A 113,765-nucleotide genomic window follows, 5' to 3' on the forward strand; every position below is an offset into this window, starting at 1 on the left:
CGACGCCTTCCATCTCAAACATCTTTTTATATTGTTTGACGATAGCGTTCTTGGGCTCCTGCAAAACTCGAATGAGATCTTCCTCTCCAAGCTCCGAAAGCGTCGTGAAAACCGAAATACGTCCAACGAATTCTGGAATGAGCCCAAAATGGATCAGATCCGACGGGTGTACCTGCCTCAGGATTTCCGCAATGGACTCCTCTTTCTTGCTTCCCAAGGTGACTCCAAATCCCATGCCCGATCCTTGCACGCGCCGGCGCACCACATCTTCAAGACCAATAAAGGCACCGCCAACGATGAAAAGAATATTGGAGGTATCGATGCGGATATATTCTTGCTGCGGATGTTTCCGGCCGCCTTTGGGAGGGATGCTGGCAACCGTCCCCTCGATGATCTTGAGCAATGCTTGCTGCACACCCTCACCGGAGACGTCGCGCGTAATGGAAGGGCCATCGGCCTTCCGGCTGATCTTATCGATCTCGTCGATATAGATAATCCCCTTGGACGCGGCTTCCAGATCGTAGTCGGCGTTATGCAGCAATTGCACCAAGATGTTTTCCACGTCTTCGCCCACGTAACCGGCTTCCGTCAACGTCGTGGCGTCCGCGATGGCAAACGGCACCTTGAGAATGCGCGCCAGCGTCCGGGCCATGAGCGTCTTGCCCGATCCCGTCGGCCCAATGAGCAGGATATTGCTCTTGTCGAGCTCGACATCGTTCTTTGTGGAACGATATCGGATACGCTTGTAGTGGTTATACACAGCGACAGAAAGAATCTTTTTCGATTCATCCTGCCCAATAATATATTCGTCCAACGCTTTCTTAATGTCCTGAGGAAGAGGAATTTCCTCATTTTTCATCTGATCTTGCTGCACTTCCTTGCGCAAGAGATCATCACACGCCCGAATGCACTCATTGCAAATGAATACGTTGGGCCCTGCGATCAGACGCTCGACTTCGTCTTGCGTCTTTCCGCAGAACGTACAACTAAAGGTACGAACTTTTTTCGTCGTCACGAATCCTTTCTCCTCACTCTTGCGGCGCCTGCTTGCGTGAGGTGAGCACCTGGTCCACCACGCCGTACGCTTTGGCCTCTTCTGCAGTCATAAAATAATCGCGTTCCGTATCCTGTTCCACCCGTTCCACGTTTTGTCCCGTATGCTGCGCCAAAATGGCGTTCAAGCGGGCGCGGAGCCGGATGATCTCCCGAGCCTGGATATCGATGTCCGTTGCCTGACCCTGAAAGCCCCCCATGGGCTGGTGGATGAGGACGCGGGAATTGGGCAGGCAATAGCGCATCCCCGGAGCCCCTGCGGCAAGCAGCACCGCCGCCATGCTCGCAGCCTGGCCGATGCAGAGTGTGGCCACCGGCGCGGAGATGTACTGCATGGTGTCATAGATGGCGAGACCAGCGGTCACCGATCCGCCTGGAGAGTTGATATACAGGTTGATCTGTTTGTCCGGCTGCTCCGACTCCAAAAAAAGCAATTGCGCGCACACAAGATTGGCCACATGATCATCAATGGGCGTTCCCAAAAGAATGATGCGATCTTTGAGCAGGCGCGAATAAATATCGTACATCCGTTCGCCGCGGCTCGTATTTTCAATGACAAATACGGAATTATGGACCATAGATGCTCCTTGCCGTGCTGAAGACTCTCATGGGGAAAGATAGCCAACCCCAAGGGGGTGTCAATAGCGGCCATAAAAAAAGGCTGAAGGGCCAACCCGGCGCCTCCAGCCCCAGGATGACCCATCGTCCGTGGTTATTCTGCCTCGTTCTTGGGCGGCACCTTGGTGATGACCGCGTTTTGGTAGACCAAATCCATGGCCTTGTCCGCCAGCACGCGATCCTTGAGCGGGATCATCAGGTTGTGCTGCTCGTAATGGTCCTTGAGGGCGTGGAAGTCCTGGCCCGTGGCGATGGCCATCTTCTGGAGCACCACATCCACCTCTGCAGGCTCCACGGTCAAGGCCTCGGCCTGGGCGATGGCGAGAAGCACCAGAGACGACTTCACCGCATCTTCGGCCGCAGGACGCAACTCTGCGCGCAGCTCTTCCGGGGTCTTGCCCAAGGAGGCAAAGGACTTGCCCTGCGCCTCCAGCTTGCGACGCAGGTCCGCCAGGCGTGAATCAATGTCCTCTTCCACCAGACTCTCGGGCAGTTGGAAGTCCACCTGAGATTTAATGTGATCGAGCAACTTCTTCTGGGCGTCGCCGCGCACCAAGTCCTTGCGCGTCTCCAAGTAGGCTTTCTCGATGTTCGACCGCAGATCGTCCACCGACTCATAACCCAACTGCGTGGCAAAATCGTCGTCCAAGGGCGGCAACTCTTTGCGTTTGATGGCGTGGAGCTCCACGCGCATGGTCACGGTCTTGCCCGCCAAGTCTTCGTTCAAAAAGTCTTCCGGGAAGGTCACTTCGCCCTCAGTGCTCGATCCAGGGGTGAGCGAGCGCACCAGTTCTTCAAACTGCGGCAATGCCCCCCCAGTACCCAGCGGCATTTCGAACTTGCTGGCACCAATACCTTCCAGCTTTTCGCCGTCCTGGAACGCCTGGAAATCGATGATCACCACCTCGCCATCCGCGGGCTGCCGTTCTTCCTTGACAACCACCATCTGGCTCATGCGATCCCGCAAGCGGTCGATGACCTGATTGATGGCGGCTTCATCGGCCACCACTTCTTCCTCCTCCACTTCCAGGCCCTTGTACTCAGGGAGGTCAATGGGAGGAGCCACTTCGAAGGTGAACGAATAAGTAAAGGGGGTGCCGCGCTCCATTTCTTTGGCGTCCACGTCGATACGCGACAGCGGGGCCAAGTTGAGCTCGTTCATGATCTCATTGATATGATAGTTGATCAGGTCCGTGGTGGCTTCCCCGTAGATCTGCTTCTTGTATTTGGCCTCCACAATGGAGGACGGGACCTTACCCTTGCGGAAACCCTTGATATCTATTCCGCCACGATACAAAGCAATCGTCGCGGAAATAGCGGCATCGACTTCTTCAGCGTCCACCGTGACGTGGACTTTGCGTTTGATCGGGGAAAGCTCTTCCAGCGTGTATTCCATGAATCCTGATCCTCCTTGAGATTTGGCCGTGGTGCGAGAGGGGGGACTCGAACCCCCACGGTTCCCCGCTAGATCCTAAGTCTAGTGCGTCTACCAGTTTCGCCACTCTCGCCTTTCTGGCAAAGGCCCGCTTTTAGTGACGGCGCAGCCAGGTGTCAAATGGCCGAAAATTCGCCAGGGAGCTCTGGCGTCTTCCCATTGCCAAGAATTCCCCCATAGGATACAAAACCCATCCACTTTTTCTATTGAGGCACTCCATGGCATCGTTGCCCCACACACTCCTGCTCGAATCCTGTACACGCCACGCAGGCCGCACCGCCTGCATCTACCGCGCAGACGGCAAAGAAATTCGTGTCCGCTACGAGAAGCTGGCCGAAGACGTGCTCATTTTGGCCAAGGCCTTTCATGAGCACGGCATCCATGCGGGGGAAAAAATTTTTTTCCTCTCCGACAATCGCTACGCCTGGATCGTTACGGACCTCGCCCTCCAAGTACTTGGCGCCATCAGCGTCCCTCGGGGGAGCGACACCCCAGAGCCCGAGATTGAATACATCATTACCCACAGTGAAGCACGCTTCGCCATCGTGGAAACCGACGCTCTGGCAGAACACTACGAATCCCTTTTCCAGAAGCTGCGTCTCAAGAAAATTTTCGTCATGACCGGAGACAGCCACCGGCGGGGCCATGTACTCTCCTACACGCACATCCTCGGAGACCGATGCATCGCGCCCCGAGACGAGACCTGGTTCCACGATCTCATCGCCTCGCGCCACGCCGACGAAATCTTCACCATCATCTACACCTCCGGGACCACGGGCGTACCGAAAGGAGTCCCCCTCACCCACGGCAACGTCCTCCACAACGTCCGTAACTTGCCCGACCTCATTCACCTTGAGGCCAGTGACGTTTGGGTCTCCATCCTGCCCACGTGGCATGTCTTCGAGCGTACCGCCGAGTACATCGCCCTGTCGCGCGGCTCGTGCCTCGTCTACTCCTCCATCCGCACCTTCGCCGCAGACCTGACCACCTATCGCCCCACCTTGGTGGCCACCGTGCCCCGCATTTGGGAGTCGCTCTACAAGAAGGTCAACGCCGCCATCGCCAAGGAAAGCCCTGCCAAAGCACGCATCTTTGCCACTCTTGTTGCCGCCAGCATCGCATGGCGTCGAGCGGTGCGCACGATGCGCGGCGAACTGCCCCTCTTCGCCCCAGTACCGTGGCCCCGCCGCACGCTCCAAATAGCACTGGCCGCAGCCCAAGCCCTTGCGCTCTTCCCGGTGGCGGCGCTGGCGCACAAAAAATTCCACGCCCTACGCCAGCGCTTCGGGGGGCGGCTCAAGGCCGCCATCAGCGGCGGCGGCAGTCTTCCCGCCTATTTGGAGGAATGGCTGGACGCCATCGGCATTCGCATCATCAATGCCTACGGCATGACCGAGTGCTCCCCCGGAATCGCTGGCCGGGGCTTCCAGTGTCCGGTATTCCGCACTCTTGGACCGCCCTTTCCAGAAACCCAACTGCGCGTGGCCGATGAGCACGACCAGGAAGTGCCCCGAGGCCAGGAAGGGGAAGTCCAAATCCGCGGGCCACAAGTCTTTCACGGCTATTACAAAAACGACGAAGCCACAGCGGCGGCCTTCACTGCCGACGGATTCTTCCGCTCCGGAGACCTTGGCCGCATGACACTCACCGGCGAGCTCGTCCTCACCGGCAGGGCCAAAGAGATCATCGTGCTTGCCAGCGGGGAGAACGTGGACCCCACCAACATCGAAGCCGCCATTTCGGTCTTTCCCTTTGTGCAGGACGCCGTGCTCGTGGGCCAAGACAAAAAAGGCCTCGGAGCGCTCATCGTCCCAGACTGGGAAAAACTTCAAGAATTCGTACGCGAACGCTTCCAGCACGCCAAAGAAGAGCTTCAGGAAGGGGCCGAGCATCTCCTGGACCGCCGTATTCTTGAGCGTATCCGTGCGGAGCTCAATGCCCGGCTCACGCCCAAAAACGGCTTCAAACCCTACGAAAAAATCCAAAACATCCACTTTCTGGACCGGGAATTCACCATCGGCGAAGAACTCACCAACACCCTCAAGAAAAAACGTCACATCATCGAACGGAAATACCGCGAGCTCATCGACCGTCTCTTGCAGTAACCCGGAGATCCGGAGACACATTGAAGAAAGCCGCCCTTCTGGAGGCGGCTTTCTCATTTTTCCATTCCCATGACGAAGCTTCGCAGAAAAAATCCAGTCCGCTTACGCGGAACGGAAAAACGCAAAATAGAGCATAAGCACCGCCCAAAAAACATATGCAACGATGGACGCCCAAAAGGCTCCTGGCTCAGTGTCCCGGGAATACGGGCCTCCCTTGCAGTAGATGGACCCCCGGACTAGGCCGCGAACGGCCATGAACGCCGCCACGGCGGCGAGAAAGAGGAGAAAGATCGTCATGCCCATATAGCATCTACCTCTCGTGTTGTTGGCGCTGTTCCTGGCCTCTTTTCCTGGCGCTGAAAAAATCCGCTCCAGGACCAAGAGTCACTTCAGAGACAATGCAAGCTTCTCTCCTGCCTGAACGGCTTGCCGCAGCACGGTTTCCTCACGCTCCACCTTGCCTTTGTCAAATATCTTGAAAACAGCGATTTCTTCAATCACTTCATAGCCAAGGGCCTGCAAAGGCTTCTTCATGGCATCCAGGGTAAATCCCATATCCTCGATGGATGCCTGCTCACATATGGCAGCCAGCACAGCCTTCCTGCCTTGATGCGCCAACTGACTTGACCAACTTCGCGGGTGATCATTTTCGAAGTTATAAAAACAGTACAAACGATCAATAAATGCCTTCATCCATGACGTCACATTGTAATTGTGCGTCGGACAAACCAAAACCAGCCCTTTTGCGGCGATGATTTTGGGATACATTTTTGTCATGTCATCTTTCAAACCAGTACATATCTTCGTTTTTCTACATTTTTCACAACCAATACATCCATGAAAATCGAGCTTACATAAATTGTAACTCTCAAATGGGATACCGGATGTTTCGACTCCTCGCATGATATGCTTGAGCAAAATATCGGAATTGCCATTTTTTCTCGGGCTTCCACTCAGCCCAAGAACCATTTCCCGTGGAGATCTTTCCAGCACGTCACTGTTGGACATCATCATTGTTTTCCTTTTCTAGGACTTCGAAAAAAAAGACACTATTAATGCAACAAAAACTCTCGAACAACACTCATTCCTGTAAAAATCTGAAATCCAGCGATAGTGAGTGCGAGCACATTCAAAACACCGTGCACCAGAGGCATGTATTTACGTGGCTTTTTGTCGCGATCCATGATGGTTCCGGTGATATAGCCGCCGGCAATACACGGCATGATCATCTGGGCAATCCAGTAGTGGTCTCCGGTGGCGCCGCTTCCTCCCCAATGGCGGGCAACCAGGGCCGTCCCTCCCACCAAACCGAGCATCCACAAGATATGGGCGTATTTCCCCCACTTGCCATGCTCCGCCCAGGCAAAAGAAGTACGCTTTCCAAAATGGTTACGCAGCACCCGAGGCCAGGCCAAATACAGGGCGTAGGCCGCCATGGCCGTTGCGACCAATTGCAGTACGGGATGGATCCAAAACACAAATCCTGGCATGGATTATTCTCCTTGAGCGTTTTTTGCGCACCAATGTTTGCGGTTCGCCGCATCCGCAAGCCACGCAGCCATGGACGGGATCTCTTCCGGCTGCAGCAGGCCGTCTTCGTACTGCACCATACGGTCTACGGCGCGTTGCCACCAATTGGGATCGTCCGTGGGCTGGCAGAGCCTCTCGCCCCCATGACAGTGGAAACATTGCGAGCGTACCCGCGCTTCCATATCCATGGACGCAGACGCGCCCCAAAGCGTGCTTCCACACCATAGGATGCCCACACCCAACACCAGACTCGTTTTGCCCAGTCGCATCGTTACCCCCCGTTTCCGGCCGCCAATGACGCCCAACCCTGAGGGGTGCGCACCCAAAGGCTGCTGCGGCCAGGAGTCATTGGGCGCACGGCGATCTGACACAGCAGACGCTCCCGCAAGGCAGGCACGTGAGAAATGATCCCCACCAGGCGGTTTTCCTCGCCCAGTGCAAAAAGGCTCTCCAGGACCAACTCCAGGCTCTCCTCATCCAAGGTACCGAAGCCCTCGTCCACAAAGAGGCATCCCAATTCCCCGCCGCCGCTCACCAGCGAGGACAAGGCGAGGGCCAAAGCCAGGCTCACCACAAAGGTCTCTCCGCCGGAGAGGTTGCGCACCGAGCGGCGCTCTCCGGCGCGATACCCATCGATGACCGCAATGTCCAATCCAGCGCCGTCGCGCACCAATTGGTAGCGGTCGCTCATGGCCGCCAAGCGGGCGTTGGCCACGGAGAGGAGCAGGTCCAGGGTAAGCCCTTGGGCAAAGTTACGCAGCTTTTTCCCATCCGCCGACCCCATGAGTTCGCGCAAACGCTCCCACGTGGCAGCAACAGCCGCCTGTGCGGCCTGCGCCTGTTGCATTGCACGCGCCTGCGCCTCTCGGCGCCGGGCCTCGGCCACGCGGGCCGCCACCGCCCCACGCTCTTCCTGAATTTCTTGGAGCTTTGCCTCGTGCTCCGTCACAGCGGCCTCCACCTCGGCATGCGGCGGCGCGCCCTCCAAGTGCGCCCGGACCGCCTGCCGCCGCAAGGCCACCCGCTGCCGCCCAAGCTGGATGGCGGCGAGTCGGGCCTCGGCATCCTTGGCTGCGGCCTCCACCTGCGCCATCCAGGCGGCGTCCCGCCGGGCGGAGCGCCACACCCCGAGGCTTGCAAACCCCAGCTCCTGCAACCGCGCTGCCAGCCGTTCCTTGGCAGAGGCCAGCGACTGCGCAAGCTCCTGGACGCGGCGCGCCCACTCCTGCTCCCGGGCCTGGGACGCGGCCAGACGCGCAGTGCACGCCGCGTGTTGCCGCTGCAATGCCTCTTGCCGGGCAGCGGACCGCTCTGCCTGGGTACGCAAACGGGTTTCCACTGCCTCCACATCCGAATCCGGCAAGACAATACGCCGCTGCTCTCGGCAGCGCTCCATCGCTTGCGTGGCCTGGGCAAGGGCGGCCTGCGCCTCGGCAAGGGCGCGACGCGCCGCCGCTTCGGCCTGCACCGCGGCTTGGAGCGCGGCGGCATGGTGGGCCATGGCCGCCCAAGTCTCTCCCAAGGCGTGGCGCCTGGCGCGCAGCGCCTCCAGCTTGTGGGCGCACTGGCGGCAATGCTCCTTATGCCGGACCACGGCCTCGGCGACGGGCTGCACAAGCGGCGTCCCATGGGCAAAGGGGTGATCGAGGCTTCCGCACAGCGGACAGGGAGAACCAGGACGCAGTTGCCGCCGCTTGGCCTCCAAGGATTCCATTTCCTTGACCAAGGCCAACTCCTCCTGACTTCGCTGCAGTTCTTCCTGGGCAGCGGCAAGCTCCCGCGCCACTGCCTCTTCCTCGGCTGCCCACGCTGTCAGCGCGGCCTGCACCACAGCGCCCAGATCCACGTCCGTCTCGTTCTTGCGAAGAACGCCCAAGGTCTGAAGCCGCGCTTCCAAGGCCGCCTGCTCCCGCTGGCACCGTGCCACGCGCTGGGTTTCGGCCTCCAGGCGGGCCTTTTCCCGGCTTACGAGGTTCTGGGCCTGGCGTTGGGTTGCCACTGCCGCGGCGATTTCAGCGTCCCAGCGCCGGGCCTCGGCCAGACGCGGACGCATAGTCTCCCAAGCGCTGCGTGCCTTGGCCGTTTCCGCGCGAGCAGCCTCCACAGAAGCCCCCAGACTGCGGGACTCGGCGACCAACGACTGCACTTCCTGGGCCAAACGCTGGCAGGCGGCTTCGGCCTCGCGCGTCTCTTTTTCCAGGCGCTCCACCTCCGCCACATCCCGCGCGGCCTCTTCGGCCCGCCGGGCCACGGCCGCAGTCTTCCGGTCGTCTTCCAGAGCGCGCAGCTGCTGCAACACCTGGGCTTCTGCCTCCTTGAGGGAGGCGGCTTCCTCCTGCAATGCCTGGAAGTCGCGCCAACGGGCCTGCAGGGCGCGAAGCTCTTCAAGATGTTCGGCTGTGGACTTCGCCTGTCGCTCCAATGCGGCAAGGCGCTGGGTCGCTTCCGCCACCTCCTGAGCAGGCATGAGCTCCAAGGCGGCCAAGCGCTCCGTCCAGGCGTCCAGCCGGGCGCGCTCTTCCTTGGCCCGCTCATGAGCGGCGATGGACAGCTGGGAATAGATTTCGGTGCCCGTGATACGTTCCAAAAGCGGTGCCCGCTCGTCCGCGGCAGCGAGCAAAAAGGCGGCAAAGCCATTCTGGGCAAGGAGCACGGCCCGGGTGAATTGCTCAAAACCCAGTCCCAGGACTTCGGTCACGGCCCGTTCGGTTTCCCGCAGGCCTTCGGCCAAGACCGCACCTGAATCCAGATCCACCAATTCGTGGCTCGGAGCTTGCAGGCGGCCTTGGGCTTTGCCCCGCGCCCGACGCTGCGTGAAACTCGCCAGATAGCGTCCCTTGGCGGTGGCGAAGGCAAGCTCCGCACGCATCTCGGCCTCGCCCCGCGTCATGACCTCGTTGTTTGTTGCCGTCACCCGGCCCATACGTGGAGTGCGGCCATACAGAGCCAAGGTCAAGGCATCGAGCACGGTGGTCTTGCCCGCCCCCGTGGGCCCGGAAATGAGCAGCACCCCCTCGCCCGCCACTTCAGGACGCGTCCAATCCACCTCCCACGTGCCCGCAAGGGAATTGATATTCTGCAGAACGAGCCACTCAAGGCGCATGCTGGTCCTCGCGCTGGAGCACGGTATCCATGAGCTCGGCAAAGGCCGCGGTCAGCTGCGGACGCAGATCCTCCTCCACCGCATGGGCGTCCAAAAGACGGCGGAAGACCTCCTCGGGCGAAAGCTCCTCCAAGCGCTCCCCGGCAGCGCCCAAGGCCAAGGAGGGCGGCCGGGGGACCCGCACGCATAAGACGTCCACCGCGCTTCCAGAAACCGCCTCCTCGATGCGGCGGCGCACGGTATCCGCAGGATCCGGGCTTGTAACCTCAGCCTCCACCCACACACTCCCGCCGACCTCCACCAAACGCCGCAAATCCGCCTCCACCTGCGCCAACGGGCCGCACAGGCGGGCCATGGGCTGCAGCGAAGGCGCGGGCAAGACCTCGTACGTCATGCTGTCCTCGCCTTCCACCGTCACCAAGGTGGCGGACTTGGCCTTGCCGGCGTCGGCAAAGCCCAAGGCAAGCGGGGCGCCGCTATAACGCACGAATCCTCGGCCCGCCACCTCTTGCGCCCCGTGCACATGCCCCAAGGCCACGTATGTGCAGGCAGGAAAGACCTCCACCGGCACCCGGTCCACTCCTCCCACGGCAAAACGCATGCCCTGGCCGTCAGCCACTTGGCTGCCTGCCACGAACAGATGCCCCAAGGCCACGGCCGGGGCCTGGGGGGCCATGGACCGGGCCGAGCGCATGACCTCGGCGTATACCGCCGCCACTCCACGCACCCAGGCGGCGGCCTTATCCTCCAAACGCGCCCCCGGCATGGCCGTGCGCACGTCGCGCTCCCGCAAATACGGCACCGCTGCCACCGCCAACTCCGGATCACCGTGCGCGGTGGTCAACACCAGTGGCTGCGGCGCGGTGATCACATGCACCCCCAAGGCGCGCAAAAGGCCCTTGGGAGCGGCCAAAAAAGACGGGGAGTCGTGGTTGCCTGCGAGGATCACCGCATGGCGGCAGCCTGTTTGCCGCAATTCCTGAAGAAATCCGTAGTACTGCTCCTGGGCCGCAGCGCTGGGGGCGCCGGTATCGAAGACGTCTCCGCACACCATGAGTACGTCCACTGCGTGTGCGCACACCAGGTCAAGGAGCCAGCGCAGCACGGCCTCGTGTTCGGCGTCGCGGCGGCGGCCATAGAGCCGATGCCCTAAGTGCCAATCCGAAGTATGGAGAATGCGAAGTGCCATGGAATAGGCCTTCCCCCGCCAAAGCGGGGGAAGGCAAATGACTAGGAGTTTTTCGCGTCGCGCGCCCGGATCTCCGCGCGCTTGATCTTGCCGCTGATGGTCTTGGGCAGCTCCGTCACGTACTCGACGATGCGGGGATACTTGTAGGGGGCAGTGACCTTCTTGACGTGGTTCTGCAGCTCACGGGTAAGTTCCGGGGAAGGGGTGTATCCCGAGGCAAGGACCACCGAGGCCTTCACCGCCTGCCCTCGATCCGGGTCCGGCACCCCGGTGACCGCGGCCTCCACCACTGCCGGATGGGACACCAGGGCGCTTTCCACCTCAAAGGGCCCGATGCGGTAGCCCGAGCTCTTGATGAGGTCGTCCACCCGGCCCAAAAACCAGAAATAGCCGTCCTCGTCCACCCAAGCCTTGTCGCCCGTATGGTACACCCCGCCTTCCATGACATTGGCGGTCTTGTCTTCGGCCTTCCAGTATTCTCGAAAAAGCCCTACCGGTCGAGGGGAAAGACGCACGCAAATCTCGCCTTCCACGCCCGGAGGACACACCTCCCCGGTCTCGTCGAGGAGCACGATGTCCCATCCCGGCGCAGGCTTGCCGATGGAACCGGGCTTGGGTTCCATGCAGGGGAAGGTGGCGATCTGCAGGGTGGTCTCGGTCTGGCCGTAGCCCTCAAAGATGGAGAGCCCCAGCTTTTCCTTCCACTCGTGGAACACGCTGTCGTTGAGGAGCTCACCTGCGGTGGTGCAATGCCGCAAGGCGGAGAGGTCGTAGCGGGAAAGGTCCTCGCGCACCAGGAAGCGGTAGATGGTGGGCGGGGCGCAGAAGGTGGTCACCCGGTGCTCGGCCATGACCGAAAGCAAACGCGATGGATCGAACTTCCCCCGGTAGTCCCACACGAAGACCGTGGCCCCGGCCAACCATTGGCCGTAAAACTTGCCCCACACCGATTTGGCCCAGCCCGTATCCGCCACGGTGAGGTGCACGTCCCCAGGCCGCAGGTCATGCCACAATTTGCCGGTCACCATATGGCCCAAAGGATAGGTGAAGGTGTGGAGCACCATTTTCGGGTACCCGGTGGTGCCGGAAGAAAAGAACACCGTGGCCGGGTCGTCACCCCCCGGGGCATCGGCCGGCCGGAGGTATTGGGAGGAAGCCGCGGCGGCCACGTCTTCCCAGCGCTTCCAGGGAGAAGGCGCAGTCTCGGTGCCGGTCAGCACGAACACCGACGGGGTGGGGCACTGAGGCATGGCCGCCTCCACCGTGGCCTGCACCGAAGCGTCGGCCACGATGGCTTTGATCTCCGCGGTTTGCACGCGGTAGACGATGTCGTGTGCCGTCAGCAGCGCCGGCGAGGGCACGCCCAAGGCGCCGAGCTTGTGCAAGGCGAGCATGAGGACCCAAAACTCCACCCGGCGGTGGACGATGATCATCACCGTATCCCCACGACCAATGCCCATGCCTGCCAAGGCATTGGCCATGCGGCTGGACTGTTCGGCGAAATACCCCATGGTGTATTCCCGCCGCACCCCAGCATCGTCCACATGGATCATGGCCAGACGCTGCGGGTCGGTGGCGGCGACAGTATCCACGAAATCAAAGGCGAAATTGTAGCGCGGCGGCACATCCACATGCCAGGTGCGCATCAGTTCTTCGTACGACGAGGGATGCATCGAGCTCATGACAGTCTCCACACGGAAAAGGTAGACGAATTAGATGGCCACATCGAGAAATTCCGCCGGTCCCCCAATGCCGCGCAGGGCATGGGGAGTGCGGGAAGTGAAATAGAGACTGTCCCCAGGCTCGAGCACATACACCTGGTCGCCGATGGTGATCTCAAGCGTGCCGGAAAGCATGTAGATGAACTCCTGGCCCGGATGTTCGTTGAAGGTGAGTTGGTCTTTTTCCTTGGCCGGAACGGTCACCACAAACGGCTCCATTTTGCGTCCCACGAAGCGGTACGCCAGGCTTTTGTAGTCATAGTCCTTGCGCCGCTCCACGCTCATGCCCTTACCGCGTCGTACCAGGCTTGCCCGGTGCAGATGGGCTTCTGCGCCGGAAACGAGCACCGTAAGGTCCACCCCCAAGTGCTTGGCCACCGCCACCAGATACCCCGCCGGGATTTCACAGGTTCCGGACTCATACCGACGCACGGCGTCGACATCCACGTCCAAACGGGCGGCCACGTCCTCGACGCTCAAGTCCAGCGCCTCGCGCAGGCCGCGCAAACGCGAGGCGATTTCCGTGTACGATTCTTCCATAGACGATCTCCTTGCAATGGACCTTAGGCGGCTGCGGTGTCGTAGCGCGCAAAGGTCATGGTGAAAAAGGCCTTGCCCCGCGTGGCGGAGCGCAACTCCGTGGAAAAGCCAAACAAGGCGCGCAGGGGGGCCAGGGCGTGAATCACGGTCTGGAGCGCATCACCATCCATGGCCTCGATGCGCGCGCCCTTTGCCCCCAGAAGACTCACCATATCCCCCACAAACTCCGCCGGCGCCGTCACCACCACACTCATGATGGGCTCCAAGAGCACACTGCCGGCCTCGGTCATGGCCCGCTCCATGGCCTCCAGGGCGGCCATACGCACGCCCAAATCCGTAATGCCGCCGTCCACCGGGGCCACCCCCAGGATTACGGCCTCGGTATCGGTCACGGCATAGCCCTGCACCCCGCCATGCAGGGCGTCTTCCACGGCCTGCACCGCCACGGTCTGATGCGTACAGTCCGCTTCGCAGCGCACCAGGTTGCCCGCACCTCGAGGCCGCGGGGCAACGGCCACCGCCACCTGGGCGCGGTGCATGGTGTCTCCCAAAAGCCGCGCCACCTGAGCCTGGGCCTGGGCACTGCGGGCCACGGTTTCCTGAAAGATGACCTGGGGGTTTCCCGTACGAAACTGCAGCCGGCTCTCGCGCCGCAAACGCTCCAGGGTGATCTCCAGGTGGAGCTCGCCGAGGCCGGAGAGCACCAGTTGCTCTGTGTCCGGGTCTGTGGTGACGCGCAACGTCGGGTCTTCCACGGCGTAGCGCTCGAGGAGTTGGCGCAGCCGGTCCGTGTCACTGGCGCTGGCCGGAACAATGGCCTGAGAGATCACCGGTTCGTGGAGCTCGATGTTTTCCAGCTGCAGGCTGCCGCGCTCGCCGAGCAGGGTGTCGCCGGTCACCGCGTCCCGAAGGCCTGTGGCCAGGACGATGTCGCCGGCCTGGGCCTGCGGCGTGGGCTCCAAGTGATGGGCATGGGCAGTATATACCTTGTGGGCCTTTTCAAAGCGGCCGGTGCGGGTATTGAAGAGCGTGGCGTTTTCTCCCAGCGCGCCACTATACACACGCAAAAACACCCGCTTGTGCGCCCCGTCGAACTGTACCTTGAAAGCGTAGGCCACGGTCACCTCTGGGGAAACACCTGCCTCCTCAAGGCGCCGGCGCACCTGGGCATGGCCCACCGATTCCATGGGCCCAGGCAAATAGCGGCGGACTCCGTCCAAAAGCGGCTGCACCCCGTAATTCTTGAGAGCGCTCCCCGCAAAGACCGCAACCGCCCGGCAAGCGCGTGTCGCCCGGGCGAGGGCCGCATGCGCCATGGCCGCATCCACCGGTTCGTCCGCCAAGTAGCGCTCCAAAACGGCATCATCCACCTCGGCCAGGCGCTCCACAGCCACCCGCCGCCACGCCGAAAGCTCCGGGGAATCCACAGGGGCCACGGCGACTTCCTGACCAAGACTTGCCGTATCGAAAAGCAAACGGGTCCCGGCCCAGACGTCGAGCACCGCGTGCTCCTCCCCGGGATCCGGCACGGTCACCGGCACCGGCACCACGCCGAAGCGCTCGGCGATCTCGGCAAGCACGCGGCCATAGTCCGCACCGGGACGGTCCATCTTGTTGATGAACACCACCTTGGGAAGATGGTATTTCTCGGCCTGGCGCCACACGGTCTCGCTCTGGGGCTCCACCCCGGCCACGCCACAGAACACCACCACCGCGCCGTCGCACACCCGAAGCGAACGCTCCACCTCCACGTTGAAATCCACATGGCCCGGGGTATCGATGATATGGATGCGGCAGTCCTGCCAGTCCACCGTGGTGCTGGCCGCAGTGATGGTGATGCCGCGTTTCTGCTCCTCTTCCAGGTAGTCCATGGTGGCGTTGCCGTCATGGACTTCCCCCATACGGTGAATCTTGCGGGTGTAATAGAGAATGCGCTCGGTCAGCGTGGTCTTACCCGCGTCGATATGGGCGATGATACCAACGATACGGGAATCTTTGTGAGCAGCCATGGCTCTCCTCACGAAAAGATCGAGGTGCGCACGAGAAAGTCCTCAGGCCCGAGCCGGTCCCACGGCCAGCCTCCAAGGAGCCGTGGCGGCAGCACAAAGCGGGCGCGGACATCTTCTTCGCTATAGGCCAGGTACCAGCGAGACCGCTGACCGGGATCGGTACGCCGCAGGCTCCCCAGGATGCGGGCGTAGGCATCGGCCTGTGGCGAAGGGCCAAGGGTATCCACCACCGCGTAGTCTTCCGGAGTAAAGGCAAGGGGTGTGGGAAAGCCCCCCAGGCCCAGGTCCACCACCACTCCATCCCCGGCCGCACCCAGCGCCGCCACCAGGGCGGAAACATCGACATCGGTGGTGTACACCCACGGCACGGAAAGGAAATCGCAGGCAAAGAGAAAGGCCCTATCCCACGGCGCCGGAGCCACCACCGCCACGTGGGGCACGCGGGCCACAAGGGCCAAGGTGATGGCCGAAGCCAAAGCGGGCAGCGGAAAACATTCCGGGTGATAGAGGAACACGGCAAAGGCCGCAGGCCGGGCGCTTTCCTTGAGCACCGCGCTTCCCAAATGCACGGTGCGCTCGCTGGCCATGGCCCAGCCCCGGGTCAGGGCGTGGGCCATGGCCACGGCATTTTTGATCACCCCTTTTTCCGGGGCCGGAGTGTCTTCATACGCCTGGGCAAGATCCGCGTCCGTAACATGCGGGGCAAGGCCCAGGCGCTCTAGTTGTGCATCCATACTCGCCTCCCGTACATGGCCGGGAGAATCCTTCCACAATCCGCCCTACTCGGCAAGGCTACAGGGCGGCGAGCACCGCCTCGCCCATCTGCGTGCACCCCACCACGGTGGCGCCTTCGGTGACGATGTCCCGGGTACGCAGCCCGCGCGCCAGCACCGTGCGCACAGCCTGCTCCACGGCCTGGGCTTCGGCCTCCAGGGCAAAGCCGTGGCGCAGCAGCATGGCCACGGACAAGATGGTGGCCAGGGGATTGGCCAGGTCCTGGCCTGCAATATCCGGTGCAGAGCCATGAATGGGTTCGAAAAGGCCAGGGCCGGATGCGCCCAGGGAGGCTGAGGGCAGCATGCCGAGGCTTCCCGTGATGGCCGCGGCCTCGTCGGAGAGGATATCTCCAAAGAGGTTCTCCGTGACCATGACGTCGAAGACGTGCGGGGCGCGCACGAGCTGCATGGCGGCGTTGTCCACGTACAGGTGCGTCAACTCCACGTCCGGATACTCTCGGGACACCCGCACCGCCACCTCGCGCCACAGGCGCGAGACCTCGAGGACATTGGCCTTGTCCACGGAGCACACGCGGCGACGGCGATTCCGGGCCGCCTCGAAGGCCACGCGCAGGATGCGCTCGATCTCCGACTCGCGGTAGATCATGGTGTTGAACGCCGCGCGTTCCCCGTCCACCTGTCCCTCGCCCCGGGGCTCGCCAAAGTAGAGGCCGCCGGTGAGCTCACGCACCACCAGCACATCCACGCCCTGGGCGGCGATATCGGCACGCAAAAGGGAAGAAGCGGCAAGCTCGGGAAAGAGTACCGCGGGGCGCAGGTTGGCAAAGAGCCCCAGGGCCTTGCGGATCCCCAAAAGCCCCTTTTCCGGACGCAGGGCAGGCTCCAAGTCGTCCCACTTGGGCCCACCCACGGCACCGAGCAACACGGCGGAACTCGCCTGGCACGCGGCCACGGTGTCTTCAGGGAGCGGAACACCGACGGCGTCGATGGCCGCCCCGCCAATGAGCGCACGCCGAATCTCCACGGCGTGGCCGAAACGCTCAGCCACCGCCGTAAGGACCCGCTCCGCCTGGGCGGTGATTTCCGGGCCGATGCCGTCACCAGGGAGCACGCACACCGAGATCTTCATGCTGCACCTCCCAGACGCCGGCGCACGTACTGGACGAGGCCGCCGGCCTCAAGCATCTCCATCATGAACCCTGGCACCGGACGCACCTGAAAGGTCTCGCCCGTTGTGCGGTTTTCCACCACGCCCTGGGCGACATCCACCACCAGCGCATGGCCATCGCCCAGGCGGTCGATGGCGTCGCCCATCTCCAAGAGCACCAGTCCCATGTTGAAGCCGTTGCGGTAGAAGATGCGGGCAAAACTCTTGGCCAGCACCACCGGGATGCCTGCGCCGAGGATGGCCAGAGGCGCATGCTCCCGGGAAGAGCCGCAGCCAAAGTTCTCGCCTGCCACCAGGATGTCGCCGGGGGACACCCGCCGCACCCAGCCTGGAGTCAGGCCTTCCATGCAGTTTTTCCCGAGTTCTCCAGGGTCTGCGGTCACGAGAAACCGCGCCGGGATGATGGCATCCGTATCGATATGATCACCCACCACATGGGCTTTTCCTTCAAAACGCATCGATATGCTCCTTACCCAGCCACCTGGGCCGGATGGATGATGGTGCCTGCCACGGCAGTGGCTGCGGCCACTGCAGGGCTGGCCAAATAGACTTCCGAGTCGAGGCTCCCCATGCGGCCACGGAAATTGCGGTTGGTGGTGGCCAAGCAGCGCTCGCCGCCGGCCAGGATCCCCATGTGCCCGCCCAGACACGGACCGCAGGTGGGCGGCCCCACCACGGCGCCAGCGTCCAAAAACACCTCCAAAAGACCTTCGTTCAAGGCCAAACGGTAGGCCTTGGGCGAGGCAGGCAGCACAATAAGACGCACGCCGCGCGCCACCTTGCGGCCGCGCAGCACCGCCGCAGCCACGCGCAAATCCTCGATGCGGCCATTGGTGCACGAACCGATGACCACCTGGTCCACTGGGATGCCGGAGACCTCTTCCACGGGTTTGACGTTTTCCGGCAGGTGCGGACAGGCTACCCGCGGACTCATGCCCGTGGCGTCCACGCGCAAACGCTGCGCATACCCCGCGTCCGCGTCCGGGGCGATGGGGGCGTCCTGGGCGCGGCCATGGGCGGCGGTGTAGGCCAGGGTCGTGGCATCCGCGGCAAAAAGCCCGGCCTTGCCCCCGGCCTCGATGGCCATGTTGGCCATGGTCATGCGGCCTTCCACGCTCATGGCGTCCACCACCGGACCGCCGAATTCCAGCGCCTTGTACAGGGCCCCGGCCACGCCGATGCGGCCGATGACCTCAAGGATGAAATCCTTGGCGCTCACGTACGGCTCCACCGTCCCCACCAGATCCACCCGGATGGTCTCCGGCACCTTAAACCAGGTCTCGCCCAAGGCCATGGCCGCGGCCACGTCCGTGCTTCCCAGGCCTGTGGCAAAGGCGCCCAGGCCTCCATACGTACAGGTGTGGGAGTCCGCGCCCACCACTACGTCGCCGGGCCCCACCAGGCCCAACTCCGGAAGCAAGGCGTGCTCTACCCCCACCTCGCCGCCTTCATAATAATGGACGATGCCGAACTGCCGGGCAAAATCCCGAACGACCTTCACTTGTTCGGCGGAGTCGATATCCTTGTTGGGGGTGAAGTGGTCACACACCAAGACCACCCGCTCGGGATCAAAGACCCGGGACACCCCCATGGCGCGCAGCGATTTGATGGCCAAGGGCGCGGTGATGTCGTTGGCCAATGCCAAGGACACCCGACACCGGACAATCTGCCCGGGACCCTCCACATGGTCATTGGTGTGCCGCTGCAATATCTTTTCGGCTAAACTCTGGCCCATACCGTTTCCTCCTCACGTTTGGCCAAGCGGTTCAAGGCATTGATATACGCCTTGGCGCTGGCCACGATGATATCGGCGTCCGCAGCGCGTCCCACCGCGGACTTGCCGTTTTCCTCGATACGCACGGTGACCTCACCTTGGGCGTCCGTACCGCCGGTGATGGCATTGACGGCGTAGCGCAGCAATTTGGGCGCCCGGCCCACGGTCTTGCTGATGGTGTGGAACACCGCGTCGATGGGGCCGGTTCCAAAGTCGGACACCGTGCGCTCCTCGCCATCCACGTACATCTTCACCACCGCGTTGGGGATGGCCATGTTGCCGCTGATGGCGCTCAAATATTCCAGCCGGTACTTGTCGGGGATGCGGAAGATCTCGTCGAGGACCACGGCTTCCAAATCTTCGATGAAGATCTCTTTCTTCCGATCCGCCAATTTTTTCATAGCCGCAAACACGATATCGACCTGTTCTTCGCTCAGGGCGTAGCCCAAACCCTCCAGCCGGGTCTTCAGGGCCGCCCGCCCCGAATGCTTGCCCAAGACCATGTCCTCCGCACTGCGTCCCACCGATTCCGGAGTCATGATTTCATACGTCTGCCGGTGCTTGAGCACCCCATCCTGGTGGATGCCGGATTCGTGGGCAAAGGCATTGGAACCGATAATCGATTTGTATGGCGGAATGGGCTGGCCAATAATGAGAGAAAGCAATCGTGTCGAGGGATAAATTTGCTCCTTCACGATACCGGTTTCCAGACCGTAGTAGTCCTTGCGCACTTCCATGGCCATGACCACTTCTTCCAGGGCGGCGTTGCCGGCACGCTCACCGATGCCCGCCAAAGTCACTTCCGCCTGTCGGGCGCCGGCACGCAAGGCCGCCAGGGTATTGGCCGTGGCAAGGCCCAGGTCGTTATGGCAATGCACGGAAAACACGGCCTTATGGGCGTTGGGGATATGCTCCAAGAGATAGCCGATGAGGTCCGCAAACTCCTGCGGCTGGATGTAGCCCACGGTATCCGGCACATTGATGGTGGTGGCGCCGGCGTCGATGGCGCGGGTAAAGACCTGCACCAAGAAATCCGGGTCCGAGCGGGAGGCGTCTTCGGCGGAAAACTCCACATTGGAAGTCTTGGAGGCAGCATAGCGCACGGCGGCGTCCACCATCTCCAGCACCTGCTCCCGGGTTTTACGCAATTTGTACTGCATATGAATGTCGGAAGTGGCGAGGAAGGTGTGGATGCGGCCATGTTCCCCTTCCCGCACGGCCTCCCAGGCCCGGTCGATGTCTGCGGGAATCGCCCGGCACAGACCTGCGATCTGGCAACCGCGCACCGTACGGGCGATATCGCGCACGGCCTCGAAGTCCCCTTGGCTTGCGGCCGGGAATCCCGCCTCGATGATGTCCACGCCCAAGGACTCCAACTGGCGGGCCAGGCGGATCTTCTCCTCACGGTTCATGGTGGCGCCAGGGGACTGCTCTCCGTCGCGCAAGGTGGTGTCAAAGATGTACACTCGCTGAGACATACGCTTCTCCTTGGAATGGGATTGGGTAAAAACACAGCTGGAAGCCTCTGGCAGGGCCGTTTCAAGGGAGGGTTCCAGCAACCGAAAACGAGAAAAGGGATTGGTGGTTACGAGAGTCGCTGGACGTCTCGTAGCCGTAGCGAGCGGCGCCGCAAGGGCAGCACCACAAACGAATAGATGAGACCGGAGAGAAGATATCCCAAACCACAGATAAAAAGCAGCAGTTTGGGTTCGGAGGCAATGAGCACGAAGAGAAAGAGCGCCGTCACCGTGGCGCTGAAGCGATGGGTGCGCAGCCCGTCCATCTCCTTGAAGGAAAAATAGCGAACGGCGCTCACCATGAGCAAGGAAACCACAAAGGACAGGGCCAAGAGGACCTGGGCAGCCAGCGACGTAGCCGCAAAGCCCAAGTGATGGGCAAAGAGCACGAAAGCAGCCAGGATGCAGGCGCCTGCAGGAATGGGCAGGCCAATGAAGAACTTTTTACTGATCTTGCCGGTCTGGATGTTGAACCGCGCCAAACGCAGGGCACCGCAGGCAATGATCAAAAAGGAGGCCATCATGCCCAGACGGTCAAAGGCGTGCAGATGCCACTGGTAGACCATGAGGGCCGGGGCCACGCCGAAGGCCACCAGATCGGCCAAGGAATCCAGCTGGACGCCAAAATCCGAGGCGGAATTGGTCAGCCGGGCCAGTTTGCCGTCCAGCCCGTCGAAAAGACAGCTGCCCAAAATAGCCACCGCGGCCATCTCGAAGCGCCCCTCCAAGGACCACAGCATGCCCACGAAACCCACGAACAGGCTCGCCATGGTCATCATGTTGGGAAGGAGATAATAGCCGCGGTGTTTGGGCTTGGCATGTTCCATGATAATCGTACTCATCCCAGGGGTTCGCGCTTACGGGCGACCACCGTTTGGCCGGCCACGGTGTGCTCTGTTTCCTGGATGACGGGTTCATAGTCCGGCGGCAGGTAGAGGTCAACCCTGGATCCAAAGCGGATCATACCGAAGCGCACCCCACGCGGCAGCGTGTCCCCCGGCCGCACCCAATCGACGATGCGCCGGGCGATGAGCCCCGCGATCTGGACCACCGTAAAACGACCGCCATCCTCAGTTTCCAAATCCATGATGCAGCGCTCGTTGTCCGTAGAGGCCTTGTCCAGGGACGCGTTGAAAAACTTTCCCGGAATGTAGCGCATTTGCCGCACCACACCTGCCACCGGCGTCCGATTCACATGCACGTTGAAGACGTTCATGAAAATGCACACCGCCATGCGCGGCGTACCATGCACCGGGTCCGGCATGGGGGCCACGCGCACCACCCGCCCGTCGGCCGGCGCCACGACGACACCCTCGTCCTGGGGCACCACCCGCTCCGGATCGCGAAAAAAATTGAGGATAAAGGCCACCACTCCCAATCCCACGAGACTGGCGACCACCCAGCCCGCCAGGGCGAAAACCACGGTGGCGAGGGTCGCAAGAAAGAGAAACGGCATGCCTTCCGGGGCAAGGCCGCAGCAAGGTTTGCGCATGCATACTCCTTACGCCGCACTCTTGCGGCTATACTGTTTGCGCCATTCATCCAAAAAAAGCACCGCGGTCTCCGCTGGCGAGAGGATCCCTTTCCGAACACGGACCGCGGCCACCACGTCCTCGAAGGAAGCATCATCGCGCAAACCCAGGTCTCTGGCAAGGGCAGCCACCTCAGCCGCCAAATCCGGCTCCAGAAAAGAAGGGCGCGGCTCCGCGCTCTGCCACCCCAAGGCCGCGCCCACCACGGCAAGGAGGGTTTCCATGCGCTGCGTGTAGGTGTGCTCGGCGAGCACGCGCGCCCTGGCCCGCGCCGCCATGGCGGTGCGCTCCTCTTCGTGGGCCAGAAAATACCGGGTTGCCTCCACCATGGCATCCACGTGGTCTACCACCGCCAGTTCGTGATCGGCAAAAAGCTCGGGCAACAGACTTCGCTGGTCTACCACCTGAAAAGCCCCACAGGCGGCGATCTCGAAGGTGCGCGGGTTGACGAAATCTCCCTCCCCCACAGTCACCGCGGGCCGCACACTGGAGTGCAGGTTGAGATTGACGCGGGTGGCGCAGAAGATCTTCACCACCTCTTCGGTCTCGATGCGCGCCCCACCGCGCTGCACGTACGCGGCCAGGATCTCCTCACCGTCCCAGTCGCTGCCCCAAATGCGAAAATCCATGTCCGCAAAGGCGCGAAAGGCCAATCGCCGGTTGGGGTATCCCGCGCCCACGAAAGAGACGTCACTGCCGTAGGTGCGCCGCTCTATGGCAGAAAGCGGCACAGGTCGGTGGATTTCGGGGGCCGCGGCCAAGGGGAGGTAGTAGGCCTGCTTCTGTCCCACCTCCGCAAGCCGCCCCAAAAACGGCTCTTTCTGGATGGTGAAGAAGAAGTCGTAGAGCGGGGCAAAGGCCTGCCAATAGGTGAAGACCGCATAGTCCTCCACGAACCACATGGCCGTGGGCACCCCGTCTCGGGCAAGACGCCGCAAGGTTTGCCGGGAAAGCGGCGCCTGGGCCATGGCCAGCACCAGATCCGGGGAAAAACGCTCCACCTGGGCGAGCACGGCCTGGGAGACGAGTTGCAAAAACCCGTTCTCCAGGGCGTCCACCGCCTCCGGGCCCACACGCAGCGCCCGCAGGTTTTGAAAAGTAGGATAGAAAAACGGCGCTTCGAAGGTCTCCACCACGTGCCCCAGCCCCGCCAGGGCCCGGGCCACATAGCGGCCTATCGGCAGCGAGCCGCCGTAAAGCGGCAGTACCACCAGAATCCGGCGCACCCCCCAATCAGGCATACTGACCTCCAACTCCACCCGGCAGCATCCAGTCTTTCTCCGTCATCCACGCACAGCCTCCCCGGCCTGGCGCCCCCACCCCCCACAAGGCCGCCACCTGAGAGCGAAACGCCTGGCGCCCAGCCGCAGTGGGGTCCCCCCCGGCCACAGGATGGTAGTATACCCCCAAGGCGTCCATGCCGCTTTGCAGGGCCACGGCACCCGAAGGGAGCGCCCCCTCGCCCCGGGCAATCCAGCGAATCGTCTCCCGCTGCGCAAGCGGCGCCAGACACGCCCCGGGCGTGGGACAGACTGCGGTCTCCAGGCACGGCGAACAGGGAAGCACCGATTGCACCACCACGTGTCCTTCCCCGTAGGGCCCGGTCTCATGCACCCACGCCGAGGCCAAATACGCCCCCAAGACCGGCACCCCCAACCGGGCCGCCATATGGGCCACGCCTGTATCCGGGGAAAGCACCAGGCCGCAGCCGGCCACGATCTCCCACAACTGCCCCCACCCGGTCCGCCCCACGAGGTTGCGGGTGGAACGGCCAAGGGCCGCAGGCAGCGCGGCCATGAGCTCCGCAGCCAAACGCTCCTGGCCCGAAGCGCCGAGCAGCACCACGTCCGTTCCCCCAAGACGACTCAGAGCCGCACCGATCCAGGCGGCGAGCACCGGCGTCGGCAACGAACGTCGTGGGTTCTGCCCGGCGAGCACCACCCCCAGCGTGCGCCCCCGCGGCTGCGCCGGGGGATGGACCGCAGCGGGCGCGGCCGGCTCCCGGGCAAGAAGCCCCCAGGCGTCCACCAGATTGAGGCCACCGTTTCGGCGCTCCTGGGCCCAGCGGATAAGAAGGGAAAACCAGGGCGGCACCCGCAGGCTCCCCCCCACACCACCGTAAGCGCGCAGGCGCTCCGCAGGAAAGGCCGCAGCCAGGGCGGCGGAAAGTCCAGAGTAATTGAGCAGGTATACCTCTGCCGGATCCAGGGCTTGCAGCGTGGCCACCGCACGGCGCACCAGCGACCATGCTCCAGGACTTTTGCCGTGCACCGGCAGTTCCAGCACATGGACCCCAGGGTATGCCAGCCGGGCGAGCTCCGCCACACCACGATCCACCACGAGCACTGCCCCCGGCGGCAGGCTCGCCATCAAGCGCCCGGTTTGCAGGATGTCACCGAACCGGGCGAGCTGGAAGACCACCGAGGGCTGCGCCACCCTCACCCGCCCACGGTAAACAGCTTGGGATTGCCGGTCACCTTGCGCACCAAGGCCCGGTAGTCCTGGGCACCGTGGGATCCCGGCGCGTACTCGTACACAGTCTTGCCATACGCCGGGCATTCCGAAAGGCGTACGTTGTAGCGGATGGGCTCGCAAACGAGGTCGCCGTAGAGCTCTTGCAAACGCTTGAGGATCACATCGGGATTCTTGATGCGCTTGTCGTAGAACGTGGGCAGGATATACTTGAGCGCCACCTCGCTGCGGTACTTCTGGATAGCGCTCATGCTCTTCAAAAATTCCACCAAGCCCTGCAAGGTCATGACTTCCAGGCTCACCGGGGTGAGCACTTCATACACGTAAAAGAGCACGTTGACCGTCAAGGGGTCCCATCCCGGGGAGGTGTCCACGACCACATAGTCGTAGGCCGTCTCCACGGGTTCCAAGGCCTCCGCCAAGGTGAGCTCGCCGCCAAAGTCCTTGCGATCGATAAGGCGCTTCACCCCAGCCAGAGAGCGGCCGCCCGCAAGGAGCCACAGATTCTCCCGTGCCTTGACCACCGCCTCGTCCGCCGTCAGCTCTCCGGTCACGAGCTCCGTGAGCCCAGCCTTGGGCTTGACCCCCAACGAATAGGCATCCTGCCCCTGGGTGTCCGTATCCACCAAAAGGACCTGATTGCCTGCCAAGGCAAGCCCTGCGGCCAGGTGCACGGCCGTGGTGGTCTTGCCCACCCCGCCTTTGCTCAAGCACACACCGATGCGCCGCGGACCAGGGCCTTTGGGGGTATCCGACTGCCGCGCGCTGTCGGTAAGTGAAAACCGATGGCCGCAGGCACGGCATTGGGCCTTGGTGGCGCCAGCGGGAATTTTGGACACATCCACCCGGTGTTCCTTGCCACACCGCGGACACACCACACGCAGGGGTTCGGTTGTCATGACTTTTCCTCCAAAAGACGGGCCACGGCGCGCGGATCGTCCTTGCGCCGGATTTCTTCCAAAAGCTGCTCCAAAGCCAGGTTGACGAGGCGCGATTTGGAAACGCGCACATGCGGGGCGAGCTCGTCGCGCAACCGCTGGCTTGCGGCCTCCAGCCGGTCGTACACCTCTGGACGCAGGTAATGCGTCGCCTTGCGCACGCGGCAGCGGCCTTGAGGCCGCTTTTTCGGCGCTGCGATGGACGCTTTCTGGGGGGCAGCGCATTGCTGGATCAGGGCATTGAGTTCTTCCAAGCCCTGCGTTGTTTCTTCCGCATCTCCAGCAAAAAGCTCTCCCAGAACATCTCGACGGGCGGCCTTCATGCGTGCGCCTCCCCCACGATCTGGGCCTTGCGCCGAGTTATGAACTCCTCCACGAAGGGCCCGAAGTCCTCGGCCGCTTTGACTACGGCAAGACCGCAGCGCAAATGCTCCCCCACATCCGCGGACACGTGCACCACTTCCACATCCATGGCGAACACGCGCCCCTCCACCTCAAGCCGCGCCCCTTCGAGCACCGTGCCCGGCTCCAAGAGGGCCCCATCCCCGAGAGCAATCCCGAGCCCCCAGCGAGAAATATCGAGCACCGGCCAGGACTGCTCGCCCAAGCGCAGCCACGCCTCCTGCGCATCAAGAGAGACCCGGTAGGTGCCGCGCACGGTATCCACCGGCTCCTCTTCCGCCCAAAAAAGCAGCTCGTCACCTTCGGTTCCATCCACCTTCACCAAAGACTCCACCACATCCCTCTCGTGCATACCTCCTCCTCAAGCCTTGCCAATGGGCCGCCCCCCGCCTAGCACAAGGCCATGCATCCCGTCACTGTCCTCACCATCGGCACGGTCAAAAAACCCTTCTGGCAGCAGGCGGTCGATCACTACCAACGCTGCCTGCGTTCCCGCCTGCGCCTCACCCTCACGGCCCTTCCCCCGGGACGCGGACGCGGCCCGCGGGAACGCATCTGCGACGAAGAAGGACTCCGCATCCTGAATCAAATAACACCCCGCCACCGGCTTCTCGCCCTGCACGACGCCGCCCCGGCACGCACTTCCGCCGAGTTTGCCCGGCTGTTGGGAGAGCTCTGGGACAAAGGCTATGTCCCATGCTTTGCCGTGGGCGGGCCTTTCGGCCTGGCGCCGCGCGTCCTCGAAGCCGCCTGGGACCAGGTGAGCCTCGGCCCCATGACCCTGCCCCACGAGCTGGCCCTGGTGGTGCTCCTGGAGCAACTCTACCGGGCGAGCACCATTCTGGCAGGGGTGGCCTACCACTACTGATCCGTCCACTCCAAGGCCGTATCCAAGCGCGGGAGGAGCGGACGCACCGCGGCCTTGTCCTCCGGGGAAACCTTCTTCTCCATGTCCTCGTACTGGGCGATGGCCTGCTGGAGATTGGCCACCATCTCCGGCTTCATGGATGCCGGAATCGAAGTGTCCTTTTCCAATTCCGCCAGGCTTTGCCGAAGCTGGACAAGCGGAGAATCCCCGCCCTCGCTCATCTTGAGCACCATATAGGTCGTCATCACCCGGGAAGCGAGCTCTGTCCAAGACGCAACGTCCAGGCCATGCTTGGCAAGTACGGCCTGCGCTTTGGCGTCTTGCGTCACGGTCTTTCCCCATTGCATCGCCAGTGCAGCCGGACTCTCTTCCGCAGGCGTGTCTTCCATCTCCATGGTGTCGAAAATCGGCTTGAGCTCCTCGTAGACTTGCAGAAAGCGCTCCACCTGGCCGCCTGTGAGCGATCCCTGAGCCCAAGCCATGGTCCACAGCAGTACCACCACTCCCCATACGATGCCCGCCCGTTTTGCCCGCATACGCTTCTCCTGTATTCCTATCCACATCCTTAAAGGGTTTTTGGCGCATTGCCCTTTGCCGGGGTTACCGCTATAGCCAGCCGAATTCAAGGCAAAACCATCTTCCTCTAAAGGAGCGTTCCATGATTCCCCAAGATCTCCTCTACAGTTCCTCGCACGAGTGGGTCCGCGTGGACGGCGATGAAGCGGTCATCGGCATCACCCATTTTGCCCAAGAGCAGCTCGGTGACCTGACCTTCGTGGAAACCCCGGCCGTCGGCGCGCGTCTGACTCCGGGAGGCGAGGCCGGCACCGTGGAGTCCGTCAAGGCGGCCAGTGAAATCTACTGTCCTGTGGCCGGCGAAGTGGTTGCCGTCAACGCCGCGCTGGAAAGCGCCCCAGAACTCGTCAACCAAGACCCTTACGGCGAAGGCTGGCTTTTCCGGGTGCGCCTTACCCAACCGCCTCAGGACCTCCTTTCCGCCAGCGCCTACGCGGAGCACATCGCTGCCCAAGCCCATTAGGAGGCGCGCGTCATGCCATACATTGCGCACACGCCGGAAGATCAGCAGGCCATGCTGGAGGCCATCGGCGCCGCTTCCATCGAAGAACTCTTCGCCGACATCCCCGCATCCCTGCGGGCCCCGGAGTTGGACCTGCCCGCTGGAAAAAGCGAAGACCACGTCCTACGCCATCTCGCCCAACTGGCGGCCAAGAACAGCACCGATCTTCTCTCCTTTTTGGGCGCGGGATTCTACGACCACGCCATTCCTGCAGCAGTAGACGCCCTGGCGGGCAGGAGCGAATTCGTCACCGCCTACACCCCCTATCAGGCCGAAGCCTCCCAGGGCATCCTCCAGGCCATCTTTGAGTACCAAACCGCCATGGCCCGGCTCATGGACATGGATGTGGCCAACGCCTCCCTCTACGACGGCGGCACCGCCCTCTACGAGGCCATCATGATGGCCGTGCGCCACACCAAGCGCACCCGCATCGTCATCTCCGAGTGCGTGAACCCCATCTACCGGGTGATGCTCAAAAGCTACACCACCAACCTGCACCTGGAACTCGTCACGGTCCCGCAGCAGGAAGGGGTGGCAGACCTGGGGGCCCTGAGCGCAGCCATCGATGACGCCACCGCCGCAGTCATCGTCCAAAACCCCAACTTCTTCGGCACCGTCCACGACTATACCGACCTCTGCGCCACTGCCCGCAAGTACGGCGCGGTGTCCATACTCTCCGTCTATCCCATTCTCCAAAGCGTGCTGCGCACCCCCGGGGCCATGGGGGCGGACGTGGCCGTGGCCGAGGGCCAGAGCCTGGGGCTGCCGCTTTCCTTCGGCGGGCCGTATTTGGGGATCATGACCTGCCGCAAGGCATTGGTGCGCCAGATGCCGGGCCGGGTGGTGGGCCGCACGGTGGACACCAACGGCAAGAGCGGGTTCGTACTCACCTTGCAAGCCCGCGAGCAGCACATCCGCCGCGACAAGGCCACTTCCAACATCTGTTCCAACCAGGCCCTGTGCGCCCTGCGCGCCCTGATCTACGTCTGCCTTCTGGGGCCGGAAGGGCTGCGACGCACCGCCCAAATCTCCATGGAGCGCGCCCACTACGCGGCCCGGCGCCTGGAGGCCCTGCCCGGAGTGCGCATCTACAACCAAGGCCCCTTTGGCAACGAGTTCACCGTCGAGCTGCCGGTGCGGGCCTATGCCATCATCGACTCCCTCCTCGCCAAGAACATCGTGCCGGGATTTCCCCTGGGCCGCTACTACCCTGGCCTGGAGAACCATCTGCTGGTGGCGTGTACGGAAAAGACTTCGCGTCAGGACATCGGCATCCTGGCTGAATACATCGGAGGTGCCCTGTGAAGACCGTGTTCGCCAAATCCCGTCCCGGCCGTCCCGGGGTCTGGCCCCAGGCGCCCAAGACCGAGCCTGCGGCCCTGCTGGATCCCACCCTGCTGCGCGACGACGCGCCAGCGCTGCCTGAGCTCTCGGAGTTGGACACGGTCCGCCATTTCACGGAGCTCTCGCGGTTGAATTTCAGCGTGGATGGCAATTTCTACCCCTTGGGGTCGTGCACCATGAAGTACAACCCCAAGTTCACCGAAGTGGCCGCCAGCCATCCGGGATTCACCTCCTTGCATCCCCTGGTCCCCCAGTTGCGCGGCGCCGGACATCTCACCCAGGGGGCGCTGGAGGTCCTTTACGAGACCGAACGCTTCCTCTGCGCCATCACCGGCATGCACGCCTTCACCCTGCAGCCCCTGGCCGGGGCCCACGGGGAGCTCACCGGCGTCATGCTCATGGCCGCCTACCACCGCGACAAAGGGAACACCAAGACCAAGATCATCGTTCCGGACTCGGCCCACGGCACCAACCCCGCTTCCGCGGCCATCGCCGGCTACCACGTGGTGTCCATCCCCTCCCACGACGGCATCATCGACCCCGCGGAGCTGGAAAAGGTCCTGGACGACGAAGTGGCGGGGCTCATGATGACCTGCCCCAACACCCTGGGGCTTTTCGAACGCAATTTGCCGCGCATCGTGGAGCTCGTCCACAGCGTGGATGGTCTCCTCTACTACGACGGGGCCAACCTCAACGCCATCATGGGCAAGATGCGGGTGGGCGATGCCGGTTTCGACGTGGTGCACGTGAATCTCCACAAGACCTTCGCCACCCCGCACGGCGGCGGCGGTCCGGGGGCCGGCCCAGTGGGAGTCAGCCAGCGTCTGGAGCCGTATCTGCCCATCTCGCGGGTGGTGAAGCTCGACGACGGCCAGTTCTCCCTCGACTACGACTACCCCAAATCCATTGGCTACATCGCGCCCTTCTACGGCAACTTCGGGGTCATCCTCAAAGCCTACGCCTACATGCTGCGCCTGGGCCGCGAGGGGATCGTTCGGGTATCGGAAAATGCGGTGCTGGCGGCCAACTATCTCCGCGCCCGGCTGCGGGGACACCTGGAAATTCCTTATGACCGCACCTGTATGCACGAATTCGTGGCCTCAGCGGCGGAGCTGGCCGCCTCCTGTGGGGTGCGAGCCCTGGATATCGCCAAGGCGCTGCTCGACCGCGGCCACTACGCGCCCACCATCTACTTCCCGCTCATCGTCAAAGAATGCCTCATGATCGAGCCCACCGAGACCGAGAGCAAGGAAACCCTGGACCGTTTCGTGGACGACCTGGTGGACATCCTGCGCCAAGCCCGGGAAAATCCGGACGCCCTCCACGCGGCGCCCACGCGGCTTCCCATCACGCGGCTCGACGAAGTGCGCGCAGCCCGGGCCATGGAGCTTACCGACGACGCGGGACTCGCAGCGGCGTCCGAGCCCATCCACCCCGAGTCCGCATAACCCACGACCATGCGCCCGCTCACCCACTTCCTTTCTGCAGAGCGCATGCGGCCGGATCTCCTGCTCTTGTGGCGGGAGATCCTGCCGCGCTACCGAGACCTCCGGCTCCTCCATCTCCTCGAAACACCCTGGGCCATCGTCACCCATACCCGGCAAATTCTTCTGGCGAGCCCAAGCTTTCTCTCCTTTGGCACCGCCAACTCCGAAGACGCCCTCGTGGGGAAACGCCCAGGCGAAGCCCTGGCCTGCGTCCACTCCGGCGTTGGCGAAGGTTGCGGCACCACCGAGTCCTGCCGCCAATGCGGGGCGGCCCAGGCCCTGGCCCAGGCCTTTCGCGAAAGCACACGCGCACGCATACGCACGGCCTTTCTCCACCGCACCGAAGCAGGACGCCTCCAGGCCATCAACGCACAAGTCACCGTGGCCCCTTTTCACGTGGGCTTCACTTCCTTCGCCCTCTTCTCGCTGCTCCCTGACAACGACGCCACTGAGCACGAAATGTTCGAGCGGCTCTTCTTCCACGACCTGCTCAACGGCATGAACGCCTTGGTGGGCGCGCTCACCCTGCTCACCGAGCAACATTCCGGAGAAATGGATGAATTGCTCACCATGGTCCTGGAGCGCGCCTGGGACATGACGCGGGAAATCCAGGCCTACAAGACCCTGCACGCTGCAGAGCGCGGCACGTTTTCCGCTGCTCTCGATCCCGTGGACCTGGCGGCCTTGTGTCGGCAACTGGTGGCCATCCACCGTCCCCATCCCCTCGCGAAAGATAAACACCTCGCCATCCAGGCCCCAGCATCCCTGCCCGTGGTCTCGGACCCGCAGCTCATCACCCGCATCGTGGAAAACCTGCTCAAAAACGCCTTGGAGGCCAGCAGCGAAGGGGCGACCATCACCATCACCGTCGCTCCAGAAGGGGCGTTCGCCCGCATCGCGGTCCACAACCCAGGGAGCATCCCTGCGGAGGTCCAAGCCCGTATCTTCCAGCGCGGCCACTCCACCAAGGGCGCGGGCCGCGGCTTCGGCACCTATGGCGTGCGCCTTTTCGTGGAAAACTATCTGGCCGGAAGCATCCACTTCACCTCCTCTCCCACAGCAGGCACCACCTTCACCGTGCGCCTGCCGCTGCGCCATCCCTTGGCCCCGCAGGAAGACGCAGAGACACCCCAATGATTTCTCCTGCTTTGGCCTTGTGATGCCCTTGCTTTTGGCATAAGGAGACAAGCCAAACATGACCCAACGGGAGGGCGGCCATGCAGATCGTCTCCGGAGACCTCATCGCCTTGGCCCTGCAAGGGGCCTTTGACGTCATCGTCCACGGCTGCAATTGCATGTGCATGATGGAAGCAGGCATCGCCAAGGCCATCCGCGACACGTTCCCCGAGGCCTACCTTGCCGACAGCCGCACCATCAGCGGGGACCGCAAAAAGCTCGGTTCCATTTCCACCGCCTCCGTGCGCACCCGCCATGGGGAACTGACCATCGTCAACGCCTATACCCAATACCATTGGTATGGCGACGGCCCCCTGGTGGACTACGACGCCGTGGCCAGCGCCTTTCGGCAAATCAAAAAACGCTTCTCGGGCAAACGCATTGGATACCCCAAGATCGGCGCCGGTTTCGGCGGCGGCGATTGGGAGCGCATCGCCGCCATCATCGACCAAGAACTGAAAGGCGAAGACCACACCCTGGTGGTCTTCCGTCACGACACCACCATCAAGGAGCAGCCATGAACCACATCACCTGGCTCGGCCACGCGGCCTTTGTCATCACCACGCCCAAGCATACCATCGCCATCGATCCCTGGCTGGAAAATCCCTCCGCCCCCAAGGCCTCCCCAGAAGTACGGCCGGACCTCGTGCTGGTCACCCACGATCACGCGGACCACGTGGGACAAGCCATGGAGATCTGCCGCCACACCGGGGCAAAGCTCGGGGCCATCGTGGAATTGGCGGGCAGCCTGATGCAGCAGGGGCTCCCTCAAGACCAGGTGCTCAACGGCATCGGCTTCAACATGGGCGGCACTGTGGAATACGACGGTATCCGCATCACCATGACTCAGGCCTTCCATTCCTGCAGCGTCGGCCACCCGGTGGGATTCATCGTCGAGCTCGAAGACGGCACCACCGTGTACCACGCTGGCGACACGACGGTGTTTTCCAGCATGGCTTTGTGGGGCAAGCTCTATACCATCGATGTGGCCTTGCTTCCCATCGGCGGGGTCTTCACCATGGATCCCGCCCAGGCCGCCCTGGCCACCCTGATGCTGCGGGCCAAACGCGTGTGCCCCATGCATTGGGGTTCCTTCCCGGTGCTGGAACAAAACACCCAACGCTTTCGCTCGGAGCTTGGCAAACTCGGCCTGGAAGACGTCCTCTGGGAGCTCCCGGTGGGCGAACCTACACCCATTCCTGCCCGCGAAACCAAAAAATAAACTCCGCGGCCCGGAACTTCCGGGCCACGGAGCCGATCTTCACGCATCCCGAACGCCGCTCAAGCCGCTTCCAGCTCTACGGAAGGGCCAAGCAGCATCCGCCCCAGCGCCAGCACCACCGCAAAAATGATCAAATACGCAAACACGGCGCTGCCGTGGGAAAAATAGGCCGCATAGATCATAAAGGCGCTGCCCACGATAGCCAAAACAGGCAGCGCAAAACGCTTCCCCCAAGAAAGCGCCGTCTCGTTGCGCATGAACATCAAGAAAATAGGAATATACATGGCGTACAGGGTGACGATGGGAAGCTCCGAAGAATCGAAGCAAAAAAATCCAAACCACGGCGTGGTCAGATTGGCGCCGTAAAAAAACACCAGCCATACTCCGCAAAGCAGCAAACCGAAGGTCGCGGAGTTCACCGGCATGTTGGTGATGGGATCGATCTGCCGAAACATCGGCGTTACTTTGCTGCTGCTGCGCACGGCCACGGAATACACGCCGCGGGTGCACCCGAGCATCAATCCATTGAGGGTTCCCAAACAGGAGATGATGATAAACACAAACAGCACGGTGCCGGCCCGCTGCGAGAAAATGACGGAAAATGCCGTACGGACGCCTTCCTGCGCCCCGGCCATCAAGGTTTCGCTGGCAATGGTGCCTGCCAATCCCACATAATACAAAATATAGACCAGCATCACGATGAATGTGCCCAACATCAACGCAATGGGTAGGTTGCGCTTGGCGTTCTTGAGTTCCGCATTGATGCTCGTGGCGATGATCCAGCCTTCATAGGCAAAAGACGTGGCCACCACCGCCACAAAGAGCCCATGCCAAAAATCCACTTCGTGGACGACGTTCTCGAAGTTGAAGGCGAGCATGCCGGTATTGAGGCCATAAATAGTCCCCACTACGGCCATAAGCGCCAGGGGGATCAGCTTGATGATGGTCGTGGACACCTGAAAACGTCCAGCGAGCACGGGGCTCAAGGCATTGAGGGCGTAGCTTCCCACCAAATACATGGCGGAAAGCGTCATACACGCACCGCCGGTGATGTCCCAACCGAAAAGTACCGCCGTATATCGCGCCGATACCCAAGCCAGCACCGATGTCAGCGTGGGATAATAGATGAGCGCCATGAACAGCCCCACATAATATCCGTAGGTTCTTCCGAGCGCCGCCTCGGCATAATCCACGATGCCGTTCACCCGCGCATACTTGGTGGCCATGACCGCGAAGGTGGCGGCGCAGGAGATCATGATCATCCCCCCCAAAAGCCAGGCGTAAATCCCCAAAAGCAGATCCCCGCCCGTGGCCACGAGAATCTTTTCCGCCTTGAAGAAGACGCCACTGCCGATGACGATACCCACAACCATGGCAATGGCGGTACACAAGCCAAATTTCTTTTGCAGTGTTTGTTCCATACACGCTCCCTGGATTCACCAACATGAAAACGCCGCCCCGTATGCCTGGCGGCGCGAGAGGTCAAGGTTTGTGAGAAAAGATTGTTTGAAAATTCAAAGAATTATTATGTCAGATGGTCCGCGGACCAACGTCCCCCTCGATACCTGAGGCCGCCACGGAAACGTGCTCTCTAAAACTCCAAGTGTTTTGGGGTTCTCGGGAAGGGAATGACGTCGCGGATATTGCTTACGCCGGTAATGAGCATGAGCAGACGCTCGAAGCCCATGCCGAATCCTGCGTGCGGCACTGTACCAAAACGCCGGAGATCCAAGTACCACCAGTATTCTTCTTGCGGCATGCCCAGCTCTTCCATGCGGCGAGAAAGCACGTCAAGGCGCTCTTCGCGGGCGCTGCCGCCAACGAGTTCGCCGATGCGCGGCACCAGAAGGTCCATGGCGGCCACGGTGCGCCCATCGTCATTCATGCGCATATAGAATGCTTTGATCTCCTTGGGGTAGTCGTAGACGATGACCGGAGCCTTGCAGTACTCCTCCGTCAAATAGCGCTCGTGCTCGGTCTGCAGGTCATGGCCAAAGCCCACCGGGAACTGAAACTCCTTGCCGCTGCGCCCCAAGACCTCCATGGCCTCGGCGTACGGCATGCGCACGAAGGGTTTGGTGGCCACGTTTTCCAGGGTGGCCATCAAGGTCGGCTCCACGAATTGGGCGAACAAGGCCAGGTCTTCGGCGCAGTGCGCAAGCGCATACCGCGCCATGCTGCGCACCAGGTCTTCGGCCAGATCCATGTCATCGGCAAGGGTGGCGAAGGCCATCTCCGGCTCAATCATCCAGAACTCGGCCGCGTGCTTGGGGGTGTTGGAGTTTTCCGCCCGGAAGGTGGGGCCAAAGGTGTAGACCCGCCCCAAGGCGCAGGCCAAATTCTCGGCGGCAAGCTGTCCGGAGACGGTGAGCGATGCAGGACGGCCAAAGAAGTCGTCCTCATAGCGCACCGCCCCCTTTTCCAGAGGAACGGCCTCCAGGGGCAAGGTGGTCACCTGGAACATTTCCCCCGCCCCCTCACAGTCCGAGCCGGTGATGATGGGTGCGTGCACCAAATAGAAGCCATGGTCATGGAAATACTGATGCACCGCATGGGCAAGACGGGCGCGGATGCGATACAGGGCGCCGTATTTGTTGGTGCGCGGGCGAAGATGGGCAATGGTGCGCAAAAATTCGTCCGTGTGGCGCTTTTTCTGCAGCGGGTATTCGGGGCCGGCTTCGCCGATGACGGCGACTTCCTGGGCGCGCACTTCCCAGCGCTGCCCTTTGCCAGGAGAGGGGACCACGGCGCCGCGCACCTGAATGGAAGCGCCGGTCAGGATCCTGGGCAGATCTTCCCATCCAGGCACCCCGGCATCCACCACCACTTGAAGGTTTTTCAGGCAGGAACCGTCATTGATCTCCAGAAAGGCAAAGTCTTTACTCTCCCGCTTGGTGCGGACCCACCCCATGACCGTTACTGATTCCATCGGTGCATCCGCATGCACCACATCCGCGATCAACGCTCGTTGCATGATAGACTCCTTTTTCAAAGCATGTCCACAGGGTCGAAATCCACGGACATGCGGATGTGCTTGTCTCGACGCGCCTGCGCCATACCCGCCTGGCATACGGCGCGCAACCGCGGCCAGTCGTCCCCCTTGAGCAGGCAATGGAAACGTCTTCTGCCGCGCAGCATGGCCAAGGGTGCCGGGGCCGGGCCAAGGACGGTCACCTGATGGCGCCGGGCCGCCTCCCGCAAGGCCGCGCCCACCCGCCCCACCATGGCCACATCCCCGCCCTGGGCAGGAATGGAAAGGCGCACCAAGGCCAGCTTCACAAAGGGCGGATACCCCATGGCCCGGCGCATGGCCAACTCGGACCGGTACATGCCCTCGAAGTCCGCATGGGCCACGAACTGCCAGCACGGATGCTCGGGATTGCGGGTCTGCACAAACACCTGTCCCGGCACTTCCCCACGGCCTGCCCGGCCCGCCACCTGCACCAGCATCTGAAACGAGCGCTCCACCGCACGAAAATCCGGTAGGTTGAGCCCCAAATCCCCGTCCACCACCACGACCAGCGAGACGCCCGGAAAGTGGTGGCCTTTGCAGAGCATCTGGGTCCCCACCAGCACCTGAGTTTTTCCCTGGGAGAACGCGTCCAAGGTCTCCTGAATACGCTCGGGCCGGCGGCCGGTGTCCCGGTCCAGGCGCGCCACCGCCACTTCTGAAGGGAGTTCGCGGCGCAACCATTCTTCCAACCGCTCCGTACCCTCGCCCAAGGGATCGAAGTCCCCTCCCCGGCACGTGGGACACAAGAGTGGAAACTCCAGGTGAAAACCGCAGTAGTGACAGAGCAAAATCTCCCGGGACTTGTGCCAGGTGAGCGAGATGCGGCATTGCGGGCAGCGCACCGGCTCCGCGCACCCCCGGCACACGAGAATGGGGGCGTATCCCCGACGGTTGTGGAGGATGACCACCTGCTCATCCCGCTCGAGGGCTGCATCCACGGCAGCGCGCACCTGCGGGGCAAAGACGGCGTCCCCATGGGGCCGCATGTCCACCAAGTCCACCCGGGGCACCGGCTGGGCATTGGCGCGCTGGGAGAGCCGCACCAGGTGAATCCGTCCCTCCTGGGCGGCGTGGTACACTTTGATGTCCGGCGTGGCGGACCCCAAGAGCAAAAGCCCCGCTGTCGCGGCAATGCGGGCATGGGCCACTTCCTTGGCCTGATAGCCCAGCCCCTCGTCCTGCTTGAAGGAAGCGTCGTGCTCCTCATCCAGCACGATGAGCCGGGGGCGCACGGGCAAGAACAAGGCCGAACGGGTGCCCACCACCACTGCCGGTCCGGCAAGGGACCGCGCCTCGGCAAAAAGACGCGCCCGCCGCGCCGGGGACAAATATCCATGATATACCAGCACGGGGGCATGGGGAAAAGCGGCCTGCACCTCGCCGGCGAGCTTCAGGGCCAAGGCCACTTCCGGCGCCAGGACCATGGCCTGGCCGCCCTCCGCGAGCACCTGCTCCACCAAACGCAGGTAGACCGCGGTCTTGCCGCTGCCTGTGACTCCGAAGAGCAGCGCCGTGGCCGCCGAAGGACGGCGTAAAAGCGCGCCAAGCTCCGCCACCGCCTGCTGCTGCTCCCCATTGAGGGCCACAGGCGCCTGGGCTGGACACTGCGCCGGCTGCGAAAAATCTTCCTCCACCAGCCGCACCAGGCCCCGAGCAATCAAAGCAGGCAGCGCAGCCAGGCATTCCGGCCCCAAGACCTGCCGCAGGTGTTCCCGCGTGCACGGCCCATGGAGATCCAGATGTCGCAGAACGGCCCGCTGCCGCTCGGCCCGGGGGCGGATGGGCCATGGGGGCGGGCTTGCCAGCTCCACCACGACCCGCGCCGCCTGCGCCGGAACGTCCACCGTGAGCGCCCCATCCACAAACGCCTCGGCGACCTGAAGGGCAGCCTCGGCATCCAAAAGACGCTGTGGCGCAAACGCCCCGCCATCCAAACGCAACCGCGGCACCTGGCGCAACGGCGCGGGAAGGAGCCGTGCGAGCACCTCGCCTGGAGTCTGGATTTGACGCACGGCCAAGGCCTCCACCATCTGCAGGTAGGCGGCGTCCAGCAAGGGTTCTCGGTCCAAGGGAAGGAGCACCGAACGCAGCGCTCCAGGGGGCGTTTCCGCCTCCAAGGCCGCAAGCACCCCCACCACCAAACGCCGGCCCAACGGGATGAGCACCCGCATCCCCCGCTGCCAGAGACGTCCGGGAAAGTGCGGCGGCAGTGCATAGGTGTAGCGGGCATACGGCGCCGCCAATACGTCAACGGAGCACAATACAGGATGGGACATGGATAGGAAAGGGCGGGGAGGACCCCGCCCCGAGGTTAGCGCGCCGGCGGCAGGAAATCCCGCAGCCGGGCGGAGAGGTCGTCGTGGAGTTCGTCGTCCTGAAGGGCAAAATAGATGTTGGCCGCCAGGTAGTCCACCCAGTCGCCGATGTCGAAGCGCTGGCCGTAGAGCTTCACCGCCAGCAAGCGGTTCTGACGCGCCAGCCCCTCCAGGGCGTCGGTGAGCTGGATCTCGCCGCTGGCGTCCGGGGCTGCGGCCTCCAAGTGGGTGAACACCTCCGGGGTGAGCACGTAGCGGCCCACGATGGCCAGCCGCGAAGGCGCGGTATCGGCAGAAGGTTTTTCGAGCACCCCGCGGATGCGGTACAGGCCCGGGGCGTATTCCTCGGCATCGATGATTCCGTACCGGGAGACCTTGTCCCGCGGCACCTCCATGACCCCCACCACAGGCATGTGCTCGTTGTGGAAGACCTCGAGGAGCTGATGGATACCGGGATCGCGATGGAACATGAGGTCATCGCCCACCATGACGGCAAAGGGCTCGTCTTTGATGACCTCCCGGGCACAGGCTACCGCATGCCCCAACCCACGCTGCTCTTTTTGGCGCACCACGATGACATTGGCCATCTCCGCCACCCGCCGTACCTCTTCCAGGAGCGCAGTCTTGCCGGTACGCTCCAGGTACTGCTCCAAAGAGAGGTTGTGGTCGAAGTGGTCCTCGATGATACGTTTGTTCTGCTGGTTGACGAAGACCACATCTGAGAGGCCCGAGGCAATGGCCTCCTCCACGATGTATTGAATGGCAGGCTTGCGAAATACCGGCAAAATTTCCTTGGGGAGATTTTTGGTCGCCGGCAGGGACCGAGTCCCCCACCCCGCCACGGGAATGACTACCTTGCGCACCTGCATGAACCGCTCCTTACCGTAACACGCCTTCATGGCGCACACTTGCGCCGATTACCCGTCGTCCTGTCTATCTCTCCCCAAGACCGGCGTCCACTGCCGCGCAGAGCTCCTGGCACCAGTGCTCCACCACAGCCGGATCATCGGCCTCCACCATCACCCGCAGTACCGGCTCGGTCCCGGAGTAGCGCAAAAGCACCCGGCCGCGACCGCGCAGCGCTCCTTCGGCTGCGGTCATGGCCGCAGTGACTTCCGGGACCTCGGCAAAGGGAAGCTTGCGCGCCACCGGCACGTTCACCAATTTCTGGGGAAACGGCGTCAGCAGGCGGGCCATCTCCGAAAGCGGGCGCTGCCGGGCCACCATGATGCGCACCAACTGCAGCGCGGCGAGCAGCCCATCGCCCGTGGTGGCGTGGCGCAAAAAGATGATGTGCCCGGACTGCTCGCCGCCGAGCACAAACCCGCCACGGCGCATGGCCTCCACCACGTAGCGGTCGCCCACCTGGGTGCGCATGAGCTGCGCCCCCAGGCCTTGGAGAAACACCTCCAAGGCCATGTTGCTCATGACCGTGGCCACCACGGTATTGCCCGCAAGGTCCCCAAGGCGCAGCATCTCGTCGGCGCAGATGGCCAAGATCTGATCGCCGTCGAGCACCACCCCCTGCTCATCCACCACGATGAGCCGGTCGGCATCGCCATCCAGGGCCAAGCCCAAATCCGCCTTGTGCGCGCGCACCGCTTGCACCATGTGTTCCGGGTGCAGGGAACCGCAGCCCTGGTTGATATTGACGCCGTTGGGCTCCACCCCCAAGGGGATTACCGTGGCGCCGAGCTCCTCCAACACCAATGGCGCCACCCGGTAGGCCGCACCGTTGGCACAATCGAGCACGATGCGCAGACCATCCAAGGTCATGCCGGAAGGCAACGAATTTTTGAGGTGCACGATGTAGCGGCCGGGGCTGTCCTCGATCTTCCGCGCCCGGCCCACCTCGTCATGGGCAGGGGTCTTCCAGGCATGATGCCGGTCGAGCACCATGGCGGCGAGGGCGTCTTCCACCTCATCGGGGAGCTTGAAGCCGTCTTTATCGAAAAACTTGATGCCGTTATCCTGATACGGATTGTGGGAGGCGGAGATGACCACCCCAAGGTCGGCGCGCATGTTGCGGGTCAAAAAGCTGATAGCTGGCGTCGGCAGCGGTCCCACGAGGTAGACGTCCATGCCTGCGGCACACAGACCCGAGGTCAGCGCTGTCTCGAACACATACCCCGAAAGCCGGGTATCCTTGCCGATGACCACGCGGTGCCGTTTTTTGCCGTTGCGAAAATACTCGCCCGCAGCCAGGCCCAAACGCACCACCAATTCCGGCTGCATGGGATATTCGTTGACCCGACCGCGGATGCCGTCGGTGCCAAAAAGTCGTTGGGTCATGGGTTCTCCTCTTTGACGATGACCGTCACCTTCTCAGGCCGCAGCTCCAGGACGCGGACGTCTTCCGGGGCATCGAGCACCGGGACGAACGCATATTCACCCGGGGCAAGGCCCGTCCCAGGATCCACACGCAGATGGAGCTTGTCGCGCCAGTCTTTGTCCCGCAACAGCGCCACCGGCACCTCCAAACGGGCCCGGACGGTTCGGGGCTCCAGGGTAAACGCAACGTCACGGGAGACGGACTCCACGGAAAACTTGATCCACACTTCCTGGCTGATGGGCGCAAACCGCAGACTGTAGGCCACAGAGCCTACCTCGGCCCGGACCCCCGCAGGCAACACCAAGCGGACCCGGCCCGACACCTCGCGCCTGTCTCCAGGCTCCACGGTGACCGCCTCGGTGCGAATGGCCTTCAAGTTTTTCAAGGCGCTCGCCAGGCCGGTGACCACTACCTTCTCGGGGTCCACCGTGGCGTTGACCACGCGCATATCCGGTCCAGGCTCGCCGCTCCAATCGAGACGCACCGGGACTTCTTTCTGCTCCTGCACATCGGCTTCGAATTCCAGACGCGAGGGATTGAACTCCACGATCTCCACCGCGGAGGTGAGCGGCATGTTTTCCGGCACGAGCGGCACCACGTTTTTCCCGGGCCGCACCGTGGAAAGATCGATCTTGTAGGCCAACCGCACGTCTCCCAAGGCACGCACCTGATTGCTCGTGCCCCGCACCCGGGCTTGCACCTTGGAGGGAAAGCCAGACACCACCTCCATGCGCGGCGGGAGGTTGACGAACTCCACAGCCACGTCCAGCCACGTCTCCACCTTTTCCTGGCCTGAGACCAAGTACCAACAAAAAATGGCCATCACCAAGGCCAAGAAACGGTATATCCAATCGCGCATCATCGCCGCATCGCCGCCGAGAGGACCTTCTTCAAGCGTACCTCGTTGAGACTACTGGTAATCCGTCCGCCTACCGCCAAGGAGATCGTCCCCCTCTCTTCCGAGACCACCAGGGCCACGGCGTCGGTCTCCTCCGTGACTCCGATGGCCGCCCGGTGCCGCGTGCCCAACGTGGCCTCGTGTTTGAGACCAGTGGCCAGGGGGAGAATACAGGCCGCCATTTCGATGCGACCGCCCCGCACGAGCACCGCGCCGTCATGCAGCGGGGTGTCGGGATGGAAAATGGTCAAAAGCAAGTCCCGGGTCAGCCGGCCGCCGATCTCCACTCCTCCGGACACCACATCCCCCAACGGGATGTTGCGCTCCAGGATGACCAAAGCACCGATACGTTTTTTGGCCATGGCCACCAAGGCCAGGATGAGCTCATCCATGCAATTTTCTTCCATGGCCTCACGCCGGAAAATGGTGGTCGCTCCCATGACGGCCAGGGCCTTGCGGATATCCCGGCGAAATAAAATGATGACCACCAAAAAAAGCGAGCCAAGAAAATTGCCGAGCAGCCAATGCAAGGTGTAGAGTCCCAGCTTGCCAGCGGCGAAATACAAGGCCACCACGAGGACGAGGCCGTAGACCACGCTCACGGCGCGGGTCCCCTTGATCATGAGCATCAAGCGGAAAAAGATGTACCCAACGATGAGGATGTCCAGGACATCCCGCCAGGTGACCTGCAAATTGCCGACGGCAAAACTCCAGCTCGTCACCGCTCTCCCCCCAGGGCTGCGGCCACCGTGAGCGCGTCCCGGCACGCACCCACGTCATGGACCCGGTGGAAGGCCACCCCCCGCAGCCCGAGCACCGCTGTGGCAGCCACGGTGGCGGGCAGACGCTCGCCCACCTCCCGACCAAGGAGCCCTTTCCACAGGGACTTGTGCGAGATGCCGATGTACAGAGGTCGACCCAAGGCGGCGAAGCGGTCCACCGCGCGCAGCAAGGCCAGGTTGTGCTCCAGAGTCTTGCCAAAACCGATGCCCGGATCGAGGACGATACGGTCCTCGGGGAGAAAACGGGTGAGCACCGCCAACTTCGCTTCGAAGAAGCGCAATACCTCCTCCACCACATCCTCGTAGTGCGGAGCCACCTGCATGGTCCGCGGCGTACCCTGGGCATGCATGAGTACGTATCCGGGCTGATACTGGGCAAGGACGTCCGCCAGCGCCGGGTCCACGCCCATGGCCGAGACGTCGTTGACGGCCACGGCCCCAGCATCCAAGGCCTGTCGGGCCACCTCCGCCTTCACCGTGTCCACGGCCACAGGGATCTCCGGCGCAGCCGCATCCAGGGCGCGCACCACAGGCACCACACGGGTGAGCTCCTCGTCCACAGGTACGGGGTCGGCAAAAGGGCGGGTGCTCTCCCCGCCCACATCAAGCATGTCCGCGCCCTGAGCAGCCAAGGCCAGACCATGGGCCACCGCGGCCTCCGTATCCGCGTGCTTGCCGCCGTCATAAAAGGAATCCGGAGTGGCGTTGACGATCCCCACCACGGCAAAGGGCTGGGCGTGCAAGCGCCAGCCCCCCCGAAGGACCCATACGGACGAAGTCACTTACGCATCTCCCGAGACGTCGTTTTCCTCTTCCAAGGCAAACTCCTCCGCCTGGGGGAGCTCCTTGCCGTGCATGATGAGGTCCACCTCCTCGCCGGTGAGGGTCTCCCGCTCCACCAAGGCTTGGGCCAAGGCTTCGAGCACCGCGCGCTGCTCCTCCAGGATACGCTTCGCCGTGCCATAGGCCTCGGAGAGGATGCGGCGCACTTCCTGATCGATGAGGCGTGCGGTCTCTTCGCTGTAGTCCTTGATATGGGTGATGTCCCGGCCGAGAAAAACCTGCTCGTCCTTCTTGCCCAAGGCCATGGGACCGAACTCGTCGCTCATGCCCCACTCACAGACCATGCGCTTGGCGAGGGCCGTAGCCCGCTCGATGTCGTTGCCCGCCCCGGTGGTGATGGTGCTACACACCAGCTCTTCCGCGGCCCGGCCGCCAAAGAGCACCGCCAGGTTGTTTTGGAGGTAGGTTTTGGAATAGGTGTGCCGGTCTTCACCAGGCAGCTGCATGGTCACCCCCAGAGCGCGGCCGCGGGGAATGATGGTGACCTTGTGCACTGGATCCGTGCCGGGCAGGCTTTTGGCCACCAGGGTATGCCCGGCCTCGTGGTAGGCGGTGGTGCGTTTTTCCTCTTCCGAGAGGATCATGGAACGCCGCTCTTTCCCCATGAGCACCTTGTCCTTGGCCTCTTCGAAGTTGTGCATGGCCACCTTGTCCTGACCGAGTTTGGCCGCGTGCAGGGCCGCCTCGTTGACCAAGTTCTCCAAATCCGCGCCCGAAAAGCCTGGGGTACCGCGGGCCAAGGTCTCCAAGTCCACGTCCGGAGCCAGCGGCGTCCGTTTGGTGTGCACCTGCAAAATCTTGAGGCGGCCGCCCAAATCGGGATTGGGCACCACCACCTGGCGGTCGAAACGGCCCGGCCGCAAGAGCGCCGGGTCGAGAACGTCCGGGCGGTTGGTGGCCGCGATGAGGATGACGCCTTCGTTGGACTCAAAGCCGTCCATCTCCACCAAGAGGGCGTTCAGGGTCTGCTCGCGCTCGTCGTGGCCGCCGCCGAGCCCTGCCCCGCGCTGCCGGCCCACAGCGTCGATCTCGTCAATGAAGATGAGGCACGGCGCATTCTTCTTCCCCTGGACAAACAGGTCCCGCACCCGCGCGGCGCCCACGCCCACGAACATCTCCACGAAATCCGAGCCGGAGATGGAGAAAAACGGCACTCCAGCCTCTCCGGCTACGGCCCGGGCCAGAAGCGTCTTGCCCGTGCCCGGAGAGCCCACCAGGAGCACCCCCTTGGGGATGCGCCCCCCCAGACGGGTGAATTTTTTGGGATCCTTCAGAAAATCCACCACCTCCTGGAGCTCTTCCTTGGCCTCGTCCACCCCGGCCACATCGGCGAAGGTGACCTTGGTGTCCTCCTGGGTGATCATCCGCGCCCGCGAACGACCAAAAGACATGGCCTTGCCCCCGCCCCCCTGCATCTGGCGCATGAAAAAGATCCACACGCCGATCAAAAGCAGCATGGGAAACCAGGATACGAGCACCGTCACATACCACGGGGCCTCCTCCTGAGGCTCGGCTTTCACCTGGACTCCTGCATCCACCAGCGTTTCCACCAGTTTGGGGTCATCGGGGGCGTAGGTGGAGAACTTACCGTCACTGGTGAGCATCCCAGTGATTTTCGGCCCCTGGATGCGTACACTCATGACCTCCCCGGCGCGAACCTTAGCGAGGAATTCGGTATACGTCAGTTCATTCACCGGGGCCGGCGGCTGCTGAAACATGTTGAAAAGCACCACCATCACCAGACAGATAATGGCCCACAGAGCAAGATTCTTGGAAAAACTGTTCAAACTGCTGCTCCTTGCAAAAAATCACGACCACATTCGAAAAAAGCCATCAAGGACCACCGAAGCGATATCTTTATGTGCGCCCCCGAGAAAGACAAGGGGCAAAACTCCTTTTGCGCCCCCTTGATTTCCCACCAGGGCATCGGTAGTGCCTTCCCCCACGCGGAAGTGCGTTCGTCCCGGTGGGCGGCCCGGTCTTCAAAACCGGTGGAAGGCTGACGAAGTCTTCGGTAGGTTCGACTCCTATGCACTTCCGCCATCCTTCGTGACGCGCAGCGCCTCCCGACGTTTTTCCCCCGACGACCTACGCGCGATCGGTCCTCGCTGCCCCTTGTTTCGGCGTGCCCCCTGCTGCCAGCAGGGACCACCAATGCGCAAAGGCGCCACGTCCGTCCCTCCTTTCCCCACGCTGCCGCAGGCAAAAGCGGCTGTGCGCACGCCGCCCCCGCCCTGCATCCCCCGGAGGTCTTATGGGCTTTTCTTTCGCCACCGCACACGTCCTCTTCGGCCCCAAGGTCCGCACCCAGATTCCCGAGCACGCCGCCCGTCTGGGGCGACGCTGTCTTCTCGTCACTGGAGGGCGCCACGAACGGAGCGCGTGGCTCCTGGATGGGCTGCGCGCCGTCATGGAGGACGTGCACACCCTGCCGGTGCGCCGGGAGCCCGAAGCCCCGGCCATCGCCGCGCAAGCACTCAGGGCCCGCGAGCACGGCTGCGACGTGGTGGTGGCCGTGGGCGGGGGAAGCGTTCTCGACGCGGGCAAGGCCCTGGCTGCACTCATCGCCAACACCGGGGACGTCTTCGACTACCTGGAGGTGGTGGGCCGGGCCAAGCCCCTTACCACGCCGCCGCTCCCCATGATCGCCGTACCCACCACGGCAGGGACCGGGGCCGAGGTCACGGCCAACGCCGTGCTCCTCTGTCCGGAGCACGAGGTCAAGGTCAGCCTGCGGGCCCCGGCCATGATCCCACGTCTGGCCGTGGTGGACCCAGAGCTCACCCAGACACTTCCCCCGGCGCAGACCGCGGCCACAGGCATGGACGCCCTCACCCAGCTCATCGAAGCCTTCGTGTCCTGCGCTGCGAGCCCGCTCACGGACCCCTTGTGCCGGGACGGCATCATGCGGGCCGCCCGCTCCCTGCGCCAGGCCGTGCACCACGGAACGGACCTCCATGCGCGCACCGACATGGCCCTGGCCAGTCTCTTTTCCGGCATGGCCCTGGCCAACGCCAAACTGGGGGCCGTGCACGGCTTTGCCGCCCCCCTCGGCGCCATGCTGGGCGCGGCCCACGGGGAGATCTGCGCCGCCCTGCTGCCCCACGTCATGGAGGCCAACATTACCGCCTTGCGCGCGACGCATCCCAGCCACCCGGCACTGGATCGCTACGCGGAGATCAGCGCCCTTTTGGGCTGCGGCCACGACGCCATGGCCGGGGTGGAGACGGTCCGCGCCCTCTGCGCCGACATTGGCGTGCGCAATCTTGGAGACCTAGGCCTCACCGCCGCCCAAGTGCCCGAGGCGGCCGCCAAGGCGGCCCGGGCATCGAGCATGCGGGGCAACCCGGTCTCCCTGGACATTCCCACCTTGGAGGCCGTCCTCCATCAGGCCCTGGGGCGCTGACACACGCCACTGCTCGAACCAAGAGCGGATTGGCTGGATTGGCCGCTTCCGCCGGGCTCGTCGGGATAGCGGGCGCGGATGGCCTCGATGGTCTCGAAGATCTCCTCGAAACAGGAAACGACCTCCGGGTCGAAGTGGGTGCCGGCGTCTTTGCGGATGATGGCCACCGCGTCTTCCGGACTCCAGGCCTCTTTGTAGCATCGCCGGGAGCACAAGGCGTCGTACACATCGGCCACGGCCACGATGCGTGCCACCAGCGGGATAGCCTCGCCTGCCAGGGGCGGCTCCTCCGAGCCGGTGTAGCCGGTGCCGTCCCACTTCTGATGGTGGTGCAGGATCACGTCGCGCACCAGATCATCCACGTCCCAAGAGCCATCGGCAAAGAGAGCAGCGCCAAGCACGCAGTGGGAACGCATGATCCTGAGTTCCTCGTCGTTCAGGCGCCCAGGCTTTTTCAAGACCGCATCCGGGATCCCCACCTTGCCCACATCGTGAAGCATGGCCGCCGTACGGATCTTGCCCTTGGTGTAGCGCAGCTCATCAGGGTCCACACCGTGGCGTTCGGCCCAGCGGTGGTAGATCTCCGCGGCGTACGCCCCGACCCGCTGCACGTGCGCCCCGGTCTCCCGTGGATCGCGCAACTCCGCCATCTTGAGCATACGCAACAGCAAGGCCTGGGTCATGAGTCCGCGCTCCAAGGCCGCGCCCGCCTGGGCCGCGAGGAGATTCACCCGCATCTGCATGCCGATGGTAAACGGCCGAGGTTTTCCGTCCTCCATGCTGTTGATGAGCTGCATGACCCCAAGGATACGGCCTTTTTGGCCGAAGATGGGCACCGTGAGGGTCGATACCGTCCGATATCCCGTCTTTCGGTCAAAAGCGTCGTTGAAGCGGTACGGCTCGCTCGCGGGGATATGGTACATATCCGGGATGTTGACGGCTTTACCCGTCGAGGCCACGTGCCCGGCCACCGAGGACGAATCCAAGGGGAGCACTGCATTGACATAGACGTATTTGCTCGCCGCAGACCCAGGGAACAGGGTGTCGTTCTGCGTGTAGGCAAAAGAGAGCCCCCCGCTTTCCGCGAGAAAAATCGTGCCGGCGTCGGCGCTGGTAATACGCCGGCCTTCCAGGAGAATACGGTCCAACAGCGCGCCCATGTCCGCGTAGCGGCTGAGCTCCTGGGTGAGGCTATTGAGCCAGGCAAGCACCCCTTGGGCGGTGTTTTCCATGGCAAAAGGCTGGCACTTTTGCGGCACCGGTTCGTGGTGCACCTCCACGGCGCCCGTTTCCCAGCGGCCGATGCGCATGCCTTCGGCCGCCATGCGGATATCGACGGGAAGGTCCGCGAAGCGCCGACGCACCAAGTCTTCCAGGGCTTCCACGTCTTCGTCGCTGCGCGCCGGGTCGTGGTGGCTCAAAAGCAAGGTGTGCACCCCGGCGCGGGCCGCACGCTGCGGCCAGGCGTCCATGGCCGAATGCCCCCAGCCCTGCCGCACGGCGTACTCGTCCTCGGTGTACTGGGCGTCCACCAGGGCCACGGTGGCGCCTTCGAGAAAGCGCTCCATCCCGCGGGAGAGGGCGTCCGTGGCATTGGGCCGCCATTCGTGATCCCCGGTAAAGACAAACCGCCACCCATCGTGGGTGATGGCATAGGCCACGTTGCCGCCCGGGTGCACCGTAGGACAGGTGGTCACCTGGGCCGAGCCCACGGAAAACGACTCCCCGGGTTCGAATTCGTGGATCGTGATCTGGGCCGGCAGGCTCTCGAATTTCACTGGAAAGTAGCGGCGGTCCATGATCCCGGAGAGCACCGCCTGAACGCCGCTGCCGCCGATGGTGCGCGGGGCATGGATGTGGAGTTCGGTGTGCGGAGAGAAAATGGGCGCGAACATGGGAAAGCCCAGAAGATGGTCCCAGTGAGCGTGGGTGAAGCACAAGTGCAGCCGCACCGGACCCGCGGTCATGATCTCTTCGCCCAGGGCGCGGATGCCCGAGCCGGCGTCGATGACCAAAAGTTCCTCGCCCAGACGCACCTCCACGCAGGTGGTATTGCCGCCGTAGCGCTGCGTGGAGGCCGATGCCACCGGAATGGAGCCGCGCACCCCGCGCACCAACACTTCCATGCTGCCTCCCAGGATTCGGAAAAAGGTTCCCATCCACTACCGAGGAGACGGACTTGGGGTCAATGGAAAAGCCGCCCAACAGAGCCCCGTGCGGCACACCCGTCCATCCGAGCAAGGACTCGTGAACAAAACGACGCGCCAGATCTCAAGAAAGCCGAGCGCGCATGCACTATGCACTGCCCCGACCTCTGCCTGTGGGATCACGATACCCTGCCGCGCTTTTCCCGTTTTCATGAACACGTCAGCCCAAGTCTTCATAGCGTGACGTTTCCATTGTCCCAGACAGGGGTGACAATATCATTGTCCGGTAACAATGCCCTGTCGCCGGCTGGACATCGGGCGGGCCCTGAGGCACCATAGACGGCCGCGGCGGCGGCAACGCACACGCCGCGTGCAGGTTTTTCATTTCAGCTCTCAAGGAAGTTGCCATGGGCTTTTTCTCGCGTATCAAAAAACTCTGGGGCGGAAGCGCAAGCGACTCCCCCACACCATCTGCTCCGCAAACTCCCACGCCACAGCCAGAACCGGCGCCTCCTGCCTCTGAGGCGGTCGCACACCCGGCGGCGGCAACGCCAGAAGTCGCTGGGCAGCCCACGCCCGCCGGGAAGCGCGAGCCATCTGTCGCGCCGCAAGAGCGGGACACGCCCGAAGCCCCGGTTGCGGCCGACGCGCCTGCTGCGTCCGAAAAAACCTCCGAACCGCCCCTGGAAAACACTTCTCAAACGGCCTCCCCCCATCTTGCGCAAACCCCGCCTGCCGCGCCGCATCCCGCCCCGGAGGCGGCTCCCAAGCCCAAGGCGCCGCAGCCGACCCCGAAGGAGGCAGAACCCCACACAGCGCCGGAGGCTCGCCGGCCATCGCTGTGGCAGCGTCTTTGGGGACAGGCGCCCCAAGACGCCCCTTCCCAGGACGAGGCCACGCCAGCCGCCCCCAAGGCCTCGGACGTAGCTCCTGCGTTGGATTTTCAGGAAAAACCCACCATCCCGGCCTGGCAAGCGGAACTTGCCCGCGCCCTGCGGGACGCCGAGCCCCGGCTGTCCGTGTGGATGGAGCACATCCTGGCCGGGGTCACGGCGCGTGGCCCGGAGCTCTGGGCGCGCCTGCGTTTTCTCTTCTCCCAACTCGACGCCCCGGAAAGCGAGGCCGAGGACTTCATCCGCCGTTTCGACTCCTGGCTTTCGGACATGGGCTATGAGGCCGTGGAGGACTTCCGCTCGGAACTCCAGTACCGCCTAGCCCTGGCCCTGGATTTGGAGGACGAAGAGGACGAGCGCAGCCGCCTGCTCCTCAAGCTCTCCCAGGGACTGGCCAAGACGCGCAGCCAACTCACCGCCCGCATCGAAAACCTCCTTGCCCGCACCAGCGGCTACGACGCCGCCTTTTGGGAGGAATTGGAAGAAATCCTTCTGGTGGCGGACGTGGGGGTGACTGCCACCACCAAGCTCCTGGAGCGACTCAAAAAACGCGTGCGCCAGGAAGGCGGTGCGGCGCCGGAAAACTTCAAGTCGCTCTTGAAAGAAGAGATCCGCGCGGTCTTTCCCCCGGCCCCGAAACCCGTAGAAGCGCGGCCGGAAGTGGTGCTTCTGGTGGGCGTCAACGGTGCCGGCAAGACCACCACCATCGCCAAGCTGGCGCACCGCGCCCAGATGCAGGGCCGGCGCGTGCTGGTGGCCGCAGGCGACACCTTTCGGGCCGCGGCCATCGAACAGTTGGAGGTCTGGGCCCGGCGCGTGGGCGCTGGGTTCCATGCCAAGCAGCACGGCGCCGACCCCGCGGCCGTGGCCTTCGAGGCCGTGGAGCGGGCGCAGGCCGAAGGCTACGACCTGGTGCTGGTGGATACCGCCGGTCGGCTGCAGACCAAACACAACCTCATGGAAGAGCTGGCCAAAATCGCCCGCGTACTGGGCAAGAAACTCCCCGGCGCGCCCCACCGTACCGCCCTGGTCCTTGACGCCACCACCGGACAAAACGCCCTGTCCCAGGCCCGGCTCTTCTCCCAGGCCGCACCGGTGACGGAAATCATCCTCACCAAGCTCGACGGCACGGCCAAGGGCGGCGTCATCGTGGGCGTGGCCCTGGAGTTCGGCATCCCCATCAGCTTCGTGGGCCTGGGCGAGAAGATGGAAGACCTGCGTCCTTTCCTGGCGGAAGAGTTCGCCGCCGCGCTTCTGGGAGAACAATAAGGACGACGGATGCTCAGCCTCTACATCAACCTCGCCATGCAGCTCTTCTTTTTGCTCACGCCCTTTTTCGTGCTGAGCGTCTTTCTGTCGCTCACCGAGGGCATGGGTCCGGCTGAGCAACGCCGGGTGGCGCTACGCACCACCCTGGCCGTGGCCATCATCGGCATGGCGCTCTACTGGGCCGGAAACCCGATCTTCAGCACCCTGGGCATCACCTTGGACGGATTTCGCATCGGCGCCGGGAGCCTGCTCTTTCTCTCCAGCGTCTCCCTGGTGACCGGGACCCGCGCCCGCGCCCACAGCACGGAGGGAAGCGACATGGCGGTGGTGCCCCTGGCCATCCCCATCACCGTGGGGCCGGCCACCATCGGCACCTTGCTGATCCTCGGTGCCGAGCTCTCCGGGGTCGTCCCTCGGCTCGTCGGCGCTGCGGCCCTGCTTTCCGCCTGCGCCGGAGTGGGCATCATCCTGGCCTCTTCCCGCTTCATCGGCCGGGTGCTCGGCCCCATGGGCCTTTCCATCATGACCAAGATCACCGGCCTGGTGCTCGCCGCCATGGCCGCGCAAATCGTCTTTACCGGCGTCAAAAATTTCCTCAGCTGAAAAGCGCCGCAAACCACGACGGCACCACGGCCACTGCGGCAGGGGCGCCAGGCGCCAAGCGCCCCATGCCTAGGGCCTGGCCGGTGACCAGGGCGAGCGCCTCCGCAAAGCAGAGCTCCGGGGCAAGGTGCTCCTTGAGGAAGGCCGCCTCCCGCCACACATCGAGGTCCGGGGCAGAGGCAAGGGAATCGGTCCCCAGCACCACAGGCAGGCCGGAGCGCCGAAGAAGCGCCCACGGCGCCCGCCCTACCCCGAGGGCCGCATTGGAACGCGGACACAGACACACCACGCTCCGGCGCCGGGCGAGCAAGGCCACGTCGGCCTCCCCCAAATGCACGCCGTGCACGAGCAGTGTGCCCGCATCGAGCACCCCCAGGGCCTCCAAGGCCGCCACCACCGAGGATGCACGCGCCAAGACGCCATCCGGACCAGCGCCAAAGCGCTCCCGCGCCAGACAGAGTTCATCCTCCCGTTCGGCCGCGTGCAGGGAAAACAGTCGGCCATGGGCCCGGCACCATGCCTTTGCCCCGGCAAGGACGGTGGGCGCCGTGGCATAGACGCTATGGGCCGCCGGGGCCATCCATCCATGGGCAAGCTCCACGGCCGGCACCCAGGCGCGTGGAATTCGAGATGTCAAACCTTCACACAACAGCCCGTACTCCCAAAGACCGGCGGTTTCCCACACGGCCGCCATGGGCCGCACCATGCGGGTGGCCACGTCGAGCACCAAGCGATGCCCGGCAAGATCCATGGCGCTCACGGCCGTACGCACGCACGCTTCGTCCCAAAAGTCCGGCCGCGCCACGGCCGTGGCCCAAGCCTTAAAGCCGCGGTCCAAAGGCGCCCGGCCCGCCAAGGCCGAAAGCTCCCCGTGCATATGGGCATTGACCACACCCGGGACCACCACACCGTCCACGTCCCACGCTGCCGGGCCGTAACCGCCTCGTAATTGCCGCCACGGCCCCACGGCCACCACCTGGCCGTCACGAGCGGCCAGACCTGCGTCCTCCATCCACGCATCGCCGGTCCACAGCCGCCGCGCCCGCAGCATCCCGCTCCACCCTGGCGGGGGAGAAGAAAAATTTGTTTCGGCTAATTTTATTTCTTGACGAAGCAAAACGATCTCCATAAAAAGTTAGCCATACAAAACATGACCACGGAGGTATTTTTCATGGATTGGCAACTTGCTGGAGTGCTACTCATCGTTGTCCTCGCCGCGGGAGTCGTGCTGCGCTCCTTCACCCGGCGGCATACCGGCTGCGCGTCGTGCGCCTCCTCCAAGTCCTCGGCATGCGCCCAGGGCTCGTGCTGCTGCGCCTCCCCAGAGGCAACCGCTTCCCTCAAACCGCTGGAGGAGCACCGATGAACAGCATCGGCTTGCGCCACTTGCGCGTCAACCAAAAAGCGATCATCGAGCGCGTCTGCGCCGAAGGTGAGCTTGGCCGGCGCATGCGGGACATGGGGCTCGTCCCGGGCACCGAGATCTGCGTCATCGGCCGCGCCCCGCTTGAGGACCCAGTGGCCCTGCGGCTTCGCGGGGGGACACTGACGCTACGCAATAACGAGGCAGACCATATCTTGGTGAAGATACCGGAGGAATCCCAGGCATGAACGCAACCATCGCCCTCATGGGCAATCCCAATTCCGGCAAGTCCACGCTCTTCAACCTGCTCACCGGCTCGCGGCAGCACGTCGGCAACTACCCGGGCATTACCGTAGAAAAACACGAAGGCGTGCTGCGCCTTGGGGATACCGACGTGGCAGTGGTGGATCTGCCCGGAACCTACTCCCTCACCGCCTACACGGCCGACGAGTTAGTGGCGCGCAACTTTCTCGTGGACGAACGGCCGGATCTGGTGGTCATCGTGGTGGATGCCACCAACTTGGAACGCTCCCTCTACCTGGTGACCCAGGTCATGGAAATGGCCATGCCCGTAGTGCTCGTCCTCAACATGATGGACGAGGTGCGGGCCAAAGGCATTGCCATCGACATCCCGGCCCTGTCGCGCACCCTGGGGGTGCCGGTGGTGGGTATGAGCGCGCGGCGCGGCGAAGGCAAAGAGGAACTCCTGGCCACACTGCGCGAAAACCTCGCCCATCCCCCCACGCCTGCCCCGCTTTTCATCTCCTACGGCCCGGACCTGGACGAGACCTTGCGCCATATGGAGGCCCATATCGCGGCTTCTGGTCTTGGCGAGCAGCGCATCCCGCCGCGCTGGCTCGCCATCAAATATCTGGAAAACGACGCCCACATCCTTTCCTTGGGCGCCAACCACCCGGATCTGCACGCCCAGCTCACCCAGATGGTGGCGACACTCACGGAGCACACGCAAAAGACCCTGGGCACGGACCCCGAAGCCTTGGTGGCCGACTACCGTTACGGCTACATCGCCTCGGCCCTGCGCGACGTCCTCACCTGGCCGGTGGAGAGCCGCTACGATTTTTCGGACAAGCTGGACAAGGTGCTCACCGGCAAGTTCACCGGCCCGGCCATCATGCTGGCGGTCATTTACGCCATGTTCCATGCCACCTTCGCCCTGGGGGAAGTCCCCATGGGCTGGATGGAGGCGCTCTTTGGCTGGCTTGGAGACACGCTGCGCCAAATCCTCCCCGAGGGCCCGCTGGCATCCCTCGTGGTCTCGGGCGTCATTGACGGCGCAGGCGGGGTGCTGAGCTTCGTGCCCCTCATCCTCATCATGTTCTTCTTCCTCGCCTTCCTCGAGGACAGCGGCTACATGGCCCGCATGGCCTATATGCTCGACCGCGTATTCCGCACCTTTGGCCTGCACGGCTGCTCGGTGGTGCCCTTCATCGTCTCCGGCGGCATCCCCGGCGGCTGCGCCGTGCCTGGGGTCATGGCCGCCCGCACCCTGCGCAGCCCCAAAGAAAAGATCGCCACCGTGCTCACCGCCCCCTTCTTTGCCTGCGGGGCCAAGGTGCCGGTCTTTCTTCTCCTGGCCGCAGCCTTCTTCCCTGGATCGGGAGGCACGGTGCTCTTTTGGATCACCCTGGCCGCCTGGGGTATGGCCCTGCTGGCGGCCCGGCTCCTGCGCTCCACCATCATCCGCGGCACCTCGACCCCCTTTGTCATGGAACTGCCCCCTTACCGCATGCCCACCCTGCGCGGCATGCTCATGCACACCTGGGAGCGGGTCTGGCAGTACATCAAGAAGGCCGGTACCGTGATCCTCGCCATCTCCATCCTGGTGTGGGCGGCCATGACCTTCCCAGGACTGCCGGCCGACCGCGCCGCCCATTGGCAGGACCAACGACAGGCGGCCATGGAACGCCCCTGGGACAGTCCGGAAGCGCACGAAGCCGCCCTGGCCGCCATCGACGCCGCCGAGCGCCAAGACGCCCTGCGCCATTCCCTGGCCGGTCGCCTGGGCACCGCCTTGGAACCCATCTCCCGCTGGGCGGGCTTTGACTGGCGCACCAACATCGCCCTCATCGGCGGAGTGGCCGCCAAGGAGGTCATCGTCGCCACCCTGGGCACCGCCTACTCCCTGGGCGAGGTAGACCCCGAAGACGCCGCCCCCCTGGCCGAACGTCTGGCCACGGACCCGTCCTGGAACCACTGGGTGGCCTTGAGTCTTATAGCCTTCGTACTCCTCTATGCCCCGTGCTTTGTCACGGTCACGGTCATCGGCCGGGAGATCGGCTGGAAGTGGGCTGGCTTCTCCGTGGCCTTCAACACCATCCTGGCCTTTGCTGTCGCCACCCTCATCTACCGGGTGGGGAGCATCATCGGGTAGGACCAACCGCGCACAAGATCCCCCTATCAAAAAGTTCGGCCCCTGGGGTCCCAAGGGCCGAACTTTTTCTCTATGCGTTCTCGCTGCGTCCTTTATTCTTCCGGCAACTCCGGAGGACGCACCGTGGACCCGCCTTCACCCGGGAACGGCGCCCACTTATAGAATTTCTCTCCCGAATGCAGATGCTCGTTGGCCATCTGCATGAAGGTGTTGTAGCGGTGCTTGCACTCATAGAAACCATGCCACCACGCATAGTCCGGGGCCATCATCGCCGATCCCATGCGTGCCCGCCTTCCTTCATGGTGCCACAGCTCGTAAAACTCGATCTCGGGTTCTTCATCGAAGAACTTGTCCTTGCTGATCAATCCCTTTTCATACAGCTGGTCGAGCATTGCCTTTGCAGGTTTGAAGTAAACGTCGTTGTAATTCTGAACCACGGCATCCAGCTTGGTGTAGTGGTCTTCCACCCAGCTCTTGGTATGACACTGCATACAAATGGCTTGCATCTTCTCCCGCTCCGCCTTCCACTCGGTCTTGGCCGGCAACGGGGCAAAATCCTGCGGCCGCACCGTCAACGGGGCCTGCAGTTCCCATGAAAGCCGCTCGGTCACGTCATGGGTCGTCATCACCGGACCTGCTCCCGACATATGACACGAAGCACACGTGGGCCCACGATAGTCCACGCCCGGAGTCCAGGTGCCCGGGGCGGCGTCCCAGTTGTAGCTCTCGCCAAAGCTGTCATAGATGGCGCCATGCTTGGATTCCGTGTAGATTTCGATCTGCGGATGATCCGGTCCCAGATGGCATTGCCCGCACGCCTGGGGCCGACGCGCCTCGGCTACGGAAAATCGATGCCGGGTATGGCATGAGGTGCAGGAGCCCAAGGACCCATCCATGTTGACACGCCCCACGCCCACATTGGGCCAGGTGGCGGAGTCCAAACGCCCCTTGGCGTCCACCTTGAGCACCGTGCCATGGCAGGTGAGACAGCCGCTCTGGCGCTCGATATCGTTGTTCATGCCAAGCTTCATCCAAGGATCGATCTTCCACACGATGATATTGGTCTTGGCATGCTTGGAGCGGGAATACTGCTGCACCTCGTCCGGATGGCACCGGGAGCAATCCTTGGGGGTCACCGCCGTGGCAATGGGAACTTTGTATTCCGGCCGCCCCCACTTGGTGTCCGAGCGTTCATACTGCTTGAAATGTTCTTGGTTCACGTCCGGATCCGTAGGGTCGGCCCGGTGGCAGTCCAAGCAACTGATGTTGGCCGAGGCATGCCGGCTCATGGCCCAGTCGGCAAAGAGCCCCGGGCTTTCTTCCTTGTGGCAGTTGAGGCACGCTTTGGCTTCTTCGCTCATGCCCCGCTCGATGCGAAACTCCTTCACCTTGGGCAGGTTCTGCGCCAGCGCAGGCACAGCCCCGCACACACCAAGAAAACAGACCACTACCGCAAGTCGTTTCATCCTTCCCTCCTTACGTGTCCGCAAAGCATTCGCCCAAATCCGTTCCGTCACGATCCCATGCCTTTGTACCGGTAATAGCCCCGATCCGTGTGCACCAGATTGGCATGGCAGTCCAAACACCGCTTCTCATAGCCTGGCCGGGGGTACAAAACCTGCCGATGAGCAAGCATGGCGCCACGCTTGTGCGGCAAGTATTCGATGTTCCGGTGGCATTTGAGACATTGCTCGTTTTTGATGGACTGCGTAGCCCGGGCACGCATCGCCTGCCGGTCGTACTCCTCTCCCAAAAAATGGGCGAGAACGTCTTTGGCACCGTGCAAGGTCTTGGTGTAGAAGAAATTCACCGTATCCTGCGGTGCCGGAAGGTGACAGTCCATACAATCGGCAACAAATCCTTGCGGATTGTTGACATGTGTGGACGTCAACCACGCCCGGTAGGCGGGCTGGATCTCGTGACAGGAGGAGCAGAATTCGGGTGTCGAAGTCCGCACCATGGTGTAGTAGGCCATACTGAAGACCGGAAATCCCAGCAGGACACCCAAACCAACCCAAAGTGCAGGCCGAAACCATTTCTTCATGTCCACTCCTGCCGTTGGATCGTTATACTCCACAATTTCCTCGAAACGCGCCGTAGAACCCCAAAAATTCTGTCAAAGAATTTTTGAAAAAAAAAAATCATAAAAGCGGGAATCTTGTCAATGCAAAACCAAAACGCCGCAGCATTTGCCTTCGGCTCCCTGCTCCACTAGAGGCGCCTCCATGTATTCCCCGAACCCCCCCCCCTTGTGCCTGAGGCGCTCCCCAGGATTTTTCCCCTACCTGGCGGTGGTGGTCATCAACGCCATGCTGGATTTAGGACACAAGATCCTCATCCAGAACACCGTGTTCAAGACTACCAGCGGCGCCTTGCAAATGGGGCTGACCGCCCTGGTCAACGCATGTATCCTTTTACCTTTTATCGTGTTTTTTGTTCCAGCGGGACGCATGGCGGACAAGTATCCCAAGCATCGGGTGATTCAAGCCACCATTGCCGCATCCATTCCTGTGGCCCTTGCCATATGGATGACCTACCACCAAGGAATGTTCTTCCTTGCTTTCGCCCTCACCTTGGTTTTGGCCACGCAATCTGCATTCTATTCCCCAGCAAAATATGGAATCATTCGTGAGATGTACGGAGAAGAGCACCTCACTGCCGCCAATGCGGCGGTGCAGGCCGTGACCATCGTGGCCATCCTCTTGGGGAGCGTCGCCTTTTCCGTACTCTTCGAGGCATGGATCGGCACCGCCACGCAGGCGAGCCATATCCTCACCGCCATCAGCCCTGCCGGAATCATCCTCGTGGCCGGGGCCGTACTCCAAACCTTCCTGGCCACGCGCCTGCCCGCCACTTCGAACCCAGGCGCCACGCAAACACCCCCGCTTGCGCAGGTGCTGCGCGGCATCCGCGCTCGCCCGGCCTTGTGGGGCTCCATGGCGGGCCTTGCTCTGTTTTGGGCCGTCAACCAGGTGCTCTTTGCCGCCTTCGGCGCCCACCTCAAGGAGGCCGCAGGCGTCACCTCCACCGTGGTGGCCCAAGGGCTTTTGGCCATCGGTGGAGCGGGCATCGTGGCCGGATCGGCGCTCACAGCGCGGGTGTGCCGCCGACGTCTGGAGCTTGGGCTCGTTGCCCTGGGTGCCCTGGGCATGGCCGTGTGTATGGGCGTCCTCCCGTGGCTGACAGTCGTCCCGCTTCTCGGCGCAGTACTCATCCTCTACGGCGCCTGCGCCGGACTCTTCATCGTGCCCCTCAACTCCCTCATCCAGTTGCGCGCCCCGGCACCGGAATTGGGCATCGTCCTGGCAGCCGCCAATTTTCTTCAAAACGCGGCCATGCTCGGTTTTCTCGTCCTCACCATAGGGGCCGCCGCCCTGCACATGCCGCCGAAACCCATGCTCCTGGTATTGGCAGTGATCCTTGCCGTCATGGCGGCCGCAAGCCTCGCGGCCTTGCGCTTCGAGACCGCGAGGCTCTTCCTGCGCGCACTCCTCGGGCTTTTCTACCGCGTGCGTTGTGAGGGAATTGAGCACCTCCCCGCCACCGGCCCCGTGCTCGTGGCCGCCAATCACGTGAGCTGGATCGACTGGGCCGTGCTCTTGGCGGTGCTGCCCCGGCCCGTGCGCTTCGTCATCTACAGCGCCTACGCCGAGCATCCTCTGTTGCGGCCGATATTGCGGGCCTTCGGCGTCATTCCTGTGGATAGCCGCCGGGCCGCCGGCGCCATCCGCAGCATGCGCATGACCTTGCTCGGCGGAGGGGCTGTGGCCATCTTTCCAGAAGGCGGCATTGCCCGCACCCCGGAGCTCGCCCCCTTTCAGCGCGGCCTGGAGCTCGCCTGCCGTGGCACGCAGACCGCCATCGTACCCGTGGCCCTCATGGGCCTGTGGGGGTCCCTATGGTCCCGCTGCCGCCCCTGGCGGTGGCAGTGGCGCCGCACCATCACCGTGCGCCTGGGCGCCCCGCTTCCCGCCACAGCCACCGCCCAGCACGTACGCGAGGCCGTGGCGGCGCTGCGTGTCGAAGACTAACGCAAAGCTGCGGTGCAACGCAGCCGGAAGATCTCTTGGAATGCAGACCCCCGCAAGCAGGGGCGCACAAATGATAACGCCCCCAAGATGGGGGCGTTTTGGCTCATGTTCAGGAATGAAGTTTCTATGGCGGAGGGTTAGGGATTCGAACCCCAGATGCCCGTGAAGGCATGCCGGTTTTCAAGACCGGTGCAATCAACCACTCTGCCAACCCTCCACGTGGTGTTGGCGGAGAGGGAGGGATTTGAACCCTCGATAGGGGTTTAGGCCCCTATACTCGCTTAGCAGGCGAGCGCCTTCAGCCTAGCTCGGCCACCTCTCCATGCGTTGAGAGGCCGATCTCTAGTCAAAATGAGCACCGGCCGTCAACCGAAATCTCGCCCAAAAGCTCCCAAAAATTCCTGTTCCCCGCGTTTTGACACCGCTTCGCCCTCCCGATACAGGGCCCGAAAATCGTGTGGCCGCAAGGCCGGATGAGGAGGAACGCGTGGAACCATCGGTCATCCATTTGGGGCTGGCGGGACTTGGCACTGTGGGATCAGGGCTCGTGCGCATCATCGAAGAAAACGGCGATTGGATCGCCCGGCGTCTCGGCAGGCGCCTTCAGGTCAAGACCATCTTGGTGCGGAACATGGACAAGCCGCGCCCCATCACCCCCTCCCCGTCCACCCGGCTGACCACCAACCCGGCCGACCTCTACACCGACCCGGACATCGACATCGTGGTGGAGCTCACCGGCGGTATCGACTTTCCCCGCCACCTCATCACCGAGGCCCTCCGGCACGGCAAATCCGTGGTCACGGCCAACAAGGCCCTGCTTGCCGAACACGGCCCGGAACTCTTCGAACTGGCCGCTTCTCAAGGCCTCGGGCTCTACTACGAGGCCAGCGTGGCCGGCGGCATTCCGGTCATCCAGACTCTCAAAGAGAGCCTCGCCGGAAACCGCATCAAAGACATCACGGGAATCCTCAACGGCACGGCCAATTTCATCTTGAGCGAAATGACCCAGCACGGCGAAGACTTCGCCACCGCCCTCGGAAAGGCCCAAGAGAAAGGGTACGCCGAGGCCGACCCCACTTTGGATGTGGACGGCTGGGACGCGGCCCACAAACTGGTGATCCTCATCCGCCTGGCCACGGGCCAGGACGTGCCGCTGCCCGCACTGGTGGTGCAAGGCATCCGCGAGGTCACGGCCCAAGACATCGCCCTGGCTCGGGAGTTCGGCTACCGCGTGAAGCTCGTGGCCCAGATGCGCGACAAGTCCGGCCGCATCCAGGCCGGAGTCTACCCGGCCCTGCTCCCTGAAAACCACATCCTGGCCAAGGTGGACGGCCCGTTCAACGCCATCCTCCTGGAAGGCAACGCCGTGGGGCCCATCATGCTCTACGGTCAAGGCGCCGGGGATCTGCCCACAGGCAGCGCTGTACTGGCGGATATTCTGGCCCTTGCCCGTTCAGGAAGCTGCCCCAACAACACCGGCTTCCTGGAGACCCGCCTGCCCCAGGCCCAGATCCTGGCCCCGGAGCTCACCATATTCCGCCACTATTTCCGCTTCACGGTGATGGACAAACCCGGCGTGGTGGCGGCCATTGCCGGGGTCATGGGGGAATCCAACATCAGTATCGCCCAAATGGTCCAACGCGGCGCCAACCCCGACAGCAGCGTGCCCATCGTCTTCTTCACCCATAGCGCCCAGATGCGTGACGTGGAGCGGGCGCTTTCCACCATCGCCTCCTTCAGTTTCGTGATGGACAAACCCGTACATTACCGGATTCTCGCATGAAATTCGTCTACCTCATCGCCGATGGCATGAGCGGCTGGCCCGAAGAAATGGACGGCGGCCGCACTACCCTGGAAGCGGCCCACACCCCTACCCTGGACGCCCTCGCCCGCACCGCCTTGACCGGCCAGTGCCGCACCGTGCCCCAAGGCATGCCGCCGGGCTCCGATGTGGCCAACATGGCCCTTTTGGGCTTCGCCCCCGAGCGCTACCATACCGGCCGGGGACCCATCGAAGCCGCAGCCCAAGGACTGGATCTGGACGCCGACGACCTGGTGTGGCGCATGAACCTGGTCACCGTATCCGCCTACGGCCCAGAAGGCCGCATGGAAGACTACAGCGCCGGACACATCGACACTCCCACGGCAGCGGCCCTGATCGAGCGCCTGCGACAAAGCCTTCCGGAAGGCCTGGAGATCTTCTGCGGGGTGCAATACCGTCACCTCTTGGTGGAACGAAACGCGGGCCACGGGCCTTCAGCCCGCATCCACGTGCGGCCGCCCCACGATATCCTCGGCGAAAGCATCGCCCCGGACCTGGAGGCCCTGACCGCAGATCCCAATCTCGCCGCCTTTGCCCGCACGGCCCATACCCTGCTCGCTCAGACAGGCGCTTCCCGTGCCAACGCCATCTGGCCCTGGGGACAGGGCCGGCCACTGCAGCTTCCCGCCTTCGAGGCCAGCTTCGGCCTGCGCGGGGCGGTGATCTCCGCCGTGGATCTGGTGCGGGGACTGGGCCGGGCCGCGGGCATGGAGGTGCTGGAAGTGCCGGGGGCCACAGGACTCATCGACACCAACTACGAAGGCAAAGTTGCGGCGGCGTTGGATTTTTTGCAGCGCGGCGATTTCGCCTATCTCCACGTGGAGGCCCCGGACGAGTGCGGCCACATGGGGGACGCCGCCCTCAAGACCGAAGCCATCGCCCGTTTCGACGCCCGCATCGTGGCCCCCATGCTGGAGGGCCTACGCGCCCTGGGCGAACCCTTCGTCCTGGTGGTCACCTGCGATCACGCCACGCCGGTGGCCGAGCGCACCCACGTGGCCGACCCGGTGCCCTTCCTCGTGTACCAGAGCGAACATGCCGCCCACGGCCCGGAAGTGTTCACCGAAGCCTCCACCCGCAGCGGCGTACAGCTTTCCTCGGGCCCGGAACTCTTGCAGCTCGTCCTTGCCCGGGGGCGCGGATGAACGTCTGGCTTGCCCACCGCGTCTCCTACGGCGAGACCGACGCTATGGGCGTCATGTACTACGCCGAGTATTTGCACCTCTTCGAGCGCGGCCGAAGCGAGTGGATCCGGACCCGCGGGCACAGCTACGCCGCCATCGAGGCCCAAGGTATCTATCTGCCGGTGCGCGAGGCCCAATGCCGCTACCGCGCGCCAGCACGCTACGACGAGCTCATCTGGCTGGAAACCTGGCTGGACGCCCAAAGCCGCGCCAGCCTCACCTTCGCCTACCGCCTCATGGACGAAACCAAGACCCGGCTCCTTGCCCAAGGAAGCACCCAGCACGCGGTGGTGGATAGCCGCGGCAAGCCCGTGGCCATCCCGCAGTGGCTCCGAGAGTTCCTCTCCCCTTCCTGCCAATGACAGGCGGGGCGCCCTCAACAAGCGCCCCGCTTTCGCTTCGCCAACAAATGCCCCAAAAGTTATGCAAGGGCGGCTTGCTTGGCGCCTATGCGCCGCGCCAGGTACATGAACGGCGTATCCAGAACCGCCACGATGGCCTTGATGACATAGGTGGAGATGAGAATCTCCCAAAACACGGCCATGGGATACACACCGATAAAGGCAATACTACAAAATACCAGGGAATCCAAAAACTGGCTCACCAACGTGGAACCGTTGTTGCGCAGCCACAAATGCCGACTGCCGGTCTTTTCGCGAATGGCGTGAAATGCCCACACATCGTACATCTGCGATACGAGGTACGCCGTCACCGACGCCAATGCCACTCGCGGTAAGAATCCGAACAAGGCTTCCAGATGCGGCTGTGCAAAATCACTGGCGTCGGGAATAAATAGCAGTGCTACCTGCAAATAGAGTGTGCTCAACACCAAGGCGACAAATCCCAGGATGACGCCCCTGCGGGCATCTTCCTTGCCATACATCTCGCTGAGAATATCCGTTCCAAGAAAAACCGACGCATAAAGAACATTTCCTAATGTCGTCGTCAAACCAAACAACTGTATCGTCTTGAGCACCTGAATATTACATACAATAATACTAATAACTATACCGGTATAAAGCCCAAGTTTTCCAAAAAAACGATACAAAATAAGCAGTATAGACAGGTCAACCAGAGCAAATGAAAGCCATAAGATTTCATTGGTCATCATCGTACATCGAGCCTCTTATCATTAATTCATAAATACAACCCACAAAGCTCCTTGCACCATTCCCACCAGGCCCCCGAGCAGGGCGCCTGCGCCTTCCACAAAACGCAGCTCCCGGCGCAACACGGAAAGGAGCATCTCCTCCAGGCGCTCCGGAGGCAGGGCCGCCACCTGCTCCTCCACCACTTGGGCCACGTGGAGCTCCTCTACTGCCGCACCCGCCACCTGCTCCATGAGTCCCGGAAGGCGGCGGCGAAGTTCCGCATCCACGGAGTCCTCGAAGCCAGCGAGCAGACGCTTTTCAAACGGTCTCAAAACGCTGGGCACCCCATGCACGAGGCGAGATACGCGCTGGATGAGAGCAGTCACGAGCGCCTGCCGCACCGCCTCCACGGTGGCCGGGGCGGCCACGGCCTGCCGCAGCCGTTGCGGGGGAAGGAGCTCGGTAGCGGTGAGTTCCCCCAACCGCCGGGCCACAGCCGCCTGGCGCCGGGGAAAGACCCCCTGCAGCGCCCACGGCCCCACGCGCCACGGACGGTAGGGCCGAAAGAGCATGCGCACGGCGAGCACGTTGGTCCCCCAGCCCACCAGGGCACACACGACCGTGGAAATACCAACGACCTCAAGCATCCGTCTTCGCGGCCCGAGCAACATCCGCCCGCAGGAGCCCACGCACCTGCTCCGTATACGCGGCCACTCCGGAGAGCACCAACTCTTCGTGCACGGCTTCTGGGCCGCAGACCTCAGTGAGCGGCGCGTCCGTGGCCCAGAGGAGATGGATGCCTACCGTCTTGCGACGGCCGTTGTCTTTTTTGGCCTCCAGGCACACCAAGGCGTTCATGCGCCGCACAAAACGCCGTAAGGCCGGCGGAAAGGCCGGCACCTTGAGAAGCTCCGCCCGAGGCAAAAACAGATATGTAATGGAAAGCTGAGGACTTTCCAAAGCATGGTTGCGGAATCCATGGTCCACGGCAATGCCGCGCTCCTTGGCCTGCATGACCATGCGAAAGAGGTCGGCAGCCAGGCTCTGAGCGTAAGAAGTATCGTTCATAAAAGACCCATCAGGCGTGATTGCGCAGTTTGAGTTCCAACGGATGCGGGTTCAAATAGGTTTGCTCCAGCAAATAGCGAACCTCATACTTGCGGGCGTAGTGGGAAAGCAAGGTCACCGGTACGATGAGCGGCAAAATCCCCCGGGCGTATTGGCGGATGATGTCTTCCAGCTCGCGCTTTTCCTCGTGGGTGAGGTCCAGCTTGAAGTACCCCATGATGTGCTGGAGCACGTTGCGGTTCTTGGGCACCGTGGCCTTGAGGCGCAGGGCCGCAAGCAAAAGCTCCCGGTACGCGCGCACCACTTCGGCCAGGGGCTGACCTTTGGCGTGGGCCACCAGCCGCCCCAAGGCGCGGTAATGCTCGGTGCTGTGGGAGAGGATCTGCAGCTTGTGGCGGGCATGGAACTGCACGAGCGCCCCCAGGCTGGGCTCCTTTTCCACGCTCTCCCGAAAGCGCTGCAGGCAGAAGATGCGATCGATAAAGTTTTCCCGCAGCAAGGGATCGTGCAAGCGCCCCTCTTCTTCCACCGGCAGGAGCGGAAAACGGGCCATGAAGAGCCCGGCAAAGATCCCCGAGCCATGATCCACCACCTGGCCCGTGTCCCCGTAGATTTTCACCCGCTCCATGCCGCTGGACGGCGACTTGGACTTGAAGATGAAACCGCAAAGCCCCTCTTTTTCCAGGGCGTCCAGACGCGGGGCGGCCCAGGCCAGCATGCGATCCGTGTGATCGATACCGGTTTTTTGCGTCACAAGCCGCACCCCCTGCGGGGTGCGCACCAGGCGCATGGCCTCCCGGGGAACCGGCAGGCCGCACTCCACCTCCGGACACACCGGTACATAGTGGACGTATTGCCCCAAGGTCTGGGTGAGAAAAGGATCGTGCTTGTGACCGCCGTCGTAGCGCACAGGATGCCCCAAAAGACAGCGGCTGATGCCCAGACGAATCGTGCTCAAAGGTTCCATACAGACATTCCTTCCCCGCAAACGGTGGGCGGCCCCTAGCCCAAGCGGACGCGCAAGGCAAATTTTCTGTGCCCCCGCCAATGGATCAAGAATCCACGTCCAGCACGGCAACCTGCTGGAAGCGCTCGGTCAGCACCAAGCGCGTCATGCGCACGGCCAGGATTCGTGTCCCGGGATCGCACAAGAATTGTTCCAAAGCCCCGTGGCGCGCGACCAAAAGCTGCCGCGCCTGCAGCGCACGCTCCCCGGCCACCGGCTCGATGCCCCCCTGCACTTCGAGGGTTGCAGCGTGCTGCGGGTCCGTGTCCCGGTTGCGCGCCGTGGAAAAAAAGAGGCACACCCAGGGGCAGGCCAGAAGCATGGAGTACTTGCTGGAATCCTGCGACGTTGCCAGATACACTCGCTGCTCGTCCACCCCCAAGGCCACGGCCATCTGAAAACATCGGGGACGGCCTTCATGGCAGAGGGCCAGCACCGCCGAACGCTCGGCGCCCATGAGCGCCAGAGCCCGCGTGCGCATATCGGTGTCTAGGAAATCGGACATACGTCCTCCTCAGAGGGGGCAATGGGATAGGGGCCTTGCACCTGGCGGCTTGCGGCCTTCTCGGCCAAACGCCGCAAAAAACCCTGAAAGAGCCAGCGGTGGACGGGCACGAGGGACTGCCAGTACACAATCCCCCAAAGCCCCTTGGGCCGGTAGCGGGCGCGCAGCTCCACCCGCGAGCCGCCAGCTGCCGGATGCACCCGCAAATCGAGCACTGCCTCGCCCGGGAGTCGCATCTCCGCTCCCAGCACCAAGCGTTCGCCCTCCACCACGTCGAGCACCCGCCAGAAATCCAGGGCATCGCCCACCCGGATCTCCGTGGGGTGCCGCCGGCCGCGACGGAGCCCCACACCACCAAGCAACCGATCCACTTCACCCCGAAGCGACCACAAGGCATCTCCAAAGAGCCAGCCAAAGTCTCCGCCCAAGCGCGTCAGGACATCCCACACCGCTTGCGGCGGCGCATCCAAATCCATGGCATAGGCCGCGCGCAGGAGGGTCCCCCCGGCGAAGGAGGCGTCGGAACACGAAAGCCACTCCGGCATGGGCAGCGGCCCGGCATCGGACCAGCACGTGGCCACTTGCTGGTGGCGGGTGCGCATGAGCGCTCGGGCCATGGCCTCGCGGGCGGAAAGGAGCCGCACCGGCACCAAGGCCCGAATGGCGTGCTCCTGGCACACGGCGGGATTGCGCAGCCCTTCGGCCAAAGGCCGCGCCAGGGAGGCCGGCACTGGAGTCACCAGGTGGACCCACCAGGACGAAAGCCGGGGGGTCAGCACCGGCACACCAATGATCCAGCGCCGGGGAAGGCCGGCCACCTCGGCGTAGAGTTCCAGCAGGCGGCGGTAGGTGAGCACCTCCGGGGCGCCGATGTCGAACATACACCCTGCAGCGCGCGGCTCGGCGAGGACTCCCACGAGATATTCGATGACGTTGGACACCGCGATGGGCTGGCACGGCGTGTCCACCCAGCGCGGTGCCAGCATGACGGGGAGGCGCTCGGCGAGGTAGCGGATCATCTCGAAGGAAGCGCTGCCAGAGCCCAGGACCACCCCGGCCCGCAGCCAGGTGAGCGGCACCGTTCCAGCACCCAAGACCTCCCCCACCTCGAAGCGGGAACGCAAATGCTCGCTGAGCTCCGTCTTCGGGTCTCCCAGGCCTCCCAAATAAATGATCCGCCGAACTCCAGCCGCTTGGGCCGCGCGGGCCATGGTCTGTGCAGCTTGGCGGTCACGCTGGGCAAAATCGCCCTTTGTGGAGGTCATGGAATGCACCAGATAATAGACCGCCTGGCAACCTTCCAAAGCGCGGGCCAGCGCTGCCTGATCCAAGGCATCGGCCACCGCCACCTGCACCCGCGGGTGCCGACCCCACGGCCGACACGCCAGCTTGGCCACCGAACGCCCCAAGGCCCGCACCCCAAATCCCTGCTCCAGCAAGGCGGGGACCAAACGCCCGCCGATATACCCCGAAGCCCCCAACACCGCGATGGGTTCCGCCATAGCAACTCCTTTACGATGCCCAGACAAGGACGTACACGGAAGCACATCCCATCTTTCCCAATTCACCCAAGGAAGGCCTATGGAACTTCGCCATACTCCCCGCTACGAGCCCAACCGCGAGCGCGCCCTCCTGCTTCTGTGTAGCCCAGAAGCGCCCCTGCCGTCCACCACCCAAAAACTCTGGCACGCGACTCTGGGCCAAACAGCCCCGGAGGCGGGACTGCCTCACGACACCGCCCGGATCTTCTTCGGCGAGCACGGGATGGTGGTGGCCGTGCCCCTGCCCCAGGAGCGCACTGCAGCCGCCGTGGACCGTCTCATCACCCAGGCCATGGATCTCTGTCGCATGAGCCCGGCAGCAGAACTCGTCCTGCACCCCGATCTTTTCGTGGAGGCCGGATTCGCCCCTTCTGCTTTCCTGCTGGCCGCCGCAGCCGGACTTTTGTGCGGCTACCGGTTTTCCCTTGCCGCCTCCGAGGCTTCCGAGCCCTTGCCGGACCTCGTCCTCGTCACCGCCCAGCCGGAAGACGCGCGCTGGGCGGAAAGTATCGCCCGCGGGGTGGCCTTGGCCCGGGACCTCGGCAACACCCCGGCCAACCTCCTCTGTCCCGCCACGTTGGCCGAGACGGCCGCAGCCGTAGCCCAGCAGGCCGGGTGGACGGTGCAGATCCTCGAGGGCGACGCCCTTGCCTCCTGGGGATGTCTTGCCGCCGTGGCAGGGGCAAGCCGCGTGCCGCCACGGGTGGTGGTGCTCGACAGCGCCCCGCACAGCGACCAACCGCCGCTGGTCCTCGTGGGCAAGGGGATCACCTTCGATAGCGGCGGCATCTGCCTCAAACCTGCAGGGCACATGCACGAGATGAAGGCCGACATGGCCGGGGCCGCGGCCATCCTCGGGGCCATCACCGCCATCCACGGCCTTGGGGGGCCTTCCCGGCGCACGGTGGCCATCCTGCCTCTGGCGGAAAACCTCCCGGGATCCGGGGCCATGCGGCCTGGAGACGTCATCACTGCCCGCTCGGGGCTCCGGGTGGAGGTCCAGAACACCGACGCCGAAGGCCGCCTCATCCTCGCCGACGCCCTGCACCTGGCCGGCGAGTTGCAGCCCTGCGCCATCGTGGACGTGGCCACGCTGACCGGCGCCTGCGTCGTGGCCCTGGGCACCCGCATCGCTGGCCTGTTCGCCTCGAACACCGCCATCCAGGATCGCGTGTTCCATCTGGGGCAAAGCCTCGGCGAAACCTTCTGGCCCATGCCCCTTGCCGACCTCTACGCAAAGGACCTGAAAAGCGAGGTGGCGGACCTCAAAAACATCGCCCACCGCGAAGGCGGGGCGCTGTACGCGGCGCTCTTTTTACGCCACTTCGTCCCCCAAGGGGTCCCCTGGGCGCACCTGGACATCGCCGGACCGGCCTGGTCGAACGACAAGGTATCCCTCGTGCAGACAGGCGCCACAGGCTTTGGCGTGCGCACCCTGACCGGCCTCATGCAGGAGGAATGGTGATGCGGCTCTTCGTCGGTGTCCCCATCCCGCAGGCCATGGCCCAGGCCTTGGGAGAAGTATGCCAAACCTGGGCGCGGAAACTTCGCTCCCGCGTGGCGTGGGTCCAGCCTGCGCTCATGCACGTGACCCTCAAGTTTCTCGGCGAAGTCCCGCAGGCCCAAGTGCCCGCCACTCAACGCGCCCTCGAAGCGCTGACTGCGCCTGCCTTTTCCCTTGCCCCGCAAGGCGCAGGGTTCTTTCCTTCCGCAGCACGGCCGCGGGTCTTCTGGCTCGGTTTTGGCAAGGGCGCCCCAGAGCTTGGCAACCTCGCCCAGGGCCTGGAAGCCGCCCTGGAGCCGCTGGGGTTTGCGCCGGAAACCCGGCCTTTCACCGGCCACGTGACGCTGGCGCGCATCAAGGACGCAGCCCCAGGAGACCCCTGGATGCAGGCGGCCCAAGCCGTGGCCGCCCTGCAGCTGCCCATCTTCGCCGTGGACCGGATGGTGCTGTGGCAAAGCATCCTTGGCCCCCAGGGGCCGCGCTACCAGCCCGTGCGCGAATACCTCCTCTCACGGGACTAAGTCCTGGGAAACGCCCGCCACCCGCTCTGGCCCGGCGAAGATGGAAAACCGGCCCTGACGGGCAAAGGCCACCAAGGTCACCCCAAGGCGCCGGGCCGTGAGCACGGCCTGATGGGTGGTGGCACCCAGGGAGACCACCATGGGGATCTCGGCGCGGCGGCATTTGTGGACGATCTCCGCCGCAATGCGCCCCGTGGTCAGGACCATGGTCTGGGCCACGGGAAGGGACCGGCGCAAGGCCTGCCCCACGGCCTTGTCCAAGGCATTGTGCCGGCCCACGTCGTCGCAGGTCACGAGCACCTCGCCGCCGCGCGCCAAGGCCACGGAGTGCACCCCCCCGGTGGCCTGATGGAGCTCCGAATGGCGGCGGAAGGCGTGCACCAGCGCAAACAGCTCCGAGGCATCCACCTGCCAGGTCACCGGAAGCGCCGAGAGATCCGCCTCCAGGGCCGAGGCGAACACCACCCCCTTGCCGCATCCCGACGAGTACGTCCGCCGCACCAACAGCGCGGCATCCACCGGCCGGGCGGTCTCCACCTCCACCCGCCACAGGTCGGTATCCACAAAAACAGCGGCGATGTCTTCCGGGGCAAGCAGCCCCGAGGTCACCAAAAACCCCCGGGCGAGGTCGTCCAATGCTTCGGGGGTGGCCATCAGCGTGGCGATCTCCACACTCCCCGCCACGATGGTCACCGGCACCTCCGTGGCCACCACGTCGTGCTGGCCATGCGCCTTTTCCGGCGTGACCCGGACTATTTCCACCGAGACAAGCGGCTCCAACGGATGGGATGGCATATGGCCTCCTTAACCTTGAGGATATGAAGGCCCCTCCTGCCGCAAATTGCCCCCCAAGACAATCCAGACCCCGGGCGTTGTTTCCAATCATGGCTTTTTCCCTTGCTTCGTGGCCGCATTCCCGGTAGCAGGGCCGGCCCATGGGGAATCCCCCGGCCCACAAATCCATGGCACAAGGAGAGAAGTGATGAAACATTTTGGTCTGGCTGCAGTATCCGTACTGGCCATGGCGGCTTCCGTGGCAGCTGCGCCCATGCAGATGCCCGAAAGCGTCACCATGAGCACCCAGCAGTTTTCCAACTACACCCCCAAAAAAGGCCCGGTCACCTTCAACCATGCCTCCCACATGAGCGTTTCCTGCGTCACCTGCCACCACACCGTGCCCGACACCTACACCTTCCAGAGCTGCACGAGTGAAGGCTGCCACGACAACATCGCCACCCGCACCGACGAGAATTCCGTCTACCGCGCCTTCCACACCGGCCAGGACAAGCGTAGCTGCGTGGCCTGCCACCGCGACATCAAGAAACAGGGCCTGGGCGACGCGCCCCTGGCCTGCAATAGCTGCCATATCCAAGAATAATTCCTCTCCGGGGGCGCTCCGGCGCCCCTCCTCTTGACGCCGAAGCCCAAAGGCCCCAAAGAGCGGATGCCGGAGAGACGCCGGCAGATCTTCCTTTTTTCTGCGTCCCTCGTCTTGACCGTGCTCCAAGGAGACTTCTCGTGCCGTTTCGTGCTCTTTTCATGTTGCTCCTGTGCTGCGCCACGTCCGTCCACGCTGCAGGTTTTTCTTGGGAAAATTTGCAGGAACAGGCCCGACAACTGGCCCAAGCCCCGCATGCAGAGCAGCGCCTCGCCCTCCCCACTCCACTCGCCCAGCTGAGTTATGACGCATGGCGGGACATCCGCTTCCGCCCGGAAGAAAGTCTGTGGCGCAACGCCAAGCTCCCCTTTGAAATCCAATTCTTCCACCCCGGCATGCTCTACGACCGCGCGGTGGACGTCTTTATCCTGAGAGCCGACAACGCCACCCTTGTCCCCTTCCGGCCGGAGGCATTCGACTACGGAAAAACCGGCCTCGTCCCAACGAGCTTCCCTGAGCTCGCCTACGCTGGATTTCGCGTGCACACCCCCATCAACACCAAAAACTACAAAGACGAATTCCTCGTCTTTCTCGGGGCGAGCTATTTCCGGGCCGTGGCCCGAGGGCAGCACTACGGCATCTCGGCGCGGGGGTTAGCCATCGACACCGCAGAGCCGTCCGGGGAAGAGTTCCCCTTCTTCCGCACCTTCTGGATCCAAGAGCCAAAGAAAAAAGATAAATCCATCACCATCTTTGCCCTGCTGGACAGCCCGAGGACGACCGGCGCCTACCGGTTTGTGGCCACTCCAGGCGCCGAGACCGTCATCGATGTGGACGCCGTCCTCTACCCGCGCGCCACGCTCACCCATGTGGGCCTCGCCCCCCTGACCAGCATGTTCATCTTTGGGGAAAACACCTGGCCGCGCACCTTCGACGACTTCCGGCCCGAGGTGCACGACTCCGACGGACTCGCCATCCATCTGGCCAACGGCGAATGGATCTGGCGCCCCCTGCGCAACCCCGCCAATCTTACGGTCAACGTCTTCGAAGCCCCGGGGCTGCGGGGCTTCGGCCTGCTGCAACGGGATACCCTTTTTGACCATTACCAGGACTTGGAAGCGTTCTACCACAAACGCCCCAGTGTCTGGATCGAACCCAAGGGCGATTGGGGCCCTGGGGAAGTCCGGCTGGTGCAGATCCCCTCGCCTGAAGAAATTCACGACAACATCGTTGCCTACTGGAAACCTGCCTCCCCCGCGGAAGCGGGCAAACCGCTTGCATTTTCCTACCGCATGCGCTGGTGCGACGCCCAGGCGGTGCTGCCGCCGCTCGCCGCAGTCACGGCCACGCGCACCGGCCAAGGACGGACCAAAGGGAGCCGGATGTTTGCCCTGGATTTTGCCGGCCCGGTCCTCCAGGCGCTCCCCGCCGATGCCGTGCTCGACGCCTCCATCTGGGTGGGCGAGGGCGGTCGGGTCACCGACAAGCACATCACGCGGAACCCCGAAACCGGAGGCTTTCGCGTGGTGTTTGAAGTCACCACGGACAAAGACTCCCCCCTTGCCCGCATGCTGCCCGACAAACAGCCCGACACCGAAATGCGCGTCATCCTCCTACACGGCATCACGCCCATTTCGGAAACCTGGAGCTACGCCTGCAAGCTATGACCACAGCGGAAGCCGTGCTCGAGGCCGCAGGCCGGCGCCTTTCCGTCTACCTGCGGGCCCTGCCCATCCCCGAGACCCGACGCCATGAGCTCGCCCTGCGCACCTTGCGCCGCCTGACCATGGAACTGCCGCTCCCCGCAGACGAGGCCCAGGCACGGGCCATGGAGCTTTTGCAGGAAATTCTGGTGCGCCATGTGGTGCTGCCGGAGGTGCATCCCGGGCCGAAGCTCGTGCGTCGGCACATGCGGCCAGAGCCCATGGACCGCCGCCCCTGGGTACGATTCGTCCAGCGCTACGGCACCCCTGCATATATCGTCGCCGCCTGGGTGTTCCATTCTGCCTGGACCGACGCCGTGTTTTTGGCCATCATCACCATCATCCTCCATGCCCTGGGCCTGGCGCCCACCCCATAATCCATGGCTACCTTTGCTTCCCGTGAATACCTCCACATGCCGTGGCGCCGCGTGGCTGCCCGGCGGCGCTGGCTGCTCATCCTCCTGGTGGTGCTCCCGGCGATCCTGGCGGCCCGCATCATGGGCACCCTCCTTCCCCACGGCGGAGGCACCGCCCTGGAGGCCGCCATCCTCGTGGTGTACGGGGTGCTCTTCGTGTGGATCTCTTTGGGATTTTGGACCGCCATGGCCGGCTTCTGGACGCTGGTGCGCGGCCACGACCCCTTCGCCGTGACCCGACCGCGGCCCGACGACGCCCCCATCCGCCCCCATGTGCGCACCGCCATACTGTTCCCCATCTGCAACGAAGACACCGTGCGCATCCAGGCGGGCATCCACGCCGTGTGGCGCTCCCTCGAGCGCGCCGATCCCAACCACCGCTTCGACATCCATATCCTCAGCGATTCCAACGACCCCGAACGCTGGGTGCAGGAAGAGGCCATGTGGCGACAGCTCACCACCAGCCTCGACGCCGAGGGCCGCATCTTCTACCGCCGCCGGCGTATCAATTTGAAACGCAAAAGCGGCAATGTGGCGGATTTTTGCCGTCGCTACGGCGCCCACTACACCTACATGGTGGTCTTCGATGCCGATTCCGTGATGACCGGAAGCACCCTCGTGGAACTGGTGCGCATCATGGAGCGCCGCCGCACCATCGGCATCCTCCAAACCGCTCCGGCATGTACAGGCCGGGAAACCCTCATCGCCCGCGCCCAACAATTCGCCAACCGGCTCTACGGCCCCATGTACGTAGCGGGCCTGCACCATTGGTTCTTGGGAGACGCCCAGTTCTGGGGGCATAACGCCATCATCCGCGTGGCCCCGTTCATGCGCCATTGCGCCCTGCCACGGCTCCCCGGCAAGCCGCCCTTGGGCGGCGACATCATGTCCCATGACTTCGTGGAATCGGCCCTCATGCGCCGCGCGGGCTACGCCGTCTGGCTGGCCTACGACCTGGAAGGCTCCTACGAAGAGGTCCCGCCCAATCTGCTCAACGAGCTCAAACGCGACCGCCGCTGGTGCCAGGGGAATCTCCAGCATCTGCGCCTGGTGTTCACCCGCGGCATCTTTCCCGGGCACCGCGCGCTGTTTCTCAATGGCGTCATGAGCTACGGCTCGGCGCTGCTCTGGTTTCTGCTCCTTGCCCTGTCCACCGCCGAGGCCGTGGTGGAGGCGGTGCGCACTCCCATCTATTTTCCCACCTCCACCAAGACGCTCTTCCCGTCCTGGCCGGTGTGGGACCCCTGGCCCGCCCTCATCCTCCTTGGCGCCACCGCCGCCGTGCTCTTCCTACCCAAAGTCTGCGCCCTGCTCTTGGCCGTGATCCAAGGCCGCCGCCGACTGTTCGGTGGATTTTTCGCCCTGACGGCCAGTGTCGTAGCCGAAGTGGTGCTCTCCACCCTCCTGGCACCCATCCGCATGCTCTTTCACAGCAAATTCGTCTTCCTCACCCTCCTTGGCCGGGGCATCGGCTGGGGCACCCAACAGCGCGACGACCAAGGCACCCCCTTCCTCGACGCCCTCCGCTTCCACGGCGGGGGCACCCTCCTGGCGCTTCTCTGGGGGGGGAGCATGCTCGTCCTCAATCCCCCGTTCTTTTGGTGGATCTCACCCCTCGTGTTTTCCCTCGTGCTCTCCATCCCGGTGTCCATGGTCTCGAGCCGGGCCGAGGCCGGGCGCCTACTCCGCCGCCTGCGCATCTTCTGCACCCCGGAAGAAGTCCAGCTTCCCCAAGAGTACCAAGACATCGAGAGCTATCTGGAGGAAGCGGCAAGTCAGCGCCCCCGGCTGGGCATAAGTCCGGAGGCCGGATTCGTGCGCGCAGTGGCAGACCCGGAGATCAACCTGCTGCACCGGGCCTTACTGCGCGCCCCCCGCACCCTTGCCCCGAGCATCGCCGCCCGCCGCGACGCGTTGGTGGAGCGCGCCCTCACGCAAGGTCCCAGATCACTCTCCCCGGCGGAGCGTGAAGAACTGCTCTTCGACCCCGAGCGCATGCTCATCCTCCACCAACGCCTCTGGCGTCTGCCGGAAACCGTGCTCCGGCACCAATGGGGAGTCCATCTGGATGGCTAAAGAGGGCCGCGCACCCCAAGCACATGGGCAAGACAGCCCACAGGGCCGCAGTCCTGCCAGGTCACGGCCCCGCCGCGCACATCCAGACACCATGCAGAAGTAAAACTGCGCCGATCCGCAGTCCACAGCCACGCCACGTGAGGCAGCGCCGGCCACATGGGGCAGTGGCTCTGTCCAAGAAGGCGCGCCCCTTCCTCCACCGTGGGAAGCCGCCAGCCGTCTTCGGCCGCAAACTGGCGCGCATCTTCCCAGGTCATGGCCCACGGGGAAACCCGGGGTTGCCAAAGAAGACCTGTCTCCGCGTCCCACAAACCATCGTCTTTGTGCGTCAGCGAGGCCGGCGCACTTTGGGGTCTTCCCAAGGCATCGAGAAACCCAAAGGGCTGCCGGGGCCGCACCCCGGTGCGGATGGGGACGTGGCGTACCGTCGCAGACTGGGCGCCTTGCGCCGGAGTCTCCAAAGCACACGCAGCCTCCTGTTGGGTGCGCCACACCGCCTCCAGCGCCGCCACCGCCTCGTCCATCTGCCCGGCAGAAGCAAAACGCCGCCGTGGATCCACCGCCAAGGCAGTGGCGAAAAACTGCTGCCACGGCGCGGTGAAGAGCGGGTGCGGGTGCATGCGCCCCGGCCCGTCCGGGAGGTGGCCGCTCACCATACGGTGCACGAGCACCCCCACGGCGTAGAGATCCGCCGCGGGGCCGACAGCGCCAGGGGTATCCTCCTGCTCCGGGGCCGCATAAAAGGGGGTGCCCACCTGCAATTGGGGCGGGACCAGTTCGCCGTGCCCCGGCCGCAAGACCAAGCCCAAATCGATGAGGCGCACGTCCCCATCCTCGGTCAAAAGGATATTGGCGGGCTGCACGTCCCGATGCACGAGCCCCTGTGCGTGCAGCATCCCCAACACCTCCAAGACCTGCCGCGCCACCCGTAGGGCCCACGCAGGCTCCACGGTGCGGCACGGGCCGTCTGCAGCCAAGGGTTCCCCCAAGACCAAGCCCAAGTGGACGCAACGATATTCGATGAGCAGGTACGGCCAGCCCTGGTGCTCCCCCACATCATACACCATGGCCAAGTACCGGTGGCGCAAGCGGCCAAAGAGTTCGGCCTCCGCGGCGAAACGCCGCCGCACCTCCGCTTCGCCCCAAAGGTCGAGCAAAAGGGGCCGGGGACGCAGCCACTTGAGGGCCATGGGAAAGCCCAAGCGCGGGTGGAGCACCCGGTAGACCACCGCCGTGCCTCCACGCCCCAAAAGGCCGACAATGGGATAGGGACCGATGGTTCTCATAACAGCCGCCGGGCGTAGGCCTCCGGAAGCCCCCGAGCCCGAATCTTGGCCGCGGTACGCTGGGCTGGATACGGTACCGCCCGCACCTGGATCTGGGACGCCTCCACGTGCCAGAGCACATACTTGGCATCCCGGGTCATATCCCGGGGCTGCCCCACACTGCCCACATTGATCAAAGATGGAGACTTGAGACGTATCACCGCGCCCGGCGCAAGCGGATGCCGGACCACCTCGCGGCCGGACACCGCTACCCAGGCCAGATCATGCGTGTGGCCGACGAAGGTGAGTGACCTTCGGGCCGCCCACGCCGCCACCCGATCGTCGTCCACGTCGTGCAGATAGGTAAACACGTCTTCCGGCGGAAATCCGTGTACGCCGCAGGCGCCCTGAAACTCGAGGCTGCGGGGAAGCCCTTCCAGATAGGCCCGCGAGGCCTCGGAAAGCAGACCCGCCACCACCGGCAGGGTGAGGCGGGCTTGGGGATGAAAATGCATGGCCGATGCCGGACACACCACGGCCTGATCATGATTGCCGCGGCAGCAGGTGACCTGATGCTCCTGGACAAAGCGCACCACGGCCTCGGGGTCCGGGCCGTAGCCCACCAGATCCCCCAAACAGACCACCTGATCCGCGCCGCAGGCGGCAAGGTCCGCCCAGACGGCCTGCAGGGCCTCCAGATTGGCGTGGACGTCCGCAAGCACGGCGATGCGCACGGCTACCTCCGCCAACGGGCCCAAGCCGCCCGCAACCCCTCCCACGCCAATCGCGCCAGACGCACCAGGTACACGCCCACACACACCACCAGGGCGGCATTCACCCGGGCAGCCGCCCCGGCGGATTGATGAAAATACTCTTTGGCCTGCTGGTAGCGCCGTTCGGTATCCGCTTCCTCCAAACGGGGAATCATGGGCAAATGCTGATCGTGGTCTTTCATAGGGATCTCCGTGTCAGGCGGCGAATTTCCCGGCGCAGTTGCGCCGCTGCTGCCGCGTCCGCAGCCCCGCCATAGCGCAAGACCTCATAGCGGCCAAGGAGTTCCACCACCCAGGGGGCCGCCGCCGGAAGCTCCGCCTCCACCCGGCGTCTCAGGGAGCGCGGGCCCTCCCACGCCGGACAATGCATCCCCTGACGGCCAAGCCAGCGGCGCACATCGGCATACGCTGCGGCAAGCTCATCAGGGCAGGGCCGCCGACGCCACCGCCAAGCCGAGTACATCCCCAAAATCAGAACGAGCGCCGCCGCCACCACCGACAGCCGCTTCCCCAACGCTGCAGCGAGCCGCCGCTGACGCTCGGCCGTGAAATCGAGCACCCAATGGCTCCAGGTGTGGTCCGCCGCATCCCAGAGGGTGCGCAACCAGTGCCCCCCCCACGACTCCATGCGTGGGGCAACCGCCCCCACGCCTTCTGCAAGGCCGTGCCGGGCGCGCTCCGGCGCCACCGCAAGGGTGGGGTCCAGGCGCTGCCAGCCGTACGCTGGGTCCAGCACCGCCTCCACCCAGGCATGGGCATCGGACTGACGCACAGTGATATGTCCGGTCACCGCATTGACCTCGCCGCCCAGGTATCCGGCAACCACTCGCGCCGGGATGCGCGCGGCACGCAGCATCACCGCCAGGGCTGCAGCGTAGTGCTCACAAAAGCCCTCGCGAGTCCCCAACACGAACCCGTCCACCGGGTCGCCCGCAGCAGCCACGGGATCCAGGGTGTAGCGAAAGCCGCCATGGGCAAAGAAGGCCAAGGCGGCTTTCGCCACGGCCTCAGGGCCGCCCTGCCACGTGGCCACAAGCCGGCGGGTGCGTGGGGCAAGCCCAGAAGGCAGAGACGTCCAGGCAGGATCCCCGTCCCAAGGCGGCGGCACCGAGCTACTCTGCCACCCATAGACGATCCGGTCGCGCACCGGGCGCGGCCAGCGTACCCGCCCCCATTGATCCAGCCGGGCCCCCGGGGGCGCTGCAACCGGCACGTCCAGGGCGATGAGCCAGGGCAATTGGTGCGGCTCCAAGGTGATGCGTCCCTGCCAGCGGGCAGCAGGCGCGTCCTGCCACAGGGCCGGGCTGCGGCGCTGGCGCCACACCCCACCGGCATCCACGCTGTCGAGCACGACGGCCCGCCAATACCAATCGGTTCGAGGCGGGGTTTCCCCGTCCATGGCCACCCGCAGGGCCACTTCCGAGGATTGGGCGAGGCGACCGATACTTCCGGGCTGGACCGTCTCCGCAAGCCCGGTGCCCCCCTGCGGGGCACGGCCCACCGGCAGTCCCACCACCCCTGCGGACAACCTGGGCATGGCTACAAAGGCCACAAGCGCCAAAGGAAGGGCTTGCAGCACCACCAAGACGCCGACGCGCAGGTCCTCACGCCAGGGACGGCGCGCCGTCATACTGCCAAGGGCCGCCGTGGAGAGCACGACGCTTGCCAGCATATAGACGGCCGCCGCCAAATGTTGGGCAAAAAGCACGTGGGTGGCGGCCAAAACGTACGCCACCAACACCACGAGCACCATGTCCCGCCGGCTCCGGGCCTCCAGCACCTTAAGGCCCGCGGCCAGACACAAAAGCTCCGTACCCGCATCCAGGGCAAAGGTACGGCCATGAGTGGCCACCACGGCGGCCATGGCCGCACCGGCAAGCATCCAACGAACGATGCGGGGAGGCTGCGGAAGGCGGCCGCGTTCCACCGCCATGCGCCACAGGAGGGCGGCTGCCAGCGCCATGGAGACCCACAGCGGCTGCCACAGCACATGGGGGCCGTAGGCTCCGGCCACGGCCCCCAAGATCCAGACAGGCGCAAACGCCATGGGACTTCTACGGATGAAAGGCTACTTCTTGATCTTCGGCTCGGTCACCGTGGGCATGAAGTGCGGAGTCACCACCACCTCGTCCGAGGCGGCCGATGCGCCGCGATTCTGCTCCACGACCTCCACCGAGGCAAAGAGCGGTATTGCCACATCTCCCACCTCGGTCTCCCGGTCTGCCATGAGGATCTCCACATTGCCCAACACGGCGGGAATGTTGCCGTTCATGAACGCTTCGTTGACCTGCGTCACCTCACCGATGGCCCCCAGGCGGTACCATCCCTCACCGGCCTCCGGCTGCGCCTTGAACAGCGCCACATAGGTGGGCAGTCCCAGGGACTGGACGGGCAAGGCCACATACACCCGCTGCTGGCTGCCCGCCATATAGCCGTCCGTCTCCAGGCCCACCACGCGACCTGCCGCTGCCGCACCAACATCGAGCACCAAACGACCTTGAAAGGACTGCACAAAGTCCCCAGTAGCCTCTTCCGGCGCGACAGTCAGGGCGCCCTTTTGGCTGTAGGTTTCCATCTCGCCCAGGGTATTGGCGGAAGGCGTAATGGGCAGCACCATGCGCCGCATCAAGAAGTCCGTGGCAAGCTTGGCAATGACCGTCTGCCGCCCCCGACGCCAGATTTCGGCATCGCGGTCCACCACTCCCCGCAGTTCCTGCGGACTGATACGCACCGTCACCTGCGCGGATTCTTCATGCCGCAAATCCGGCGTCATCCAGGACGAGGCCGCGGGCGACACACCGTCCGCGCCCTGCATGGGAGCCGAAGAGCAGGCCGCCAGCAGCGCCGCCAGACACAATCCAAGAATCTTTCCCATCCGCATGGGTTCCCCCGTTGGTTTTGTGGTTGCCCCCCGTAGGGTTGCTCGGTATGGTCTCCACATCAATCCTCAATAAAATATTGCTTGCTGTGCCCCAACAGGCCGGGAAGCGTCAACCATTCTCCCGATCATGCACCACACCCTGTCTCTCGAATCCACGATCTATACCCCTTCGCAAATGCAGCTGCCAGACGCCCCGCAACTGGCCCTGGCAGGGCGCTCCAACGTCGGCAAGTCGAGCCTCGTCAATGCCCTGGCCGGACGACGGACACTGGCGAAAACCAGCAGCACCCCGGGAAAGACCCGGAGCATCAACCTCTACCGTGTCACTCCGGGGGACTTCTATCTCGCGGACCTGCCCGGATACGGCTATGCCCGCGCCTCCCACGCCGACCGCGATGCCTGGGCGCGCCTCATCCACGCCTACCTCACGGACAACCCCCACTTGCGCGCCCTGGTGGTGCTCCTCGACAGCCGCCTTGCCCCGCAGCAACTGGACATGGACCTGGTAGCCTACGCCCAAGAACACCATATCCCCCTCCTTCCCGTACTCACCAAGGCGGACAAGACGTCTCTCAAAGAGCGCGCTCAGGTTGCACGGCGCTGGGCGGACATTCTCGGCAGGCCAGAACCGCCCCTTGCCGTGTCCAGCCGCACCGGCCTTGGCGTGGCCCAACTGTGGCAGCGTCTGCGGCGGTACGCCCTCCCCGAGGAGGCCGCCGACAACACCCTTGACGCCCCCAAGTGAGGATGCCACGAAGCCCCAACGTTCAATCACTCTCATTCAAGGAGATCATCGATGTTCGACATGTTCACCGAACGCCTGACCAACATCCACATCCACCAGGGCATCGTCCGCATGGAATTCGCCCGGTTGGGCAGCGTCAATCCCGAGACCAAAGAATACACCCTGGAGCCGGGATTTCGCATCGCCATCCCGCTGGACGCCTTTCTCCACGCCGCGGACCGCATGCACGCGGTCAAGGAAGACATCGTGGCCAAGGTGCGGGAACAGGCCATGCAGAACCAAGGGGCCCAGGTATAGCGGCTCCCGTGGGGCGCCGCTGGGCGCCCCTTTTTCCCCATGCGTCCACGAACATCCCGAAAAACATCAAAAAATTCGGCTGTCCACCGTCACCGGGGCACCGGCGTCCCACAAATTTCTTCAGATTTCTTCCTTGACCCGAACACCCCCACAAGCTAACAGAGATCGGTTTGACCGCAATCCATTCCTGGAGGTTTCCCATGGCCGTGTACGTGGCAGAACACCCGCTCATCAAACACAAACTGGGGCTGCTTCGCAAACAGGACATCAGCACCAAGAATTTTCGCGAGCTCGCCTCCGAGGTCGCGCGGCTGCTCACCTACGAGGCCACCAAGGACTTCCAGACGGAAAAACGCATCATCCAGGGATGGGCAGGCCCGGTGGAGGTGGATGTCATCAAGGGCAAGAAGGTCACGGTAGTGCCCATCCTGCGTGCGGGGCTCGGCATGCTCGACGGGGTGCTCGATCTCATCCCCGGGGCCAAGGTGAGCGTGGTGGGCTTCTACCGCAACGAAGCCACCCTGGAGCCCGTGGAATACTACGTGAAACTGGCCAAGAACATCCATGACCGCATGGCCATCATCCTCGACCCCATGCTCGCCACCGGCGGCACCCTGGACGCCACCATCCGCTGCCTCAAAAAGGCAGGGTGCACCAGTATCCGCGGCCTCTTCTTGGTGGCCGCGCCGGAAGGCATCGCCCGCATCACCCAAAACCATCCGGACGTGGACATCTACGTGGCCGCCGTCGACCAACGCCTCAACGAGCACGGCTACATCCTCCCCGGCCTTGGCGACGCCGGTGACAAGATTTTCGGCACCAAGTAATCCAAGCCGCCTGGAGGCGGCTTTTTTGTTCCACCCTCAACCCTGTGAGGTTCCATCATGACAACCGGCAGCACGGACTATTCCTTTCGGTTCCAGGATTGCCTCCTGGGGGCCCAAATGCTCTTCGTGGCATTCGGCGCCCTGGTCCTTGCCCCGCTCTTGACCGGCCTTGATCCCAACGTGGCGCTCTTCACCGCCGGGGCCGGCACCCTGCTCTTCCAGGTCATCACCAAAGGAAAGGTCCCGGTATTTCTGGCGTCTTCCTTTGCCTTCATCGCGCCCATCATCTACGGGGCGCAGACCTGGGGCATCCCCCAGACTTTGAGCGGCCTTGCGGCCGCAGGGTTGGTCTACGTCCTTCTCGCCGGCCTCATCCGCTGGCGCGGGGTCGGCGTGCTGCACCGGCTGCTGCCCCCCGTGGTCACCGGGCCGGTGATCATGGTCATCGGTCTCATCCTGGCCAAGGTGGCGGTCTTCATGGCCGTGGGCAAGACCGGCGATGGCAGCGCAGAACTCTTCCCCCGCGCCGACGCCCTCACGGTCTCCATGATATCCCTCGTCGCCACCATCGCCGCATCGCTCCTCGGCCGCGGGATCCTCAAGCTCATCCCCATCCTGGTGGGCATCGTCGCCGGATACACGGTGAGCTTCTTCCTGGGCATGGTGCATTTCGACGCCATCAGCGCCGCACCGTGGTTTGCGATCCCCAATTTCACTTTTCCGCAATGGAATTGGGAGGCCGTGCTCTTCATCGTGCCTGTGGCCATTGCCCCGGCCATCGAACATTTCGGCGACATCCTGGCCATCAGCTCGGTGACGGGGAAAAACTTTCTCAAAGACCCCGGCGTGCATCGCACCATGCTTGGCGACGGCCTGGCCACCACCCTGGCATCCTGCCTGGGGGGGCCGCCCAATACCACCTACTCCGAGGTCACCGGCGCCGTAGCCCTGACCCGCGCCTTCAACCCAGCCATCATGACCTGGGCCGCCATCACCGCCATCCTGCTCGCCTTTGTGGGAAAACTCGGTGCGTGCCTGCAGAGCATCCCGGCACCGGTCATGGGCGGCATCATGATCCTGCTTTTCGGCGCCATCACCGTGGTGGGCATCAACACCCTGGTGCGGGCTGGTGAAGACCTCATGCAGGCCCGCAACCTCGCCATCGTGGCGGTGATCCTCGTCTTCGGCATCGGCGGCATGAGTTTTGGCATCAGCGAGGTGACCATCAGCGGCATCGGCCTGGCCGGCATCACCGGCGTCGTCCTCAATCTCATCCTCCCCAACCCCAAAGAGTAATCCCACGCCCATGCCTCCTGCCCTGCGTACGGGATTCACCACCGGCAGCGCAGCAGCGGCCGCGGCCAAAGCCGCGGCCCTGGTCTTGCTGGAAGAGGCGTCCCCCACCGAGGTGGACGTCCCCTTGCCTGCGGGCGGAAGGCTGCGCATCCCCGTGGCGCGCCTCCTGCGCACTGCAGACACTGCGGAAGCCGTGGTCATCAAAGACGCCGGGGACGACCCGGACGCCACCCACGGGGCCCGCATCCACGCCCAGCTCACCTGGGACCCCACAGGCACCGAGGTGGTCATCCACGGCGGACCTGGAGTGGGGCGCGTCACCCGTCCGGGCCTCGTGCTCCCTGTGGGCGAGGCGGCCATCAACCCCGCTCCCCGGGGTCAAATCGCCGCAGCGGTGCGCGAAGTACTCCCCCACGGCGGGGTGCACGTGACCATCAGCGTGGAAAACGGCGAAGCCATAGCCCAAAAGACTATGAACCCGCGCCTCGGCATCCTGGGCGGCATTTCCATCCTCGGCACCCGCGGCACGGTCAAACCCTTCAGCCACGGCGCCTGGCGGGCCACCATCCGCGCCGAACTCGCCGTGGCCCGGGCTGCAGGAGCAAAGCAGGTGCTCTATGCCACCGGCGGCAGATCCGAACGGTTTTTCCGCGCCCACTTCCCGGCACCTGCGTCCGCCGTGCAGGTGGCCGACCACGTGGCCTTCGCCCTGCGCGAAGCTGCCCGCCAGGGATTCACCCACGTGCACTGGGCGCTTTTTCTGGGAAAGCTCCTCAAGCAGGCCCAAGGTATGCCGTGCACCCATGCCCGCTTCGGAGCCGTCGACCTTGGCCTTCTTGCCCGCCTTGCCCGCGAGCGCGGCATCAATCTGCCGCTTTCCTCCGCCCCCACGGCCCTGGCAGCTTCCGACATGCTCCGCGGCCATGCCCACGCCCCGGAGCTCTACCGCGCCCTCATGGTCCAAGCCGCCCGCCACGCCCGCGATTTTGCCCGTGCGCCCCTGGAGCTGACCTACAGCCTCTTTGCCCTGGACGGGACCCTCCTTTGCCAATGGAGCACGCCATGATCCATATCCTCGGCACATTTCCCGGAAAGACGCTGCCCGCCCACGAGGCGGAACTTCTTGCCGCAGCCGCACACGTGGCAGGGGCCCCGGCCATCCTGGACGCCCTGGGCGTCCCCAAGGAAAAACGCCTGCCCATGGGCCGGGACATGGCGGCCCTGGGACACCGAATGCGGGAGCTCGACACCCAAGGCCAGTCCGTCGCCGTACTCGCCAACGGCGATCCCCTGTTCTTCGGCCTCGGCGCCTCCCTGCTTCCTCATCTTTGCGGATGCCCCACCGCCGTGCACCCTGCGCCTTCCTGCCTGCAGCTTTTGGCCGCCGCCCTGAAGCGCCCCTGGTGGAAGTGGCGTGTCACCAGTCTCCACGGCAAAGACGACCCCTTCGCCCTCCTGGCAAGCCTCACCCACGCCCAGGAGACCTTCGTCCTCACCGACCCCAAGCACGATCCCGCATGGATCGGGACGCTCCTTGCCGAACGCGGCGCAGACGAGTCCTTCGTGCTCCACGTGGGGGAATGCCTGGGCCTTGCCGAGGAACGCATCCAGCATCTTTCTCCAGCCGCGGCGGCGCACGCCGCCTTCCAGCAGCCCAACGTGGTGCTCGCGGAGCGCCTCGGCCCAGGGCCAGCGCCCAACGTGGACCACGTGCCCCTCAGCCACGACGGCACCATCTCCAAGACCGCCACCCGCGCCCTGGCCATGGCCCTGCTCGCCCCAGGGCCGGAGGCCGTGTTCTGGGACGCAGGTGCCGGCGCCGGCACCATGGCCCTGGAAGCCGCGGCGCGCATCTCCCACGGCATGGTCTTCGCCCTGGAGCACTCCCCGCGGCGCTTGGCAGCCATCCACACCAACCGCATCCACGCCCGCGCGTGGATGGTGGAGATCGTCTCCGGCCCCATGGCCCAGACTGCGCCCACCCTGCCGCGTCCCAGTCACATCTTCTGGGGCGGCGGCATGCATCCCCAAAACCTCGAGGTCTTGAGTCGCTGTCTTTGTCCCGGCGGCCGCATGGTGGCGAGTTTCGTACGCCTGGAGGTCCTCCACATGCTTGAAGAACACGCTCCACGCCTGGGCCTTGGCCTGTGCATCCACCACCTCCAGCATTGCCAGGCCGAACCCCTGGCAGGCGGCACGCGGCTGGTGCCCGCCAACCCCGTCTTTCTCGCCCTCATGGAGAAGCCCGCATGACCGACCGTACCCCTTCCCGCGGCAAGGTGATCTTCGTGGGCGCCGGTCCCGGGGCCCCGGATCTCATCACCGTGCGCGGCCAGCGTATCATCGCCCAGGCAGACCTCATCGTGTACGCCGGATCCTTGGTGCCGCGCGCCGTGCTCGCAGGGGCCAGGCCCGAAGCGCGTCTGGTGGACTCCGCCCCCCTCACCCTCAAGGAAACCCACCGGATCATGGCCGAGGCCGCCCACGCCGGCCTCATGGTTGCCCGGGTGCACACCGGCGACCCCAGTCTCTATGGCACGGTGCCGGAACAGGCCCGCCTGCTGGACGCCGAAGGCATCCCCTGGGAGGTGGTGCCCGGGGTCTCCGCGGCCTTTGCCGCCGCAGCCGCGGCCAAGGTCTCCTTCACCCTGCCCGAAGGCCCGCAAAGCCTCATCCTCACCCGCCTGCCCGGCCGCACCCCCGTGCCTGCGGAAGAAGACCTGACGTTGCTTGCCCGCTCCCGGGCGGCCATGGCCGTCTACCTCTCCGCCCCCAAGGCCGAAAAACTGGCGCAAAAGCTCAGCCGCGCCGGACTTCCTCCGGAAACCCCCGTGGTGGTGGCGGCCCGCGTGGGACACCCGGAAGAAGAGATCCGCCACACCACACTCCACGACCTTGCGGCCGACGCTCGCGGTCTCACCCGCCAGGCCGTCTTCTTGGTGCTCCCGGGACACGAAGTCCCACACCCGGCCTCCAGGCTTTACGACCCCACCTTTGCCCACGGATTTCGGAGAGGCGCCGCCGGGAAGCCGCCCTCGCCGGTAGCCATCTATACCTTTTGCCCGCAAGGGATGCAGATCGCCCAACGCTTGAGCGCGGCGCTTCCCGCCACCATCTTCGCCCCCAGCCGCCTGGCGGGCCACGGAATGCAGCACATCACGCGCCTGGCCGAAACCATGGCGCACACCTGGAACGCCTTTGCCGGGCATGTCTTCGTAGGCGCCGCAGGCATTGCCGTGCGCGCCGTCGCCCCCCATCTGCGCGGCAAGACCCAAGACCCGGCGGTGGTGGTCTGCGACGTATCCGGCCGCTTCGTGGTCAGCCTCGTCAGCGGCCATCTGGGCGGGGCCAACGCCCTGGCCTCGGTGGCGGCCCGAATCCTGGGGGCAACGGAAGTCATCACCACCGCTTCGGAAACCACCGGCACCCCGGCCCTGGACCTTCTCGCCCGCGCCAGCGGCCTTGCCATCGGCAACCCCGAAGCCCTGGCCCGGTTGCAAGGAGCTTGGCTGGAAGGCGAGCGCCTTGCCCTGTGGGACCCTGCAGGGTGGCTGAGGCTTCCCGAAAACGCCCGTTCGTTGGTCATCCCGGCAGACGCCCCGGAGGCTGCGGCCATCTGGGTGGGGCCGGAGACCACCGCTGCCTCGGCCCTGCGCCTGCATCCCCCATGCCTGGCCATCGGCGTGGGGTGCCGCCGCGGTGTGCCCGGAAGCCACATCCTCACAGCCATCAACGCCACTCTCGACGCCCACGGGCTCAGTCCCAAAGCCGCGGCCCTGGTGTGCAGCATCGACGCCAAGACCCAGGAACCGGGGCTGCACGAGGCCGCGCGCAGCCTTGATGTCCCTTTTCGGTGTTTTCCCCCAGACGTCCTTTCCGCCCAGCCCGCGCCCCATCCTTCGGCGCGGGTCTACCAGCACATGGGAGTATCCAGCGTATGCGAAGCTGCAGCCCTTGCCAGTCATCCCCAAGCCGAACTCCGCATCCCCAAGACCATCCACGGCCCGGTGACGGTGGCCGTGGCCCAGCTCCCCTGTGGGTGGTGGGACTCGGACCTGGAGACGCAAGCCTTCTGCCCCCCCTCGCCCGAGACGCCCTGAGCCGGGCCCAGGCCGTCGTGGGCTACGGCACCTATCTGGATCTCGTGCCACCGGAACTCCTTGAGGGCAAAACCATCGTCGAGACTCCCATGCGTCAGGAGCGTGCCCGGGCAGAGGCCGCGGTGGATCACGCCCAGCACGGCACGGCCACGGCCGTGGTCTCCTCGGGGGATGCCGGCATCTACGGCATGGCCGGGCTCATCCTGGAGACCATGGAGCGCCGCGGCTGCCATGAGCAGATCCCCTGGGAGGTGATCCCCGGCATCCCTGCCTTGGCCGCAGCCGCAGCCCGGTTGGGGGCGCCACTCACCCACGACTTTGCCGTCATCTCCCTTTCGGACTTGCTTACCCCGGAGGAGACCATCCGCCGCCGTCTTCTCGCCGCGGCCCAGGGGGACTTCGTCACCGTGCTCTACAACCCCTGCTCCACCCGGCGCACCACCTTGCTGCCCGAAGCCCTGCGCATCCTCGCCGCCCACCGTCCGCAAACCACTCCGGTGGGATTCGTGCGCAACGCCTACCGGCACGGGGAAACCATGTGGACCTCCACCATCGCCCACGCCACCGCCCACGGCGTGGACATGCGCACCATCGTGCTGGTGGGAAGCTCCTCCTCGCGCATGGTCGGCCCACGCATCCTGACCCCCCGGGGCTACTACCCGGCCGCATCCCCGCGTGAAAAAATTCCTGTTGACAGCCGTGACGGGGCTCTATAGAGACCGACCTCCGTTGAGCGGGAGTAACTCAGTGGTAGAGTGCAACCTTGCCAAGGTTGAAGTCGCGGGTTCAAATCCCGTTTCCCGCTCCACATCAAGGCGGCATAGCCAAGTGGTAAGGCAGAGGTCTGCAAAACCTCCATTCTCCAGTTCAAATCTGGATGCCGCCTCCACGCCGAGCGGGAGTAACTCAGTGGTAGAGTGCAACCTTGCCAAGGTTGAAGTCGCGGGTTCAAATCCCGTTTCCCGCTCCACATAAAAAACTGGAGGCCAGCATTGCTGGCCTTTTTTGTCTCCTCCAACCAAAGTAGACTCATATGATCCAGCTTCAACCCTGCCCCAAAGGCTTCACCGCCGATCTGGACAAGACCCGCGACCCGGCCCAGACCGTGGCCGAAGCTCGCGCCGCCCTTGCCCAAAGCGGCATGGACGTTCTCGCCGAAACCCGCCGCGTGGACACCGGACGCTTGGGGATCCCGGTGTACATGTCCGTCTGCGGCGAACATGCCCGAAAGATCATGCCCACCCGCAAGCAAATGGGTAAAGGCTCCTCGCCGGCGCAGGCCGAAGCCTCGGCCCTCATGGAGCTCGTGGAACGCTTCAGCTTCTTCAGTTTCTGGGAAGACGCGGACTTGCCCAGCCTCACCTGGTCCGAAGCCGAAGCCCGCTTCGGCACCGACCTCATCCCCGTGGAATGGATCCTCCACTCCGTGGCCGACCCGGCCACGAAACAGGCCGCCCGCACCGCCTTGGACCTGGTGCCGTGGCGCTTTGCCGAGGCAACGGACCTCGCCGGCGAACGCCCGCTGTGGGTGCCCATCGCCTGGTTCAAGAAGCTCAATGAATTCAACGGGTCCTGCGCGGGGAACTCCATGGAGGAGGCGCTGCTGCAGGGGGTGTGTGAACTCGTGGAGCGCCACGTGTGCTGCCTATGGGACCGCACCCGCCCGCAAACCCCCACCATCGCCCCCCAAAGCGCCAAGGACCCGGTCCTGCGGGAACTGCTCGCCAAGTTCGCCGCCGCCGGAGTGCGGGTCTGGCTCAAGGATTTTTCCCTGGGCATGCCCGTGCCCACCGTGGCGGCCCTGGCCTACGATCCGGCAACCTTTCCACTCCAAAGCGAAATCGTCTTTACCGCAGGCACCGCCAGCTCCCCGGAGAAGGCCGCCATCCGGGCGCTCACGGAAGTGGCGCAGCTGGCGGGGGATTTCATCACCGAAAGCAACTACGAGGCCTCGGGGCTGCCCAAATTTCTCCGCATGGAGGACACCGCCTGGGTGGAAGAAGGTCCCGAAGTCCCCATCCAAAGCCTCCCCAGCATCACGTGCGACGACATCACCGAGGAACTGCGCGCCGTGGCGCGCGGGCTCGCCCAATTAGGCCATCCGCCCTTGGCAGTGGCCACCACCCACCCGCGCCTGGGGATCCCCACGGCCTATACCTTTGCCCCGGGACTGCTTTTTCGCGAGCGTACCCCCCGGGCGTCAGTGGGGCTTTTCGTAGGCCGCATCCTGGCCGAAGAAATGGAGCCCGAAACCGCCACCGCCGGACTTCAGACCTTGGAGTCCTTGTGGCCGGATGCGTCGTACCTGCCCTTTTTCTGCGGCCTCGTGGCCCTGCGGGAAGGAGATCTGCCGCGGGCTGCCCAGCTCTTCGCCCAGGCCGAACCCCTGCAGGAAGACGCCGACGACCGGGGCCTTGCCGCCTTCTACCAGGCGTACGCCCTCACCCAGGAAGGGCGCTGGAGCGAGGCCATCCCCATCTTGGACCGGGCCATCGACGCGTGCCCCGAAGTCAAGGAATACTACAATCTGCGCGGTGTGGCCTACTTCAAGGAGAGTCAGTACGCGGCGGCAGCGGCCAATTTCGAGCTGGCCTTGGAATTGGACAGCGGTTCGATCATGGACCTGGCCAACCTCGGCGTCTGCCACAAGCTTTTGGGGCACACGGACCTCGCCCGCGACATTCTCACCCGGGCGCTCGCCATCGACCCCAGCCTGGATTTTGCCCGCCAGCACCTCACAGAACTCACCGCAACCACGGAGGCATCATGGACATCACCCGCACCATCGCCCAATTGAAGCAGGAACCCGGGTTCGCCGAGCACGTGGGCATGATCCTCGTGCACAACGGCGTGGTCCGCGCCTGGTCGCGCAAGGACGGCGCGGCCGTCACCCAGGTGGAAGTCCATCCGGACCGCGCCAAGATCGAGGCCATCCGCAAGGAAATCGAGGCCCGGCCCGGCATCTTCCGCGTCGTGGTGGAGGCCAAGGAAGGCGTGCTGCAGGTGGGTGACGACCTGCTCTTTCTCATCGTGGCCGGAGACATCCGGGAAAACGTCAAACCCGCCCTGGCGGAGCTCCTGGACCGCATCAAGGCCGAAGCCATCGCCAAGCGGGAGGTTTGCGCCTAAGACTCCACGAGCACACGGGCCTGCCGCATCCACTGACCCACGAGCACGGCCTCGTCCACCAGCCCGTGCTTGAGGCAGCCCGCCTGGTAGATGCGGCCGCGGCGCACCATTTCCGCGGCCAGAATGCGGCGGTCTTCGGCGCGCTGCGCCCGGGCAAGGGCCCGGCGCAGGCCTTCCAGGCGGAACCGGTCCTGCCCCACGAAAAGGCGGGAGAGCTGGTCCTCGTGGCCGCCGGTCTTGACCACCAAGGCTTGGGGCACAAGCCCCACCGGGGCCACGAGGAGCAGCCGCAGCCACAAGGCGTAGTCTTCGCACGCCGGCAGGTCCTCGTCGAACGGCCCCACCTGCTCCCAGAGGGCGCGGGAAAAGAGCACGCACGACGGGCTGATCAGGCAGAGGGCCACGGCCCGCTCCAAAAACCATCCCGCAGGCTTGGCGTGCTTGCGGCACGGGTTCACCCGGCGGCCGTGGCGGATCCAGATCTCTTCGGTCTGGCAGGCCGAAAACCCCGAGTCCGCCACAAAGCGCATCTGCGCCTCCAATTTGCGCGGCAGCCACAGGTCGTCGGAATCCAAAAGGGCGACCCACGCGCCGGCGCTTGCCTCCACCCCCCGGTTGCGGGCATGGCTCACCCCACGCGGCGGTGTGGCCAGAACGCGCATCCGGGGCTCCTGGGCCGCCAGGTCCTCAAGCACGGCACGGGTGGCGTCGTCGGAACCGTCGTCCACGGCCACGAGTTCCCAATCCTGCCAAGTCTGCGTCCACACGGAGCGCACCGCGCGCTCCACCACCGCGGCACGATTGCGGACCGGAAGAATCACGGAGACCACAGTGCGTATCCTCCATATTGCCAATGTACGCTGGTTCAACGCCACGGTATGGTATGCCATGGAGCTGGCCCGCTTGCAGCAAGCCGCCGGCCACCAGGTGCGCGTGGCGGTCCTCCCCGGAACCCTGGCGGAGGCGGCAGGCGAAAAGCGCGGCCTATCCTTGGTCCGTCTGGACCACAATACCCGCACCCCCTGGGGCATGGCGCGCCTGGCCCGAGCCATCGGCGAACTCACGTCCCGCTTTCGCCCTCAGGTGGTCAATTGCCATCGGGGAGAGCATTTCTGGATGTGGGCCGCCCTGCGCCGTCTGCGCCGGGACTTCGCCCTCATCCGTACCCGCGGCGATCAGCGCCCCCCCAAAAACGACCCCATCAACCGTTGGCTCCACCTGCAGGCGGACGCCGTGATCAGCACCAATTCCGCCACCACCCGGCGCTTTCTCGCCATGGGGCTGCCGCGCGAGCGCATCTTCTGTGTCCTCGGCGGGGTGGACACCGAGACCTTCTTCCCCAACCCCGAAGCCCGAAAGCGTGTACGGGCCAAGCTCGGCTTCACCGAAGACCACCTGGTGCTCGGACTCTTGGGCCGCTTGGATACGGTCAAGGGCCAGCGGGAGATCATCGAGGCCCTCCGGACCCTCCATCACCGCGGTCATCGGCACCTGCGCCTGCTGCTCCTCGGCTTTTCCTCGGCCCTTGCCGAGGCCACGGTTCAGGACTGGATCCGCGCAGCCGATCTGGACGCCGCAATCACCATCACCGGCCGCGTGGAGCCGGTGGCGGAGTACCTCAACGCCGTGGACCTGGCGGTGGTCCCCTCCCTGTGGTCCGAGGCCATCGCCCGCGCCGCCCTGGAATGGATGGCCTGCGGCGTGCCGACCCTGGCGAGCACCGTGGGCGTGCTGCCGGACCTTTTCGCCCCCGAGGCCTTGGCGCCCCCGGGGGACGTGGCGGCCTGGGCGCAGCGCATCGAAAAGGCCATGGACGCGGATTTTCGCCTGCGCCTGCGCGACCTCCAAGACCAACGCCTGCCGGAGCTCACCAGCGAGACGTTCCTTGCGGCCACCATGGAGGTGTACGCGAGGGCCCTCACCCGCGTGGAGCGACCGCGATGAAGCCGCGCATCGCCCTCATGGTACCGCGCCTTGGCCGCTACGGCGGCATGGAAGGCTTCACCTGGCGTCTGGCCGAATACCTGCGCGACGAATATGCCGTCCACGTGCTCTGCATGCAGCAGGACGGCCGCGCCCCGGAAGGGGTGCAGGTGGTGCGTCTGGGCCGGCCCCTTCCGGGACGGGCGGGCAAAATCCTCTGGTTCGCCCTGGCCGCGGAGTGGGCCCGGCGTACCGGCGGATACGCGGCCGCCATGGGCATGGGCGCCACCCTCTTCCAGGACGTGCTGCGCATCAGCGGCGCCCCTACCCGGCGTTTCTGGGAACTCACCGCCCCGGCCTACGGCCACGGATGGCCGCGGCACGCCAAGATGCTGCGCCGCTGGGCCAACCCCGGCCACCTGCTGGCCATGGCCGTGGAGCGGCTCCAGCTTTCCGGCTCCCGCATCCTCGTGGCCAATTCCCACCTGGTGCGCGACCTCATGCGCGAGAGCTTCCCCCAGCTCCAAGACCGCCCCATCCCGGTCATCTACAACGCCCCGGACACCAGCCGCTTTGCCCTGCCCTCGCCGCAAGCGCGCGCCCGCGCCCGCAGCCTCTGGAATATCCCGCCGGGCTGCGTCGCCCTGGGGACCGCGGCCACCAATTTCCGCCTCAAGGGGATCTTTCCCTTGATCGAAAGCCTGCGCCATCTGCCGCAGGCAGTCCACCTCTGGGTAGCAGGCGGCCGCTCCCCGCACCAAGCGCTCGCTCACGCCCGGCGCCACGGCCTGGAAAACCGGGTGCATTTCCTCGGCCGGGTGGACGACATGCCCCTCTTCTACGCCGCCTTGGATGGCTTCGTGCTCAATACCTTCTACGACGCCTGCGCCAACGCCGTGCTCGAGGCCCTGGCCACGGGGCTATCCACCATCTCCACCCGCTGGAACGGCAGCAGCGCCTTTCTCCGGCCCCAAGCGATCATCGAGGACCCCGCCGACCCCATGCAGGTGGCCCGCGCCATCGCCGCCAACCTGGGCAAAAGCACCCAGCGCCCGGACTTCCGGCCCGCCATGGGCCTTGCCCCCTACCGGGACCTTCTTGGCGGCCTCATCCAACAGAAAACACGAGACGCGCTTCCATGAACCTCGCCACCTTTTCCCCCCGCCGCATCCTCGTCTGCCAGTTGCGCCAGATCGGCGACGTGCTCCTCACCACCCCCAGCATCCGGCTTCTGGCCCAACGCTTTCCCGCAGCAGAGGTCCACGTCTTCACCGAAGCCAAATGCGCCCCCATCCTCGAGCACAACCCCCATGTCTCGCACATCTGGACGGTTCCCCGCAGCCTGCGCCGGGCCCTCCCCTTGTGGAGCCGTCTGGCCGCCACAGGCTTCGACCTGGTGGTGGACTTCCAGCAGCTTCCCCGCTGCCGTATGGCGACCCTGCTTTCCCGGGCGCGCGTGCGCCTTTCCTACCCCGCGCCCTGGTACAACCGTCTGCTCTACACCCACACCCACCCGCCGCGCGCCGGCGCCTACGCCGCGGCCTTCAAGGCCGGCATCCTGGAGGCCCTGGGGATCACCTGGCAGGGAGAGGCCCCGGAGATCTTTCTCTCCCCCGAGGAAATGACCGCCGCCCTCCACTGGATCCAACAGGCAGGGCTTGAGGAACGCGGCTTCTGGACCGTGGACCCCACCCACCGCCGACCCGCCCGGCGCTGGCCGCATTTCGCGGCACTGGTACGCGAGATCCACCGCCGGATGCCGGATTTTCGCGCCCTCTTCCTCTACGGCCCCGGCGAAGAGGAGGAAGTGCGCCGCCTGGCCGCCGCCTGTCCGCCGCAGGCCGTGGTGGTCCCGAAAACCCTCCTTTCTTTGCGCCAGATGGCCGCCGTCATGCGCCTTTCCCGCGGCCACATGGGCAATTGTTCGGCCCCGCGCCACATGGCCGTGGCCGTGGGCGTGCCGTCCTTCACCATCCGCGGAGCCACCAGCGGCGGCTGGCGCTATCCTGCGGACATACATCAGGACATGGCCTTGGGCCTTGCCTGCCAGCCGTGTAACCACAACGTCTGCCCGCACGGACATACCCGCTGCCTGACCGACCTTTCCCCCGAGGCCGTGGCGCAAGCGGCCATGGAGTGGATGCAGCAGAGCGCGTTGACACACTGCCCGCCTCGCCCCTAGGACACAAACCTGCTGTGGATGCTTGGGAATCCCGTGTAAATCGGGAGCGGGCCCGCCGCCGTAAGTCCCTGCAACCTCGTTTCCCCGCCTTCGGGCGGTCTGGCCACTGGGATGCTCCTGGGAAGGCCGGAAACCGAGGGGGACAAGCCGGAAGACCGATCCACGGCCATAGGACTACGGCTTGAGCGCCAACGGGGGTCTTGGCCTTGAGCTTGGGCGTCGTGCCCGTGTGCTTTCTGCCCCCGCAAACCCATGGAGGTCCTCATGACTTTCCCGGTTCGCGGTTTTTTTGTGCTGGCTTTTCTGTGCCTGTGGATGGCTGCATGCCCGGCGTGGGCAGGCCACGGCGCAAAGCTCCCGCCCCGGCCGGCCATCCTGCTCGTGGCCTTCGGCACCACCGTTCCCGAGGCCCGCACGGCCCTGGAGCACTTGGAAGCCCAGGTGCGGCAGCGCTACCCCGGCGTGGAGGTGCGCTGGGCCTACACCGCCCGACAGGTGCGCGAGAAGATCCGCACCCAAGGCGTGCGGGTGGATTCCCCGGCCCTGGCCCTGGCGCGGCTGGCGGACGACGGCTTCACCCACGTGGCGGTGCAGTCCCTGCACGTCATTCCGGGTGAAGAGTTCCACAACCTCCTGACCATCTGTTCCCGCATGGAGGGTCTGCCCAAGGGCCTTCGGCGCATCACCGTGGGCGCCCCGCTTGTGGCCACCAGTGCTGACGTGCGCCGGCTCGCCGCCGCCCTGACCAGCCGTTTCGCCGACCGCAACCGGCGCGAGGCCGTGGTGTTCTTCGGCCACGGCACCGCCCACGGCGGCGACGTATTCTACAGCGCCCTGGATCGTACCCTGCAGCAGATCTCGCCTTGGTTTACCGTCACCACGGTGGAAGGCACGCCCTCCATGGACGAGACCGTCCACTCCTTGGCTGCCCTGGGCGCCACCCAGGCCCGCCTGGTGCCGCTCATGGCCGTGGCCGGCGACCACGCCCACAACGACATGAGCGGCGATGACCCGGAATCTCTGGCCTCGCGCCTGCGCTTTCGCGGCATCAAGTCGGTGCCGGTCCTGGAAGGCCTCGCCTCCTCCCCGGAAGTAAGCGCCCTCTGGATGGAGCACCTGGCGCGTGCGTGGGGCGCCCTGGAGCTCCCCTGACAACCGCCTGGAAAAACGCCATGCCCTCCACGCCGCGCCCTGCCGCCCTTTTCGCCGTGCCGGCGACGCTCGTCCTCTCCGCCGTGGCCGCCCTCAAGGCAGGAAGCTACCCCATAGGCTGGTCAGAAGTCCTCACCGCGCTGACAAGCCCAGGCAACGACGCCGCCAGCTTGGTGGTGGATCTGCGCCTGGCGCGGCTGGTTCTGGCCCTTGCCTGCGGCGCCGCCCTGGGGATGGCGGGCGCGGTCCTGCAAACCATCCTCGGCAATCCGCTGGCCGACCCCTTCACCTTGGGGGTCTCCAGCGGGGCCGGCCTCGGGGCCACTTTGGCCTTGGTCAGCGGAGCCAGCGGGGGGCTTGGCGTGTCCCTTGCCGCCCTTATGGGGGCCGCCGGGGCCGTGGCCGTGGTGCTGGGCCTGTGCTGGGCGGCGCGCAGCTTTTCCCGGGAAAGCCTGGTGCTGGCCGGCATCATCGTCTCCACCTTCCTCGCCGCCTGCATCGCCCTCATGAAGTCCCTGCACGAAGACTCGGTGGCCTCCATCGTGTTTTGGCTCTTGGGGAGCCTGCAAAACCGCTCCTGGCCGCATGTGGCAATGATGCTCCCCCTGAGCCTGCCGGGTATGACGGTGATCCTTGCCTCCGCCAAGATCCTGGACGTGCTCGCCCTGGGGGGAGAGTATGCCCACACCCTGGGGGTACGGGTGGCGGTGTGCCGCACCCTGCTGGTGCTGGCCGCCGCGGCGCTCACGGCCTCGTCCGTGGCGGTATGCGGCATCATCGGCTTTGTGGGTTTGGTGGTGCCGCACGGCATGCGCCTTCTGTTGGGGCCCCGTCACGGGCTCTTGCTTCCGGCCTGTGCGGTCATGGGCGGGGTGGTGCTCCTCTGGGCGGACGTGGCCGCGCGCACCGTACTCGCCCACGGGGCCGAGCTGCCGGTGGGCGTCATCACCGCCCTCGCCGGGGCGCCGGCCTTCTGCTTCGTACTCCTGGGCTCCCGGAGGCAGGCGTGATCACCATCCAGAACCTCTGCGTGGGCTTTGGCCGCCGCATGGTGCTCGAAGACATCCATCTCCATGTTGCCCGCGGCGAATGGATCGCGGTGGTGGGCAAGAACGGCTGCGGCAAGACCACCCTGCTTCGCACCATCTGCGCCCTCACGCGACCGCAGGCAGGGACGGTGCTCGTGGCCGGCACCTGCGTGCACCGCATGGCTGCCGTAACCCGCGCCCGCACCCTGGCCATGGTGCCCCAACGCCCACCGACCCTGCCGCCGCTCACGGCCCTGGACCTGGTCCTCCTGGGCCGCTTTGCCCACAGCGGCCCGTTTCGCGCACCCAGCCGTCACGACCACGCCGTGGCCGAGGCCTGCCTTGCGGAGACCGGGGCGGCACGTCTCGCCCATCGCCTAGCGCCGACTTTGTCCGCAGGCGAGCTCTCCCGGGTGCTCCTCGCCCAGGCCCTGGCGCAGGAGACCCCGGTGCTGCTCCTCGATGAGCCCGCCGCCCATCTGGACCCGTCCTGGGCCATCACCGTGTTCGATATCCTGGCCAGGCGCCATCAAAAGGGCCAGACCATCGTGCTCGTGGCCCACGACCTCAACGGCGCGGCCCTCTACTGCCCCCGCTTCGTGGCCTTGGACCGCGGCCGCGTGGCGTACGACGGCCCCACCCGCGACTTTTTTACCGCCAACCGATTGCGAGACCTTTATGGCACGCCGTTTCACCTGTTGCGCCATCCCGTGGCGGATGTGCCGCAAGCTCTGCCTCTTCCTGTGTCTGCTGACCGCACCCCTGCCCACTGAAGCGGCGGGGCATCCCCGGATCATTGCCTTGCACGGGGCGTTGGCGGAGATGGTCCTGGCTTTGGGGCGCGGGGACCTGCTCGTCGGCCGCACCGAGGCCGACGCCGAGATCCTGCCGCAGCTTCCCAGCATCGGCACGCATCTGCGGCCCAACCTCGAGGCCATTTTGGCCCTGCACCCGGATGTGGTCCTCACCCTCGAAGACGCGCCCCACGCCGAGCTCTGCGCCCTGCTTCAGACCGCCGGCATCCGCACCCTCGCGCTTCCAGGTCAGTCCTTTGCCGATCTTTTTGCCTCCCTGCGCCGCCTGGGCCGCGAACTGGACGCCGAAGCCCAGGCCGAGGCGCAAGTCCAGGCCATGGAGCGCACCCTTGCCGCCGTGGCTGCGGCTTCTGCCGCGCGCCGCCCCCGGGTGCTCGTGGAGCTGCGCTATCCCAATTTGCTGGTGAGCGGCACGGCCAGCATCGTGCACCACATGATTCTCGCTGCCGGGGGAGAAAACGCCGTGACCGCGCCGGAAAAGATCGTGCGCCTCTCGGAAGAAGAACTCCTGCGCCTGGCCCCGGAGGTCTGCGTCCTGCTGCGCGGCCCCATGCACCCCAACCCCGAGCCCCTGCCCGAGCGCGGCCCCATCTTCGCAAACCTGCCGTGCGTGCGCCGCGGCCTGGTGTTCCAGGCGGAGCAAGCGGCCTTTTCCCGCCCCACCCCCCGGGCTGTGGCGGCCACCCAACAACTCGCCACCTGGATCCAGCACGCAGCGCGCGTTCTGGAACATGGAGAACCTTGATGTATCCCGGCGAACTCATCGGCATCGGGGTCGGCCCTGGCGACCCCAAGCTCATCACCCTGGCGGCCGTCCAGGCCCTTGGTCGATGCACCCACGTCTTTGCCGCAGCCTCCAGCAGCGCCGAAGACTCCATCGCCCTGTCCATCGCCCGGCCCCACCTGCCCCCGGACACGCCGGTGACGCTGCTGCGCTTTCCCATGACCACCCAGGAAAGCGCTCTGCAGGCCGCCTGGCAGGAAAACGCCCACCAGGTGGCCACGGCGGTGCGCCAGGGCGAACGCTGCGCCTTTTTGACCCTTGGCGATCCCCTGCTCTACTCCACCTTCGGCTACCTCCTGCGTACCCTGCTCGCCCAGGACCCGCAGTTTCCGGTACGCGTCATCCCGGGGATCACTTCTTTTCAGGCCGCAGCGGCCAGGATGCGCGTGCCTCTTGCCGAAGGGCGCGAACGCCTGCTCATCCTGCCGGCGGTACGCGGGGCGCAGGAAGTCACAAGCGCCCTCGCCGCCACGGAAAGCCTCGTCATCCTCAAGGCCGGCAAGCGCTTTGCCCAAATCCACGAGGCACTGACCGCCGCCGGGGCGGCAGAACGCAGTCACCTGGCCACGGCCGTAGGACTGCCCGGAGAGCACATCTCCCTGGAGCTTCCCCAAGACGGCGCCCCGCGGCCCTACCTCACCCTGGTACTGGTCCCCAGTGCCGAGCGCACGGCGCCACCGCCCAAGGCCGCCGACCCCGAGCCCCAGCCATGAGCGCTCTGCGTGCGCTACTCATCGCCGGCACCCATAGCGGCTGCGGCAAGACCTCGGTGGCCCTGGGCCTGATGGCCGCCCTGCGAGGGCGCGGGCTTACGGTGCAAGGGTTCAAATGCGGACCGGACTTCATCGACCCAGGGCTGCACGCTCTCGCCACAGGCCGGACAAGCCACAACCTCGACGCCTGGATGCTCCCGGCCCACTCGCTCCAGGAACTCTTCCACCGCGCCTGCGCCGGGGCGGATGTGGCGGTGGTGGAAGGGGCCATGGGGCTTTTCGACGGCCAAGGAGCCTGCGAGCGCGGATCCAGCGCCGAGATCGCCACCCTCCTCGGCCTGCCGGTGGTGCTCGTCGTGGACGCCCGCGCCATGGGCCGCTCCGTGGCCGCCCTGGTGCACGGGTTCGCCTCCTTTGACCCGACGCTTGCCATCGCCGGCGTCCTCGTCAACCAGGTCGCCTCCAGCCGCCACCAGGCCATCCTCACCGAGGCCCTGGCCGCACTCCCCTCAGGCCCGCCCCTTCTGGGCTGCCTTGGTCGCGCCCCCGAGATCACCCTGCCCAGCCGCCACTTGGGACTCGTCACCGCCGAAGACCTGCCGCAGGCACGCGCCCACCTCGAGCGCCTGGCCCAATGGGTGGAGGCAAGCGGCGCCGTGGACCGCCTGCTGGCGCTTGTGCCAACGCGGCCCGCCCCTGCTGCCGTGCTGCCCGCGCCTGCAGAGCGTCCCCAGCCCGCGGTCCCCATCGGCGTGGCCCAGGACGCGGCCTTTTGCTTCGCGTATGCGGAAAATCTGCGCCTCTTGGAAGCTTCGGGCGCACGCCTGATCCCCTTCTCTCCCCTGCGGGATACGCGCCTTCCCGCCGGTATCCAGGGGCTCTACCTCTGCGGCGGCTATCCCGAGCTCCACGCCGCACCCCTGGCGGCCAACAGCCGCCTCCGGGAAGAAATCCGCGCCTTCTGCGCCTCCCACCGGCCGGTGTGGGCCGAATGCGGCGGCTTCATGTATCTTGGGCAAACCCTGACCGACATCCACGGGCATAGCCATCCCATGGTGGGACATTTTCAGCTGCATACGGTCATGGAGTCCACGCGTCAGGCCCTGGGCTACCGCCAGGTGACCATCGCCACCCCCTGCCCTCTGGGCGAGGAAGGAGAAACGGCCCGGGGTCACGAGTTCCACTACTCCCGCGTCTGCGGCCACGACCCCGAGGCGCGGCCCCTCTTTGGCAGCTCCCAAGGGGATACCGGCTGGGTCAAGGCCCAGGTGTGCGGCACCTACGTACACCTCCACCTGGGCTCCAACCCCCGCCTGGCGGCGCATTTCACCGCCGCCTGCCGCACCTGCCCGCCGTGGCCAAGAAGATAAAGGACGTCAGCCATCTCCCAAAGAAGCCGACTCTGCTTCTGCCAGAAGACAGGTGGGACAAGAGCGCACAAAGGCCAGGGCCTCCTCCAAGGGCATGGGGCGGGCAAAGAAGTAGCCCTGGGCCTCGTCGCAGCCGCCCGTGCGCAAGAACGCCACCTGCCCGGCGGTCTCCACCCCCTCGGCCAGCACCGTCAGGCTAAAGTTGCGACCCAAGTCGATGATGGTGCGCACTAAACGCTCGTCCTTGGGGTCTCCGGGGATGCCGCGCATGAAACTTTGATCGATTTTGAGCACGTGGATGGGCAGCTGCTTGAGATAGCCCAAGGAGGCGTACCCCGTGCCGAAGTCATCGAGATGCAAGCGAAAACCCAAAGAGGCCAAGCGCTCCAGCCGAGCCAAAGCCTGGGCGAAATCGCGCATGATGCTCGTCTCGGTGATCTCCACTTCCAGTAGGTGCGGGGGCACGCCAAAGGCGGCAACGGTCTGCTCCAAGGTTTCCACAAACTGCGGGTGGTCGAACTGCACGGCCGAGACGTTGAAGGCCACCGGCAGGGCTGTGGGCAAATGTCGGGCCATGATTCCCATGTCCTGGCATACTAGACGCAGGATATGCGCGCCCAAGTCCACAATGAGCCCGGTTTCCTCGCACAGGGGGATGAACTCGCCCGGCGGCACCATGGCGCCGTCCGGCCGCCGCCAGCGCACGAGGGCCTCGAAACCGGCGATCGTACCATCGGCAAGACGGATCTTGGGCTGGTAGTACATGACGAACTCCCCGGCATCCATACCCCGGCGCACGTCCATCTCCCGCTTGAGCCGCAATCCCGCCCGCTCGGCCAATTCCGGGTCAAAGAACATGAGCTGATTCTTGCCGCTCTTTTTGATGCGCAGCATGGCCATCTCGGCCCGGCCCAGGAGGGTCTCAGCCTCGGTGGCGTCCTGGGGGGCCAAGGCCACCCCGATACTCGCGCTAAGCACCACAGGCTCTCCTGCCACGACAATGGGGCGCTGGAAGGCTTGAAGGAGACGATCGCCGAGGGGCAGGGCGTCCTCGGTGCGGGAGAGGCCGAGCACCAGCACGCCGAATTCGTCACCGGCCAGACGCGCCACGGTATGCTCCGGCCCCACTGCTGCGACCAGACGCTTGCTCACCACCCGCAGCACCTCGTCACCGGCGGTGTATCCCAGGCTTTCGTTGACGTGGAGAAAATTGTCCACGTCCACGAAGAACACCGCAGCGGGCCTGCCGACGGACAGATCCTTGCGCAGGCGGTCCAAAAACAGGGCACGGTTGGGCAGACCGGTGAGCAGGTCGTGGAACTCCTGGAAGCGCAACCGTTCCTCTTGGCGCTTGTATTCGGAGATATCATGAAAGATGGCCACGTAATGGCTCACCCGGCCATGATCGTCGGCAAAGGCGGTGATGGTGAGGTGCTCGGGATAGACCTCCCCGCTCTTTTTGCGGTTCCAGATCTCGCCGGTCCAAAAGCCGGTCTCGCGCAGCGTGCGCCACATGTCGGCATAAAACTCGGGCGGATGCACATGGGACTTGAGGATCCGCGGATCCTGGCCAATGGCCTCCTCGGCGCTATAACCGGTAATGGCGGTAAAGGCCGGATTGACGCGCACGATGGTGCCCTGAGCATCGGTGATGGTAATGCCCTGCAAGGAGTGCAAGAGCACCGTGTCCAGCAGGCGCAGCTGCAGCCGCGTCTCCTCCAGGGAGGTCCGTTCCTGGAGGAGCTGATTCTGGGCCTGGGCCAGACGCCGGGTGCGCTCTTCGAGCAGTTCGCGCACATGGGCCTGGGAGCACTCCAGCTCCAGCACCACCCCTTCCAAGTGGCGGCGGATATCAGCATTTTCGTCGGCCATGGCCTTCATACGAATCCAGTTGGCTAGACGCAGGCGCAATTCCAAGGGGCGTATCGGCTTGATGACGTAATCGTTGGCCCCCAGCTTCACGGCGCGCAATTCCGAATTGGCGTCATCGAGGCTCGAAACCATGACCACCGGAACATCTCGCGTTTCGGGCAGACTCCGGATGGCTTTGAGGGTCTCATAACCGCCGAGCCCAGGCATGAGCACGTCCAAAAGGACCACATCGAAGCTGCGGTCCAATGTATCCAAGGCTTCCTCGCCGGAGGCCACGGCCACCCATTGGTAGCCGAAGCCCGCCACCATGTGCGCAAGCTGAGCGCGGGAGAACGCTTCATCTTCCACGATGAGCACCCGCGGGACGCGGTTTGGGCGCCGAGCAAAACTATAGAACGAGGCCATACAGCTTCTCCAGGTCGTCAAATGGCACGGCGACCCTTCATGACCGCCCTTCCGCGGCACGTGCCGCCAATACCGCGGAGATGGTGGCCTCCACCATGGAGATATCGAAGGGCTTGGTGAGCACCTCGTCCATACCTGCGGCCAGAAACCGCTGCCGGTCCTCGGCAAAGGCATGGGCGGTCATGGCGATGATGGGGATATGGCGGTACGGCGCCTGAGAGTCGCGGATACGGCGGGTGATTTCAACGCCGTCCATGCCCGGCATCTGCACATCCATGAGCACCACGTCGAAACACTCCTCCGCGAGCCGGGCAAGGGCCTCGCCGCCGTCCGCGGCCTCGTGCACCTCGTAGTTCCGAGAGCCCAAGAGCCGCACCGCCACCAGGCGGTTGACGACATCGTCCTCCACCACCAGCACCCGCACCCGTTCCGCGCATATAGGCTCCACGGCCACGGGCTGCAGGTCCTCCCGCCCCTCGCAGGGTTGGGCCGGCACCACCACCACGATGCGCGTCCCCTGGCCGAGGGCGGTCTCCACGCAGAGACTTCCGCCCATCAGGCGCAGCAGCCGGGCCACGATGGCCATGCCGAGACCGACGCCGCTCGTCCGCTGGGTTTGCTCGCCGCGGCAAAAGGGTTCGAAGAGCCGCTCCAAGGTGGCATCACTCATGCCCGGGCCCGCGTCCTCCACCCAGAGCCGAAGCCCCCGAGGGCATGCCTCCACCCACACCGAGACCTCGCCATCGGAGGTGTACTTGATGGCATTGCCCACGAGATTGAGGAGGATTTGCCGCAACCGGCTAGCCTCCCCCCGCCACCAGGGCGCAAGTTCCGGGGCCGTCTCCAGACGCAGCGCAAGCCCTTTGCCCGCCGCTTCCAGGCCCAAGGACCCCTGCACCGGCTCCAGCACGTCCTCGCGCACGGCAAAACGCTCCACCACCGGCTCCGGGCGCCCGGTATCCAGACGGGCAAAATCCAGGACATCGGAAAGCAGCCGCACCAAATGCCGGGAGGCGCTCCCGGCCTGGCTCACGTAAAAACGCTGCTCTTCGGAAAGGGCCGTGCCTTCCAGAAGCTGGAGCATCCCCAAGATGCCGTTGAGCGGGGTGCGCAGTTCGTGGCTCATGGTGGCCAAAAATTCACTCTTGGCCCGGTCCGCGGCCTTGGCCGCCTCCAGGGCGACAACGAGCTCGGCCTCCCGCCGCCGCACCAGGGTCATGTCGATGACCGCCAGCAGCACTTGGGTATTCTCCCCGGCGCAGGCTTCGGCATCACAAAAAAACACCAGCCGCACCGGCGTGCTTGCGCCGCGGCGATGGAGCAACAACGCATCGAAGCTGCGCTCCCCGCCCCGGGCCACTACCCCGCGCAGGCGCTCCACAAAAGCCGGGCGCGAATCCGGCGCCAGCAACCGAAAAAAATGCTGGCCACCGAGCCGCCCCTGGGGCCTCCGGACCAAATCCGCCAAGGCGAGATTGGCTTCGCGCACCACGCCGGCGCTGTCGAGCACCGCATACCCGATGGGCGCATACTGGAAGAGACGCTGGAAACGGACGCGCGAGGCCTCCAGCTCCGCCAGAGTCTCCCGCAGGGTCTCGTTTTGCACCTCCAGCTCACCCTTGTACACCGCAAGCTCGGTGACCAGTTCCTCCACCAGCGCGGCGTCCTCGGGGCTGATACGCCCGTCACGCGCCAAGGACTCCACGCGGAGCCGCAATGCATCAAGACGCTGACGTCGAGATTCGCTCATACGTGCTCCTTTGCCCTTGTAGCCGACGACATCACGCACGGACGCATGGATTTCCGCCAAACGCACCCGCCGCCTGTCGGCAGATCATACGGTTTTCCAGTCCTGAAGGCAGGTGACATCCTGATAGATTCCACTCACCTCCCCTCCATCGGGTCCTTCTTCCCATCGCCCCAGGATACGGATCCATTTGGCGCCCAAATCCGGCCGCAAGCGAGCAATCGTATCCACGGCCACATGCTCCCGGTTCACGCGCAGCACCGCGTCCCGCACATGGGCCTGAAATTCGGGGTCGAAGAGCGCCACAATCTCGGGAAGGTCCATGGTTTTCTTGGGGGCAATCCCGAACACTGCAAAGGTTTCTTCCCCCCAATACTGGTCCCCCTCCGTGCCCCGACTCACCCAAAAGCCCAAGAGCGCCAGGCGTACGGTTTTATGAAGGCGCCGCTCCAAGGCCGACAGCTCCTGGCGCAGACGCACGGATGCCGTAATATCCCAAAAAGACAGAACAGCTCCGGCAAAGTCCGAAGGCCCCACGGAATACGGGGAAATCTGCATGTGATACACTTGGCCGCTATTGCCCGCACGCACCTCGCGCTCCAGCGTCTTTTGGGTGGCCATGACTGCATCCACCAGGGCAGGCAAATCCACGTCTTCGAGGTCATGCGCGATGTGGCTGAAGGGACGGCCGACGTCCTGCTCCAAAACGGAAAAGATCCGGGTAATGGGCGGCGAAAACCGGCGGATGGCCTTGTTCTCGTCCAAAAGGAGAATGCCAACCCCCGTGGCGTTGAGGATGTTGTCGATATCATGATGCAAGGATACGAGTTCGTAGATCTTATTCTGGTATTCACTGTTGACGGTATACAGTTCCTCGTTGGTGGCCTGAAGCTCCTCGTTGGTGGCCTGAAGCTCCTCGTTGGTGGCCTGAAGCTCCTCGTTGGAAGTCTGCAGCTCCTCAATGGTGGCCTGAAGATTTTCCCGGGTAAGCTGCAACTCGGACTCCAAATCCCGAATACGCTCCTCGCTTTCCTTGCTGAGGTCGTATACGATTGTGGGGCTGCCTGGACGCTGTGCCGCCGGCAAGAACATCATCGCCGCCAAATTGGGATGTCCTTTGCGCTGCGGCAACAGCCGCACGCGGATGGTCATGGCCTGTCGGGCCTCCCCTTCATCCATCATGACGGTAGTCTCCTGCTCCTCGCCGCTACGGAAGGCCTTTTGCACCAGGCTCGTCAGCAGGATGGTCATATCCTTGCGCGCCAAGGAGGAGAGCTCCATGGACAACCGTCCGGAAGGGATGCGAAACACGGGCGAGGCATCTCCGAAGATGTGCATCACCTGCAGGTCTTCCGTAACAATGGCCGAAAGCGGCAAGATATCGCCCTCAATACCCAGAAGAAAACGCTCGAGCACCCGTTCATCCATGAATCCGGCCCGGGATCCCCTCTGAACGTACGGATTGAAGGCAAGGCTTCCTGGAGTGGGGCTGGGCACAGACGTGACGCTCATGGCCTTGGGCCCGCTCCTCTTACCCACTGAGCGAAAAATCCTGAACTTGTGGTGCACCGGCTGGAAATACACCGAAGCGTCACCCAAGCTCTCACTGGACCCAAGAAAAAGGATTCCATCGGGGTTCAAGGAGAAATTGAAATACTCGAAGATCTTCTGCTGGACCTTTGGCTGGAGATAGATGAGTAAGTTACGACAACTGATGAGATCGATCTTGGTAAAGGGCGGGTCCGCAATAAGGTTATGCCGGGAAAAAACCACGAGCTCGCGAATACGGCGGGCCACCTGAAAGGAGTCGCCGTTCTTGTGGAAGTACTTGGTTAAAAGGGTGGGGTTCACGTCAGCGGCGATGCTCTCGGGATATACCCCGGCGGCGGCCGCCTGAATGGCGTTCTGATCCAAGTCCGTAGCAAAGATCTTCACCGGCTTGTGGTCGCCCGTGGCGTCCATGTACTCATGCGCCAAGATCGCAAGGCTATAGGCCTCTTCCCCCGACGAACATCCTGCCACCCAGAAGCGCACCTCGCGGTCACCAGCATTCCGAAACAGAGCAGGCAGACACTCCTCGGCCAGGTAGCGAAAGGCCTCGACGTCCCGGAAAAAGCTGGTCACACCGATGAGGAACTCCTTGTACAACGCATCGATCTCCGCCGGATATGACTGGACGTATTCGATGTATTCCTCAAGGCTCGAGGCGTGGGTGACCATCATGCGCCGTTCGATGCGGCGCGTCACCGTACCTGGCTTGTAGTAGGTAAAATCCACCTTGGTCTTGTTCCGCACCAAGGCAAACAGCTTGGTGATGCCGCGGGACTCGGCCGAGTCCTGCTCGGAGTCGTCCCGCACCAAGAGGGGTTCGTGCTTGGCAAACGCCAAGAGCTGTGCCGCCATGGCTTCCGGCGGCAGGACGAAGTCCGCCACGCCGGTGGAGATGGCGGCTTTGGGCATGCCGTCGAACTTGGCGCTGGCCTCGTCCTGCACCATGACCATGCCGCCATGCTCCTTGACCGCCCGCACCCCACGCGTGCCATCGCTGCCCGTGCCGGAGAGGATGACGGCGATGGCCTTTTCGCCCTGGTCTTCGGCAAGGGAAAGCAAAAAGATATCGATGGGGAGGTTGATGCCCCGGGCTGTCTCCTGTTCGTTGAGCACCAAACGACCGTGGAAGATGGTGAGGTTCTTTTTGGGCGGGATGAGGTAGATGGTGTCCGCCTCCACTTCCATACCATCCTCGGCGCGGCACACGGGAATGGAGGTCTTCTTGGAGAGGAGCTCCACCATGAGACTCTTATAATCCGGTGACAGATGCTGAATGACGATGAAGGCCATGCCCGTGTGCCGAGGCATGGCCTGGAAGAAGTGCTCGATGGCCTCCAGCCCCCCGGCCGAGGCGCCGATACCCACGTAATAAGTTGGAGCCGCCATGATCATTCCTTGCTTGCGTGTGCTCAGGAGCCGGTACACCACATCCGTCGCCCCCAGAAAGGGCCGCTGCATGCAGGCCGCTCCGCAGTCAAACTCCCCCCAAGACAACGGGAAGGAACGAAAACCGCGTATCGTTCCAGCAACATGTTTGCAATGTCTTCCTCACCAAACACCCGTCTGTCCGCGACGCGAAAGCAGTGGTGGATCCGCTGGCGCCGCAGGGTTTTGGGGCGCGCGCGTCCACTCGGTGTGGAACAGCATGCCACGCGGGGCGTCAACGCGCTCGTAGGCATGAGCGCCGAAATAGTCCCGCTGGGCCTGGAGCAGATTGGCGGGCAGCTGCTCGGTGCGGTAGCCGTCGTAATAGGCCAAGGCGGCGCTCAGCGCCGGCACGGGGATACCCCACTGTACCGCCCGGGTCACGCTACGGCGCCACCCTGCCTGAGCCCGGTGCAAGGCGTCCGCAAAAAACGGGGCCAGCATCAGGTTGGACAGGTCCGGGGCCGCGCCAAATGCCCGGTGAATATCCTCCAAAAAAGCGGCGCGGATGATGCAACCTTCCCGCCACAAAAGCGCGATACGGCCATAGTCAAGACGCCATCCCTGGGCTTGGGCCACGGCGCGCATGAGCTGAAACCCTTGGGCGTAGGAGACGATCTTGGCCGCGTACAGCGCCTGCATGAGATCCTGGATAACGGACTTCGCATCCTCGCCCCCCCGCGCCCCTGGACCGCGCAAGCTGCGCGATGCTGCGGCACGCTCGTCCTTGAGGCCGGAAAGAGCACGGGCAAAGACCGCCTCGGCGATGAGCGAAAGGGGCACGGCCATCTCCAGGGCTGTGGCCACGCTCCACGCGCCGGTGCCCTTCTGCCCGGCCACGTCGAGGATCCCGTCCACCGTGGGCCGACCGTGGGCATCGGTATGCTCCAAAATCCGGCTGGTGATGGAAATCAGGTACGATTGCAGCGGGCCTCGATCCCAGCGGGCAAAGACCTGGGCCATCTCTTGGGGGCGCAGCCCAAGGCCGCTGCGCATGAGATGATACACCTCGGCGATGAGCTGCATGTCGCCATACTCGATGCCGTTATGCACCATCTTCACGAAATGCCCTGCCCCGCCTTCGCCCACCCAATCGCAGCACGGCACCCCCGCGTCCGTCACCGCGCAGATGCGCTGCAAAACGGGACGCACCACCTCCCAGGCAGCCGGGGATCCGCCCGGCATGATGGATGGGCCCAGGAGCGCCCCCTGCGCGCCCCCGGAAATCCCAGCGCCCACGAGCCAAAACCCGGCGCGCTCCATCTCCTGCACGCGGCGGGCGGTATCCAGAAAATGCGAATTGCCGCCATCGATGACCACATCGCCGGCGCTCAAAAGGCCCCGAAGCTCGGCAAGCAGCGCATCCACCGCCTGACCCGCAGGGATCATGCACAAGATCTGACGCGGCCGCTTGAGCACGGCCACAAGCCCGCCCAGGTCATGGCACCCGATGATGTTCTTCCCCGCGCCCCGGCCCTGAACAAAGGCGTCCACCTTGCTCGGGGTGCGGTTGAAACACGCCACCGTGAACCCACGGCGCTCCATATTGAGGATGAGGTTTTCTCCCATCACCCCCAAGCCCACGACACCGATATCGGCCTGTCCGCGCACGCCCCCCTCCTGGAGTTGGTATGTCGATGCAAACGCCAGGGCCCCGCGCACTCACCGTTCGCAGGGCAATCCACAGCACCCCATGCGCCAGGCGTGGCCGCCCTTGGCCAGAAGCGCATCCGCCGCCTCCGGTCCCCAGCTGTTCTTGGGGTAGATCCAAAGCGGCGGGGCGTGGGGATCGCCGTCCCACCCGGAGATCACCGGGTCGATCAAACGCCACGCAGTCTCGATGCCGTCACTGCGGGCAAAGAGCGCGGCATCTCCCTTCATGGCGTCCAGCAGCAAACGCTCGTAGGCGTCAGGGAGCGCCACATCCGGAAACGCCTCCCGATACGTGTGGCTCATGTGCACCGAGCGGGACTCCGCCACCGTGTCCGGCACCTTGGTCTCGAAGCGCAGGTGGATGCCTTCGTCGGGCTGGATGCAGATGGACAAGAAGTTGGGACGAAAACAATCCTTGCGTCCCAAATGGAAGATGACGTCGGGCGGCGGCTGGAATTCCACGACAATAAGGCTGCTTTTGGTCAGCATGGCCTTGCCGGAGCGCAGATAAAAGGGGACCCCCTGCCAGCGCCAATTGTCGATGAAGAGCTTGAGCACCGCGAAGGTGGGGGTTGAAGAATCCGGGGCCACGCCCGGAGTCTCCCGGTAGCCTGCGTACTGCCCGCGCACGGTATCGCCGAGGGCGATGGGGCGCACTGCGCCCAAGACCTTCACCTTTTCGTTCCGAATGGCATCGGCGTCCAGGGACGCCGGCGGCTCCATGGCCGTGAGGGCCAAAAGCTGCATCAAGTGGTTCTGGAACATGTCCCGCAGCACGCCCGCCCGGTCGTAGTACGCCCCCCGCCGCCCAACATCCACGCTCTCTGCCACGGTGATCTGGACGTTGGATATGTAATGCCGATTCCATACAGGCTCGAAAAACGTATTGGCAAAGCGGAGGAAGAGGATATTCTGGGCGGTTTCCTTGCCGAGATAGTGGTCGATACGAAAAACCTGATGCTCGGCAAAGACATCGTGCACCTGCTCATTGAGCGCTCTGGCGGAGACAATGTCGTGGCCAAACGGCTTTTCGATGATGATACGGCGGTAGCCTGCTGTCTCCAGGTTCATGCCGGAAGCAGCCAGATGCGCGCAGGCCGTGGCGTAGAGCTCCGGAGCGGTGGCCAGGTAATACAAGCGGTTGGCCCGGCCGGACTCCCCTTTTTGGAGAAAGGCGTGCAGCGCCGCCAGGTCCGCAGGGTTCTCCAAATCTCCGCGGAAGTAGTGGAGCATTCGGGCAAAAGCAGGCCAGGCGGCGCGGCCTTCGTGCTGCGGGGAAAGGCCGCCGGCCAAGTGCTCCCGAAATTGGTCATCCGTCCATGGCCGCCGGGCAAAGCCGACGATACGCAGGGGCTGTGGCAGGCGGTCCTTACAGAAGTTATTGAACAGTGCCGGAATGAGTTTGCGCCGGGTCAAATCCCCGGAGGCACCGAAAATCACCAATGTGGTTATGCCAGGCGCATGCATGCACACCTCCTGTGGGCTGCGCTGCCCCGCCCTTTGGGGACGACCCCCTTTCGCACGGCGCCGCGCCCATCACGCTCCAGGGGCGAGCCGGGCGCTCTTGGCCGCGACCTTGGCCAGTAACGCCTCGAAGGAGCGGGCAAACCCCGCCACACCTTCCTCCTGGAGCTGCTTTTCCACGGCCTCCAGGTCAATGCCCAGGGCGGCCAAGGCCGCCAATTGCTCGTGCGCCGCATCCAGGCCCTGGGCCAGCGTGGGCGCGACGGTGCCGTGATCCCAAAAGGCCTCCAGGGTGGCCGGAGGCAGGGTGTTCACCGTGCGGCCGCCGATGAGGGCGTCCACGTACAGGGTGTCCGGATAGGCAGGGTTCTTGGTGCTCGTGCTCGCCCAAAGGAGGCGCTGCGCCCGCGCGCCCTCACGCTCCAAGGCGCTCCAGCGCGGGCCGGAAAAGATCTCCTGCATCAGGCCATAAGCCGCCTTGGCACAGGCGATGGCGATGGTCCCCTGCAGGTGACGGGCGCCACGCGCCTCCAACAGCGCATCCACGGCGGAATCAATGCGGCTGACAAAAAACGAGGCCACCGAGGCCACCTGCCGGGCACTCCCTCCGGCGGCAAGCCACTGTGCAAGCCCGGCGATATAGGCCTCGGCCACGGCGCGGTAGGCGCCAAGCCCGAAGATCAAGGTCACGTTGACGCTCACCCCTTGACGGATAAGGGCCGTGATGGCGGCGATCCCCGCAGGCGTCGCCGGGACCTTGATCATCAGGTTGGGCCGGTCCACGGCGCGCCAAAGCCGCAGGGCCTCGGCAATGGTGCCCTGGGTGTCATGGGCAAGGGCGGGGCTCACCTCGAGGCTCACATAGCCGTCCTCACCTGCGCTTTCTTCGTAGACCGGGCGCAGCAGGTCCGCGGCGCGCTGGATGTCCTCCACCATCAAGGTCTCGGCAATCTGTGCTGCGCCCATGCCGCGGGCCGCCAAGGCCTCAATGGCGGCATCGTAATCGGTGCTGCCCACGATGGCCTTTTCAAAGATGGAAGGGTTGGAGGTCACCCCGCGGATTCCGGCCTGGATGAGAGCGGCAAGCCCACCGCTCTCCAAAAGGGAGCGGTGGATGTTGTCATACCAGATGGACTGGCCCAATGCCGCAAGGGCATGGAGTTTGGTCATGGTTTCCTCCTTCACGAAACAGGTCATTCTCCGCAGTGGACTGCGCCTGCTGCCCGCAGGCGAGGCGACACACGGCGGGCGGCCTCATGGTCGAGAAACCATTGCACCATACCGCCTGCAGGCGCAACCAGGGATGCCGGAAAACGCGCATCCCCAGGAGAATGCAGCACCCGCTCCACGGCGTCTGCCTTGCCGGCCCCGGCAACCACAAAAAGCACACGGCGGGCGGCGTTGATCATCGGCAGGGTCAGAGTCAGGCGCACTGCCGGGGGCTTGGGGGCATGGCGCACCGGGACCACCCAGCGCCGGGTCTCCTCCAAAGCTGGATGGCCGGGAAAGAGCGAGGCGGTGTGTCCGTCGCGGCCAAGGCCAAGAAGCACCATGTCCAAAGAGGGCGCAGCACCGGGATTCGCTCCCACTACTTGGCGTAAGGTCGCGGCATAGCTACGGGCAGCGGCCTCCAGGGAGCCGGTGGTGGGCATGGGATACACCTGCGGTGCGCAGGAAGGCACGCGATCCAGCACTGCGCTGCAAAACCGCCCGTAATTGGAATCCGGGCTGGCGTGCGGCACCCAACGCTCGTCCACCCAAAAAATACGCCACGCAGCGCAGTGGATTTCCCGGCGGTTCACAAGCCCAACGAAGGCAGGGGCCAGCAAGTTCACCAGCGAGCCGCCGGAAAAAGCCACACAAAACCGCCCGCGGGAGGCGATGGACGCCTGCGCCGCCTGGGCCACGGCAGCCGCAACCGCGCATCCCACAGCTTGATCGTGCTCGAACACCGACACTTCCACACCCAACGCCATCATCCCCTCCAGCTCACTTCCACCATCCCCGCTGCGACGAGCAGCCAGAAAAAGCGCTTGTCTGCGCTGATGCTATCAAATGAGGACAACGCAGCATAGTCCAACGGAAACATCATAAAGAAAAAAACACTGCATCGCACTCCTCCGATGTCTGCGCTTGCCCCTTGACCTCGGGCCCGGCCTTGACCATGCGAGCCGTGCCGGGGCGCGAACCCCCGGCCATGATCTGCACTGGAGTCGTTACGTGCCTTCCATCCTTTTTGCCACCAACTCCGACAAGCTCTCCGGCGGCAATCGCCAGCTGGCGCTGGCGGCCAACGCCCTGGCGGCAGGCGGGCATTCGGTCGCGGTCGTTGCCCCCACGGGACGCAAGCTCAGCGGCACCCTGGACGCCGCGGTCACCTGCATTCCGTCAGGCCCCCGCCTGAGCCTCGCCCAAGTACGCCGCATCCTGGCAGACATCCGGCCGGACGTGGTGCACTGTTTCCATAGCCGGGTGTACAAAGCCTTTCTCCTCGCCAAATTGCTTGGCGCGCGCTTTCGGCTGTTTCTCAACCGCGGGGTGGTCTTCGTGCCAGGGAGCTTTCCGTTGTTCTTCCTCCCGCAACTCGACGGCCTCATCTGCAACTCCGAGGCGGCAGCCACGGTGCTGCGCCGCCTGTGGATCCCCAAGCGCAAGATCCACGTGATCCCCAACGCCATCGCCATACCCGAGGGCTGTCCCGATCCCGCCACCCGCCCCAGCCCGCCGTGGGTGACCTTCGTGGGCGGCACCAAGCCCTACAAAGGGCTGGACGTGTTTCTCTCGGCCATGGCCAGCCTCGCCCAGCGTCGCCGCGACTTCGCGGTGCACGTCGTGGGGACCCGCGCAGATCCCCGGTGGGAAGCCCTCCTGGGGCCGGCCTTGGAGCGCACCCGCTTTCACGGCGCCGTAGCCCACGCGGAAGTGCTGCGTGTGCTCTCCGCCACCAGCATCTTCGTGCTCGCCTCGCGTCAGGAAAGCCAGCCCAACGCCCTCTTGGAGGCCATGGCCTGCGGGGCCGCGCCTGTGGCCACCGCTGTGGGCGGGGTGCCGGAAATCCTCACCCACGGTCGCGATGGCATCCTCGTGGCCTCCGAAGACCCGGAGGCCATGGCCCAGGCCGTGGGCCGGCTTTTGGATGTCCCCAGCGAGCGCATCCTGCTGGCGACTGCGGCCCAAAGGCGTGCCGAAGACTTTTCCGTGCCAACGCGCGTGGCGCGCCTTCTTGCCATCTACGGTCTTGACGGAGC

Annotated in this window: 101 protein-coding genes, 7 tRNA genes and 1 riboswitch (2 of these 109 running past the window's edge); of the genes, 48 read left to right on the plus strand and 60 right to left on the minus strand. The window is 64.4% G+C overall.

Going from position 1 to position 113,765, the window contains the following annotated elements; all coding sequences use genetic code 11:
* The 4 genes from clpX to BR00_RS02905 all read right to left on the minus strand — a co-directional run.
* Positions 1 to 1,015, minus strand: the 5' portion of a protein-coding gene (gene clpX, locus BR00_RS02890) for an ATP-dependent Clp protease ATP-binding subunit ClpX (RefSeq protein WP_496476113.1). The gene continues 227 nt to the left of window position 1, outside the view; only the first 1,015 of its 1,242 coding nucleotides appear in the window; its start codon is at positions 1,013 to 1,015; its stop codon lies off the left edge, out of view.
* Between the two features lie 13 nt (positions 1,016 to 1,028).
* Entirely contained in the window at positions 1,029 to 1,631 is a 603-nt protein-coding gene (gene clpP, locus BR00_RS02895; RefSeq protein WP_496476114.1) for an ATP-dependent Clp endopeptidase proteolytic subunit ClpP, read from the minus strand.
* Between the two features lie 134 nt (positions 1,632 to 1,765).
* Positions 1,766 to 3,067, minus strand: a complete 1,302-nt coding sequence (gene tig / locus BR00_RS02900) for a trigger factor (RefSeq protein WP_496476115.1) — start codon at positions 3,065 to 3,067, stop codon at positions 1,766 to 1,768.
* A gap of 29 nt (positions 3,068 to 3,096) precedes the next feature.
* Positions 3,097 to 3,179 (minus strand) — tRNA-Leu (locus BR00_RS02905).
* Between the two features lie 145 nt (positions 3,180 to 3,324).
* On the opposite strand from BR00_RS02905, the gene BR00_RS02910 reads away from it, so the two are divergent.
* A complete protein-coding gene (locus BR00_RS02910) occupies positions 3,325 to 5,211 on the plus strand; it encodes an AMP-dependent synthetase/ligase (protein WP_496476116.1) in 1,887 nt (628 codons plus the stop codon).
* A gap of 384 nt (positions 5,212 to 5,595) precedes the next feature.
* On the opposite strand, the gene BR00_RS02915 is transcribed toward BR00_RS02910, so the two are convergent.
* The 20 genes from BR00_RS02915 to BR00_RS03010 are packed head-to-tail and all read right to left on the minus strand — an operon-like array spanning position 5,596 to position 26,195.
* Positions 5,596 to 6,222, minus strand: coding sequence for a flavodoxin family protein (locus BR00_RS02915; RefSeq protein ID WP_496476117.1), 627 nt, complete (start codon positions 6,220 to 6,222; stop codon positions 5,596 to 5,598).
* Between the two features lie 41 nt (positions 6,223 to 6,263).
* Positions 6,264 to 6,701, minus strand: coding sequence for a DUF4079 family protein (locus BR00_RS02920; RefSeq protein ID WP_496476118.1), 438 nt, complete (start codon positions 6,699 to 6,701; stop codon positions 6,264 to 6,266).
* Positions 6,702 to 6,704: 3 nt separating this feature from the next.
* Positions 6,705 to 7,010 (minus strand): hypothetical protein, encoded by a 306-nt coding sequence (locus tag BR00_RS02925; RefSeq protein ID WP_496476119.1) that lies wholly within the window; start codon positions 7,008 to 7,010, stop codon positions 6,705 to 6,707.
* Positions 7,011 to 7,012: 2 nt separating this feature from the next.
* Entirely contained in the window at positions 7,013 to 9,844 is a 2,832-nt protein-coding gene (locus BR00_RS02930) for an AAA family ATPase (RefSeq protein ID WP_496476120.1), read from the minus strand.
* A complete protein-coding gene (locus BR00_RS02935; RefSeq protein ID WP_496476121.1) occupies positions 9,834 to 11,033 on the minus strand; it encodes an exonuclease SbcCD subunit D C-terminal domain-containing protein in 1,200 nt (399 codons plus the stop codon). Before BR00_RS02935 ends, BR00_RS02930 begins: the two co-directional genes overlap by 11 nt.
* A gap of 41 nt (positions 11,034 to 11,074) precedes the next feature.
* On the minus strand, positions 11,075 to 12,715 hold the full coding sequence (locus BR00_RS02940) for an AMP-binding protein (protein WP_496476122.1): 1,641 nt from the start codon (positions 12,713 to 12,715) through the stop codon (positions 11,075 to 11,077).
* 30 nt (positions 12,716 to 12,745) lie between these two features.
* The gene (locus BR00_RS02945) at positions 12,746 to 13,294 is read right to left on the minus strand and encodes a helix-turn-helix domain-containing protein (protein ID WP_496476123.1); all 549 of its coding nucleotides are present in this window, start codon (positions 13,292 to 13,294) and stop codon (positions 12,746 to 12,748) included.
* A gap of 23 nt (positions 13,295 to 13,317) precedes the next feature.
* A complete protein-coding gene (locus BR00_RS02950; protein ID WP_496476124.1) occupies positions 13,318 to 15,303 on the minus strand; it encodes an elongation factor G in 1,986 nt (661 codons plus the stop codon).
* Between the two features lie 8 nt (positions 15,304 to 15,311).
* The gene (locus tag BR00_RS02955) at positions 15,312 to 16,037 is read right to left on the minus strand and encodes a hypothetical protein (protein WP_496476125.1); all 726 of its coding nucleotides are present in this window, start codon (positions 16,035 to 16,037) and stop codon (positions 15,312 to 15,314) included.
* Between the two features lie 58 nt (positions 16,038 to 16,095).
* Entirely contained in the window at positions 16,096 to 17,169 is a 1,074-nt protein-coding gene (gene leuB, locus BR00_RS02960; RefSeq protein WP_496476126.1) for a 3-isopropylmalate dehydrogenase, read from the minus strand.
* Positions 17,166 to 17,666 carry a 3-isopropylmalate dehydratase small subunit gene (locus BR00_RS02965; RefSeq protein WP_496476127.1) on the minus strand — a complete coding sequence of 167 codons (501 nt, stop codon included), beginning with the start codon at positions 17,664 to 17,666 and terminating at the stop codon, positions 17,166 to 17,168. Before BR00_RS02965 ends, leuB begins: the two co-directional genes overlap by 4 nt.
* An 11-nt stretch (positions 17,667 to 17,677) precedes the next feature.
* The gene (leuC, locus tag BR00_RS02970) at positions 17,678 to 18,943 is read right to left on the minus strand and encodes a 3-isopropylmalate dehydratase large subunit (RefSeq protein WP_496476128.1); all 1,266 of its coding nucleotides are present in this window, start codon (positions 18,941 to 18,943) and stop codon (positions 17,678 to 17,680) included.
* Positions 18,928 to 20,514, minus strand: a complete 1,587-nt coding sequence (locus tag BR00_RS02975; protein ID WP_496476239.1) for a 2-isopropylmalate synthase — start codon at positions 20,512 to 20,514, stop codon at positions 18,928 to 18,930. The genes leuC and BR00_RS02975 overlap by 16 nt, the downstream gene beginning before the upstream one ends.
* 53 nt (positions 20,515 to 20,567) lie before the next feature.
* Entirely contained in the window at positions 20,568 to 21,326 is a 759-nt protein-coding gene (pssA, locus tag BR00_RS02980; protein WP_496476129.1) for a CDP-diacylglycerol--serine O-phosphatidyltransferase, read from the minus strand.
* A gap of 11 nt (positions 21,327 to 21,337) precedes the next feature.
* Positions 21,338 to 21,991, minus strand: a complete 654-nt coding sequence (locus BR00_RS02985) for a phosphatidylserine decarboxylase family protein (RefSeq protein ID WP_496476130.1) — start codon at positions 21,989 to 21,991, stop codon at positions 21,338 to 21,340.
* Positions 21,992 to 22,000: 9 nt separating this feature from the next.
* Positions 22,001 to 23,272: a CgeB family protein gene (locus BR00_RS02990; RefSeq protein ID WP_496476131.1), complete on the minus strand. Its 1,272-nt coding sequence runs from the start codon at positions 23,270 to 23,272 to the stop codon at positions 22,001 to 22,003.
* Positions 23,265 to 24,467, minus strand: coding sequence for a glycosyltransferase family 9 protein (locus tag BR00_RS02995; protein ID WP_496476132.1), 1,203 nt, complete (start codon positions 24,465 to 24,467; stop codon positions 23,265 to 23,267). The genes BR00_RS02990 and BR00_RS02995 overlap by 8 nt, the downstream gene beginning before the upstream one ends.
* A gap of 2 nt (positions 24,468 to 24,469) precedes the next feature.
* Positions 24,470 to 25,402, minus strand: coding sequence for an AAA family ATPase (locus BR00_RS03000; RefSeq protein ID WP_496476133.1), 933 nt, complete (start codon positions 25,400 to 25,402; stop codon positions 24,470 to 24,472).
* The gene (locus tag BR00_RS03005) at positions 25,399 to 25,764 is read right to left on the minus strand and encodes a hypothetical protein (protein ID WP_496476134.1); all 366 of its coding nucleotides are present in this window, start codon (positions 25,762 to 25,764) and stop codon (positions 25,399 to 25,401) included. The genes BR00_RS03000 and BR00_RS03005 overlap by 4 nt, the downstream gene beginning before the upstream one ends.
* The gene (locus BR00_RS03010; protein ID WP_496476135.1) at positions 25,761 to 26,195 is read right to left on the minus strand and encodes a hypothetical protein; all 435 of its coding nucleotides are present in this window, start codon (positions 26,193 to 26,195) and stop codon (positions 25,761 to 25,763) included. The genes BR00_RS03005 and BR00_RS03010 overlap by 4 nt, the downstream gene beginning before the upstream one ends.
* A gap of 51 nt (positions 26,196 to 26,246) precedes the next feature.
* Here BR00_RS03010 and BR00_RS03015 point away from each other — a divergent pair, with 51 nt between their 5' ends.
* A complete protein-coding gene (locus BR00_RS03015; protein ID WP_496476136.1) occupies positions 26,247 to 26,711 on the plus strand; it encodes a 23S rRNA (pseudouridine(1915)-N(3))-methyltransferase RlmH in 465 nt (154 codons plus the stop codon).
* On the opposite strand, the gene BR00_RS03020 is transcribed toward BR00_RS03015, so the two are convergent.
* Complete coding sequence (locus BR00_RS03020; protein WP_496476137.1) at positions 26,705 to 27,247, minus strand: hypothetical protein; 543 nt, start codon at positions 27,245 to 27,247, stop codon at positions 26,705 to 26,707. The two genes, BR00_RS03015 and BR00_RS03020, sit on opposite strands and share 7 nt — an antisense overlap.
* Positions 27,248 to 27,369: 122 nt before the next feature.
* Between BR00_RS03020 and gcvH the strand changes: the two genes are divergently transcribed.
* The 6 genes from gcvH to BR00_RS03050 all read left to right on the plus strand — a co-directional run bounded on the left by gcvH (position 27,370) and on the right by BR00_RS03050 (position 33,018).
* The gene (gcvH, locus tag BR00_RS03025) at positions 27,370 to 27,750 is read left to right on the plus strand and encodes a glycine cleavage system protein GcvH (protein WP_496476138.1); all 381 of its coding nucleotides are present in this window, start codon (positions 27,370 to 27,372) and stop codon (positions 27,748 to 27,750) included.
* A gap of 12 nt (positions 27,751 to 27,762) precedes the next feature.
* Positions 27,763 to 29,094: an aminomethyl-transferring glycine dehydrogenase subunit GcvPA gene (gene gcvPA, locus BR00_RS03030; RefSeq protein WP_496476139.1), complete on the plus strand. Its 1,332-nt coding sequence runs from the start codon at positions 27,763 to 27,765 to the stop codon at positions 29,092 to 29,094.
* Positions 29,091 to 30,581, plus strand: a complete 1,491-nt coding sequence (gcvPB, locus tag BR00_RS03035; RefSeq protein WP_496476140.1) for an aminomethyl-transferring glycine dehydrogenase subunit GcvPB — start codon at positions 29,091 to 29,093, stop codon at positions 30,579 to 30,581. Before gcvPA ends, gcvPB begins: the two co-directional genes overlap by 4 nt.
* A gap of 45 nt (positions 30,582 to 30,626) precedes the next feature.
* Positions 30,627 to 31,757, plus strand: coding sequence for a sensor histidine kinase (locus BR00_RS03040; RefSeq protein WP_496476141.1), 1,131 nt, complete (start codon positions 30,627 to 30,629; stop codon positions 31,755 to 31,757).
* Between the two features lie 80 nt (positions 31,758 to 31,837).
* The gene (locus BR00_RS03045) at positions 31,838 to 32,317 is read left to right on the plus strand and encodes a macro domain-containing protein (protein WP_496476142.1); all 480 of its coding nucleotides are present in this window, start codon (positions 31,838 to 31,840) and stop codon (positions 32,315 to 32,317) included.
* On the plus strand, positions 32,314 to 33,018 hold the full coding sequence (locus BR00_RS03050; protein ID WP_496476143.1) for a metal-dependent hydrolase: 705 nt from the start codon (positions 32,314 to 32,316) through the stop codon (positions 33,016 to 33,018). The genes BR00_RS03045 and BR00_RS03050 overlap by 4 nt, the downstream gene beginning before the upstream one ends.
* A 59-nt stretch (positions 33,019 to 33,077) precedes the next feature.
* On the opposite strand, the gene BR00_RS03055 is transcribed toward BR00_RS03050, so the two are convergent.
* From BR00_RS03055 to ftsH, 9 genes are all read right to left on the minus strand, one after another.
* The gene (locus BR00_RS03055) at positions 33,078 to 34,439 is read right to left on the minus strand and encodes an APC family permease (protein ID WP_496476144.1); all 1,362 of its coding nucleotides are present in this window, start codon (positions 34,437 to 34,439) and stop codon (positions 33,078 to 33,080) included.
* Between the two features lie 170 nt (positions 34,440 to 34,609).
* Positions 34,610 to 35,992: an asparagine--tRNA ligase gene (asnS, locus tag BR00_RS03060; protein WP_496476145.1), complete on the minus strand. Its 1,383-nt coding sequence runs from the start codon at positions 35,990 to 35,992 to the stop codon at positions 34,610 to 34,612.
* Between the two features lie 14 nt (positions 35,993 to 36,006).
* Positions 36,007 to 38,307, minus strand: a complete 2,301-nt coding sequence (priA, locus tag BR00_RS03065; RefSeq protein ID WP_496476146.1) for a replication restart helicase PriA — start codon at positions 38,305 to 38,307, stop codon at positions 36,007 to 36,009.
* A gap of 35 nt (positions 38,308 to 38,342) precedes the next feature.
* Entirely contained in the window at positions 38,343 to 39,215 is an 873-nt protein-coding gene (galU, locus tag BR00_RS03070) for a UTP--glucose-1-phosphate uridylyltransferase GalU (protein ID WP_496476147.1), read from the minus strand.
* Between the two features lie 64 nt (positions 39,216 to 39,279).
* The gene (glmM, locus tag BR00_RS03075) at positions 39,280 to 40,638 is read right to left on the minus strand and encodes a phosphoglucosamine mutase (protein ID WP_496476148.1); all 1,359 of its coding nucleotides are present in this window, start codon (positions 40,636 to 40,638) and stop codon (positions 39,280 to 39,282) included.
* Positions 40,635 to 41,540, minus strand: a complete 906-nt coding sequence (locus BR00_RS03080; RefSeq protein WP_496476149.1) for a CdaR family protein — start codon at positions 41,538 to 41,540, stop codon at positions 40,635 to 40,637. Before BR00_RS03080 ends, glmM begins: the two co-directional genes overlap by 4 nt.
* Complete coding sequence (cdaA, locus tag BR00_RS03085) at positions 41,537 to 42,298, minus strand: diadenylate cyclase CdaA (protein ID WP_496476150.1); 762 nt, start codon at positions 42,296 to 42,298, stop codon at positions 41,537 to 41,539. Before cdaA ends, BR00_RS03080 begins: the two co-directional genes overlap by 4 nt.
* On the minus strand, positions 42,295 to 43,140 hold the full coding sequence (gene folP, locus BR00_RS03090) for a dihydropteroate synthase (protein WP_496476151.1): 846 nt from the start codon (positions 43,138 to 43,140) through the stop codon (positions 42,295 to 42,297). Before folP ends, cdaA begins: the two co-directional genes overlap by 4 nt.
* On the minus strand, positions 43,141 to 44,988 hold the full coding sequence (gene ftsH / locus BR00_RS03095; protein ID WP_496476152.1) for an ATP-dependent zinc metalloprotease FtsH: 1,848 nt from the start codon (positions 44,986 to 44,988) through the stop codon (positions 43,141 to 43,143).
* A gap of 161 nt (positions 44,989 to 45,149) precedes the next feature.
* Here ftsH and BR00_RS03100 point away from each other — a divergent pair.
* A tRNA-Sec gene (locus BR00_RS03100) sits at positions 45,150 to 45,244 on the plus strand.
* Between the two features lie 211 nt (positions 45,245 to 45,455).
* Positions 45,456 to 46,607 carry an iron-containing alcohol dehydrogenase gene (locus tag BR00_RS03105; RefSeq protein WP_496476153.1) on the plus strand — a complete coding sequence of 384 codons (1,152 nt, stop codon included), beginning with the start codon at positions 45,456 to 45,458 and terminating at the stop codon, positions 46,605 to 46,607.
* On the opposite strand, the gene BR00_RS03110 is transcribed toward BR00_RS03105, so the two are convergent.
* Complete coding sequence (locus BR00_RS03110; RefSeq protein WP_496476154.1) at positions 46,589 to 48,733, minus strand: HD domain-containing phosphohydrolase; 2,145 nt, start codon at positions 48,731 to 48,733, stop codon at positions 46,589 to 46,591. The genes BR00_RS03105 and BR00_RS03110 overlap by 19 nt on opposite strands.
* A 428-nt stretch (positions 48,734 to 49,161) precedes the next feature.
* Between BR00_RS03110 and ftsY the strand changes: the two genes are divergently transcribed.
* Both ftsY and BR00_RS03120 read left to right on the plus strand, forming a co-directional pair.
* Positions 49,162 to 50,916 carry a signal recognition particle-docking protein FtsY gene (ftsY, locus tag BR00_RS03115; protein ID WP_496476155.1) on the plus strand — a complete coding sequence of 585 codons (1,755 nt, stop codon included), beginning with the start codon at positions 49,162 to 49,164 and terminating at the stop codon, positions 50,914 to 50,916.
* A 9-nt stretch (positions 50,917 to 50,925) separates the two neighbouring features.
* A complete protein-coding gene (locus BR00_RS03120) occupies positions 50,926 to 51,519 on the plus strand; it encodes a MarC family protein (protein WP_496476156.1) in 594 nt (197 codons plus the stop codon).
* On the opposite strand, the gene BR00_RS03125 is transcribed toward BR00_RS03120, so the two are convergent.
* Positions 51,512 to 52,570 carry an amidohydrolase family protein gene (locus BR00_RS03125; RefSeq protein ID WP_496476157.1) on the minus strand — a complete coding sequence of 353 codons (1,059 nt, stop codon included), beginning with the start codon at positions 52,568 to 52,570 and terminating at the stop codon, positions 51,512 to 51,514. The two genes, BR00_RS03120 and BR00_RS03125, sit on opposite strands and share 8 nt — an antisense overlap.
* Before the next feature lie 120 nt (positions 52,571 to 52,690).
* On the opposite strand from BR00_RS03125, the gene BR00_RS03130 reads away from it, so the two are divergent.
* The 3 genes from BR00_RS03130 to feoB are packed head-to-tail and all read left to right on the plus strand — an operon-like array spanning position 52,691 to position 55,274.
* Positions 52,691 to 52,885 carry a hypothetical protein gene (locus tag BR00_RS03130; RefSeq protein ID WP_496476158.1) on the plus strand — a complete coding sequence of 65 codons (195 nt, stop codon included), beginning with the start codon at positions 52,691 to 52,693 and terminating at the stop codon, positions 52,883 to 52,885.
* A complete protein-coding gene (locus tag BR00_RS03135) occupies positions 52,882 to 53,130 on the plus strand; it encodes a FeoA family protein (protein WP_496476159.1) in 249 nt (82 codons plus the stop codon). Before BR00_RS03130 ends, BR00_RS03135 begins: the two co-directional genes overlap by 4 nt.
* The gene (gene feoB / locus BR00_RS03140) at positions 53,127 to 55,274 is read left to right on the plus strand and encodes a ferrous iron transport protein B (protein ID WP_496476160.1); all 2,148 of its coding nucleotides are present in this window, start codon (positions 53,127 to 53,129) and stop codon (positions 55,272 to 55,274) included. The genes BR00_RS03135 and feoB overlap by 4 nt, the downstream gene beginning before the upstream one ends.
* A gap of 92 nt (positions 55,275 to 55,366) precedes the next feature.
* Here the strand turns inward: feoB and BR00_RS03145 are convergent, their stop codons facing one another.
* Positions 55,367 to 56,740, minus strand: a complete 1,374-nt coding sequence (locus BR00_RS03145; RefSeq protein ID WP_496476161.1) for a multiheme c-type cytochrome — start codon at positions 56,738 to 56,740, stop codon at positions 55,367 to 55,369.
* Between the two features lie 47 nt (positions 56,741 to 56,787).
* Positions 56,788 to 57,318 carry a cytochrome c3 family protein gene (locus BR00_RS03150; RefSeq protein WP_496476162.1) on the minus strand — a complete coding sequence of 177 codons (531 nt, stop codon included), beginning with the start codon at positions 57,316 to 57,318 and terminating at the stop codon, positions 56,788 to 56,790.
* Positions 57,319 to 57,499: 181 nt separating this feature from the next.
* Here BR00_RS03150 and BR00_RS03155 point away from each other — a divergent pair, with 181 nt between their 5' ends.
* Positions 57,500 to 59,305 (plus strand): MFS transporter, encoded by a 1,806-nt coding sequence (locus BR00_RS03155; RefSeq protein ID WP_496476163.1) that lies wholly within the window; start codon positions 57,500 to 57,502, stop codon positions 59,303 to 59,305.
* 127 nt (positions 59,306 to 59,432) lie between these two features.
* On the opposite strand, the gene BR00_RS03160 is transcribed toward BR00_RS03155, so the two are convergent.
* Both BR00_RS03160 and BR00_RS03165 read right to left on the minus strand, forming a co-directional pair.
* Positions 59,433 to 59,522: transfer RNA gene (locus BR00_RS03160), tRNA-Ser, on the minus strand.
* Between the two features lie 9 nt (positions 59,523 to 59,531).
* Positions 59,532 to 59,627 (minus strand) — tRNA-Ser (locus BR00_RS03165).
* A gap of 165 nt (positions 59,628 to 59,792) precedes the next feature.
* Here BR00_RS03165 and BR00_RS03170 point away from each other — a divergent pair.
* From BR00_RS03170 to BR00_RS03180, 3 genes are read left to right on the plus strand one after another with little or no spacing between them, the layout of a single operon-like run.
* Positions 59,793 to 61,088 (plus strand): homoserine dehydrogenase, encoded by a 1,296-nt coding sequence (locus BR00_RS03170; RefSeq protein WP_496476164.1) that lies wholly within the window; start codon positions 59,793 to 59,795, stop codon positions 61,086 to 61,088.
* Positions 61,085 to 62,272: a 2,3-bisphosphoglycerate-independent phosphoglycerate mutase gene (apgM, locus tag BR00_RS03175; protein ID WP_496476165.1), complete on the plus strand. Its 1,188-nt coding sequence runs from the start codon at positions 61,085 to 61,087 to the stop codon at positions 62,270 to 62,272. The genes BR00_RS03170 and apgM overlap by 4 nt, the downstream gene beginning before the upstream one ends.
* Positions 62,269 to 62,673 (plus strand): acyl-CoA thioesterase, encoded by a 405-nt coding sequence (locus BR00_RS03180; RefSeq protein WP_496476166.1) that lies wholly within the window; start codon positions 62,269 to 62,271, stop codon positions 62,671 to 62,673. Before apgM ends, BR00_RS03180 begins: the two co-directional genes overlap by 4 nt.
* A gap of 59 nt (positions 62,674 to 62,732) precedes the next feature.
* Here the strand turns inward: BR00_RS03180 and BR00_RS03185 are convergent, their stop codons facing one another.
* The 6 genes from BR00_RS03185 to BR00_RS03210 form a co-directional block, all read right to left on the minus strand.
* Entirely contained in the window at positions 62,733 to 63,419 is a 687-nt protein-coding gene (locus BR00_RS03185) for a queuosine precursor transporter (protein WP_496476240.1), read from the minus strand.
* Between the two features lie 24 nt (positions 63,420 to 63,443).
* Positions 63,444 to 64,049 carry a DUF445 domain-containing protein gene (locus tag BR00_RS03190; RefSeq protein WP_496476167.1) on the minus strand — a complete coding sequence of 202 codons (606 nt, stop codon included), beginning with the start codon at positions 64,047 to 64,049 and terminating at the stop codon, positions 63,444 to 63,446.
* Positions 64,042 to 64,470 (minus strand): hypothetical protein, encoded by a 429-nt coding sequence (locus tag BR00_RS03195; protein ID WP_496476168.1) that lies wholly within the window; start codon positions 64,468 to 64,470, stop codon positions 64,042 to 64,044. The genes BR00_RS03190 and BR00_RS03195 overlap by 8 nt, the downstream gene beginning before the upstream one ends.
* 10 nt (positions 64,471 to 64,480) lie before the next feature.
* Positions 64,481 to 65,437: a YbgA family protein gene (locus BR00_RS03200; RefSeq protein ID WP_496476169.1), complete on the minus strand. Its 957-nt coding sequence runs from the start codon at positions 65,435 to 65,437 to the stop codon at positions 64,481 to 64,483.
* An 85-nt stretch (positions 65,438 to 65,522) separates the two neighbouring features.
* Positions 65,523 to 65,981: a pyridoxamine 5'-phosphate oxidase family protein gene (locus BR00_RS03205; RefSeq protein WP_496476170.1), complete on the minus strand. Its 459-nt coding sequence runs from the start codon at positions 65,979 to 65,981 to the stop codon at positions 65,523 to 65,525.
* Positions 65,966 to 67,483 (minus strand): SDR family oxidoreductase, encoded by a 1,518-nt coding sequence (locus BR00_RS03210; RefSeq protein ID WP_496476171.1) that lies wholly within the window; start codon positions 67,481 to 67,483, stop codon positions 65,966 to 65,968. Before BR00_RS03210 ends, BR00_RS03205 begins: the two co-directional genes overlap by 16 nt.
* A gap of 79 nt (positions 67,484 to 67,562) precedes the next feature.
* Here BR00_RS03210 and BR00_RS03215 point away from each other — a divergent pair, with 79 nt between their 5' ends.
* Together BR00_RS03215 and thpR are read left to right on the plus strand one after the other, a co-directional pair.
* The gene (locus BR00_RS03215; RefSeq protein ID WP_496476172.1) at positions 67,563 to 68,987 is read left to right on the plus strand and encodes a leucyl aminopeptidase family protein; all 1,425 of its coding nucleotides are present in this window, start codon (positions 67,563 to 67,565) and stop codon (positions 68,985 to 68,987) included.
* Positions 68,987 to 69,547, plus strand: coding sequence for an RNA 2',3'-cyclic phosphodiesterase (thpR, locus tag BR00_RS03220; protein ID WP_496476173.1), 561 nt, complete (start codon positions 68,987 to 68,989; stop codon positions 69,545 to 69,547). Before BR00_RS03215 ends, thpR begins: the two co-directional genes overlap by 1 nt.
* Here the strand turns inward: thpR and fdhD are convergent.
* Positions 69,536 to 70,342: a formate dehydrogenase accessory sulfurtransferase FdhD gene (gene fdhD / locus BR00_RS03225; protein ID WP_496476174.1), complete on the minus strand. Its 807-nt coding sequence runs from the start codon at positions 70,340 to 70,342 to the stop codon at positions 69,536 to 69,538. The two genes, thpR and fdhD, sit on opposite strands and share 12 nt — an antisense overlap.
* 187 nt (positions 70,343 to 70,529) lie before the next feature.
* Here fdhD and BR00_RS03230 point away from each other — a divergent pair, with 187 nt between their 5' ends.
* The 4 genes from BR00_RS03230 (at position 70,530) to mdoH (ending at position 75,120) form a co-directional block, all read left to right on the plus strand.
* On the plus strand, positions 70,530 to 70,925 hold the full coding sequence (locus BR00_RS03230) for a cytochrome c3 family protein (protein WP_496476175.1): 396 nt from the start codon (positions 70,530 to 70,532) through the stop codon (positions 70,923 to 70,925).
* A gap of 140 nt (positions 70,926 to 71,065) precedes the next feature.
* Complete coding sequence (locus tag BR00_RS03235; protein WP_496476176.1) at positions 71,066 to 72,592, plus strand: OpgD/OpgG family glucan biosynthesis protein; 1,527 nt, start codon at positions 71,066 to 71,068, stop codon at positions 72,590 to 72,592.
* Positions 72,589 to 73,005, plus strand: a complete 417-nt coding sequence (locus BR00_RS03240) for a hypothetical protein (protein WP_496476177.1) — start codon at positions 72,589 to 72,591, stop codon at positions 73,003 to 73,005. Before BR00_RS03235 ends, BR00_RS03240 begins: the two co-directional genes overlap by 4 nt.
* Before the next feature lie 3 nt (positions 73,006 to 73,008).
* A complete protein-coding gene (mdoH, locus tag BR00_RS03245; RefSeq protein WP_496476178.1) occupies positions 73,009 to 75,120 on the plus strand; it encodes a glucans biosynthesis glucosyltransferase MdoH in 2,112 nt (703 codons plus the stop codon).
* Here mdoH and BR00_RS03250 read toward each other — a convergent pair.
* From BR00_RS03250 to BR00_RS03270, 5 genes are read right to left on the minus strand one after another with little or no spacing between them, the layout of a single operon-like run.
* The gene (locus BR00_RS03250) at positions 75,117 to 76,406 is read right to left on the minus strand and encodes a protein kinase domain-containing protein (protein WP_496476179.1); all 1,290 of its coding nucleotides are present in this window, start codon (positions 76,404 to 76,406) and stop codon (positions 75,117 to 75,119) included. The genes mdoH and BR00_RS03250 overlap by 4 nt on opposite strands.
* Complete coding sequence (locus BR00_RS03255; protein WP_496476180.1) at positions 76,403 to 77,119, minus strand: metallophosphoesterase family protein; 717 nt, start codon at positions 77,117 to 77,119, stop codon at positions 76,403 to 76,405. Before BR00_RS03255 ends, BR00_RS03250 begins: the two co-directional genes overlap by 4 nt.
* A 2-nt stretch (positions 77,120 to 77,121) precedes the next feature.
* The gene (locus BR00_RS03260) at positions 77,122 to 77,340 is read right to left on the minus strand and encodes a hypothetical protein (protein WP_496476181.1); all 219 of its coding nucleotides are present in this window, start codon (positions 77,338 to 77,340) and stop codon (positions 77,122 to 77,124) included.
* Complete coding sequence (locus BR00_RS03265; RefSeq protein ID WP_496476182.1) at positions 77,337 to 79,205, minus strand: transglutaminase TgpA family protein; 1,869 nt, start codon at positions 79,203 to 79,205, stop codon at positions 77,337 to 77,339. Before BR00_RS03265 ends, BR00_RS03260 begins: the two co-directional genes overlap by 4 nt.
* Before the next feature lie 21 nt (positions 79,206 to 79,226).
* Positions 79,227 to 80,039, minus strand: coding sequence for a hypothetical protein (locus BR00_RS03270; RefSeq protein WP_496476183.1), 813 nt, complete (start codon positions 80,037 to 80,039; stop codon positions 79,227 to 79,229).
* Between the two features lie 127 nt (positions 80,040 to 80,166).
* Here BR00_RS03270 and yihA point away from each other — a divergent pair, with 127 nt between their 5' ends.
* From yihA to BR00_RS03335, 13 genes are all read left to right on the plus strand, one after another.
* Complete coding sequence (gene yihA, locus BR00_RS03275) at positions 80,167 to 80,784, plus strand: ribosome biogenesis GTP-binding protein YihA/YsxC (protein WP_496476184.1); 618 nt, start codon at positions 80,167 to 80,169, stop codon at positions 80,782 to 80,784.
* Positions 80,785 to 80,835: 51 nt separating this feature from the next.
* Positions 80,836 to 81,081, plus strand: a complete 246-nt coding sequence (locus BR00_RS03280) for a hypothetical protein (protein WP_496476185.1) — start codon at positions 80,836 to 80,838, stop codon at positions 81,079 to 81,081.
* A gap of 200 nt (positions 81,082 to 81,281) precedes the next feature.
* Positions 81,282 to 81,908 (plus strand): uracil phosphoribosyltransferase, encoded by a 627-nt coding sequence (upp, locus tag BR00_RS03285; protein ID WP_496476186.1) that lies wholly within the window; start codon positions 81,282 to 81,284, stop codon positions 81,906 to 81,908.
* Between the two features lie 57 nt (positions 81,909 to 81,965).
* Positions 81,966 to 83,204: a uracil-xanthine permease family protein gene (locus tag BR00_RS03290; RefSeq protein WP_496476187.1), complete on the plus strand. Its 1,239-nt coding sequence runs from the start codon at positions 81,966 to 81,968 to the stop codon at positions 83,202 to 83,204.
* A gap of 10 nt (positions 83,205 to 83,214) precedes the next feature.
* Entirely contained in the window at positions 83,215 to 84,270 is a 1,056-nt protein-coding gene (gene cbiD, locus BR00_RS03295; protein WP_496476188.1) for a cobalt-precorrin-5B (C(1))-methyltransferase CbiD, read from the plus strand.
* Positions 84,267 to 85,457: a precorrin-6y C5,15-methyltransferase (decarboxylating) subunit CbiE gene (cbiE, locus tag BR00_RS03300; protein ID WP_496476189.1), complete on the plus strand. Its 1,191-nt coding sequence runs from the start codon at positions 84,267 to 84,269 to the stop codon at positions 85,455 to 85,457. The genes cbiD and cbiE overlap by 4 nt, the downstream gene beginning before the upstream one ends.
* Positions 85,454 to 87,304: a precorrin-4 C(11)-methyltransferase gene (gene cobM / locus BR00_RS03305; RefSeq protein ID WP_496476190.1), complete on the plus strand. Its 1,851-nt coding sequence runs from the start codon at positions 85,454 to 85,456 to the stop codon at positions 87,302 to 87,304. The genes cbiE and cobM overlap by 4 nt, the downstream gene beginning before the upstream one ends.
* The gene (gene cobJ / locus BR00_RS03310; protein WP_496476191.1) at positions 87,247 to 88,020 is read left to right on the plus strand and encodes a precorrin-3B C(17)-methyltransferase; all 774 of its coding nucleotides are present in this window, start codon (positions 87,247 to 87,249) and stop codon (positions 88,018 to 88,020) included. The genes cobM and cobJ overlap by 58 nt, the downstream gene beginning before the upstream one ends.
* Positions 88,021 to 88,037: 17 nt before the next feature.
* Positions 88,038 to 88,112 (plus strand) — tRNA-Gly (locus BR00_RS03315).
* 6 nt (positions 88,113 to 88,118) lie between these two features.
* Positions 88,119 to 88,193 (plus strand) — tRNA-Cys (locus tag BR00_RS03320).
* A 6-nt stretch (positions 88,194 to 88,199) separates the two neighbouring features.
* Positions 88,200 to 88,274: transfer RNA gene (locus tag BR00_RS03325), tRNA-Gly, on the plus strand.
* A 63-nt stretch (positions 88,275 to 88,337) separates the two neighbouring features.
* Positions 88,338 to 90,101: a YcaO-like family protein gene (locus BR00_RS03330; protein ID WP_496476192.1), complete on the plus strand. Its 1,764-nt coding sequence runs from the start codon at positions 88,338 to 88,340 to the stop codon at positions 90,099 to 90,101.
* On the plus strand, positions 90,071 to 90,433 hold the full coding sequence (locus BR00_RS03335) for a molybdenum cofactor biosynthesis protein MoaE (RefSeq protein WP_496476193.1): 363 nt from the start codon (positions 90,071 to 90,073) through the stop codon (positions 90,431 to 90,433). Before BR00_RS03330 ends, BR00_RS03335 begins: the two co-directional genes overlap by 31 nt.
* Here BR00_RS03335 and BR00_RS03340 read toward each other — a convergent pair.
* On the minus strand, positions 90,430 to 91,263 hold the full coding sequence (locus BR00_RS03340) for a glycosyltransferase family 2 protein (RefSeq protein WP_496476194.1): 834 nt from the start codon (positions 91,261 to 91,263) through the stop codon (positions 90,430 to 90,432). The genes BR00_RS03335 and BR00_RS03340 overlap by 4 nt on opposite strands.
* Position 91,264: 1 nt before the next feature.
* On the opposite strand from BR00_RS03340, the gene BR00_RS03345 reads away from it, so the two are divergent.
* From BR00_RS03345 to BR00_RS03385, 9 genes are all read left to right on the plus strand, one after another.
* Positions 91,265 to 92,377, plus strand: a complete 1,113-nt coding sequence (locus BR00_RS03345) for a glycosyltransferase family 4 protein (protein ID WP_496476195.1) — start codon at positions 91,265 to 91,267, stop codon at positions 92,375 to 92,377.
* Positions 92,374 to 93,498, plus strand: a complete 1,125-nt coding sequence (locus tag BR00_RS03350) for a glycosyltransferase family 4 protein (protein ID WP_496476196.1) — start codon at positions 92,374 to 92,376, stop codon at positions 93,496 to 93,498. The genes BR00_RS03345 and BR00_RS03350 overlap by 4 nt, the downstream gene beginning before the upstream one ends.
* Positions 93,495 to 94,538: a glycosyltransferase family 9 protein gene (locus tag BR00_RS03355; RefSeq protein WP_496476197.1), complete on the plus strand. Its 1,044-nt coding sequence runs from the start codon at positions 93,495 to 93,497 to the stop codon at positions 94,536 to 94,538. Before BR00_RS03350 ends, BR00_RS03355 begins: the two co-directional genes overlap by 4 nt.
* A riboswitch (cobalamin riboswitch) is annotated at positions 94,538 to 94,716 on the plus strand. It overlaps the preceding gene by 1 nt.
* A gap of 86 nt (positions 94,717 to 94,802) precedes the next feature.
* Positions 94,803 to 95,690, plus strand: coding sequence for a sirohydrochlorin cobaltochelatase (locus tag BR00_RS03360; RefSeq protein WP_496476198.1), 888 nt, complete (start codon positions 94,803 to 94,805; stop codon positions 95,688 to 95,690).
* Positions 95,691 to 95,710: 20 nt separating this feature from the next.
* Positions 95,711 to 96,700 (plus strand): FecCD family ABC transporter permease, encoded by a 990-nt coding sequence (locus BR00_RS03365; protein WP_496476199.1) that lies wholly within the window; start codon positions 95,711 to 95,713, stop codon positions 96,698 to 96,700.
* Entirely contained in the window at positions 96,697 to 97,491 is a 795-nt protein-coding gene (locus BR00_RS03370; RefSeq protein ID WP_496476200.1) for an ABC transporter ATP-binding protein, read from the plus strand. Before BR00_RS03365 ends, BR00_RS03370 begins: the two co-directional genes overlap by 4 nt.
* Complete coding sequence (locus BR00_RS03375) at positions 97,397 to 98,278, plus strand: ABC transporter substrate-binding protein (RefSeq protein ID WP_496476201.1); 882 nt, start codon at positions 97,397 to 97,399, stop codon at positions 98,276 to 98,278. The genes BR00_RS03370 and BR00_RS03375 overlap by 95 nt, the downstream gene beginning before the upstream one ends.
* Complete coding sequence (cobI, locus tag BR00_RS03380; protein ID WP_496476202.1) at positions 98,278 to 99,030, plus strand: precorrin-2 C(20)-methyltransferase; 753 nt, start codon at positions 98,278 to 98,280, stop codon at positions 99,028 to 99,030. Before BR00_RS03375 ends, cobI begins: the two co-directional genes overlap by 1 nt.
* Positions 99,027 to 100,400 carry a cobyrinic acid a,c-diamide synthase CobB gene (locus BR00_RS03385; RefSeq protein ID WP_496476203.1) on the plus strand — a complete coding sequence of 458 codons (1,374 nt, stop codon included), beginning with the start codon at positions 99,027 to 99,029 and terminating at the stop codon, positions 100,398 to 100,400. Before cobI ends, BR00_RS03385 begins: the two co-directional genes overlap by 4 nt.
* 6 nt (positions 100,401 to 100,406) lie before the next feature.
* On the opposite strand, the gene BR00_RS03390 is transcribed toward BR00_RS03385, so the two are convergent.
* From BR00_RS03390 to pgl, 7 genes are all read right to left on the minus strand, one after another.
* A complete protein-coding gene (locus BR00_RS03390) occupies positions 100,407 to 102,677 on the minus strand; it encodes a two-component system response regulator (RefSeq protein WP_496476204.1) in 2,271 nt (756 codons plus the stop codon).
* Positions 102,678 to 102,714: 37 nt separating this feature from the next.
* Positions 102,715 to 104,427, minus strand: coding sequence for a response regulator (locus BR00_RS03395; RefSeq protein WP_496476205.1), 1,713 nt, complete (start codon positions 104,425 to 104,427; stop codon positions 102,715 to 102,717).
* A gap of 84 nt (positions 104,428 to 104,511) precedes the next feature.
* A complete protein-coding gene (locus tag BR00_RS03400) occupies positions 104,512 to 107,433 on the minus strand; it encodes a chemotaxis protein CheB (RefSeq protein ID WP_496476206.1) in 2,922 nt (973 codons plus the stop codon).
* Between the two features lie 90 nt (positions 107,434 to 107,523).
* Positions 107,524 to 109,011, minus strand: a complete 1,488-nt coding sequence (gene gnd, locus BR00_RS03405) for a decarboxylating NADP(+)-dependent phosphogluconate dehydrogenase (protein WP_496476207.1) — start codon at positions 109,009 to 109,011, stop codon at positions 107,524 to 107,526.
* 51 nt (positions 109,012 to 109,062) lie between these two features.
* On the minus strand, positions 109,063 to 110,520 hold the full coding sequence (gene zwf, locus BR00_RS03410) for a glucose-6-phosphate dehydrogenase (RefSeq protein ID WP_496476208.1): 1,458 nt from the start codon (positions 110,518 to 110,520) through the stop codon (positions 109,063 to 109,065).
* Positions 110,521 to 110,589: 69 nt separating this feature from the next.
* Positions 110,590 to 111,687 (minus strand): transaldolase, encoded by a 1,098-nt coding sequence (gene tal, locus BR00_RS03415; RefSeq protein WP_496476209.1) that lies wholly within the window; start codon positions 111,685 to 111,687, stop codon positions 110,590 to 110,592.
* Positions 111,688 to 111,710: 23 nt separating this feature from the next.
* On the minus strand, positions 111,711 to 112,496 hold the full coding sequence (gene pgl, locus BR00_RS03420) for a 6-phosphogluconolactonase (protein ID WP_496476210.1): 786 nt from the start codon (positions 112,494 to 112,496) through the stop codon (positions 111,711 to 111,713).
* 241 nt (positions 112,497 to 112,737) lie between these two features.
* Between pgl and BR00_RS03425 the strand changes: the two genes are divergently transcribed.
* On the plus strand, positions 112,738 to 113,765 hold the 5' portion of the coding sequence (locus BR00_RS03425; protein WP_496476211.1) for a glycosyltransferase family 4 protein. The gene runs 10 nt beyond the window's last position; the window shows 1,028 of its 1,038 coding nt (coding positions 1-1,028); its start codon is at positions 112,738 to 112,740; the stop codon falls past the right edge of the window.

This window comes from Thermodesulfomicrobium thermophilum DSM 16697 (genome assembly GCF_059568695.1).

What these genes read in the sequence shown, in the direction of transcription:
- BR00_RS03250 (WP_496476179.1), bottom strand. Translation starts at nt 76,406, where the DNA reads ATGAGAACCATCGGTCCCTATCCCATTGTCGGCCTTTTGGGGCGTGGA.
- leuC (WP_496476128.1), bottom strand. Translation starts at nt 18,943, where the DNA reads ATGGGCCAGAGTTTAGCCGAAAAGATATTGCAGCGGCACACCAATGAC.
- BR00_RS03055 (WP_496476144.1), bottom strand. Translation starts at nt 34,439, where the DNA reads ATGGAACAAACACTGCAAAAGAAATTTGGCTTGTGTACCGCCATTGCC.
- BR00_RS03200 (WP_496476169.1), bottom strand. Translation starts at nt 65,437, where the DNA reads ATGGAACCTTTGAGCACGATTCGTCTGGGCATCAGCCGCTGTCTTTTG.
- upp (WP_496476186.1), top strand. Translation starts at nt 81,282, where the DNA reads ATGGCCGTGTACGTGGCAGAACACCCGCTCATCAAACACAAACTGGGG.
- BR00_RS03365 (WP_496476199.1), top strand. Translation starts at nt 95,711, where the DNA reads ATGCCCTCCACGCCGCGCCCTGCCGCCCTTTTCGCCGTGCCGGCGACG.
- BR00_RS03230 (WP_496476175.1), top strand. Translation starts at nt 70,530, where the DNA reads ATGAAACATTTTGGTCTGGCTGCAGTATCCGTACTGGCCATGGCGGCT.
- BR00_RS02990 (WP_496476131.1), bottom strand. Translation starts at nt 23,272, where the DNA reads ATGCCTGATTGGGGGGTGCGCCGGATTCTGGTGGTACTGCCGCTTTAC.
- BR00_RS03350 (WP_496476196.1), top strand. Translation starts at nt 92,374, where the DNA reads ATGAAGCCGCGCATCGCCCTCATGGTACCGCGCCTTGGCCGCTACGGC.
- BR00_RS03215 (WP_496476172.1), top strand. Translation starts at nt 67,563, where the DNA reads ATGGAACTTCGCCATACTCCCCGCTACGAGCCCAACCGCGAGCGCGCC.
- BR00_RS03000 (WP_496476133.1), bottom strand. Translation starts at nt 25,402, where the DNA reads ATGACAACCGAACCCCTGCGTGTGGTGTGTCCGCGGTGTGGCAAGGAA.
- BR00_RS03260 (WP_496476181.1), bottom strand. Translation starts at nt 77,340, where the DNA reads ATGAAAGACCACGATCAGCATTTGCCCATGATTCCCCGTTTGGAGGAA.
- BR00_RS03205 (WP_496476170.1), bottom strand. Translation starts at nt 65,981, where the DNA reads ATGTCCGATTTCCTAGACACCGATATGCGCACGCGGGCTCTGGCGCTC.
- fdhD (WP_496476174.1), bottom strand. Translation starts at nt 70,342, where the DNA reads ATGCCATCCCATCCGTTGGAGCCGCTTGTCTCGGTGGAAATAGTCCGG.
- feoB (WP_496476160.1), top strand. Translation starts at nt 53,127, where the DNA reads ATGAACGCAACCATCGCCCTCATGGGCAATCCCAATTCCGGCAAGTCC.
- BR00_RS03050 (WP_496476143.1), top strand. Translation starts at nt 32,314, where the DNA reads ATGAACCACATCACCTGGCTCGGCCACGCGGCCTTTGTCATCACCACG.
- BR00_RS03150 (WP_496476162.1), bottom strand. Translation starts at nt 57,318, where the DNA reads ATGAAGAAATGGTTTCGGCCTGCACTTTGGGTTGGTTTGGGTGTCCTG.
- BR00_RS03045 (WP_496476142.1), top strand. Translation starts at nt 31,838, where the DNA reads ATGCAGATCGTCTCCGGAGACCTCATCGCCTTGGCCCTGCAAGGGGCC.
- BR00_RS03270 (WP_496476183.1), bottom strand. Translation starts at nt 80,039, where the DNA reads ATGCGGATGGGAAAGATTCTTGGATTGTGTCTGGCGGCGCTGCTGGCG.
- BR00_RS02945 (WP_496476123.1), bottom strand. Translation starts at nt 13,294, where the DNA reads ATGGAAGAATCGTACACGGAAATCGCCTCGCGTTTGCGCGGCCTGCGC.
- BR00_RS02930 (WP_496476120.1), bottom strand. Translation starts at nt 9,844, where the DNA reads ATGCGCCTTGAGTGGCTCGTTCTGCAGAATATCAATTCCCTTGCGGGC.
- apgM (WP_496476165.1), top strand. Translation starts at nt 61,085, where the DNA reads ATGAAATTCGTCTACCTCATCGCCGATGGCATGAGCGGCTGGCCCGAA.
- galU (WP_496476147.1), bottom strand. Translation starts at nt 39,215, where the DNA reads ATGCAGGTGCGCAAGGTAGTCATTCCCGTGGCGGGGTGGGGGACTCGG.
- BR00_RS02940 (WP_496476122.1), bottom strand. Translation starts at nt 12,715, where the DNA reads ATGAGCTCGATGCATCCCTCGTCGTACGAAGAACTGATGCGCACCTGG.
- BR00_RS03330 (WP_496476192.1), top strand. Translation starts at nt 88,338, where the DNA reads ATGATCCAGCTTCAACCCTGCCCCAAAGGCTTCACCGCCGATCTGGAC.
- BR00_RS03110 (WP_496476154.1), bottom strand. Translation starts at nt 48,733, where the DNA reads ATGGAAGTGTTGGTGCGCGGGGTGCGCGGCTCCATTCCGGTGGCATCG.
- tal (WP_496476209.1), bottom strand. Translation starts at nt 111,687, where the DNA reads ATGACCAAACTCCATGCCCTTGCGGCATTGGGCCAGTCCATCTGGTAT.
- BR00_RS03020 (WP_496476137.1), bottom strand. Translation starts at nt 27,247, where the DNA reads ATGCGGGCAAAACGGGCGGGCATCGTATGGGGAGTGGTGGTACTGCTG.
- BR00_RS03210 (WP_496476171.1), bottom strand. Translation starts at nt 67,483, where the DNA reads ATGGCGGAACCCATCGCGGTGTTGGGGGCTTCGGGGTATATCGGCGGG.
- BR00_RS03015 (WP_496476136.1), top strand. Translation starts at nt 26,247, where the DNA reads ATGCATCCCGTCACTGTCCTCACCATCGGCACGGTCAAAAAACCCTTC.
- BR00_RS03375 (WP_496476201.1), top strand. Translation starts at nt 97,397, where the DNA reads ATGGCACGCCGTTTCACCTGTTGCGCCATCCCGTGGCGGATGTGCCGC.
- BR00_RS03040 (WP_496476141.1), top strand. Translation starts at nt 30,627, where the DNA reads ATGCGGCCGGATCTCCTGCTCTTGTGGCGGGAGATCCTGCCGCGCTAC.
- gcvH (WP_496476138.1), top strand. Translation starts at nt 27,370, where the DNA reads ATGATTCCCCAAGATCTCCTCTACAGTTCCTCGCACGAGTGGGTCCGC.
- BR00_RS03360 (WP_496476198.1), top strand. Translation starts at nt 94,803, where the DNA reads ATGACTTTCCCGGTTCGCGGTTTTTTTGTGCTGGCTTTTCTGTGCCTG.
- BR00_RS03265 (WP_496476182.1), bottom strand. Translation starts at nt 79,205, where the DNA reads ATGGCGTTTGCGCCTGTCTGGATCTTGGGGGCCGTGGCCGGAGCCTAC.
- BR00_RS03145 (WP_496476161.1), bottom strand. Translation starts at nt 56,740, where the DNA reads ATGAAACGACTTGCGGTAGTGGTCTGTTTTCTTGGTGTGTGCGGGGCT.
- BR00_RS02955 (WP_496476125.1), bottom strand. Translation starts at nt 16,037, where the DNA reads ATGGATGCACAACTAGAGCGCCTGGGCCTTGCCCCGCATGTTACGGAC.
- BR00_RS03195 (WP_496476168.1), bottom strand. Translation starts at nt 64,470, where the DNA reads ATGAACGATACTTCTTACGCTCAGAGCCTGGCTGCCGACCTCTTTCGC.
- leuB (WP_496476126.1), bottom strand. Translation starts at nt 17,169, where the DNA reads ATGAAGATCTCGGTGTGCGTGCTCCCTGGTGACGGCATCGGCCCGGAA.
- BR00_RS03390 (WP_496476204.1), bottom strand. Translation starts at nt 102,677, where the DNA reads ATGGCCTCGTTCTATAGTTTTGCTCGGCGCCCAAACCGCGTCCCGCGG.
- BR00_RS03180 (WP_496476166.1), top strand. Translation starts at nt 62,269, where the DNA reads ATGAACGTCTGGCTTGCCCACCGCGTCTCCTACGGCGAGACCGACGCT.
- BR00_RS02915 (WP_496476117.1), bottom strand. Translation starts at nt 6,222, where the DNA reads ATGATGTCCAACAGTGACGTGCTGGAAAGATCTCCACGGGAAATGGTT.
- BR00_RS03155 (WP_496476163.1), top strand. Translation starts at nt 57,500, where the DNA reads ATGTATTCCCCGAACCCCCCCCCCTTGTGCCTGAGGCGCTCCCCAGGA.
- BR00_RS02935 (WP_496476121.1), bottom strand. Translation starts at nt 11,033, where the DNA reads ATGGCACTTCGCATTCTCCATACTTCGGATTGGCACTTAGGGCATCGG.
- BR00_RS03130 (WP_496476158.1), top strand. Translation starts at nt 52,691, where the DNA reads ATGGATTGGCAACTTGCTGGAGTGCTACTCATCGTTGTCCTCGCCGCG.
- BR00_RS03135 (WP_496476159.1), top strand. Translation starts at nt 52,882, where the DNA reads ATGAACAGCATCGGCTTGCGCCACTTGCGCGTCAACCAAAAAGCGATC.
- BR00_RS03190 (WP_496476167.1), bottom strand. Translation starts at nt 64,049, where the DNA reads ATGCTTGAGGTCGTTGGTATTTCCACGGTCGTGTGTGCCCTGGTGGGC.
- BR00_RS03105 (WP_496476153.1), top strand. Translation starts at nt 45,456, where the DNA reads ATGGGCTTTTCTTTCGCCACCGCACACGTCCTCTTCGGCCCCAAGGTC.
- BR00_RS03355 (WP_496476197.1), top strand. Translation starts at nt 93,495, where the DNA reads ATGAACCTCGCCACCTTTTCCCCCCGCCGCATCCTCGTCTGCCAGTTG.
- BR00_RS03290 (WP_496476187.1), top strand. Translation starts at nt 81,966, where the DNA reads ATGACAACCGGCAGCACGGACTATTCCTTTCGGTTCCAGGATTGCCTC.
- BR00_RS03120 (WP_496476156.1), top strand. Translation starts at nt 50,926, where the DNA reads ATGCTCAGCCTCTACATCAACCTCGCCATGCAGCTCTTCTTTTTGCTC.
- BR00_RS02985 (WP_496476130.1), bottom strand. Translation starts at nt 21,991, where the DNA reads ATGCGCAAACCTTGCTGCGGCCTTGCCCCGGAAGGCATGCCGTTTCTC.
- zwf (WP_496476208.1), bottom strand. Translation starts at nt 110,520, where the DNA reads ATGCATGCGCCTGGCATAACCACATTGGTGATTTTCGGTGCCTCCGGG.
- BR00_RS02920 (WP_496476118.1), bottom strand. Translation starts at nt 6,701, where the DNA reads ATGCCAGGATTTGTGTTTTGGATCCATCCCGTACTGCAATTGGTCGCA.
- priA (WP_496476146.1), bottom strand. Translation starts at nt 38,307, where the DNA reads ATGTCCCATCCTGTATTGTGCTCCGTTGACGTATTGGCGGCGCCGTAT.
- thpR (WP_496476173.1), top strand. Translation starts at nt 68,987, where the DNA reads ATGCGGCTCTTCGTCGGTGTCCCCATCCCGCAGGCCATGGCCCAGGCC.
- BR00_RS03385 (WP_496476203.1), top strand. Translation starts at nt 99,027, where the DNA reads ATGAGCGCTCTGCGTGCGCTACTCATCGCCGGCACCCATAGCGGCTGC.
- BR00_RS03005 (WP_496476134.1), bottom strand. Translation starts at nt 25,764, where the DNA reads ATGAAGGCCGCCCGTCGAGATGTTCTGGGAGAGCTTTTTGCTGGAGAT.
- gcvPA (WP_496476139.1), top strand. Translation starts at nt 27,763, where the DNA reads ATGCCATACATTGCGCACACGCCGGAAGATCAGCAGGCCATGCTGGAG.
- BR00_RS03185 (WP_496476240.1), bottom strand. Translation starts at nt 63,419, where the DNA reads ATGACCAATGAAATCTTATGGCTTTCATTTGCTCTGGTTGACCTGTCT.
- cbiD (WP_496476188.1), top strand. Translation starts at nt 83,215, where the DNA reads ATGCCTCCTGCCCTGCGTACGGGATTCACCACCGGCAGCGCAGCAGCG.
- BR00_RS02910 (WP_496476116.1), top strand. Translation starts at nt 3,325, where the DNA reads ATGGCATCGTTGCCCCACACACTCCTGCTCGAATCCTGTACACGCCAC.
- BR00_RS03280 (WP_496476185.1), top strand. Translation starts at nt 80,836, where the DNA reads ATGTTCGACATGTTCACCGAACGCCTGACCAACATCCACATCCACCAG.
- yihA (WP_496476184.1), top strand. Translation starts at nt 80,167, where the DNA reads ATGCACCACACCCTGTCTCTCGAATCCACGATCTATACCCCTTCGCAA.
- BR00_RS02950 (WP_496476124.1), bottom strand. Translation starts at nt 15,303, where the DNA reads ATGGCTGCTCACAAAGATTCCCGTATCGTTGGTATCATCGCCCATATC.
- BR00_RS03080 (WP_496476149.1), bottom strand. Translation starts at nt 41,540, where the DNA reads ATGATGCGCGATTGGATATACCGTTTCTTGGCCTTGGTGATGGCCATT.
- BR00_RS03395 (WP_496476205.1), bottom strand. Translation starts at nt 104,427, where the DNA reads ATGAGCGAATCTCGACGTCAGCGTCTTGATGCATTGCGGCTCCGCGTG.
- BR00_RS03010 (WP_496476135.1), bottom strand. Translation starts at nt 26,195, where the DNA reads ATGCACGAGAGGGATGTGGTGGAGTCTTTGGTGAAGGTGGATGGAACC.
- BR00_RS03335 (WP_496476193.1), top strand. Translation starts at nt 90,071, where the DNA reads ATGGACATCACCCGCACCATCGCCCAATTGAAGCAGGAACCCGGGTTC.
- BR00_RS02965 (WP_496476127.1), bottom strand. Translation starts at nt 17,666, where the DNA reads ATGCGTTTTGAAGGAAAAGCCCATGTGGTGGGTGATCATATCGATACG.
- mdoH (WP_496476178.1), top strand. Translation starts at nt 73,009, where the DNA reads ATGGCTACCTTTGCTTCCCGTGAATACCTCCACATGCCGTGGCGCCGC.
- tig (WP_496476115.1), bottom strand. Translation starts at nt 3,067, where the DNA reads ATGGAATACACGCTGGAAGAGCTTTCCCCGATCAAACGCAAAGTCCAC.
- BR00_RS03240 (WP_496476177.1), top strand. Translation starts at nt 72,589, where the DNA reads ATGACCACAGCGGAAGCCGTGCTCGAGGCCGCAGGCCGGCGCCTTTCC.
- cobM (WP_496476190.1), top strand. Translation starts at nt 85,454, where the DNA reads ATGACCGACCGTACCCCTTCCCGCGGCAAGGTGATCTTCGTGGGCGCC.
- cbiE (WP_496476189.1), top strand. Translation starts at nt 84,267, where the DNA reads ATGATCCATATCCTCGGCACATTTCCCGGAAAGACGCTGCCCGCCCAC.
- BR00_RS03125 (WP_496476157.1), bottom strand. Translation starts at nt 52,570, where the DNA reads ATGCTGCGGGCGCGGCGGCTGTGGACCGGCGATGCGTGGATGGAGGAC.
- asnS (WP_496476145.1), bottom strand. Translation starts at nt 35,992, where the DNA reads ATGCAACGAGCGTTGATCGCGGATGTGGTGCATGCGGATGCACCGATG.
- pssA (WP_496476129.1), bottom strand. Translation starts at nt 21,326, where the DNA reads ATGGAACATGCCAAGCCCAAACACCGCGGCTATTATCTCCTTCCCAAC.
- glmM (WP_496476148.1), bottom strand. Translation starts at nt 40,638, where the DNA reads ATGACCCAACGACTTTTTGGCACCGACGGCATCCGCGGTCGGGTCAAC.
- clpP (WP_496476114.1), bottom strand. Translation starts at nt 1,631, where the DNA reads ATGGTCCATAATTCCGTATTTGTCATTGAAAATACGAGCCGCGGCGAA.
- cobI (WP_496476202.1), top strand. Translation starts at nt 98,278, where the DNA reads ATGTATCCCGGCGAACTCATCGGCATCGGGGTCGGCCCTGGCGACCCC.
- BR00_RS02925 (WP_496476119.1), bottom strand. Translation starts at nt 7,010, where the DNA reads ATGCGACTGGGCAAAACGAGTCTGGTGTTGGGTGTGGGCATCCTATGG.
- pgl (WP_496476210.1), bottom strand. Translation starts at nt 112,496, where the DNA reads ATGATGGCGTTGGGTGTGGAAGTGTCGGTGTTCGAGCACGATCAAGCT.
- BR00_RS03400 (WP_496476206.1), bottom strand. Translation starts at nt 107,433, where the DNA reads ATGCAGCGGCCCTTTCTGGGGGCGACGGATGTGGTGTACCGGCTCCTG.
- ftsY (WP_496476155.1), top strand. Translation starts at nt 49,162, where the DNA reads ATGGGCTTTTTCTCGCGTATCAAAAAACTCTGGGGCGGAAGCGCAAGC.